This window comes from Fluviicola chungangensis (assembly GCF_007558725.1).
Lineage (GTDB): Bacteria > Bacteroidota > Bacteroidia > Flavobacteriales_D > Crocinitomicaceae > Fluviicola > Fluviicola chungangensis.
In genome coordinates this window covers 232669-348011 of the sequence record NZ_VLPL01000001.1, presented here as the reverse complement: position 1 = coordinate 348011, position 115343 = coordinate 232669, and the positions used below count along the sequence as shown (strand labels likewise).

General features: G+C 41.2%; 110 protein-coding genes, 3 tRNA genes and 1 pseudogene (2 of these 114 only partly in view). 50 read left to right on the top strand and 64 right to left on the bottom strand.

Annotated features, from left to right (window positions below; genetic code table 11):
• The 4 genes from FO442_RS01670 to FO442_RS01655 all read right to left on the bottom strand — a co-directional run.
• A protein-coding gene (locus FO442_RS01670; RefSeq protein WP_144331397.1) for a GNAT family N-acetyltransferase crosses the window boundary here: on the bottom strand, positions 1 to 525 show its 5' portion. 9 nt of this gene lie to the left of the window's left edge; 525 of the gene's 534 nt are visible here — the first part of the coding sequence; it begins with the start codon at positions 523 to 525; the stop codon falls past the left edge of the window.
• A gap of 23 nt (positions 526 to 548) precedes the next feature.
• Entirely contained in the window at positions 549 to 1232 is a 684-nt protein-coding gene (locus FO442_RS01665; protein ID WP_144331396.1) for a hypothetical protein, read from the bottom strand.
• A 31-nt stretch (positions 1233 to 1263) separates the two neighbouring features.
• Entirely contained in the window at positions 1264 to 1788 is a 525-nt protein-coding gene (locus FO442_RS01660; RefSeq protein ID WP_144331395.1) for a GNAT family N-acetyltransferase, read from the bottom strand.
• Positions 1789 to 1935: 147 nt separating this feature from the next.
• Entirely contained in the window at positions 1936 to 3948 is a 2013-nt protein-coding gene (locus tag FO442_RS01655; protein ID WP_144331394.1) for a dipeptidyl-peptidase 3 family protein, read from the bottom strand.
• Between the two features lie 129 nt (positions 3949 to 4077).
• Here FO442_RS01655 and FO442_RS01650 point away from each other — a divergent pair, with 129 nt between their 5' ends.
• A complete protein-coding gene (locus FO442_RS01650; RefSeq protein WP_186279826.1) occupies positions 4078 to 5463 on the top strand; it encodes a poly(ethylene terephthalate) hydrolase family protein in 1386 nt (461 codons plus the stop codon).
• A 55-nt stretch (positions 5464 to 5518) separates the two neighbouring features.
• Here the strand turns inward: FO442_RS01650 and FO442_RS01645 are convergent, their stop codons facing one another.
• From FO442_RS01645 to FO442_RS01590, 12 genes and pseudogenes are all read right to left on the bottom strand, one after another.
• Complete coding sequence (locus FO442_RS01645) at positions 5519 to 6115, bottom strand: DUF1684 domain-containing protein (protein WP_144331392.1); 597 nt, start codon at positions 6113 to 6115, stop codon at positions 5519 to 5521.
• Positions 6112 to 6774, bottom strand: a complete 663-nt coding sequence (locus FO442_RS01640) for a YggS family pyridoxal phosphate-dependent enzyme (protein WP_144331391.1) — start codon at positions 6772 to 6774, stop codon at positions 6112 to 6114. Before FO442_RS01640 ends, FO442_RS01645 begins: the two co-directional genes overlap by 4 nt.
• A gap of 2 nt (positions 6775 to 6776) precedes the next feature.
• Positions 6777 to 8012, bottom strand: a complete 1236-nt coding sequence (locus FO442_RS01635) for a DUF1015 domain-containing protein (RefSeq protein ID WP_144331390.1) — start codon at positions 8010 to 8012, stop codon at positions 6777 to 6779.
• 14 nt (positions 8013 to 8026) lie between these two features.
• On the bottom strand, positions 8027 to 8992 hold the full coding sequence (locus tag FO442_RS01630; RefSeq protein ID WP_144331389.1) for a D-2-hydroxyacid dehydrogenase: 966 nt from the start codon (positions 8990 to 8992) through the stop codon (positions 8027 to 8029).
• 51 nt (positions 8993 to 9043) lie between these two features.
• On the bottom strand, positions 9044 to 10114 hold the full coding sequence (serC, locus tag FO442_RS01625; RefSeq protein WP_144331388.1) for a 3-phosphoserine/phosphohydroxythreonine transaminase: 1071 nt from the start codon (positions 10112 to 10114) through the stop codon (positions 9044 to 9046).
• 205 nt (positions 10115 to 10319) lie between these two features.
• Entirely contained in the window at positions 10320 to 10565 is a 246-nt protein-coding gene (locus FO442_RS01620) for a 30S ribosomal protein THX (protein WP_144331387.1), read from the bottom strand.
• Positions 10566 to 10675: 110 nt separating this feature from the next.
• Entirely contained in the window at positions 10676 to 11353 is a 678-nt protein-coding gene (locus FO442_RS01615; protein WP_144331386.1) for a TrmH family RNA methyltransferase, read from the bottom strand.
• Positions 11354 to 11495: 142 nt separating this feature from the next.
• Positions 11496 to 13952 (bottom strand): outer membrane beta-barrel family protein, encoded by a 2457-nt coding sequence (locus FO442_RS01610; RefSeq protein WP_144331385.1) that lies wholly within the window; start codon positions 13950 to 13952, stop codon positions 11496 to 11498.
• Positions 13953 to 14163: 211 nt separating this feature from the next.
• Positions 14164 to 14439, bottom strand: a pseudogene (locus FO442_RS01605) (HU family DNA-binding protein); the annotation flags it as partial.
• 176 nt (positions 14440 to 14615) lie between these two features.
• Positions 14616 to 15569, bottom strand: a complete 954-nt coding sequence (gene fmt / locus FO442_RS01600) for a methionyl-tRNA formyltransferase (protein WP_144331383.1) — start codon at positions 15567 to 15569, stop codon at positions 14616 to 14618.
• Positions 15562 to 16899, bottom strand: coding sequence for an MATE family efflux transporter (locus FO442_RS01595; RefSeq protein ID WP_144331382.1), 1338 nt, complete (start codon positions 16897 to 16899; stop codon positions 15562 to 15564). The genes fmt and FO442_RS01595 overlap by 8 nt, the downstream gene beginning before the upstream one ends.
• A complete protein-coding gene (locus tag FO442_RS01590; RefSeq protein WP_144331381.1) occupies positions 16899 to 18068 on the bottom strand; it encodes a class I SAM-dependent rRNA methyltransferase in 1170 nt (389 codons plus the stop codon). The genes FO442_RS01595 and FO442_RS01590 overlap by 1 nt, the downstream gene beginning before the upstream one ends.
• 243 nt (positions 18069 to 18311) lie before the next feature.
• Here FO442_RS01590 and FO442_RS01585 point away from each other — a divergent pair, with 243 nt between their 5' ends.
• The 4 genes from FO442_RS01585 to FO442_RS01570 all read left to right on the top strand — a co-directional run bounded on the left by FO442_RS01585 (position 18312) and on the right by FO442_RS01570 (position 21472).
• Positions 18312 to 18731, top strand: a complete 420-nt coding sequence (locus tag FO442_RS01585; protein WP_144331380.1) for a hypothetical protein — start codon at positions 18312 to 18314, stop codon at positions 18729 to 18731.
• The gene (locus FO442_RS01580) at positions 18731 to 19669 is read left to right on the top strand and encodes an ABC transporter ATP-binding protein (protein WP_144331379.1); all 939 of its coding nucleotides are present in this window, start codon (positions 18731 to 18733) and stop codon (positions 19667 to 19669) included. Before FO442_RS01585 ends, FO442_RS01580 begins: the two co-directional genes overlap by 1 nt.
• On the top strand, positions 19638 to 20573 hold the full coding sequence (locus tag FO442_RS01575) for a YihY/virulence factor BrkB family protein (RefSeq protein WP_144331378.1): 936 nt from the start codon (positions 19638 to 19640) through the stop codon (positions 20571 to 20573). The genes FO442_RS01580 and FO442_RS01575 overlap by 32 nt, the downstream gene beginning before the upstream one ends.
• A 77-nt stretch (positions 20574 to 20650) precedes the next feature.
• Positions 20651 to 21472 (top strand): XRE family transcriptional regulator, encoded by an 822-nt coding sequence (locus FO442_RS01570; protein ID WP_144331377.1) that lies wholly within the window; start codon positions 20651 to 20653, stop codon positions 21470 to 21472.
• On the opposite strand, the gene FO442_RS01565 is transcribed toward FO442_RS01570, so the two are convergent.
• Positions 21441 to 23333, bottom strand: a complete 1893-nt coding sequence (locus tag FO442_RS01565) for a RecQ family ATP-dependent DNA helicase (RefSeq protein ID WP_144331376.1) — start codon at positions 23331 to 23333, stop codon at positions 21441 to 21443. The two genes, FO442_RS01570 and FO442_RS01565, sit on opposite strands and share 32 nt — an antisense overlap.
• Before the next feature lie 12 nt (positions 23334 to 23345).
• The gene (locus FO442_RS01560) at positions 23346 to 24509 is read right to left on the bottom strand and encodes a hypothetical protein (RefSeq protein ID WP_144331375.1); all 1164 of its coding nucleotides are present in this window, start codon (positions 24507 to 24509) and stop codon (positions 23346 to 23348) included.
• Positions 24510 to 24639: 130 nt separating this feature from the next.
• Here FO442_RS01560 and FO442_RS01555 point away from each other — a divergent pair, with 130 nt between their 5' ends.
• Together FO442_RS01555 and FO442_RS01550 are read left to right on the top strand one after the other, a co-directional pair.
• Positions 24640 to 25689: a branched-chain amino acid aminotransferase gene (locus FO442_RS01555; protein ID WP_222101961.1), complete on the top strand. Its 1050-nt coding sequence runs from the start codon at positions 24640 to 24642 to the stop codon at positions 25687 to 25689.
• 84 nt (positions 25690 to 25773) lie between these two features.
• Positions 25774 to 27153, top strand: coding sequence for a hypothetical protein (locus FO442_RS01550; protein WP_144331373.1), 1380 nt, complete (start codon positions 25774 to 25776; stop codon positions 27151 to 27153).
• 190 nt (positions 27154 to 27343) lie between these two features.
• On the opposite strand, the gene FO442_RS01545 is transcribed toward FO442_RS01550, so the two are convergent.
• From FO442_RS01545 to FO442_RS01505, 9 genes are all read right to left on the bottom strand, one after another.
• Positions 27344 to 27931, bottom strand: a complete 588-nt coding sequence (locus FO442_RS01545) for a WbqC family protein (RefSeq protein ID WP_144331372.1) — start codon at positions 27929 to 27931, stop codon at positions 27344 to 27346.
• Positions 27932 to 27934: 3 nt separating this feature from the next.
• Positions 27935 to 29803: a S26 family signal peptidase gene (locus FO442_RS01540; RefSeq protein WP_222101960.1), complete on the bottom strand. Its 1869-nt coding sequence runs from the start codon at positions 29801 to 29803 to the stop codon at positions 27935 to 27937.
• A 9-nt stretch (positions 29804 to 29812) separates the two neighbouring features.
• Positions 29813 to 30535 (bottom strand): 4-hydroxy-tetrahydrodipicolinate reductase, encoded by a 723-nt coding sequence (gene dapB / locus FO442_RS01535; protein WP_144331371.1) that lies wholly within the window; start codon positions 30533 to 30535, stop codon positions 29813 to 29815.
• Between the two features lie 40 nt (positions 30536 to 30575).
• Entirely contained in the window at positions 30576 to 31133 is a 558-nt protein-coding gene (locus tag FO442_RS01530; RefSeq protein ID WP_144331370.1) for a DUF5683 domain-containing protein, read from the bottom strand.
• Positions 31133 to 32056, bottom strand: a complete 924-nt coding sequence (locus FO442_RS01525) for a ParB/RepB/Spo0J family partition protein (RefSeq protein ID WP_144331369.1) — start codon at positions 32054 to 32056, stop codon at positions 31133 to 31135. Before FO442_RS01525 ends, FO442_RS01530 begins: the two co-directional genes overlap by 1 nt.
• The gene (locus tag FO442_RS01520; protein WP_144331368.1) at positions 32046 to 32858 is read right to left on the bottom strand and encodes a ParA family protein; all 813 of its coding nucleotides are present in this window, start codon (positions 32856 to 32858) and stop codon (positions 32046 to 32048) included. Before FO442_RS01520 ends, FO442_RS01525 begins: the two co-directional genes overlap by 11 nt.
• A gap of 108 nt (positions 32859 to 32966) precedes the next feature.
• The gene (locus FO442_RS01515; RefSeq protein ID WP_144331367.1) at positions 32967 to 33278 is read right to left on the bottom strand and encodes a DUF3276 family protein; all 312 of its coding nucleotides are present in this window, start codon (positions 33276 to 33278) and stop codon (positions 32967 to 32969) included.
• A 72-nt stretch (positions 33279 to 33350) separates the two neighbouring features.
• Positions 33351 to 34472 carry a hypothetical protein gene (locus FO442_RS01510; RefSeq protein WP_144331366.1) on the bottom strand — a complete coding sequence of 374 codons (1122 nt, stop codon included), beginning with the start codon at positions 34470 to 34472 and terminating at the stop codon, positions 33351 to 33353.
• 56 nt (positions 34473 to 34528) lie between these two features.
• Positions 34529 to 34876, bottom strand: a complete 348-nt coding sequence (locus FO442_RS01505) for a 4Fe-4S dicluster domain-containing protein (RefSeq protein ID WP_144331365.1) — start codon at positions 34874 to 34876, stop codon at positions 34529 to 34531.
• A 102-nt stretch (positions 34877 to 34978) separates the two neighbouring features.
• On the opposite strand from FO442_RS01505, the gene FO442_RS01500 reads away from it, so the two are divergent.
• From FO442_RS01500 to FO442_RS01490, 3 genes are all read left to right on the top strand, one after another.
• The gene (locus FO442_RS01500; protein ID WP_144331364.1) at positions 34979 to 36025 is read left to right on the top strand and encodes an acyl-CoA reductase; all 1047 of its coding nucleotides are present in this window, start codon (positions 34979 to 34981) and stop codon (positions 36023 to 36025) included.
• Positions 36026 to 36202: 177 nt separating this feature from the next.
• Positions 36203 to 37192 carry a glucosaminidase domain-containing protein gene (locus tag FO442_RS01495; RefSeq protein ID WP_144331363.1) on the top strand — a complete coding sequence of 330 codons (990 nt, stop codon included), beginning with the start codon at positions 36203 to 36205 and terminating at the stop codon, positions 37190 to 37192.
• A 315-nt stretch (positions 37193 to 37507) separates the two neighbouring features.
• On the top strand, positions 37508 to 39040 hold the full coding sequence (locus tag FO442_RS01490) for a hypothetical protein (protein WP_144331362.1): 1533 nt from the start codon (positions 37508 to 37510) through the stop codon (positions 39038 to 39040).
• Here the strand turns inward: FO442_RS01490 and FO442_RS01485 are convergent.
• Both FO442_RS01485 and FO442_RS01480 read right to left on the bottom strand, forming a co-directional pair.
• Positions 39031 to 40521: a hypothetical protein gene (locus FO442_RS01485; protein ID WP_144331361.1), complete on the bottom strand. Its 1491-nt coding sequence runs from the start codon at positions 40519 to 40521 to the stop codon at positions 39031 to 39033. The two genes, FO442_RS01490 and FO442_RS01485, sit on opposite strands and share 10 nt — an antisense overlap.
• A 9-nt stretch (positions 40522 to 40530) precedes the next feature.
• Complete coding sequence (locus FO442_RS01480; protein ID WP_144331360.1) at positions 40531 to 41427, bottom strand: hypothetical protein; 897 nt, start codon at positions 41425 to 41427, stop codon at positions 40531 to 40533.
• 86 nt (positions 41428 to 41513) lie between these two features.
• Between FO442_RS01480 and proS the strand changes: the two genes are divergently transcribed.
• The 7 genes from proS to fabG all read left to right on the top strand — a co-directional run bounded on the left by proS (position 41514) and on the right by fabG (position 46928).
• Positions 41514 to 42989, top strand: a complete 1476-nt coding sequence (proS, locus tag FO442_RS01475; RefSeq protein WP_144331359.1) for a proline--tRNA ligase — start codon at positions 41514 to 41516, stop codon at positions 42987 to 42989.
• A 101-nt stretch (positions 42990 to 43090) separates the two neighbouring features.
• Positions 43091 to 43771: a hypothetical protein gene (locus FO442_RS01470; RefSeq protein ID WP_144331358.1), complete on the top strand. Its 681-nt coding sequence runs from the start codon at positions 43091 to 43093 to the stop codon at positions 43769 to 43771.
• 68 nt (positions 43772 to 43839) lie between these two features.
• Positions 43840 to 43914 (top strand) — tRNA-Glu (locus FO442_RS01465).
• An 8-nt stretch (positions 43915 to 43922) separates the two neighbouring features.
• A tRNA-Glu gene (locus FO442_RS01460) sits at positions 43923 to 43994 on the top strand.
• 29 nt (positions 43995 to 44023) lie between these two features.
• On the top strand, positions 44024 to 44275 hold the full coding sequence (gene rpsT / locus FO442_RS01455) for a 30S ribosomal protein S20 (protein ID WP_144331357.1): 252 nt from the start codon (positions 44024 to 44026) through the stop codon (positions 44273 to 44275).
• 75 nt (positions 44276 to 44350) lie between these two features.
• Positions 44351 to 46060 carry a putative porin gene (locus FO442_RS01450; RefSeq protein ID WP_144331356.1) on the top strand — a complete coding sequence of 570 codons (1710 nt, stop codon included), beginning with the start codon at positions 44351 to 44353 and terminating at the stop codon, positions 46058 to 46060.
• A 121-nt stretch (positions 46061 to 46181) separates the two neighbouring features.
• Positions 46182 to 46928, top strand: a complete 747-nt coding sequence (gene fabG, locus FO442_RS01445; protein WP_144331355.1) for a 3-oxoacyl-[acyl-carrier-protein] reductase — start codon at positions 46182 to 46184, stop codon at positions 46926 to 46928.
• 442 nt (positions 46929 to 47370) lie between these two features.
• On the opposite strand, the gene FO442_RS01440 is transcribed toward fabG, so the two are convergent.
• From FO442_RS01440 to FO442_RS01430, 3 genes are read right to left on the bottom strand one after another with little or no spacing between them, the layout of a single operon-like run.
• A complete protein-coding gene (locus tag FO442_RS01440; RefSeq protein ID WP_144331354.1) occupies positions 47371 to 50454 on the bottom strand; it encodes an ATP-binding cassette domain-containing protein in 3084 nt (1027 codons plus the stop codon).
• Positions 50455 to 50483: 29 nt separating this feature from the next.
• A complete protein-coding gene (locus tag FO442_RS01435) occupies positions 50484 to 50906 on the bottom strand; it encodes a hypothetical protein (protein WP_144331353.1) in 423 nt (140 codons plus the stop codon).
• Positions 50907 to 50916: 10 nt separating this feature from the next.
• Positions 50917 to 51804, bottom strand: coding sequence for a hypothetical protein (locus FO442_RS01430; RefSeq protein ID WP_144331352.1), 888 nt, complete (start codon positions 51802 to 51804; stop codon positions 50917 to 50919).
• 213 nt (positions 51805 to 52017) lie between these two features.
• Between FO442_RS01430 and hemB the strand changes: the two genes are divergently transcribed.
• Entirely contained in the window at positions 52018 to 52986 is a 969-nt protein-coding gene (hemB, locus tag FO442_RS01425; protein ID WP_186279825.1) for a porphobilinogen synthase, read from the top strand.
• 23 nt (positions 52987 to 53009) lie between these two features.
• On the opposite strand, the gene FO442_RS01420 is transcribed toward hemB, so the two are convergent.
• From FO442_RS01420 to FO442_RS01410, 3 genes are all read right to left on the bottom strand, one after another.
• Positions 53010 to 53861: a hypothetical protein gene (locus tag FO442_RS01420; protein ID WP_144331350.1), complete on the bottom strand. Its 852-nt coding sequence runs from the start codon at positions 53859 to 53861 to the stop codon at positions 53010 to 53012.
• 12 nt (positions 53862 to 53873) lie between these two features.
• The gene (locus FO442_RS01415) at positions 53874 to 54542 is read right to left on the bottom strand and encodes a hypothetical protein (RefSeq protein WP_144331349.1); all 669 of its coding nucleotides are present in this window, start codon (positions 54540 to 54542) and stop codon (positions 53874 to 53876) included.
• A 74-nt stretch (positions 54543 to 54616) separates the two neighbouring features.
• Positions 54617 to 55354 carry a hypothetical protein gene (locus FO442_RS01410; RefSeq protein ID WP_144331348.1) on the bottom strand — a complete coding sequence of 246 codons (738 nt, stop codon included), beginning with the start codon at positions 55352 to 55354 and terminating at the stop codon, positions 54617 to 54619.
• A gap of 18 nt (positions 55355 to 55372) precedes the next feature.
• On the opposite strand from FO442_RS01410, the gene FO442_RS01405 reads away from it, so the two are divergent.
• Entirely contained in the window at positions 55373 to 55654 is a 282-nt protein-coding gene (locus FO442_RS01405; protein WP_246073799.1) for a hypothetical protein, read from the top strand.
• 109 nt (positions 55655 to 55763) lie between these two features.
• On the opposite strand, the gene FO442_RS01400 is transcribed toward FO442_RS01405, so the two are convergent.
• The 3 genes from FO442_RS01400 to FO442_RS01390 form a co-directional block, all read right to left on the bottom strand.
• Positions 55764 to 56006 carry a hypothetical protein gene (locus tag FO442_RS01400; RefSeq protein WP_144331347.1) on the bottom strand — a complete coding sequence of 81 codons (243 nt, stop codon included), beginning with the start codon at positions 56004 to 56006 and terminating at the stop codon, positions 55764 to 55766.
• A gap of 106 nt (positions 56007 to 56112) precedes the next feature.
• A complete protein-coding gene (locus FO442_RS01395) occupies positions 56113 to 56856 on the bottom strand; it encodes a LytR/AlgR family response regulator transcription factor (RefSeq protein WP_144331346.1) in 744 nt (247 codons plus the stop codon).
• A complete protein-coding gene (locus FO442_RS01390; RefSeq protein WP_144331345.1) occupies positions 56837 to 57898 on the bottom strand; it encodes a sensor histidine kinase in 1062 nt (353 codons plus the stop codon). Before FO442_RS01390 ends, FO442_RS01395 begins: the two co-directional genes overlap by 20 nt.
• Before the next feature lie 354 nt (positions 57899 to 58252).
• Between FO442_RS01390 and hisG the strand changes: the two genes are divergently transcribed.
• Genes hisG through hisIE form a run of 7 tightly spaced genes read left to right on the top strand, consistent with a single transcriptional unit; the run spans position 58253 to position 65279 of the window.
• Positions 58253 to 59110, top strand: a complete 858-nt coding sequence (gene hisG / locus FO442_RS01385; protein ID WP_144331344.1) for an ATP phosphoribosyltransferase — start codon at positions 58253 to 58255, stop codon at positions 59108 to 59110.
• A 2-nt stretch (positions 59111 to 59112) separates the two neighbouring features.
• The gene (gene hisD, locus FO442_RS01380; protein ID WP_144331343.1) at positions 59113 to 61446 is read left to right on the top strand and encodes a histidinol dehydrogenase; all 2334 of its coding nucleotides are present in this window, start codon (positions 59113 to 59115) and stop codon (positions 61444 to 61446) included.
• Entirely contained in the window at positions 61443 to 62579 is a 1137-nt protein-coding gene (gene hisB, locus FO442_RS01375) for a bifunctional histidinol-phosphatase/imidazoleglycerol-phosphate dehydratase HisB (RefSeq protein ID WP_144331342.1), read from the top strand. Before hisD ends, hisB begins: the two co-directional genes overlap by 4 nt.
• Positions 62579 to 63217, top strand: coding sequence for an imidazole glycerol phosphate synthase subunit HisH (locus FO442_RS01370; protein WP_144331341.1), 639 nt, complete (start codon positions 62579 to 62581; stop codon positions 63215 to 63217). Before hisB ends, FO442_RS01370 begins: the two co-directional genes overlap by 1 nt.
• Positions 63214 to 63942, top strand: coding sequence for a 1-(5-phosphoribosyl)-5-[(5-phosphoribosylamino)methylideneamino]imidazole-4-carboxamide isomerase (gene hisA / locus FO442_RS01365; RefSeq protein WP_144331340.1), 729 nt, complete (start codon positions 63214 to 63216; stop codon positions 63940 to 63942). Before FO442_RS01370 ends, hisA begins: the two co-directional genes overlap by 4 nt.
• The gene (hisF, locus tag FO442_RS01360; RefSeq protein ID WP_144331339.1) at positions 63929 to 64684 is read left to right on the top strand and encodes an imidazole glycerol phosphate synthase subunit HisF; all 756 of its coding nucleotides are present in this window, start codon (positions 63929 to 63931) and stop codon (positions 64682 to 64684) included. Before hisA ends, hisF begins: the two co-directional genes overlap by 14 nt.
• A 7-nt stretch (positions 64685 to 64691) precedes the next feature.
• Positions 64692 to 65279: a bifunctional phosphoribosyl-AMP cyclohydrolase/phosphoribosyl-ATP diphosphatase HisIE gene (gene hisIE / locus FO442_RS01355; RefSeq protein ID WP_144331338.1), complete on the top strand. Its 588-nt coding sequence runs from the start codon at positions 64692 to 64694 to the stop codon at positions 65277 to 65279.
• Positions 65280 to 65284: 5 nt separating this feature from the next.
• Here the strand turns inward: hisIE and FO442_RS01350 are convergent, their stop codons facing one another.
• From FO442_RS01350 to FO442_RS01335, 5 genes are read right to left on the bottom strand one after another with little or no spacing between them, the layout of a single operon-like run.
• A complete protein-coding gene (locus FO442_RS01350) occupies positions 65285 to 65605 on the bottom strand; it encodes an antibiotic biosynthesis monooxygenase family protein (protein ID WP_144331337.1) in 321 nt (106 codons plus the stop codon).
• Between the two features lie 51 nt (positions 65606 to 65656).
• Complete coding sequence (locus FO442_RS01345; RefSeq protein ID WP_144331336.1) at positions 65657 to 66034, bottom strand: hypothetical protein; 378 nt, start codon at positions 66032 to 66034, stop codon at positions 65657 to 65659.
• A 12-nt stretch (positions 66035 to 66046) separates the two neighbouring features.
• Positions 66047 to 66196, bottom strand: coding sequence for a DUF5989 family protein (locus tag FO442_RS18670; protein WP_186279823.1), 150 nt, complete (start codon positions 66194 to 66196; stop codon positions 66047 to 66049).
• A complete protein-coding gene (locus tag FO442_RS01340) occupies positions 66197 to 67405 on the bottom strand; it encodes a hypothetical protein (protein ID WP_144331335.1) in 1209 nt (402 codons plus the stop codon). It abuts the gene before it with no gap.
• Between the two features lie 8 nt (positions 67406 to 67413).
• Entirely contained in the window at positions 67414 to 69279 is a 1866-nt protein-coding gene (locus FO442_RS01335) for a carbamoyltransferase family protein (protein WP_144331334.1), read from the bottom strand.
• A gap of 199 nt (positions 69280 to 69478) precedes the next feature.
• Here FO442_RS01335 and FO442_RS01330 point away from each other — a divergent pair, with 199 nt between their 5' ends.
• Positions 69479 to 69901 carry an acyl-CoA thioesterase gene (locus FO442_RS01330; protein ID WP_144331333.1) on the top strand — a complete coding sequence of 141 codons (423 nt, stop codon included), beginning with the start codon at positions 69479 to 69481 and terminating at the stop codon, positions 69899 to 69901.
• A gap of 76 nt (positions 69902 to 69977) precedes the next feature.
• Here FO442_RS01330 and FO442_RS01325 read toward each other — a convergent pair whose 3' ends face one another.
• From FO442_RS01325 to mutL, 7 genes are all read right to left on the bottom strand, one after another.
• Positions 69978 to 71291, bottom strand: a complete 1314-nt coding sequence (locus FO442_RS01325; protein ID WP_144331332.1) for a DEAD/DEAH box helicase — start codon at positions 71289 to 71291, stop codon at positions 69978 to 69980.
• A gap of 108 nt (positions 71292 to 71399) precedes the next feature.
• Positions 71400 to 72188, bottom strand: a complete 789-nt coding sequence (gene proC, locus FO442_RS01320) for a pyrroline-5-carboxylate reductase (RefSeq protein WP_144331331.1) — start codon at positions 72186 to 72188, stop codon at positions 71400 to 71402.
• 390 nt (positions 72189 to 72578) lie between these two features.
• Positions 72579 to 73037, bottom strand: a complete 459-nt coding sequence (locus FO442_RS01315) for a lipocalin family protein (RefSeq protein ID WP_144331330.1) — start codon at positions 73035 to 73037, stop codon at positions 72579 to 72581.
• A gap of 49 nt (positions 73038 to 73086) precedes the next feature.
• Positions 73087 to 74178 (bottom strand): endonuclease/exonuclease/phosphatase family protein, encoded by a 1092-nt coding sequence (locus tag FO442_RS01310; RefSeq protein WP_144331329.1) that lies wholly within the window; start codon positions 74176 to 74178, stop codon positions 73087 to 73089.
• A gap of 37 nt (positions 74179 to 74215) precedes the next feature.
• On the bottom strand, positions 74216 to 75106 hold the full coding sequence (locus FO442_RS01305) for a rhomboid family intramembrane serine protease (RefSeq protein ID WP_144331328.1): 891 nt from the start codon (positions 75104 to 75106) through the stop codon (positions 74216 to 74218).
• A 1-nt stretch (position 75107) separates the two neighbouring features.
• Complete coding sequence (locus tag FO442_RS01300) at positions 75108 to 75887, bottom strand: rhomboid family intramembrane serine protease (RefSeq protein WP_144331327.1); 780 nt, start codon at positions 75885 to 75887, stop codon at positions 75108 to 75110.
• A gap of 1 nt (position 75888) precedes the next feature.
• Complete coding sequence (mutL, locus tag FO442_RS18665; protein WP_186279821.1) at positions 75889 to 77778, bottom strand: DNA mismatch repair endonuclease MutL; 1890 nt, start codon at positions 77776 to 77778, stop codon at positions 75889 to 75891.
• A gap of 231 nt (positions 77779 to 78009) precedes the next feature.
• Between mutL and FO442_RS01290 the strand changes: the two genes are divergently transcribed.
• The 3 genes from FO442_RS01290 (at position 78010) to FO442_RS01280 (ending at position 83063) form a co-directional block, all read left to right on the top strand.
• Positions 78010 to 80967: a serine hydrolase domain-containing protein gene (locus FO442_RS01290; protein ID WP_144331326.1), complete on the top strand. Its 2958-nt coding sequence runs from the start codon at positions 78010 to 78012 to the stop codon at positions 80965 to 80967.
• Between the two features lie 198 nt (positions 80968 to 81165).
• Positions 81166 to 82311, top strand: coding sequence for an N-acetyl-alpha-D-glucosaminyl L-malate synthase BshA (gene bshA, locus FO442_RS01285; protein WP_144331325.1), 1146 nt, complete (start codon positions 81166 to 81168; stop codon positions 82309 to 82311).
• A gap of 209 nt (positions 82312 to 82520) precedes the next feature.
• Positions 82521 to 83063, top strand: coding sequence for a hypothetical protein (locus tag FO442_RS01280; protein ID WP_144331324.1), 543 nt, complete (start codon positions 82521 to 82523; stop codon positions 83061 to 83063).
• A gap of 18 nt (positions 83064 to 83081) precedes the next feature.
• Here the strand turns inward: FO442_RS01280 and FO442_RS01275 are convergent, their stop codons facing one another.
• A complete protein-coding gene (locus FO442_RS01275) occupies positions 83082 to 84086 on the bottom strand; it encodes an alpha/beta hydrolase family protein (protein WP_144331323.1) in 1005 nt (334 codons plus the stop codon).
• Between the two features lie 269 nt (positions 84087 to 84355).
• Between FO442_RS01275 and FO442_RS01270 the strand changes: the two genes are divergently transcribed.
• The 10 genes from FO442_RS01270 to trxA all read left to right on the top strand — a co-directional run bounded on the left by FO442_RS01270 (position 84356) and on the right by trxA (position 90580).
• Positions 84356 to 84808 carry a DUF1569 domain-containing protein gene (locus FO442_RS01270; RefSeq protein ID WP_144331322.1) on the top strand — a complete coding sequence of 151 codons (453 nt, stop codon included), beginning with the start codon at positions 84356 to 84358 and terminating at the stop codon, positions 84806 to 84808.
• A gap of 4 nt (positions 84809 to 84812) precedes the next feature.
• Entirely contained in the window at positions 84813 to 85301 is a 489-nt protein-coding gene (locus FO442_RS01265; RefSeq protein WP_144331321.1) for a hypothetical protein, read from the top strand.
• Positions 85302 to 85403: 102 nt separating this feature from the next.
• Complete coding sequence (locus FO442_RS01260) at positions 85404 to 86108, top strand: fibrobacter succinogenes major paralogous domain-containing protein (protein ID WP_144331320.1); 705 nt, start codon at positions 85404 to 85406, stop codon at positions 86106 to 86108.
• Positions 86109 to 86179: 71 nt separating this feature from the next.
• The gene (locus tag FO442_RS01255; RefSeq protein ID WP_144331319.1) at positions 86180 to 87151 is read left to right on the top strand and encodes an SRPBCC family protein; all 972 of its coding nucleotides are present in this window, start codon (positions 86180 to 86182) and stop codon (positions 87149 to 87151) included.
• Positions 87152 to 87319: 168 nt separating this feature from the next.
• A complete protein-coding gene (locus tag FO442_RS01250; protein ID WP_144331318.1) occupies positions 87320 to 89050 on the top strand; it encodes a phytoene desaturase family protein in 1731 nt (576 codons plus the stop codon).
• Positions 89051 to 89218: 168 nt separating this feature from the next.
• Positions 89219 to 89425, top strand: a complete 207-nt coding sequence (locus tag FO442_RS01245; RefSeq protein WP_144331317.1) for a YgaP family membrane protein — start codon at positions 89219 to 89221, stop codon at positions 89423 to 89425.
• The gene (locus FO442_RS01240; protein WP_144331316.1) at positions 89422 to 89619 is read left to right on the top strand and encodes a DUF6132 family protein; all 198 of its coding nucleotides are present in this window, start codon (positions 89422 to 89424) and stop codon (positions 89617 to 89619) included. The genes FO442_RS01245 and FO442_RS01240 overlap by 4 nt, the downstream gene beginning before the upstream one ends.
• Positions 89620 to 89627: 8 nt before the next feature.
• Positions 89628 to 89873, top strand: coding sequence for a rhodanese-like domain-containing protein (locus FO442_RS01235; protein WP_144331315.1), 246 nt, complete (start codon positions 89628 to 89630; stop codon positions 89871 to 89873).
• Positions 89874 to 89883: 10 nt separating this feature from the next.
• Positions 89884 to 90198 (top strand): rhodanese-like domain-containing protein, encoded by a 315-nt coding sequence (locus FO442_RS01230; protein ID WP_144331314.1) that lies wholly within the window; start codon positions 89884 to 89886, stop codon positions 90196 to 90198.
• An 85-nt stretch (positions 90199 to 90283) separates the two neighbouring features.
• A complete protein-coding gene (gene trxA / locus FO442_RS01225) occupies positions 90284 to 90580 on the top strand; it encodes a thioredoxin (protein WP_144331313.1) in 297 nt (98 codons plus the stop codon).
• Positions 90581 to 90710: 130 nt separating this feature from the next.
• Here the strand turns inward: trxA and FO442_RS01220 are convergent, their stop codons facing one another.
• A complete protein-coding gene (locus tag FO442_RS01220; RefSeq protein ID WP_144331312.1) occupies positions 90711 to 91337 on the bottom strand; it encodes an NAD(P)H-dependent oxidoreductase in 627 nt (208 codons plus the stop codon).
• Positions 91338 to 91522: 185 nt separating this feature from the next.
• Between FO442_RS01220 and FO442_RS01215 the strand changes: the two genes are divergently transcribed.
• Both FO442_RS01215 and FO442_RS01210 read left to right on the top strand, forming a co-directional pair.
• Positions 91523 to 92020, top strand: coding sequence for a hypothetical protein (locus FO442_RS01215; RefSeq protein WP_144331311.1), 498 nt, complete (start codon positions 91523 to 91525; stop codon positions 92018 to 92020).
• Complete coding sequence (locus tag FO442_RS01210) at positions 92017 to 92592, top strand: pentapeptide repeat-containing protein (protein WP_144331310.1); 576 nt, start codon at positions 92017 to 92019, stop codon at positions 92590 to 92592. The genes FO442_RS01215 and FO442_RS01210 overlap by 4 nt, the downstream gene beginning before the upstream one ends.
• A 418-nt stretch (positions 92593 to 93010) precedes the next feature.
• On the opposite strand, the gene FO442_RS01205 is transcribed toward FO442_RS01210, so the two are convergent.
• Positions 93011 to 93084 (bottom strand) — tRNA-Met (locus FO442_RS01205).
• Positions 93085 to 93146: 62 nt separating this feature from the next.
• Entirely contained in the window at positions 93147 to 93896 is a 750-nt protein-coding gene (locus FO442_RS01200) for a methyltransferase family protein (protein WP_144331309.1), read from the bottom strand.
• Between the two features lie 62 nt (positions 93897 to 93958).
• On the opposite strand from FO442_RS01200, the gene FO442_RS01195 reads away from it, so the two are divergent.
• Complete coding sequence (locus FO442_RS01195) at positions 93959 to 94348, top strand: START-like domain-containing protein (RefSeq protein ID WP_144331308.1); 390 nt, start codon at positions 93959 to 93961, stop codon at positions 94346 to 94348.
• Positions 94349 to 94371: 23 nt separating this feature from the next.
• The gene (locus tag FO442_RS01190; protein ID WP_144331307.1) at positions 94372 to 95454 is read left to right on the top strand and encodes an acyltransferase family protein; all 1083 of its coding nucleotides are present in this window, start codon (positions 94372 to 94374) and stop codon (positions 95452 to 95454) included.
• A gap of 38 nt (positions 95455 to 95492) precedes the next feature.
• On the opposite strand, the gene FO442_RS01185 is transcribed toward FO442_RS01190, so the two are convergent.
• From FO442_RS01185 to FO442_RS01175, 3 genes are all read right to left on the bottom strand, one after another.
• Positions 95493 to 97190, bottom strand: coding sequence for a M3 family oligoendopeptidase (locus tag FO442_RS01185; protein ID WP_144331306.1), 1698 nt, complete (start codon positions 97188 to 97190; stop codon positions 95493 to 95495).
• A gap of 69 nt (positions 97191 to 97259) precedes the next feature.
• Positions 97260 to 97901, bottom strand: coding sequence for a DUF5606 family protein (locus FO442_RS18660; RefSeq protein WP_186279819.1), 642 nt, complete (start codon positions 97899 to 97901; stop codon positions 97260 to 97262).
• Positions 97902 to 97938: 37 nt separating this feature from the next.
• Complete coding sequence (locus FO442_RS01175) at positions 97939 to 100494, bottom strand: S8/S53 family peptidase (protein ID WP_186279817.1); 2556 nt, start codon at positions 100492 to 100494, stop codon at positions 97939 to 97941.
• 133 nt (positions 100495 to 100627) lie between these two features.
• Between FO442_RS01175 and FO442_RS01170 the strand changes: the two genes are divergently transcribed.
• The 3 genes from FO442_RS01170 to FO442_RS01160 all read left to right on the top strand — a co-directional run bounded on the left by FO442_RS01170 (position 100628) and on the right by FO442_RS01160 (position 104041).
• On the top strand, positions 100628 to 102202 hold the full coding sequence (locus FO442_RS01170; protein WP_144331304.1) for a S8 family peptidase: 1575 nt from the start codon (positions 100628 to 100630) through the stop codon (positions 102200 to 102202).
• 65 nt (positions 102203 to 102267) lie between these two features.
• Complete coding sequence (locus tag FO442_RS01165) at positions 102268 to 102738, top strand: nuclear transport factor 2 family protein (protein ID WP_144331303.1); 471 nt, start codon at positions 102268 to 102270, stop codon at positions 102736 to 102738.
• A gap of 136 nt (positions 102739 to 102874) precedes the next feature.
• Positions 102875 to 104041, top strand: coding sequence for a hypothetical protein (locus tag FO442_RS01160; RefSeq protein ID WP_144331302.1), 1167 nt, complete (start codon positions 102875 to 102877; stop codon positions 104039 to 104041).
• A gap of 81 nt (positions 104042 to 104122) precedes the next feature.
• Here the strand turns inward: FO442_RS01160 and yidC are convergent, their stop codons facing one another.
• From yidC to FO442_RS01145, 3 genes are all read right to left on the bottom strand, one after another.
• Entirely contained in the window at positions 104123 to 106078 is a 1956-nt protein-coding gene (yidC, locus tag FO442_RS01155; protein ID WP_144331301.1) for a membrane protein insertase YidC, read from the bottom strand.
• 15 nt (positions 106079 to 106093) lie between these two features.
• A complete protein-coding gene (locus tag FO442_RS01150) occupies positions 106094 to 107704 on the bottom strand; it encodes a CTP synthase (RefSeq protein WP_144331300.1) in 1611 nt (536 codons plus the stop codon).
• Positions 107705 to 107896: 192 nt separating this feature from the next.
• Positions 107897 to 108805, bottom strand: coding sequence for a polymorphic toxin type 23 domain-containing protein (locus FO442_RS01145; RefSeq protein WP_186279815.1), 909 nt, complete (start codon positions 108803 to 108805; stop codon positions 107897 to 107899).
• A gap of 127 nt (positions 108806 to 108932) precedes the next feature.
• On the opposite strand from FO442_RS01145, the gene FO442_RS01140 reads away from it, so the two are divergent.
• Both FO442_RS01140 and FO442_RS01135 read left to right on the top strand, forming a co-directional pair.
• A complete protein-coding gene (locus tag FO442_RS01140) occupies positions 108933 to 109970 on the top strand; it encodes a sensor histidine kinase (RefSeq protein ID WP_144331298.1) in 1038 nt (345 codons plus the stop codon).
• Positions 109967 to 110746: a LytR/AlgR family response regulator transcription factor gene (locus FO442_RS01135; protein ID WP_144331297.1), complete on the top strand. Its 780-nt coding sequence runs from the start codon at positions 109967 to 109969 to the stop codon at positions 110744 to 110746. The genes FO442_RS01140 and FO442_RS01135 overlap by 4 nt, the downstream gene beginning before the upstream one ends.
• Before the next feature lie 86 nt (positions 110747 to 110832).
• Here the strand turns inward: FO442_RS01135 and FO442_RS01130 are convergent, their stop codons facing one another.
• Together FO442_RS01130 and FO442_RS01125 are read right to left on the bottom strand one after the other, a co-directional pair.
• Entirely contained in the window at positions 110833 to 111666 is an 834-nt protein-coding gene (locus FO442_RS01130; RefSeq protein WP_144331296.1) for a CvfB family protein, read from the bottom strand.
• A gap of 183 nt (positions 111667 to 111849) precedes the next feature.
• Positions 111850 to 112656, bottom strand: a complete 807-nt coding sequence (locus tag FO442_RS01125; RefSeq protein WP_144331295.1) for a universal stress protein — start codon at positions 112654 to 112656, stop codon at positions 111850 to 111852.
• 170 nt (positions 112657 to 112826) lie between these two features.
• Here FO442_RS01125 and FO442_RS01120 point away from each other — a divergent pair, with 170 nt between their 5' ends.
• Entirely contained in the window at positions 112827 to 113966 is a 1140-nt protein-coding gene (locus tag FO442_RS01120; RefSeq protein ID WP_144331294.1) for a metallophosphoesterase, read from the top strand.
• Between the two features lie 657 nt (positions 113967 to 114623).
• Here the strand turns inward: FO442_RS01120 and FO442_RS01115 are convergent.
• Complete coding sequence (locus FO442_RS01115) at positions 114624 to 115223, bottom strand: lysophospholipid acyltransferase family protein (protein WP_144331293.1); 600 nt, start codon at positions 115221 to 115223, stop codon at positions 114624 to 114626.
• A 35-nt stretch (positions 115224 to 115258) separates the two neighbouring features.
• Positions 115259 to 115343: the 3' portion of a phosphatidate cytidylyltransferase gene (locus FO442_RS01110; protein ID WP_144331292.1), read on the bottom strand. 881 nt of this gene lie beyond the right edge of the window; only the last 85 of its 966 coding nucleotides appear in the window; its start codon lies off the right edge, out of view; its stop codon occupies positions 115259 to 115261.

Sequence of the window (115343 nt, the reverse complement as noted above, 5' to 3'; positions counted from 1 at the left end):
AGCCCAATGTTCTTTTTTAATCTCATAAATGAAATTCAATTTTGGTGCTTCGCCGAAATAAGCTACGTCTTCTTCTGCGATCTTTTCTGCACCCAAACGGCCAATGGCTATTTGTGACCGCAGGTTGTTTGCCCCCACGTGAAAATGCACAGTGGGTACGAATTGAAAAATGTAATTCAGCATGAGTTTCTTGACCATCGAATTGATGCCTTTTCCCCAGGAATCTGTTCCATAAAATGTATAACCTATCAAGATGAAATTTTCCGCTTCATTGTAATCGTAGTAACGCGTGCATCCGATCGTCTTTCCGTTTGATTTGTCGATAATTTTGAAGGCACCTTTGCTTTCCATAGCTCCTTTAAAGAAGTTTTGAAAGATCTCCCGTTTCCAGCGGTCTTTGTTCGGATGCTGTTCCCAAACCTTCGAGTCGGAAGCTACAGCGTATAATTCCTCAAAATCGCTTTCCCGGAGTGGGTAGAGGATGATGTGATCGTTTTCTAAGATGGGTTGGATGGAGAAAGTCATAGAGTGATATTTGATTCCCTGAGTTATCGCTTTTCGGGCAAAACCTTTACCAAAAAAGCTCCGAAATTGAAATCGACCGGATGTACTCTGCCTCTGTTGAAGCTCATAGTACCTGAAGAAGAATAGGATATACCGTTATGAGAAACGCTCGCGGATAAATACAGTGGTTGTCTGCCTTCTTTTCCTATAATCCGCATTGTTGCTCCCCGGGATCCTCCAATACTGACAATAGTCTCTTCATCTACCTGGTTTTGGTAAGAAATATATTCCAGTGGTTTCAATTCAATCTTCCTATCGTTAATCGTGATCTTTTTGCTTGCTTTACGTTTATCAATATTTCCGAAGACATAAATCTTGTTTCTCGGATACTTGTCCCGGTTTGTTTTTAATTCTGCTTCATTTAACGAATAGATCGAAATTTCGATGTATGTAGTATCACCGTGATAAATGATGCTATCAACCGTAAATGAATTGGCGCCTTGTTTATTCGCGTTGTTCCAAAATGAATTGAACAAATCTGAAAGGGTGAAGCTGCCCATATTTACTGAATTGCCACTTAAACTTCCGATTTTGGTATTGCCGGAAAGATCAAATAAGTCAGAGATCAGATCGAATGTTTTGGTGGAACTCTGCGGAGAAGAAGTATTTTGCCCGAAACCGGATTTGATGACTAAGGTGAAAAGCAGTAAAGCAACGATTTTGTTCATTTCAATTGATTTTGTGGCACTTCAAAATTAGTTAATTTTTAAGGGGATTGTTTCGACTCCGTAATACTTTTTCAAATGCTTTCCGTGCCGAACCGCGAAAAAACACTTCTCCGCAATAAGTATAGCCCAATTTATCCAGGATTTTCAGCATCGGAAGATTGTCAAAATTAGTATCGACTTTAATGCTGTAAACTTTTGAATCCAGCGCTATATCTTCAATCAGCTTAAACAGTTGGGTGGCAATTCCTTTTCCGATCGCTTCATTGGATGTGGCGACCCGGTGTATTACCACATACTCATCATTCGTCAGCCATTTGCCCTCAATATCAGTATAAGCAGGCTCCACATCGAAAATAATGGCAGCGTAAGCAATGATTTTACCTTCGTCTACCAACACATACCCGTAATCGTTTGCGAGGTCGTTCCGAACGGTTTGTTCGTTGGGATAACCGTCCTGCCATTGCTCACTGCCATCTGCTTTTCTCCGTTCAATAGCTTGCTGCAGGATTTCCCAGATTGCGGGTATTTCGGATAGGGTTGCTTTTCTTAAGTTCATTCTTAAAAAATAGGATGGGTGTATTAAAGGTTTTCCACAGATGCACAGATTAAATAGCGAGGCTACCGCACTCGCTTAATAAAGTCAGCGCTTCCGTTAGGAGCACAGAAAATCTGTGCATCTGCGGGGAAAATTACTTTGGGTTATTTAATACAAAAAGCTATGATTCTTCCCGTAATACAGCATTTGCTCGATAAATCCTTGTTTGTTTTCCAGTTTGATATCCTTAATCTTTCCTTCATCGTTCATGATCGGAACAAACACCGGATAAACAAATCCGCTGTAAGGAGCAATATTCAATGGTTTTACTCGTCGCAATACTTCCGCATGTGCTTTTTTGTCGACTTTTACTCCATACGTTTCTACCAGGGCTTTTCCGGCTTGGTAATCTCCTTCCGATTTGATGCGCTGGATTTCTCTTAACAACTCACCGAAAAGCGTGCGCAGTTTGTTGTAATCCTTGATATCGTAATACGTTTTTCCGTTTCGGATGATTTTCTCGATCACTTTGTCTTTCTGACCTTTTTCGAATACCCAGGCGCTCACCAACTGGCGATTTTGCATGTGTTCTTCTTCCACATTTTGTCCCATTTCCAAACGCTGCAATTGTGTTAACAACCCATTCCGGATGTAGCCGTCGTATTCCGCTTTCCCTACTTCGAGGGTTTCGATCAACCCTAAATCAACCATTTTTTGGTCCATGATGAAATACAATCCAACCAAATCTGCACGTGCTTCTTCCAATGTAGATGCATAATTTTGTAATGTTTCGGAAGGTTGCCCGACTCCTTTGTTGATTTGTCCGCTGGCATGTCCGACTACTTCATGCAATGCCGTATGCATTTTACCTGCAATAGCCCCGTATTTGTTTGCGCGGTCGATTTCTTCCTGATCATTGGCAAACTCCTCTGCAAGAGCAGGTCCGCCGGCTTTGTTATACGCTTCGATGATATTTCCCAATGAAACGGATTTGGAGCCATGTATTTCACGAATCCAGTTGTTATTTGGAAGGTTGACACCAATCGGAGTAGAAGGAGCTGCATCACCGGATTCACTGGCCACTTCCACGACTTTATAGGAAACACCGACCACTTTCTTTTTCTTGTGTTCCGGCATTAATGGAGAATTGTCTTCAAACCACTGAGCGTTTTTTGCTACTGTTGCCATGCGCTTGGAAGCATCAAAGTCGTTGATCTGCACGATGGATTCATAGTTGGCACGCTTGCCAAGTGCATCACCGTAGGTTTCTATAAATCCGTTGATGTAATCGATATCGCCTTTTGTGGCAGTGGACCACAGCACATTGTATTCGTCCCATTTTTTCAGGCTGCCTGTTTTGTAATATTCGATCAATACTTTCAGGGCTTTTGCCTGCTGGTCATTTTCAGCTACTTTCACCGCTTTTCTCAACCAGAAAATAATCTGATCGATTGCTAATCCATATTTTCCTTTGCTTTTCCAAACATCTTCGTAAAGCTTGCCGTTTTTCAGGATTAACGTGGAGTTTAAACCCAATTCAATTGGTTTCGGATCGTTCAGATCCTGTTTTTGGGCATAATAATCTTCTACCATTTTCTGGGTAACTCCTTTGCCGTAGAAATTATTAGCAGAAGCCACGATCATATCGACATTCGGATCTTTCACTTTTCGTTTTTTCTCCAAATTCGGATCAAAAATGGCATCCAATGCTTCGGGGCTCAAGTTGTGTTCAACCGCTTTCATCAGTTTATTCAGGTATGCAGAGCTGAATTTCGGCTGGATCTTGTCCATGCTGTAATGGTGGTGAATTCCGTTTGAAAAGAATACCTGCTTACTCCATTCGTCAAATTTTTTCCACTCGGAAGTAGTTTTGTCACCGGTATATTTTTCATGGATCGCTTCCAGTAACCTGCGTATTTCCAGGTTGAAACGGTTATTCTGATCGTAATTGATATCTCTTCCGGCCAATCCAGCCTGGGAAAGGTAGTAGACCAACTCTTTTTGCTTTAAAGAAAGCTTGCTCCAGCTTGGAACTTCAAAGCGCAGGATTTGAACGTCCGCGAATCGTTCAACAGTTGTTTCCATAGGTCCTGTATTTTCTTCTGTGGATTCTTCCTTACTCCCGCAAGCCGCAGAAAGCGCCAGAAGGGAAGTGAAAGCGATCATATTCTGTATTTTCATATCATTCGGTTATCTGCTTGAAATTAATGAAATATTTTAAAACAGTCTCAATAAGCGATTCACCGCTCATCACATTGTTAAAATAACTAAATGATAAAATACAAACATTTGTTGTTCAAAATAAAACAAATGAAAACTGCATTACTACTACTTTCGTTGTTTCTATCTGTTGAAGGGTTTTCTCAATATCAGGTCGGACATCGAACGATTACTTTCAATGATCCTTCCCGAAGCGGAGGGTTTGGCTCCGGCGGAGGAGCCGGGAGACAAATACAAAGCGAAGTGTATTACCCGGCAGCAACTGCTGGAAATGATGTGGCGATATCCAGCGGACAATTTCCGTATATTGTCTTCGGACATGGATTTGTGATGGCTTGGGATTCGTACCAGAACTTTATTGATCATTATGTTCCGTTGGGGTATGTACTGGTTTTCCCAAGAACCGAAGGCAGTCTTTCACCGGTTCACCAGGATTTCTCCCTGGATTTATCCCTTGTGGGGACCAAAATGGCGGCCTTCAGTATGGATGCTTCTTCGTTCTTTTTCCAGGCTTGGAATGGAAGGAAAGCGGTCATGGGTCATTCCATGGGTGGAGGTTCTTCTTTCCTGGCAGCAGCTCAAAACACGGCGAATTTTGACGTGTTGGTTGGTTTGGCACCAGCTGAAACGAATCCTTCTGCAATTGATGTCAGTTCGAATATTTCTATCCCGACACTGATTTTCTCAGGAACGGAAGATGCGGTAACAGCCCCTGCAACGAATCACAAACCGATGTACGACAGTATTGTAAATACCTGTAAACACTTCATCTCAATCATTGGCGGCGGACATTGTTATTTCGCTAATTCCAGTACGACTTGCGATTTCGGTGAATCTACTTCGGGTGGAAATATTACCATAACACGCGCTGTTCAGCATGACATTACATTTGATGCATTGGATCCATACCTGAAGTTTTATCTGATGAAGGATTGTCCAAGCTGGCCTGTTTTTACAACACAACGTGATACAGATACGCGGATTCAATCTTTGTCTGTTTGCACGTATTCATTACCTGTAAATCCGTTGATTACACAAAACGGATCTGTTCTAAGTATTCCTTCTACTTCTTTAACGATTTCCTGGTTTTTGAACGGAACGGAATTGATAGGAGAAAGCAGTCAAACCATTAATACACAGCAATATGGTAATGGGACGTCTGAAGTTCACGTTTCAGATCTCTCGGGTTGTTATGGAAGTGCAAGTCAAGAAGTTGTGACAAATGGTACAAATGGATTGGATGAACCGGTTGAATGGATGTTTTCAGTTTATCCGAATCCAACGAAAGGAGTTGTTACAATTCAAACCAATACTTCGGATAGCAAGCCGTTTGAATTAACGGATATTGAAGGGAGAAAGATTCTGCAGTTTGAAGTTCAGTTGAAGTCAGAGGTTTCGCTGGAGGAATTGGAAAGTGGAACGTATTTTTTGCGATCAACGCATTCAAGTCAACTTCGCCGGCTCATTAGAAAGTAGGATAGCGGATCTGCTTCGGCGGATCCGTTTTTAAATAAACTTCCTTGCGGATGATCTAATCGTGGGAGAAGTAACATTCACCCGCAGTAATTGCAACCGGAATGCGGTTTTCTGCCGGAACGATGGGGCAGGAGTAGCGGTCCGAATAAGCGCAAAACGGATGATAAGATGTATTGAAATCCAGTTTTACCTTTTTGGCTTCTTTGCTGAAATAACAGTCCAGATATTTTCCTGCACCATAGGTTGAGCTTCCCGTTGTAGCATCTTTGAATGGAACGAAATAATAATTTTTATATTTCTTTTTTCCCGCTAAATCCAGATTCTGATAAACATTCAGGGTACACAATGTGTCGTTTATTTTGAAGGAAAGCGTTCCCATTTTCCGGTAATAAACTGTTCGTTCCTTCGTCATAGGCATTACGAAAGCGGGACCAACTTCTTTTACAAAGTCGGCTTCTATAATGAAAGATGTATCGACGGGAAAGAAACATATCTCGGGATGCTTTTCCAGTTCTTCTTGGTTCAGTATTTGTAGCAGGAATCGGTTCTCAAACTTTTTACGTTCTCGCGTAAGGCTGTCGGAATAAGTATCCTGACAAAACGAGGCTCCAATAGCGCAAAAGGTGCTTAAAATGAGCAGTATTTTTTTCATCGGCTTCCAAATAATGAACTTCCAACACGGATCATAGTGCTTCCCTCTTCGATAGCCAGCTTGTAATCGCCACTCATTCCCATGGAAAGTACTTTGAAGTCCGGGTTGTATTTAAAATAATTGCTTTTCAGGATTGCGAAATAATTGTGCAGGTTCCGGAATTCATCGCGGATTTGTTCTTCATTTTCCACAAAACTGGCCATTCCCATCAATCCGACAATCGAAATATGATGCATTTCCACAAACTCACGGCTTTGAAGAATTTCCTCTGCTTCTTCAAATGACAGTCCGAATTTGGTTTCTTCCTGCGCAATGTGGAATTGAAGCAGGCACGGGATTACCCGGTTGTTCTTTTCTCCTTGTTTGTTGATTTCCTGTAACAGTTTAAAACTGTCGACCGAATGGATCAGGGAAACGAACGGAGCGATGTATTTCACTTTGTTGCTTTGTAAATGCCCGATCAAATGCCATGCGATATCTTTTGGAAGCACTTCCCATTTATCCACCAGTTCCTGTACCTTATTTTCTCCAAACACCCGTTGTCCTGCATCGTACGCTTCCTGTATGAGGGCAGCCGGTTTTGTTTTTGAAACAGCCACCAGTACGACATCTTGAGGAATTTCCTTTTTCAATAAATGAATTCTATCTGCTAAAGACATATTTATTCGTTGATATTGTAGATTGTTAATCCGCTGCGCATTTTAGGTTCAACCCAGGTCGATTTCGGAGGCATGATTCCTCCCTGATCGGCCACTTCCTTCACTTCATCAATGGATGCCGGGTACAAAAGAAATCCAACTTTAAAATCTTCTTTTTTAACCAGGTCCACGACTTTTTTCAATTCCCTTGTTCCGGGAACGAAATCAATTTCCTTGCTCGTTTTGAGGTCTTCAATACCCAAGATCGGATTCAGGATGTAATCCGTGAGAATTTGGGCATCCAATTGCTTTACCACATCTTTCACTGCTGTAATACTTTCCTTCGCCTTGAACGAATAAGCTTCTTTTCCAAGTAAACAAATGATCTCGTGTCGTTCGAGCGGTCTGCGTGCTTTCTTCAGTTCTTCAATATTGAAATGCGCTTCGCAGGCTTTCAGGAAGTCTTTGTTCGAAAGCCCGTTCAGTGTTTTGACCAACCGCTGAAATTCCAGGATTTCCAATTTTTGTTCATCAATCAGGTAAGCCAGGAAGAAATCATGGTTCGGAAAAGATGCCTGTTTGTTTTTGATAATGGTGTCCTTTAAGCGGGCAGAGGAGGCCGAACGGTGATGTCCATCAGCAATATACAGCTCATTTAGCGAGTCGTAAATCGCAATTAATTTCGGATCCTTTTGGGCATTGATAACCCATAATTCATGTTTGATCTTATCGGTTGTCGAAAATTCGTATTCCGGTCTTACCTTTGTTACTTTATCCAGGTATTTATCCAATTCCGGCAGGTGTTTGTGTGCCAGCAAAACCGGTTCTGCATTAAATCCTGTAATGTTCAGGTAATTGGTAAACATGGATTCACGGGAAGTGATTGTAGCTTCGTGTTTTTTGATCAGATCATTTTTGTATTCTTCCACACTGACTCCGGCAATTACTCCCGTAAACTGGTGATTTCCTTTGGTTTGTCTGTAAATGTAAAACGACGCTTCGGGATCCTGGATCAATATTCCCTGATCAATAAATGAATCGTACCGCTCCTTCACTGCTTCAAAACGCTCCACAGAATTTGCTTTTGACTGGTGTTCTTTGTCGCCTTCCGGGTGAATAATGTGCAAGAAGGTATACGGGTTTTCATCCAGTTTTGCGCGCAGAATATGCTTGCGGTAAGCAGCCAAAGGTCTTGTGGAAACCAATTGAGCTTTGTCCCTGGTTGGACGAATTGCCTTAAATGGATGAATGACAGACATTTAATTTAAATCACTTAAGCAGGAACCTGAACTCCAAATTGTTTAACAATCAGATCAGCTAATTCCAAACCGATACGATCTTGCGCTTCATTTGTTGCTGCTCCGATATGTGGTGTAGTCCCGATTTTTTCATTATTCAATAAGTCTGCTCTCGGATTCGGTTCATTTTCAAACACGTCCAATCCTGCATAAGCCACTTTTCCTTCCGCAACTGCTTCGAGTAAATCCGATTCATTAACAACTCCGCCCCGTGCAGCGTTCACCAATACCACTCCTTTTTTCATCAAGTCGAATTCGGTCTTTTTGATTACAGCGGAACCATCTGCCTGTTTTGGAACATGAAGAGAAATGAAATCGGCTTCCTTTAGAGCCCCGGTTAAATTGTTGGTTGATTTTACCGGAACTTTAACTGTTCCAAGCCCCTGGATTTCCAACGGGATTTCGGTATTGATCTCATGATTGTTTACCGCAATTACCTTCATCCCACAACCCAATGCATAACTTGCCAGGGATTGCCCGATACGTCCGAAGCCAACAATAGCAAGTGTTTTGCCTCTTAACTCAATTCCTTTTCCGTATTTCTTTTTCAACGCAGAAAAATCACCTGTTTCCATCTGCTTGAACGAATCATGTAAGAAACGTGCTCCGGCAAATAAATGTCCCATCACCAGTTCTGCAACCGATTGGGAAGAGGAGGCCGGAGTATTGATCACCGTCAATCCTTTTTCACGCGCATAAGCAACATCAATATTGTCCATTCCGACACCACCCCGTCCAAGTAATTTTAGTCCCGGACAAGCGTCAATTACGTTTTTCCTAATGGTTGTTGCGCTTCTGACTAAAATGATCTCAATGTTGTTTGCATTTACGTAAGAAATCAGATCATCCTGATTTACTTTATCCGTAATAACCGTATAACCTGCTTTTTCCAAGACAACTTTTCCTTCGTTTGAGATTCCGTCGTTTGCTAATATTTTCATAATTTTTATTTCGTTTTGACCTAAAACTCTACGAGTCGGTTTTACTTTAAATTATCCATGTTTTTTAGAGAACTCTTTCATCACATCGACCAATACCTGAACACTTTCCAATTCCAAAGCGTTATACATGGAAGCACGGTATCCGCCCACACTTCGGTGCCCATTCAGTCCAACAATTCCTGCCGCTTTCCAGGTTGCGTCAAATTCATCTTTCAATGCATCGTTGGTTAACAGGAAATTGACATTCATTTCAGAACGGTCTTCTACAGCTGCTGTTCCTTTGAATAAGGGATTGGAATCAATTTCAGAATAGATCAGTTTTGCTTTTGCCTGGTTTTTCGAAGCCATTTTTTCAACTCCGCCGTTTGCCATCAAATCCTGCAGGTTCAACATCGCTACGTATACGGAAAATACCGGAGGTGTATTGTACATGGAATCCTTATCGGCATGTTGTTTCAAATCCAAATAACTCGGCATGAATGGCGAAGTGGATTTTCCAAGCACATCTTTCTTTACAATATATAAAGTAGCTCCTGCGGGCCCTAAGTTCTTCTGAGCACCTGCATAGATCAGGTCAAAATCGGAAACATTGATCTCTTTGGAAAAAATATCTGAAGACATATCGCAAACCAAAGGTAAATCTGTTTTCGGGAATTCTTTGAACTGTGTCCCGAAGATGGTATTGTTGGAAGTGAAATGAATGTAATCCACATCGGTAGGAACACTCAGGTTTTTAGGAATATAACTGAAATTTTTGTCTTCCGAGGAAGCAAATACATTGACCTCAATTCCAGCTTTCTTTGCCTCTTTGATCGCACCGGATGCCCATGTTCCTGTATTGATGTACCCGGCTTTCTTGGTTGAACGCATCATGTTTAAAGCTGTAATCGTAAATCCGAGTGTAGCTCCTCCCTGAAGATAAAGCACCTCGTAATCGTCTGAAATGTTCAAAGCTTTTTTTACTAATTCACGCGCTTCATGCATGACAGCTTCATAGTCTTTGCTTCTATGTGAAACTTCAAGGATAGATAACCCGTTGAAATCCAATACAGCATCTGCGGCTTTTTTAAATACGTCTTGCGGAAGAATACATGGTCCTGCGCCAAAGTTGTGTTTTTTCATTTGTCCGTTTTTGTATCATTATTTTGTCAACTCTTCATTGTCAGCTTGTGAGCTGATTTATCGAAGCTGTGCTTTCTCTTATTTGGAAGTACACAAATTTCGAGATTTTTGAACGAAAAGAGAAGTGTTTTCAATTAAAATATTCACAAAAAAAGCCCCGCCAATCGGCAGAGCTTTACATTATGTTGAAGGATTATTCATTCGATTATTCTTCAGTTTTTTTCGCTGGTTTAGCAGCTGGTTTTTTCGCTGCAGTTTTTTTCTCTGCTGCCGGTTTAGCTGCGGCCTCTTTTTTAACCGCCGGTTTTTTAGCAGCTACTTTCTTTTCCGCGCTTACTTCTTTCTTCGCAGCAGGTTTTACAGTTGCAGTTGCTTTTTTTCTTTTACGGGTATTACCATAGGATCCGTTGGTACGTTTTCCTTTTGCCGTCTTGATATCACCTTTTCCCATAATAGTTTTTCTGTTTTTTTAGTTCGAAAAGTCATACAAATATAACGTTCTCTTTGAGTTAGGAAGTAAAAAAAGTTCAAAATGTTCAAAAGAAAGTAGCTCTTGGAATTTCAACCATTTGAACTTTGCAACCTTTTTTCCAACTCTTTTCTGACCACATCGCCGTTTCGCATGTAACGCTGACACCATTTCAGTTTGATATCGGTTTGGTCTTCTTTACTCAGTTCCCAGTCAATACCCGATTCAATTAAGCGCTGTCTTAAAGCTTGCAGAGTGAGAGCTACAGAAACAGAAACATTGAAGCTTTCCGTAAATCCCACCATGGGAATGGCAACTTTATAATCTGCAATTTCCCGGATTTCATCCGAAATCCCTTCCCATTCGGTTCCAAAAGAAAGTGCAACAGGCTGATCCAAAGGCAAGTCGAAAATGGAAAGCTCGGCATCCGGTGTCAGAGCAGCGATCTTATATCCTTGTGATTTTAATTTCGAAACAGCATCCAGTAACGGAGCGGGGCCCTCGTTGTAATTGAATAAATCGACCCATCTTCCTGCACCACGTGCGATATCCCGCTGTACTTTGTACTGATTTTTGCTTTCAACCACGTGCAATTCCTGGATACCGAAACAATCACAACTTCTTAATACAGCACTGGCATTGTGTTCCTGGAAAATTTCTTCCAGCAGAACGGTTAAATAGCGCGTGCGTTTAGAAGCTATTTCTTCGAACAATTGTCCTTTGACTTCCGGGATCAGTTCGTAAAATGCCTGAAGCAATTCGTTTTTCATGGGGCAAAGCTAGTGATTATTGGAGAAATGAATGGAATTTAGGAATATACCTAAATAGCAATATCGGAATATCGGTATATACCGATGAACTGTTTGATTCATACCCGGATTTTTTCACGCTATGACAAAATACCAGGCTTCATTAATTGGCGTTTACACGTTGCTTTTCTGAATCGGAGGCGCCTGATTGACGTGCATTCAATGCTTTCCCCTTGCTGAATCGATATGAAAAGCTAATAGTCAAAACCCGCGTATCCAGTTTGCTTAACCAATTCGCTTTTGAATTGGCAATGTTCCGGATATCGCCACCAGGCTGAGTAGTGTGAAAAACATCTGAAAGATTTAACTTAACGGAACCTTGTTCTTTGAGAATTTTGTAAGCAAAACCAACCCGGATCGAACCGACCGGGATGGTCAGGAACTGGCCGGATAGAATCCGGGTCTGATATGATCCTGCAAGATCTGCAGAGAATTTCGGTGTAATGGTAAAACGGAAAGCAGGACCAATATACCAATACCAGCGACTCTCGACCAGGGGCTGATTGTAAATTGTTGTATTGTATCCAATATTCTTGCATTCGGAATAGTATTGAACATTCCACCATGCCGTCAGGTTGAATTCACCGCTGGCGCTGATCCCGTAAGCTGTTTGGTTTCCATAATTTCCGGGTCTGCTGTAATAAATGTTGTTAACCTGTTCATTGGTCTCATTGATCAGGTTGTGCACCAAACTGTAGTCAACGGTCACTGAAACGATGTTTTTATACGAATAAGTGATGTCGAAATTATAAGAGAATGTCGGTTTTAGGTAAGGATTTCCTGCGTAATAGGTATATGCATCCATCGGGTAGGTAAAGGGATTCATATCCTGGTAATTCGGATAATCGATCCTTCGGCCGAAGGATAGGTTGAATTGGTGTTTTTTTAAACTGTCGGGAGTGTAAGAAAAATAAGCAGTCGGGAACAAACTGTTGTACATGCGCGTAAAGCTGGAGTCACTCACCATCGGATTTCCCAATTGATGTCCCTGCATTTGGATACTTTCGAATCGTAAACCCAATTGCATTCCGAATTTTCCCCATTCCTGAGCGTAATTGGCATAAGCTGCATGGTTCTTTTCTTTGTATAGGAACCGGTTTGAAAAGGTATAGTTGGGTGTTTTTGTATTGTTGACAACATCGTAAAAGTCGGCGGTATTGTCTGTGCTCACCCAGGCTGTTTTTATTCCGAACTCCAGTCTGTTATTTTTTTTTAACGGATTTATATAATCGATTTTGGCAGTTTTGATATCCATATCAACTGGAAGTGACGATGAAAGATTCAACGCACTGATCTGCGTTCCGTCTGTCGACTTGACTTTGTTATCCAGTGTTTGTTCGTGGTCGGACGCATACCGGATATAATCTGCATTGACAGACAGTTCTTTTCCCAAGCTATCGATCTTGAGAGTGTAATTCATATTTGCACTTCCATTGTACCACAAATTGCTGGATGTGCTGTAAGCCGAAACCAAAGCTGAAACCGAATTGTCGGCAGCCAAAATACGTGCTGTATTGTCATGTGTAGTGTAAGATGGATTGTAGAAACCTGAAAAAACTACTCCAAAGGTTGATTTTTGACTCATATACCAATCCATTCCAATTTTAGCTGATCTTCCCCCATGTTCTCTTTTGATGTAAGAATTTTGTAAAAATGAGGAAGTCGGTTGATTGTCGGGTGTGAAGTAATAGCGGTTAATATCCAGGTCCTGATACGAGTTGTTTTGGCTCCAGCCAAGTGTTGAAAACAGATTGATCTTATTTACCCGGTAATTGAAGTTGAACGAATTGTTGGAACGCAAATACCTTCCTTGACCATAACTGAGTGTAATTCCTCCGTTAAAACCTTTTTCTTTCAGCTTTTTTAAAACAATATTGATAATTCCGGCATTTCCGGAAGCATCGTAACGGGCAGGAGGATTGGTCATAATCTCGATAGAAGCTACTGAGTTGGAGGGAAGGGAGCGCAGATAACCGGCAAGATCTTCCTGTGACATGTAAGTGGGTTTGTTATCAATAAAAACCTGAACTCCTGATTTTCCTTTCAAAGAAATATTCCCGTTAAAATCGACTGTTATTCCAGGGGCTTTCTCCAGTAATTCAAGAACGGTGGTTCCCGTACTTCCGACTAAAGCATCCGGGTTTACGATCACGCGGTCAATTTTCCGCTCAATAAATGGTTTCTTAACGGTAATAACTACATCGTCCAGATTGGTAACCGGGGAATGTAGCGAAATTTCAGGCAGTTCAATGCGCGAAGAGGAGGAATCGATCTCGAAACCGGGACTCACGAATTTTTGATAGTCAATCTGGTCAATGATAATCAGGAATGTTCCTGTTTTTGAAAGTTCAATCTCAAAATTTCCCAAGGAATCACTAATTGCAGCTTTCACCAGGGTGGAATCTTTGAAATTACACAGCCTTACAATAGGAGGGGACATGGGATCTGCTCCTGCTATTTTTCCTGAAACAGTTACCTGTTGTGCGAAAATGTTCTGGAACAACTGCAGAATGAAAAAAGAAAAAAACAGAATTGCGCGGTTAAATCGTGTATCGGTCATTGGGTTTTGAATAGAACTGTACACAAAGATGTTCTATTTCCGGAAAAGTCGCGTGTAAAAAACTGCTAATTTGTGTAAAGGTCTTTATATCCGTGTTGAACGGTGCACGGATTCATGGCTTTAAGTCACCAAAAAGGTTTTTAGGTATTGGGGTAAAAAAAAATCCCTCCGTCGGTTGACGAAAGGATTTTTTCTCTAAAGAATATCGTTCTTAGTTAACCGCTCCGGATAACTCAGCACCAGCTTTGAAACGTACTACGTTCTTAGCTGCGATTTTGATTTCTTTTCCTGTTTGTGGGTTACGACCAGTTCTAGCCTCACGCTTAGAAACTGAGAAAGAACCGAATCCTACTAAAGAAATACGGTCTCCTTTTTTCAATGCTCCAGCTGTAGCACCTACAAATGCATCCAATGCTTTTTTAGCATCAGCTTTAGATAATCCTGCTTCAGAAGCAATCGCATCAATTAATTCTGCTTTGTTCATAGTTTGGTTTTTTTTGAATGATTTCTAATAATTAACACAACAAAAATATAGGAATATGCTTCTCTACCAAGGCCAAACACTAAAAAGCGCCGATTTTGTTGATAAATAAACGCATTTGTTGATAAACACCCCTGTTTTTAGGGGTTTTGCGACTAATTTGTCCATTTGTTCGATGAAAATTAGTTCGAAATAATCACCCAGTCAGAGGAGTTGTTGCCCACCAGCCACTCTTTTGCAGTCATTTTTTTCTTGCCTTCTACCTGAAATTCGATGATTTCAAGTTGCTTTTTATGTGTATCGACAAATAATTGAGTTTTGTTTGAAGATAACTGAATGGTTCCCGCCCCTTTATTATCCGCGACCAGGGTTTTGAAAACTTTGACATTCTTTAATTCGCCTTTGGAGTTTTTCCAGGTTGTCCATGCGGCAGGGTATGGATTCAATCCGCGAACCAGGTTGTGAATTGATTCCGGCTCAGCATGCCAGTCAATTTGCGTATTCTCCTTAAATAGTTTCGGGGCAGACCGCATGACAATTCCTAATTCCGATTGAGGAATCGGTTTCACTTCATTGTTTGCGATGCGATTCAATGTATCCACCACCAATTTTCCACCCACTTCCATCATCCGGTCGTGCAGTTCTCCTGCACTTTCGTTTTCGGAAATAGCCATTTCTATCTGACCGATGACATTCCCCGTATCAATCGCTTCATCAATAAAGAAGGTACTGACACCTGTTTTTGTATCTCCGTTTATAATGGACCAGTTGATCGGAGCAGCTCCGCGGTAATCAGGCAGAAGGGATGCGTGCAGATTGAAGGTTCCGTGTTTTGGCATTTTCCACACTTCTACAGGAAGCATCCGGAAGGCAACAACAACAAAAACATCTGCTTTCCATGCTTCAAGTTCAGCTAAAAATTCAGGATCTTTCAATTTTACAGGTTGAAGCACCGGAATCTGGTTCTCACGCGCAAATTGTTTAACCGGACTTTCATGCATCACCTGGCCTCTTCCCGCGGGTTTATCAGCAACGGTTACTATCCCGACCAGGTTCATCCCCGCAGATTTTATTGCTTCCAGTATTCCAACTGAAAAATGAGGAGTCCCCATAAAAACGATGCGTAAATTATTCATATACTATTTTATCCGTTATTCGATTAATCCATTTTAAATAAGCAAAGGAGCTCAATCCCATCGTAATGAAATAAACGTATTCCACCAACCAAACCCATTGAATGGGCCAATTCCATACTTTGATGAAAAGATAAGCAGAAATGATATACAGGCTTGTTGCCAGACATTCTACGGCAAAGGTGAATCGTGTTTTTCCAAGTCCGCTGATAGTTTGCAAATAAACACTTCCCAAGCCATAGATTAAAATTGAGCCGCTGACGACCCGAAGAATTTGCGCACTTTTGACAACGTGTTCCGGGTGATCTGAAACTAAACGGATCAATGCTTCCGGATAAAATATAGACCCATGAAAAGTTAGTAGCAAAAAGCAAACAGTTAGAAGCTGAATTCTTTTTTGAATAACCGGGATTTGCTCAAACTGTTTTGCTCCGAAATATTGAGCTATGTATGTTTTTGTTGCAGCAGCGAATCCCCAGATTGGAATAAAGGCCAGGAAATAAACGTAACGGATATTTAAGGACACGGTCAAATTATCGCCACCCATTTGTTCGATCCAAATAAAAAAGATCGTCCATATGGAAAGCGCAACGATTCCCTGGAATAATAGAGGGATTCCGATTTTGAGGTTTTCGTTCATCTGCCGTTTGGTGATGAAATTCTCTTTCCAAACCGGGTAGTGCTTTTTTAGTTTTCCACCGATCAAAGTAGTGAGCAAAAAGAGCATCGCCAAAAATTCGGCACCGGTTGAAGCAATGGCGGCACCCTCCAATCCCAAACGCGGGAAAGGTCCGATCCCAAATACCAGGACATAATCCAGTATAATATTGGACACCGCGGCGATCACGGAAGTAATCAGTACAAGTGTTGTTTTTCCAACGGCCAAATAAGACGCCTGAATACTGATGGTAATGGTAGCAGCCCAAAACGAATAACTTCGAATCTCCAAAAAGGATTGTTCGGCTCTTGCCAATTCATTATTGGTGACCAGGTATGCCATTAAGGAAGGCATGCAAAGCTGGACCAGTAAGGTCAATGTAATCGCTGATATTACAAGAATCAGGAAGTTCGACTGGAAAACAGCGGCAAATCCTTTTGCATTTTTTTCACCGACTTTTTGAGCCATGGCAATTTGAGCACCATCTCCAAGGCCGATAAAAACCATATACATGGTAATGTACCACAATCCGGCACTTCCCGATGCATCGTAAGCCAGTTTACTGAATCGGCTCAAAAAAGCTGCGTCAGTAATAGAAATAACGGATTGAATGAATCCGCTGAGCATCATCGGGAGAGCAACTGTCAGAATACTCTTGTATCGGATATCCAGCATTAAATAATCTGTAAAAGCAACCCTTTTAAATATTCTCCTTCCGGATGAAAAGCATTAATCGGATGATCTGCCGGTTGGTGTAATTGTTCTAAAATCTTAACGGTTCTCCCGGATTCGATTGCTGCAGCAATAATGGTATTGGTAAACAATTGTTTATCAACCACCTGCGAACAACTGTAAGTCATTAATAAACCTCCCGGACGAATATGCTGAATCGCCATTGCATTCAATCGTTTATATCCCTGAACAGCCTGGTGTCTTTTATCGCGGTGTTTGGCAAACGCCGGCGGGTCCAAGATGATGATATCGTATTCTTCTCCTGTTTCACGGATAAAATTCATGGCATCCGCAACAATGGACCGGTGATTTTTAAATCCGTTCAATTCAATATTCGCATCCGTTAATTCGATTGCTTTTTTCGAACTGTCCAGCGAATGGACTTCTTTGGCTCCCTGTTTCAAGGCTGCCAAACTGAATCCGCCGGAATAACAGAATGTATTCAGGATTTTAGCGCCTTCCGCATATTTTGCCAACAACGCCCGGTTTTCACGCTGATCAATAAAGAACCCGGTTTTTTGTCCCGTAATCCAATCCAATTGATATTTAACCCCGTTTTCCAACGCGATATGCGGAGTTTCACAGGTTCCATATAAGTAACCATCTTCCACCGGGATTCTTCCTGGAAGCGTCTCTTTTGATTTGTTGTAGATCGCTTTCAGATCGCTTCCCAAAGCATGAATCAACGCATTCTTTATCAGGTCGATCTGGAGATACATTCCCAAACTGTGACATTGAATTACAGCTACTCCGCCGTAATAGTCGATTACGAGTCCCGGTAATTCATCACCTTCTCCGTGAACCAATCTGCAAATCGAATTATCTTCTCTGAACAAGTGCAGTTTTTTGCGCAAATCAACCGCATTGGAAATGCGGTTATTGAAAAACTGCTGATCAATCAATTCCTGATTGAAAGTCAGGATTCTTACAGCGATTGATCCATGCTGGAAATGCCCTTTTGCAATTTCATTGTTACGTGAATCCAGAACGATTACAACTTCTCCGTCTTCGATTGTTTTCGGCATTTCTTTTAGCGCGCCGGAAAAAATCCACGGATGTCTTCTTTCCATGGATTGCGTTTTGTGAGGAAGTAATTGAACACTGGAGTACATATCACGAAAATTTGTGCAAAGATAGTTAAATTGAAAAGGGAGAGATACGAATACAAAAATGAAAATGTTTGGTTTGAAAAGAAAAAACCATGCTGAAAATTTGTTCTAGGGTTTACAACCCTAGAAGGGTGGTTAATTTTTTTTTGCTTATATTATACAAGAGAACAAACACCTCCGAACAACATGTTGGTAATTCGGAATTCAATTTCAATTATCTTTGTAATCTATCTCATAAAAAGAAACATGTCTTATTCAATTCAAGTATTTCTAAAAAACAATTCCTTTTCGGAAGAATATGCTCAGGAAAAGCATGAAGGAAAAGATTCTCCTGAAAATATCCGATACGAATGGGAAGATGAGTTTCGCCTGACCGATGATTCGGATGTATTGGAAATTGTCCGTGATCATCCGTTTATTCTGACAGGAGAAATAGGAGATGGAAAGGCTTTTCATTATGAGATCCGGGATGTGATCCAGTTTATCTTTCACGGAGAGAATGGGGCGACACCAATCGTGTTTTCTGAAAAATGTTTGGATGAATACATCATTGACCACGATCATCAAAAACTGAAAGTCTATTTGAACGATGACGAAGTGGTCGAAAACCCGATTCCCGGAGTTTATATCGTGTTAAGTGCTTTTCCAAAGGAATTACGGAATTAATGCTTTCCATTCGGCAGATTCATTTTTCATACAACGAACAGAAGAACGTTTTACGGGGAGTTTCCATCGATTTAAACCCCGGAGAAGTGTTCGGGATCGTTGGTGCCAGCGGGGGCGGTAAATCAACGCTTTTAAAGATTGTTGCCGGACTTTTGGGCCCTTCAAAAGGAAGTGTTTACTGGAATGAGGAACGGGTATTGGGACCCGGCGAACGATTGATTCCAGGACATTCGGAAATACAATTGGTAAACCAGGATTTTAACCTGGACCTGTTTCATACGGTAAGGGAAAACATCCGTGTAAAAATCCTGCACTTACATGAAAAAGACCGGGAACGTTTTTGTGACGAGTTGCTGGATTTGGTTGAATTAAACGAGGTTGCAGCGCAACAGGCGCGTTACTTGTCTGGTGGTGAACAGCAGCGTTTATCGATTGCACGTGCTCTGGCCCTGGAATCTGAAGTACTGCTGATGGATGAACCGTTCTCTCATTTGGATGCCCATTTGAGAATGAAAATCGGAGCATATATTAAACAATTGGTTGAAGTACGGAATACCTTGTGTATTTTAGTTTCTCACGAAGGAGATGAAGTGATGCAATGGTGTCGCAAAATCGCCTTTTTAAGCAAAGGAAAATTTAGTCGTATCGACACCCCGGAAGCTTTTTATTTCAATCCTTCCAATTTTGATGAAGGTGCCTATTTCGGAGAATTAAATGAATTGAAAGAGGGAAGAAGTAAAAATTTATTTCGACCTTGTGAATATAAAATTGTTAAAAAGGATGGCCTTGAAGTACAGTTTACAGATGCTGTTTTTTTTGGTGCTTACTGGAAATCCTTTTTTAAAACGCCGGACAAACAGACAATTGTACTGTATTCAAATAAACCGCTCAAAAAAGTAAAACGGATTGAACTCAAAAGTAAAAATACCAAAGCTTAGCTGGAAAGAAGTTGGCAAACTTTTCAAACGGACTTTTTTTGAATTCTTCCAGGAAAATTCCTTTTTCCATGGTGCCGCATTGGCATATTATGCTGTTTTTGCAATCATTCCAATTATTTACCTGGCCGTGATCAGTTTTGGGAAGATCATGGGGCAGGAGGAAATCCTGCGTTTAATTAAAGTATTGCTTGAAGAACAGGTTGGGATCAAAGACAGTTCGGGTATTTTGGCCTTTTTATCGGAAGTGCATTTTGAAAAAAGCAGCGTGGTGCTGAATATTATTGGGATAGTTGCCTTGATGTTTTCCAGTTCCGCCCTGATTTCTTCGCTTCGGATGAGTATCAATGAATTTTACGATATCCAGGTGAAAATCGATGATCGGAAAACCAAAATCTATCATACGGTATTGACTAAATTAATCTCCGTTTTTATGCTGGCGGTATTTGGTGTGTCAATTGTTTTATTGTATACCGCTGAAACAATTTTTATGTCTGTTAGTGGACAACTATACGATTCCTTTCATTTGCAGCAACAATGGATTATGGGAGGGGTAGAGCACCTGGTTTCCATAGGGATCAACACGATTCTGTTTGCACTGGTCTATAAATTTCTTCATGATGGGAAAGTTTTATGGAAACTGGCTTTTTCCGGAGGTTTGTTAACTGCTTGTTTATTGCATATCGGGCAAATCGGTTTAAAGTTTTACCTCACAAATTTTTTCTTTGGAAGCCAAATGGGAATCGCTGGAACCTTACTGATTTTTCTTGCCTGGATGTACTATACTTCCCAGATTATTTTTCTGGGAGCGAAATTCATTAAGGTATACTCTGAATTGATCGGGCGACCGATTGTTTTTGAAGTACATGTCCTGCTTCAGAATATGCAGCAGCGAAGAAAAAAATAGCCCGTTAGAAATAAATTTTACAACTTTATTTGATTGGATTAAAAAATAATCATATTTTTGATTAAAATTTGATCATCATGAAGTTAGGGAACAATCTAAAACTCATCCGTAAAAGCAAGAAGAAATCCCAGGAAGAAGTTGCTTCCGATTTGGGGTTGACGCGAAGCAGTTATTCCGGCTATGAAAACGAAATTGCAGAACCAGGTATTGATACACTGATTGCATTGAGTCAATATTACGCGGTTCCGATTGATGATTTGCTAACCAAAGATTTTTCAACCTTTACAGAAAGTGACTGGACAATGATCAGTTCAGGACTGTATGCCGATATCAATGGAAAAAACTTACGTGTTTTAACTTCCCTGGTCGATTCGGAAGACAATGAAATGATCGAACTGATCCCTCAACAGGCGAGGGCAGGTTATACAACCGGTTACGCAGACCCGGATTACCTGAAGGTCCTACCGACATTCAGTTTGCCTTTTCTGTCCAAAAACAGGAAATACCGTTCATTCCCGATCATGGGAGATTCCATGCCTCCGGTAGATGAAGGCTCATTTGTTGTTGCTGAGTACATTCAGAATTGGGGAAGTGTGCGAAACGGGACACCATGTATCGTTGTGACAAAAGATGATGGAATTGTATTCAAAATCGTAAACAACTTTATAGAAACCCAGCAATCGTTTGAATTGTGTTCTACCAATCCCTTGTATTTGCCTTACTACGTAAACGTAAATGACATTGTGGAAATGTGGAAGTTTGTCAATTACATATCTCCCAGTTTACCTGAAATGCGCATTGATGATTCCCTGCTGACTAAAAGCATCCAGGATTTACAACGGGAAATTATTGATTTGAAACGAACGGTTACCGGGGAAGCGAAAAACGCTGCTCATTAAAGACAATCCGTTCCTCGTTAATCAATTCGCGCAGAGTAGTTTTGATTTTTGCTGAAAAAGAAGTATCGAATCGAGCAATGATCTCGGCTAAACTCATGGCTTTTCCTTCAAGCAGGGCAATGATTTCCAATTCAATTCGGGGATGTTTCTCCATCAGGTTTTGTTCCAGGCAGTAATCACATTTACCGCATGGATCGCTTTTTTGTCCAAAATAGGAGATGATAAACTGAGGCCTGCAATGTTTTTCTTCAATGAATCGTTTCATGACGTTCATTCGTTCCAGGGCACGTTCTTTTCTGAAATGATAAACTTCGGGCTTTAATTCCACGTAATCATCCGGGAAGCGTTCGTGCAGAAAAGTAACCATGGGTAAATCTGTCCGCCAGGTAATATCAATGATTCCATGCTCTTCCAGGTATTTTAGCTGGCACTCCAGTTCTATTGCCGAGATTTTTAATCGCTGGCACACTTCATTTTCATCCAGCTCACAAAAAGAATCAAACACATCGCTGTGATTTCTGCAGATCCAGGTAATCAAAGGGTCTAAAACCGGGTTCTTCAGTTGAAAACCGTATAAGTGCGTATTGTCAATGCTTACTTTTATCCGCGAACCTTTTAATCCCTGCTCTGAAAAAAGAATGGTTCCGTTCATTTCAAGGAGTTTGAAAGCGGGATAGACCTCGAGTATGTTCAGGTTGAATTTTTTTACAAAGTCGTTGAACTGCAGAACATACGATTCATGTTCACCGGCACCGATAGCGACCTTTAAATAGTTGCACAAAGCCCTGTAAATCAACTTGATTTTATCTGTGCTAGGAAACTGAGCTAATACGCGTTCGGCAATTTCATGAACATCTGCAGGTTCAACAAAAGCAAAGGTTCTGGATTCATTTCCATCCCGGCCAGCTCTTCCTGCTTCCTGGAAATAAGATTCCGGATTATTCGGAATTTCATAATGGGCTACAAAACGTACATTCGGTTTGTCGATTCCCATCCCGAATGCATTGGTGGCAACCATGACCGGTGTTTTTTCCGAAAGCCAATCGGCCAAGGCGAGGCTGCGTTCTTTTGCATTCATTCCGCCATGGTACATGTTTGCCTTGATTTTTTGGGTCTGGAGATAGATCATTACATCCTTTACTCTTTTTCTCGTTTGGCAGTAAATGATTCCTACATCTCCCGGATTTTTGCGGATCCATTTGGTAATTGCATCCAGCTTGTTTGAAACGTGATAAACTTCATAACTCACATTCGTCCGTTCAAAAGAAGCTTCAAACACTTCGGGATTCTTTAATTTCAAATGGGTGGCAATATCTTCCTTTACCTTCGGAGTTGCTGTAGCGGTTACCGCGATGATAGGAACTTCCGGATGAAGCTCCCTCAATTTGGCAACTTCCATATACGCCGGTCTGAAATCGTGTCCCCATTCTGAGATGCAATGCGCTTCATCAACTACAAACAGGCCGATTTCCATTTGCTTGACCCGCTCCTGGAACAACCGTGTCTGAATGCGTTCGGGGGAAATGTATAAAAAGTCCAGTCCGCCGAATTTGGCATTATCCAAAAGAATGTCGATTTCCCGGAAGGAAAGTCCGCTGGTTAATGCTTTTGCCCGAAGGCCTCTTTTCCGTAATTGGTTTACCTGGTCTTCCATTAAAGCGATCAGGGGAGAGACAACAATTGTGATTCCCTCCCGGGCAATTCCCGGAACCTGAAAACAGATGGACTTACCACCACCTGTCGGTAAAAGCGCAATGACATCTTTTCCGTAAATAGCGGCATCAATGATTTCTTCCTGTAAAGGTCGAAACTGAGAATAACCCCAATGATTGGAAAGAATTTCTTCGCTCTTTTTTGACATATGAATGCAAAGTTAAGGCTTCAACTTGTTTAATCTGCTGTAGTATTCTGGTTTTATCAGACCTTTCAATTCCGAATAAGGGATAACCGCCCATTCCGGATCCAGACAAAATGCCGCGAAATGCGGAAATGAGGGCAGTAACTTAATGCCTTCAGAAGTCAAAACAAAATCACAATAAGTGATTTGCCATAATTCTTTTTTATGGTATTGACAATCGGTATAAACGCTACTCGACGCGGCACGTTCATTTTCGTCAAAAAGTTCCGGATTTGTTTTTGCCAGGTATCTATAAACACAGTCGTCAAATGCTTTTTCCTTGCCAGGTAATAGAAAATCTGAAAAGCTGATTTTTTCTTTTGAGTTTAAATTATAGTTGACCCCGTAATTTTCTTCGTTCGGATGTGCTCCGCCGCAGTAAAATGCTTTAAAAGCAGAAAAACACACAAAATCAGCCGAAACCGACAGGTTGCTGACGCTATAATTGAAGTCCGAACCGTGGGGTGAATAAGATGCGCAGTTTAATGATTCAAGGAATTCAAGGATTTGCATGCACTCAAGATATGCGTTTGCATCATTCAGTTTTGCAGCAACCAATCCGGAATCAATCCTGAAAAGTTCAATTCCGGTAGTTATTTCCCGAAAATAACGCACTTTGATTCCATTTATCTTTCGAAGTGTGTCGGTTTCTTTCAGTTTGAAAAGTCCGATTTTTACTTTCGTCAAATCATCGATAACCTGGTCAGTTGCCAATAAATGGGGATTGGAACACTTTGGACTACCTGTTTCCTTTGGGGTTAAAGGTTTTAATTTGAAAGGTGTGGTTTTCTCCTTTCGTGTCCAGGTACCTTCAATCACGTGATTAGGCCATTTGAATTTAAATGTTTCAGGTATTTCTACCGAAGTTCCGTATTCATCGGATAGGTGTAATGTTATCAAACCGCCTTTGTACGTTCCCGATAAAGGAATGTCGATCAGTTTGTTTTTATAGAAGTAGTATCCTTCAGCGTTGCTTCCATTCAATGTGAACTGCAGATAAATCGGGTATTTGCCAATGGTACCGTTAAAGGAATGGGTCTGCCCGAAAAGAGAATAGGAGGTAAAAACAAAGAAAATACAAAAGAGCAACATTCCTCTTTTTGAAAAGCTTTTCAATGAAAAGGTTGTAAGTTTTGGCATTTTTGTTTGATTACATTTAAAAATATATCTTGATACAAATATTGGAATTACTTCCCGCATGTTCATAGAATCGTCAACTAATTTAGGTATATTCGCATAACTATTAGTCGTTATGATATTACAAGACAACATGAAAGTTACTCTTACCCAAGAGTCTAAACTCAATGCTGTTGATTGGGATAATTTACCATTTGGAAAAGTTTTTTCTGATCACATGCTGATTATGGATTATAAAGACGGTGCCTGGCAGGATCCGGAAATCATGCCGTTTGGTCCGCTTTCCATGCATCCGGCTACGTCTGTAATCCATTACGGGCAATCAATTTTTGAAGGATTGAAAGCTTACAGAATGGAGAGCGGGGAAGTGGCTATTTTCAGACCGGATATGAACGCAAAAAGATTCGAAGAGTCTTGTGAACGTATGTGTATGCCGGTTATTCCGGAAAATGTATTTGTAGAATTGACCCGAAAATTTGTCGAAATTGAAAGTAACTGGATACCAACCAAAGAAGGATACTCCCTGTACTTAAGACCTTTTTTGTTCGGGACTGACGAGTATATCGGAATCCGCCCTTCTGATACGTATCGCTTTATAATTTTTGCCTGTCCCGTTGGAGCTTATTACAGCGAACCCGTGAATGTGAAAATTGAAGAGTTTTATACAAGAGCATCCGCAGGTGGAGTAGGAAGAGCAAAAACAGCCGGGAATTACGCTGCAGCACTGTATCCGGCAAAATTAGGACAACAACAAGGTTACCATCAGTTAATATGGACAGATGGGAAATCTCATGAATATATTGAGGAATCGGGTACCATGAACGTGATGTTTGTGATCGATGGTAAATTGATTACTCCTTCTGAAGAAAGCGATACGATTTTGAGAGGTATCACTAAGCGTTCTGTGGTGGAAATTGCCAAATTATGGGGAATGCCTGTTGAAGAGCGCAAAGTTTCTGTTGCAGAAGTTGTTCAGGCTCATAAAGAAGGTCGTTTGACTGAAGCATTTGGTGCAGGGACGGCAGCCACTATTGCACATATTGCAAAAATCGGCTACCGGGATGAAGATCTGATCCTTCCTCCGGTGGAGACGCGCACATTCTCTCTGAAAGTACATGCGTACCTGGACGATGTTAAATCGGGGAAAGTAAAAGATAGTTTTGGTTGGCTTTTGAAATTATAAAATTGTAAAAGGGCGGGAAAATTTTCCGCCCTTACTGTTTATGGAAAATTGGATCACTCTGCATCTCTAAAGAAATGAACTGTCATGAAACCGATTTTACACCTTGTTTTTCTGATCTTACTTTCATCCGGTGCTTTTGGTCAGACCACTGTTCGAATCATTACCAGGGACAGAAGTAACGGAGATCCGATTTCCAGAGTCTATATCCGTCAATATCAGGGTGATTCACTAGTTGCAACGCACTATACATCTTTAAAAGGAATCGCCTGTTTCCAGGTTTCAACAACAGAATTGACCAGCTTTGAACTGGAACACATTGCATTTAATCCGCTGGAAAAAATACCTGCAAAAATCTTTTCGGGAAAACCTTCCGATACACTGAATCTTCCGGTACGGATGTATTATTCCAGGGAACGATTGATTGACGAAGTCATTATTAAACCTATCGGAGTACCGGATACGGTATTTGAATCAACACGCGTTTCCGTGACTGACTTTGAATTTTTACCGGATAATAACCTGCTGTTGCTGACCTATCCAAAAAATTTAAAAAAAGGAACGGAATTGGTTCTCTATGACGGATTTAATTTACTGGGAGAAATTCCCCTTCCTGAAAAAGGACAGGAGTTAATTCGTGATTACCGGGGAAATCCACATGTATTAACCGAAAAGAATGTTTACGGAATCACTCAGAAAAACCGGCAAATTCAAATAGCACAAATCGAAAAGCAATACTACATGACTTATATTGCTCCGATTGTGGACACGGCTTTTACGAAGTATTATTTTTCAAATTTCAATCCGAATTATCCTGCTTTCGATTACTTTACTTTTGACGTAATAGATTCGAGTTACCGCAAAATTGCAAAAGTACAGGACGATCTGATGATGGAATTATACCGTTCGGAATTCAAATGGGTAGATGTGAGAACCAAATTATGGGCCAAGGAGAAAGAGAATGAAACGGGGGTAGACAAGGAGGTTTGGGTCGGGATGTATTATTTCACCAATTCAATTTATTACAAAGAGCTTTACGCCCCCATTTTTGAGCGGAACGATTCGATTTTTTTGTTTGATCATTATAAGAATTTGCTTTTCAAATACAATTTTCAAGGTGATCTGATCGATAGCATCCCGATTTACTATCATTTACAACCGAAAGAAAATGGATGGAAGAAACATGTGATTCAGGATTATGAAACAGGGGAGATTTACATGCATTACGAGATTGCAGGACAAGCACAATTGCGCCATTTTGACACGAACACCGGAAAATTAAGCCCACCGGTACAATTGCAGTTTAAATACCCGGAAAACATCCAGATCAAAGGAAATAGTGTGTATTACATTTATCGTCCGTTCGAATCGACTCAGAAAAAATATTTATACCGGGAACGGCTACCCTTTGAATACAAGTCACAGAAGATCAATAAGGGTACTTTAGTGGAATTGGAAAAGCCCTAAAAGCGTAAATGGAGCTAAGACGGGCGTCCTAACTCCATTCACTAATCAACCTAACCTAACCACCTAAATCATAACAAATATACAATAAGAAATTTGAAATGCAATCGGCGAACTAAAAAAAAACAGATAAAAAATCGTTAAAAAAGTTAACCGATTGATTATCAATGATCTAATTTTTAATAAACTGCAGTTAAATGATTAGCTGTCGTCCCATTGGTCCTTCGCAAAACAATAAATCGAGAATGGAAATAGCCGGATTGAACTGCTTTTGATGAAATAAAACCTGGTGATATTCTCCTTTCATTTCCAAATTTTCATAGTCTGCAAACCGGTAATCTTCGGGGTAAGATGCAAGGTATTTTTCCGTCAAAGAAAGATCGATCGGTAACTGGTACGTATTCAAAAAAAAATGGGTAATCTCCAGGTCGAAATCAACCAGAAAACGATGCTTTTTAAAAAGGATTTTTTCAATATCGGAAGCATAATGCTCGAAATAAGGAGCAGAAGCATACGATGTTTTCAACGCTCTCCAATGAATCAAAGGCCAGTTTTGCCGATAGGAAACCAATACGTCTTTCGTTACCGTTTTTGATCCGGAAGGTTTTTCAAGCGGCATGGTAAGAATTTGAACTCCCTGTGATCCCAGAATAACCATTCTATTCCGGAACGTCTGCTTCGGGAAATGATCCGAATGTTCAAAAAGAACCTGTTTAAACCGCACTAAATCCTGGAAATAACGAACACTCCCAAAATAGGCGATCGGAAAAACAGCGGACATGAGTTATTCGATCTTTGTAAACATACGGTCCCAACGGATACCGGTAAACGCACTTTTTGAGAACCAAACAACAGATGCTTTCCCCACTACGTGATCCTCCGGTACATAGCCCCAAACTCGTGAATCCGCAGAATTGTAACGATTGTCTCCCATTAACCAATAATAATTCATGGCAAATTTGTATGTTGTTGCTTTCTTTCCATCAATGTAAATGCCGTCTTTCTTCTCCTGCAGTTTATGTCCTTCATAAGCAGTAATTGCTCTTCGGTACCACGCAATATTGTCCTTAGTCAATTCCACCACCGCTCCCTTTTTCGGGATTCTGAATTTTGTAAAATCACTTACGGTGTTGTTGATGTAGAAATCTTTCGGGAAATTGTCCAGATTTCGGATTAATTCACTATATGTTGGTTTATGTGACTTGTCATCTGAATATTGAGGTGCCAGGTACAAATTAAAAGAAGACTTTGGAGACATTCTTTTCAGCTCGGCTAATTTTGAATCGGTTAGATAAACAATTTCGATACCGTTTGCGTTGACAACATAATCACCTTCATTTTGAGACAGGCCTAATGAAGTTAAGTAACGTTCCAGCAAGGGGTCTCCTGAAATGGTATAAGCCAGGTTTTGATTAGGTGCCCTGTAAGCTTTCTTCCCGTTAATATACAAGACAGATCTAATAATTTCAATCTCATCGCCAGGCAAAGCCACGCATCGTTTGATGTAGTTTTCGCGTTTATCAACGGGTCTGTAAATAACTCCGTAATGTGCAATATAATTCAATCCTTTTTCGGGCATTCCTCCACGAGAATAAGTTACTCCACTAGCAATCGCAGTTCGAGCTTTTTGTCTCCATTGGTCAATATGCTGAATAAAATCACTTCCCAAACTGTCCAAAATGAGTTCATCCAGGCTCTGATTCGTTGCCATTGACTTTTGTTGAAGCAGTTGAAATGCTTCCGGATGTGTTTGCTGCATGTTTTGGAACCAGTACCATAAAGCTTCGCTGTTCAAAACCTGGTGGTAATCATGTCCCATTAGTCCATTTGGAACCCGAGGATCATAAATAGCAGTATCTCCCGAAGGGTAATTAAATACCATGACATCGTTTCGTTCTACCTTTCCGAATCCCGGCAGGCGATAGTAATTGGATGTTTCAATTCCCAGGTAAGATTTCACATTGATCCATGGAATCGTATTGTGAACTAATGGAAAAGAAAGAGGTGTTACCGGAACTTTTGGTCCGTATGCCAGTTTATTCACAAAAAGAAAATCTCCAACCAGCAGGGTTTTCTCCATCGAACCGGTTGGAATTTGGAAGGGTTCAAACACATACGTACGAATAATACTTGCTGCAACCAATGCAAAGATGATGGAATCTCCCCATTCTTTGATCGCACTTTTTTTGCCGATTCTTTTGGAACGGAACGATAGAACGTAAGCTACAAGATGTCCGATAACCGGTAAAGCCAAAAACAAAGCCACGTGATCACTGTTTGTTCTTTTTGCAACTTCCACCGGACTGGCCCAGTTGGTAGGAGCTAGCGCCGGTAGATTTTCGTCATTTGCAATCTTCCACAAGATCAGATAGGGAAAGAAAATTCCCTGGAGTGTTTCTCCAATAGAAAAGAACCCGAATCTTCGGATATAGGACACATTCGCCACCATCCACATCACAATGTGAATCCCCGGAATAAACATCAGCAAAGCCCACCAGGGTTTCCCTGAACCGAATTTGAATACAATGTAATAATTGTAGACAGGAATAAATGCCTGCCAGGATTTGGCTCCCATGCGTTCAAATGTCTTCCACCAAAGTGAAATGATCGGGTGGACAAGAAGCAGGAACAAGAAATAATAAAGTACGTTCATAAGGCTGGATTAAAATGCTAATACATCGCGCATGGTGTGAATTCCCTTCTTTCCGTGAAGGAATTCCGCCGCAATGACAGAGCCCAGAGCAAAACCATCCCTGGAATGTGCTTCATGGCTCAAAGTTAAAGTATCGATTGTTGAAATATAAGAAATCGTGTGGGTTCCGGGAACGTTCGGTTCTCTGAGAGCTTGGATCGGAAGCTCATGATCCGAAACAACAGGCCAGGAGGAGGTTTCGGCTTTCCAGGAAGTGTACTTGTGATTGTTCTGAATAATCCCCTGTGCTAAAGAAACTGCTGTTCCGCTTGGAGCATCCAATTTCTGAACATGATGAATCTCTTCGATTTGTGCTTTGTATTCCGGGTGTGGAAACATCAAAGCGGCTAATTTTTCATTGATATTGAACAAAATATTCACTCCGATGCTGAAATTAGAAGCATGCAGCAAAGCCCCCCCTTTTTCGGTTACCCGGGTCGCTACATATGCCAATTGGTCCTGCCAACCGGTTGTACCAACAACAACGGGCGTTTTTTGTTCCAAACAGGTTTCAATGTGGTTGATCACCAATCCGGGTTGAGTAAATTCAATGGCAACATCTGCCTGTCTAAGGTCAACCTGGTCGATTGTTGTTTTGGAATCTACCTTGTAAACAATGGAATGTCCGCGTTCAAGAGCAATGCGCTCAATCGCTTTTCCCATTTTCCCATATCCGATTAGTCCAATTTTCATGTAGCGCAAAAATACTGTTTTCAGCTTCCGATTGTCACTTTTAACGAAATTTAAATTGAAAAGAAACTCCGTAAGCATTCGGAAAGTAAGTCGTTGGATGAATTGAAAGCGACAAGTCTTCGCTGATATCAAAATTCACAAAATGTGCTTCGACGCCGGCATCGATGACGTTCAGGAGATAAACGATTCCCATGCCCAATATAGCAAAGTCCCGGCGGTTCCGATGCTGAGCATACAACGAAAGCAAACTTTGATCATCGTATTCAGCGAAGTTGTTCGGTGCATTCCCGATCTTTCGTGATTCGTATTCGGTACGGTAATCATTTTTGAGCATGTTATTCTTCACCGCGAAATAGGTAGTAACCCCCAATCCAGCATAGATCAGGGGAACTTTCCAATAGGCTTTTTTTTTGCCTTTGGGCATCGCAATGTGATTATAAATCTGTCCGGCACCGGGAACAATAGCAGAAAAAAGACAGGCCCTTTTCCAAGAGTGCGTTTTAACCGTATCCGGTGATGGAGCAACAGCAAGGGAATCTTGGGCGTTTACATGAAATGAAAACCAAACCACTATAAAAACGCCAAGGAGTTTGTGCATTATTTCGTTTTATTCAGCAGTTCGATAATCCGGTTTAAATCTACTTCTGAAGAGAAATTGATCAAAATCTTACCGCTTCCGGAATGGGTCTTTTTAATTTCCACTTTCGAAGAAATACGGTCACTCAAATGATTTTTGAACACCTCCTGGATCGCTGACAATTCAGGAGTAGAAGCTGTTTTCGGAGTATTTGGAGTTTCTTCACTTGTACGCGAAGTATTTGTTCGGATCAGTTCTTCTATCTCGCGAACAGAAAGCTGGAAATCAATGATTTGTCTGTAAAGGTCCAATTGACGGTTTTCATCTCCTGCAGAAACCAATGAACGTGCATGTCCCATTGAAATCAGGTTGTCGCGAACCCCTAACTGAATTTCAGCCGGAAGCTTCAGCAAACGCAAGTGATTGGTAATACTGGTTCTTCCTTTCGATATTTTTTGTGACAACTGATCCTGTGTCAATCCGATTTCATCAATCAAGCGCTGGTAGGAGAGAGCTACCTCAATAGCATTCAGGTCTTCCCGTTGAATGTTTTCAACCAGGGCCATTTCAAGCATTGCCTGATCATTTGCTACCCGGATGTATGCGGGAACTTCTTCCAATCCGGCCAATTGAGAAGCTCTGAAACGTCTTTCCCCTGAAATCAACTGGTATTTATCTTTTCCCAGTTTCCGAACCGTTAGCGGCTGAATAATTCCATGAATAGCAATGGAATCTCTCAATTCACTCAATGCATCCTTTTCGAAATTCGTACGCGGATTGAACGGGTTGGCTTCAATAGACCCAATAGGGATCAAAGCCACCCCGCCTGTACTGGCTGTTGGAGCTGCCGTTGCAGTTGTTGTTGTAATATCAGATGAAGAACTTTCCAATAAAGCTCCCAATCCTTTTCCTAAAGCTGAACGTTTTTTCGGATTAGATGTCATTTCCTACTTGAAATTGTTTGTCGTTATTACCGATTTTTGTCAAATCGTTTCGTTGAAGAATTTCACGGGCGAAATTCAAATAATTGATAGCTCCTTTACTGGTAGCTTCGTGCATCACGATTGTTTCGCCGAAACTCGGGGCTTCTCCCAATTTCGTGTTTCGGTGGATAACCGTATCGAAAACCAAATCCTGGAAATGTGTTTTTACTTCTTCCACCACCTGGTTTGCCAAACGCAAACGCGTGTCGTACATGGTTAAAACAATTCCTTCAATCTCCAATTCAGGATTCAATCGTCCCTGGATGATCTTGATGGTATTCAATAATTTCCCCAAACCTTCCAGTGCAAAGTATTCGCATTGAACGGGAACCATGACAGAATCTGCTGCAGTTAGCGCATTTACGGTAATTAATCCCAAAGAGGGAGAGCAGTCGATAATAATAAAGTCGTATTGATCTTTAATCTTGTCAAGTGCCTGTTTCAGCATCTGTTCGCGATTAGGCATATTGATCATTTCCAATTCTGCACCAACCAAATCAATGTGTGAAGGAATAATATCCAAATTCGGATTGCTTGTTGGAATGATTAATTCCGAGGGATGTACATCATTGATCAGACAATCGTAAATATTCCGGGAATTTTTCGGGTCTAAACCGACTCCGGATGTAGCGTTTGCCTGCGGATCAGCATCGACCAATAATGTCTTGTACTCCAAAACACCAAAACATCCACCCAGATTAATGGCTGTAGTTGTTTTGCCAACACCACCTTTTTGATTCGCTATTGCGATAATTTTACCCATAAGAGCACTGTAAATTTGTGGATAAAGATAAGTTATTGAAATGACCTAAACGCCATTTATTTCTGCTATTTTTTCAACGAATAAGATGTTGAAAGATTGTTTGAAAGTTTACAAATCCTCAAAGTGCACATCACTCGCATAGGAAGGATTTGAGCTTTCTCCCAAATTCAATTCATTGGCTTTATTCATTACTTCCAGTAAGGTTTCTGAAAATTTATCAAAATCCTCCTTGTAAAGAAATACTTTGTGCTTTTGAAAAACTTCTTTTCCATTGATGTTTACCTTCTTGCTTTCTGTCAGGGTAATGTAGTGATCCTGGCCTTTTGTAGCTTTAATATCAAAAAAATAAGTGCGTTTGCCGGCTTTGACAATTTTAGTAAAGACTTCTCGCTGAGAGTCGTAATCCAGTTCGTTTTGCATAGTTTATTAAGAGTTGCAGCAAAGCAAATATGAATTTTTATTTATTGAAATACAAGATTTTGCGAGAGAATTTTATTTCTTCGGTCTTCTTTTCTTACCGGGATTAAGTGTAGTAGGAGGCTCATCATCCTTTTTATGCTTCTTTTTAGCTTCGTATTTTTCGAGTGCCGTCATGGTTCTTTTGTCCTTTTTAACAGGCTTTTTACTGTCCTCCGTTGTGTTCAGTGCATCCGAATCCGGTAGAACAGCCACGTGTACATCATTGGAAGATCCTTTTCCTTCACCGGTCGGATCAATCCATTTTCCAGGCGTAGAAGTAGTGGTTACCTCTCCGCTTTTATCGTTAATTGAAGCCACTGAAACCACGACATCTTTCTTATTGATACCAATCACGTCTTCTTTTAATACCCAGCGATTATTATCCAGGATAAATGCGTCGTAAGACATATCGGGAACATAAAATTCATAGAATCCGACCATGGTTGGTGTTTCCGGCATTAAATGATCAAAAATAATGCGTTTGTATTCCGGTTCGTAACGCAATGACATCACAGAGCGCTCCGAATGCTCGAAAAATAATCGCTTCTGGGTTGTATTTCCTGATTTAAAAAGGGGATAACCTAATTTTAAACTGTTTCCGCTAAAACAGATTACATCGATCAGCTTGGTGTTGCTCATGCGCGTTCCGCCGTCCCAACCCAATACCGTATAGTACGTTTTATTCGCTTTTTCAACCGGGATAATCTGGTAATACAAAGCTCCGTACCACATATCTGCTTCGAGTGTTTCTTCCGGTTTAGCGGTCAACAGGAATGATTTATCGATCAATTCGATGACCTTGTGTTTAGTATCTTTCAATGAGTTCCGGTGAATAACATAGGCAAAGTACTTTTGCGTGCCGTCGTCCTGTTCCACATTCCAGTTCACAATCCGCACCAACTTATCAGGACTGTCTATAACCCCCAAAGTTCTTAGCCGGGTAAATGTAATGTCGAATACGGTCGGTTCATGAATGGTTTGTTCAATCAGCTTTTTAAATTGCGTATTCCAGTTTTCTTTTCCCGCATTATTCTTTGCTGCACGAATGGAATCCAATAGAACCGCCAATTCACTTTCTCTTGAATAAGCATCAAACTGCCCCCAGGCTTGGAGACTGCCAAGAAAAATGAGTATTAAACCGAATGAAACCTTCATAACACTAAAACGCTAAAAAAGTAAATGTGTTACAATTTAAGGATAAACGCTTGTTCTTACAAGTGCATGAAGTCTTTTTTTGCAAGCAATTCATCTTCACTCTCACGGTAATCCGGGTCGTCTACACAACAATCAACCGGACAAACTGCCGCACATTGAGGCTCATCATGGAAACCTACACACTCGGTACATTTATCCGTAACAATGTAATAAACATCCATATCTTTCGGTTCGAAAGGTTCGTCTGCCTGAACTTCTTCACCATTCAATGTCGTAATCAATCCTTTTAATGACGTGCCGTCCGCATACGTCCATTCCGCGCCACCTTCATAGATTGCGTTGTTTGGACATTCCGGTTCGCATGCACCGCAGTTGATGCATTCGTCTGTAATCATGATTGCCATAAGAGCCTTTTTTTTGTGCAAATATACGCAGGTCTGGGATTTAAACATGGAAATATTTCAAAAAAATAACGGATTTCCTTACAGAGGAATTAATTTTGCAAGGTGGAAAAAAAGGCAATCATAGAAGTTTTCGGCCAACTTGGAAAAGCAATCAGTGCTTTTACCTCGAATGAAGAATGGCCCGGTTACGAATGCGGATTAACAGAGGAGGAGTTTCAAAGCTTTCAGCGGTTGATTAACAAAGAAGTGCAACTCAATCCCTGGTTTACAAGGGGGAACTGTATCAAAGCTTTAAATGGGATTATTCATTTAATTGAAAAAGAATCGCTTGAAAAATTTTCTGATTCTTATCCGTTCGCATCCAAACCAAAAACCATCGCCTTAATCATGGCAGGAAATCTTCCGTTTGTCGGGTTCCACGATTTGCTTTGTGTATTAATTACAGGAAACAGGGCCTTATGCAAATTAAGTAGTTCCGATACACGTATCCCGATGAAACTGATCGAATGGATGCATGAATGGAACCCCGAATTAAAAGATTACATCTGGGTTTCTTTGGGACCGATCAGGAATTACGATGCTGTAATTGCAACCGGAAGCAATAGTTCGATTGCTCAATTTGAAGCCTATTTCAGCCACGTACCTCATTTATTCCGGAAAAACAGAACTTCAATAGCGGTGTTGGATGGATCAGAAACGAACGAAGAATTAAACAAACTCGGTTCCGATTGTTTTGATTTCTTTGGAATGGGCTGTCGCAATGTGTCGAAACTTTATCTGCCTGCCGGATTCGACCTGAATCGCATTTTTGAGAACTTTTTGGACCAAGCCTATTTGATCCAGCATCATAAATACGGAAACAACTACGATTATAACCGGACCGTCTATTTGATGAACCAAATCCCATTTCTGGATAACAATGTGTTTATGTTAAAGGAAGACAAAGATATCCATGCGCCACTTTCCGTGATTTATTATGAGTTCTATGAGGAAAAAGCATTGCTTTTGTCAGAAGTTGCAGGAATGAAAGAAGAGCTTCAGGCAATCGTAGGACACGAATTTATTCCGTTCGGGAAAGCACAAGCTCCGGATATCACCGATTTTGCGGACGGGATCGACACCTGTGCCTGGTTGAATTCATTGGCATAGACAAGGGGAATATTCAAAGCATTCAGAAAATGAAATAATTGGACTTACTGTACGTTTAACCCTTTTTGGGCGGTGCTTAACATGAGTTATTAACAATTGTATTCAGAGTTTTCAACATTTTTTGTAACCTAGTTGTTACTTTTGCGTATTCAGGAAAGAATTCAATGCCTTACTGATATGATAAAGAGTTTAGCAATTGTGGGATTGGGAATGTCTTTTCTCTCTTATGGAGGACAAAACCCAGCAAAAATGACCCAAGCTGATTACGTGAATATGTGGTCGAATGTGGCTGTAGAGCATATGCTGACTTACCGTATTCCTGCGAGTATCACGCTTGCTCAAGGCTTGCTGGAAAGTGGAAATGGAAATTCGCCGCTCGCAGTAGAAGCCAATAACCATTTCGGCATCAAGTGCAGTGATTGGACGGGCGAAAAGATCTATTTTGATGACGATGCAAAAGGAGAATGCTTTAGAAAGTACCCTAGTGCAACCGAATCGTATAACGACCACAGTTTATTCCTTACAAAAAAGCCCCGGTATGCAGGACTGTTCCAGTTCCCGGTTGACGATTATAAATCATGGGCGAAAGGCTTAAAAAAAGCAGGTTACGCAACACATCCGCAATATGCAGAGAAGTTAATTGACCTGATCGAGCGCCTGAAACTGTATGAATACGATGACAAAACAGCTCCGGATACTAAAGGAACAGATTTACTGGCAAATAACGCGAAGGAAAACTCCAAAGCAAAATCAAAAGAATCTGCAGTCAACAAGCCTGTCTCTTCCATGAAAATTGACGAAGCGTGCCTGAAATACGAACACCATACCGCAAAGGAGAATAAGAACCAGGTAAAATACATCGTTGCAAGAAAAGGGGATACCTATTATAAAATTGCGAAGGAATACGATTTAGCAATGTGGCAAATGTATAAATACAACAATTTTGTAGATAAGAAAGACATGTTGGAGCCAGGTGATATCGTTTACCTTGAGCCGAAGAGAAATAAGTCAAGATGTAAGGATGTAACATTCATCCCTTCACAAGAAATTACATTGATAGAGATCTCTCAACAGGAAGGAATTAAGTTGAAAAAACTTATGAAAATGAACGGATTTACATCCGAAAAAATAACTGTCCAAAAAGGGCAAAGGATCCTTCTTCGCTAGTTCATCTAGGTTGAAGTTTATTGTTGTTGTTTGTGAAAGGTTGCATAACGCAACCTTTTTTTTGCTTCTCCAAAGTCCTAATCCCGATAGCTATTGGGATGAAATGGTTCAACAAGTTTAAAACCTGATTTTAGTTGCTGAAATTAAAAGATGAAAAGTTTGAACATTTTAACTATTGAACTCATTGAACTTTCCTTAGGATTTCAATGCAAAAAATCGGAATCGGGTTTAATCCAGACTGTTAACAAGGCTAAATTGTTTTAAAAAAAATACTAGGATTAAAAGATTTTGTTAAATTTGAGAAACTCCTGTATTATGAAACCCTCAAACGAACTGTATAAATTAATCAAGTCGTTAACGAAATCCGAGAAGCGTTTTTTTAAGCTTTCTTCTGCGTTGCAATCGGGTGAGAAGAATTACCTGAAAATTTTTGATTTTATAGAAAAGCAGGGTGCTTACAGAGAAGAGGATTTGAAGGAATTCTTTCAGAATGAGACATTTGTAAAGCATTTACCCTCTGAAAAAAACCATTTATACCGCCTAATTCTAAAGAGTTTACGCGTATATTATTCAGAGCAATCGGCTTCGAGTATTCTGAAGCAAGAGTTAAAAAACGTCGAAATTTTATACAACAAAGCACTTTACAAAGAGTGCGAAAAGTTCGTTCAACGGGCAAAAAGCCTGGCAATTGAACACGAGGAGTTTTACTATTGGTACGAATTGATCGCCTGGGAAAAAAAGTTGCTGGAAGCAGCATATGAGGACGGTGAGTTTTCAAGAAACCTCGACGATATTATAGAAGAAGAAGAGCTTGTTATTGCCCGATTAAGGAACCTGGCGGAATACCAGGTCATTTATTCCAAAATCAATTTAATATTCCGTTCCGGAGGTTTTACACGAAATGAAGAAGAGCGGAAGATCGTAGAAGACATCTCTGACTATCATTTGATCAAAGGGAAAAATACGGCTCTTTCTACAAGAGCTTCTTCCATGTGTTATTACATTAAGGGATTGTGCGCCGCAACGAACAGGAATTATGAAGACAGTTTCCAATTCTTTAATCGAACGAAAGATATCCTGGACAATAACCCGTTGATCAAAGAAGATTTGGGTCAACGATATATCCTGACGCTTTCTCATTTGTTGAGATGCTACATCGATAACAAACAATTCAAGGAAGCAACCAATGTCATTCATGAAATTCGCTCATTGGAAGGAGGGAAGGGATTTAATTCCATGGACTTGTCGTTACGTATCTTTACCATATCTTACAACGGGGAGTTTGCCTTGAATCACGCGACAGGAAATTTTGAAGCTTCGGCAAAACTGGCAGATGAAGTCCGCGTCAGGCTTCGCGACCTGGATGATAAAGTGTCTAAAGAACAGAACATCCTGTTTAGTTACAACCAAGCGTATACGTATTTTGGGATAGGAGACTATAAAAAAGCCTTATCTACGCTCAACGAAGTGCTGAACGACAATGAACAGCGCCTGAGACAAGACATTTATAGCTTTGCGCGCATCTTTAATCTGATTATTCACCTGGAATTGGAGAATTACGATTTTCTGGAATATGTGATTAAATCCACCAACAGGTATTTGAGTAAACACGACCGCGATTACGAAATTGAAAATGTGGTGATCAAACACCTTCGAAAGCTGGCCAAAAGTATGAACCTTACTCAGCGCAACGAAATTCTTTCCAAAATGAAGGTCGAAGTGGCCGAATTAATGAAAGATCAGCAGGAACGTGTAATCCTGGATTATTTCCATCTTCCGGCATGGATCAATTCAAAGTTGGATAAAACAGACTTTTCAAAAGCAATTAAAGAATACAATCACTTGTAGTCGAATTTATATTGCATCCCGATATTGAATGTCGTGTTTACTATATTTAAATCGGTTCTGCTCTCATAAAAGGCTTTGTAAACAGAACTGGTCATTAAATAGCGAACAGAAAGGTCCAGGTAAACCCGGTTGATTCGGAATCCCAAGCCTCCGCTGATTGTTTGGCTGTAATTCTTGCCATAAGTTCTAGCAAGGGTATCTCCTTTTGGATAGTAACCGTAACCACCACGAATAAAAACCATGTTACTGATAGCCCATTCACCACCGATGCGTACATTTAATGCGTCAACCAGTTGGTTTTTGATTACCTGGTTTTCAGCCTTGTAATCATAGGAAGCATAAGCCTCATCATTGGTTGTTTTTATTCTTCCCCAACCGTAATTCAGGTATTCCAAATCAACATTGATGCATCCGTTATCACCAAATACCAATCCCAAAGATCCCACCAATTTCGTTGGAGTCCAGATTCGGTATTTGTATTTATCAGCAGGAATAAAAGAAGGATCAACTGTTCGTACGCCGTCGTTATGCAATGCCTGCATTGTTGCGGTGGATTCATCGGTCAATTGATAAAAAGTAGGGGTGTGTAAAGCGATTCCCAAACGGAGGAAATCAGTCGGCAGAAAAATAGCGCCCAATTTCAGGTTCGCCCCACCACCTTTACTGATGAAATCTGATTGGTAAATGAATGATCTCAACGAAACCCCGGTTGTATCCGTAAGTGTTTCCCTATGAATGACGGATTCGGCAAAATTGACGGTGTTATAAGAAAGGGAAGCCCCGAAATAGATCTTGTCCAGGTAATTCGCACTGATGGCAAAATAAAACTCATTGATTCCGCCCCGGTTTAAAACAGTCCGGTTATGGATTACATCCCCGGAATTCAACCTGGGATAGTAATTGTTGTTTGCATCGGGATCAATAGCATAAGTCTGATAGGCCAGGGAAGAAGTATAAGGCTGATAATCAAAAAGCATTGTCGGATCTATACCATTTGCTCCGGATGCAAAAACATCCAGCAGGGATTCGAATTGCTGCCCGCTATAATTGAAGGAGTTATTGAAGTTTGCAATCCGGTTCAAACCAAATGAGATTTGGGTATAGATCAGCCCGGAGTTTGAACTGGACACATCCGAAACGACAGTTCCCGCTAAATTGGGAATCCGAACTTTAAAAGCATCCATTGATGACGTTCCGGTAGAGACTGCCTCTCCGTTTCCTCTGTAATGAGAAGTGGTTTTGACACTTGTGCCTGCAAAACCAAAAGAGAAAGAACTTACTGAGGACCTTCCGAATCCGGCCGGATTGATCCCGATACAACCGCTTTCGGCACCAAGAGCTCCGAAAGAACCTCCCATTGCATCAAATCGTGCGGATCCCTGCACATAGGTATTGGATAATCGGTATACATCTGTTTCATTTTGTCCGAACGAAAAAAAGGCCCCGGTAAAAACTGAAGCCAAAATGAATGAATATCTCATGAATTTAAATTATCGTCTGCCACCACTTCTTGATCCTCCTGAACCCGGGGAACTAACACTTCCTCCTGAACTGCCTCCGCTTCTGATCGTAGGCGAAGTCGTTCTTGGGCTGCTATTGATAGTTCTATTATTTCCTCCTGAGTGTGTGTTTGATTCCACTCTTCGGTATGTATCTGTTGAGCGTTCTGTTGCTACCGAAGTTCTTCCGGTATTTACAGGCCGTGCTGTTGGTCTGGTGCTTGTAGTTGAAATTCTTCCGCTATTATTCACCACCGGAGAAGAATTTACCTGTGTATTTCTTCCGACTCCTGAAAAGCCGAATGACGGTTTAGCTATCAGTTGATTTTGGTAACTGACAATTCCTCCGGTGGTTGTTGAGCCCATTCTTCCGGCGGAAGTTCCTGCATGTGCGTTGGATAAGTTCCCGGCAGTATTCGGTTTGCTTATGGGTGTATACCAGGAAGCAACCGGGACATAAGTATACGGATAACCGTAGCCGTAATAAGCACTGCTATATCCATAATGGTATGCATTTCCGATGTATCCACCGAATCCATTGTACCAATAACTGTTCATGGGGCTATAGAAATTGCCGTATCCATAATAACCGATACCCGTTATCGGTGAATAAGGTGAATACCCGTAAAACAGGTATTGAGAGTTGTAGAAAAAATCGTTGTACTGACGCGGAGAAACATAGGTGGTACGTTCCTGCGGAATTTCGGTTTGTTCCTTTTTTGCAACAAAAGTTGCGTAGTCCGTCACATCGTTTAAATCTGTCCCGGGAGGCATGATCGGTGTACGTGTATTGTAAACATCATCCTGCATGAAATGTTCTGAAGCTCCGCATCCTGCAAGAGATACAACAAGTCCCAGACAAGCTCCGAATTTTAACATGTGGTACATAACGATAAAGATTAAAAGGTTGATTAAAGATAGCTGATTTATTTCTAATTTTACAGTTTTATTCTTAAAATTTAACATACTCAAAAATGTCACAGAAGTACGCTACTCGCGCCGAAGATTATTCCAAGTGGTATAACGATTTAATTTCCAGGGCTGATCTTGCAGAACACTCGGATGTTAAAGGAATGATGGTGATTAAACCCTATGGCTATGCCATTTGGGAAAACATGCGCGATATCCTGGATGCAAAATTCAAAGAAACGGGTCACCAGAATGCATACTTCCCCTTATTCATCCCTAAAAGCTACCTAAGTAAAGAAGCCTCTCATGTGGATGGTTTTGCAAAGGAATGTGCCGTTGTGACACATTATCGTCTGAAAAATGATCCTAACGGAGGAGGAGTAATCGTTGATCCGGATGCAAAGCTGGAGGAGGAACTGATTGTTCGCCCGACTTCCGAAACAATCATCTGGAATTCGTATAAAAAATGGATACAATCCTATCGCGACTTACCGATATTGATCAACCAATGGGCAAATGTGGTTCGCTGGGAAATGAAAACACGTTTATTCCTGCGTACTTCCGAGTTCTTATGGCAGGAAGGACACACCGCGCACGCAACAAAGGAAGAAGCCATCCGGGAAACGGAACAAATGCTTGATGTGTATGCCGAATTTGCTGAAAAGTATATGGCTATGCCGGTAATCAAAGGTCATAAAACCGAGAGCGAACGTTTTGCAGGAGCTGATGATACCTATTGCATTGAAGCCATGATGCAGGACGGGAAAGCTTTGCAGGCAGGAACATCTCACTTCTTGGGACAGAATTTCGCGAAAGCGTTTGAAGTAAAGTTCAGTGATGCACAGGGAAAACAGGAATATGTTTGGGCTACTTCCTGGGGAGTTTCAACTCGTTTAATGGGAGCGCTGATCATGACCCATTCAGATGACGAGGGATTGGTCGTACCGCCTTTACTGGCACCGATCCAGGTAGTGATCGTTCCGATCTACCGGACAGATGAAGAACTTCAGCTGATCAATGAAGCGGTTGCCAAAATTTCCGATGAATTGAAAGAGCTGAAAGTGAAGGTGAAGTACGATTCGGATGATCAAAAACGTCCGGGATGGAAGTTTGCTGAATACGAAGCGAAAGGAGTCCCTGTGCGGATTGCTATCGGGCCAAGAGACCTGGCAAATGGAGTTGTGGAGATCGCTCGTCGTGATACGAAAGAAAAATACGCCATGAACATTGAAAATATTGGAGATTCGGTAGTGAAATTGCTTTCAGAGATCCAGGAAAATCTGCTCAAAAAAGCTCAGCAGTTCCGATTGGACAACATGCATGAGGTAGACACTTACGAAGAATTCAAAACGCAATTGGAGAAAAAAAGCGGGTTCTATCTGGCGCATTGGGACGGGACGAAAGAAACAGAAGCCAGGATTAAAGAAGAAACAAAGGCAACTATACGTTGTATTCCTATTGATATTCCTTCGGGACCGGGCAAATGCATGGTAACCGGGGCTCCTTCAAAGGGACGCGTTGTTTTTGCGAAAGCATACTAACCAATTGAAGATGTAAAATTGATAATTAAAAAAGAGGGATTGGCAGTTGAAAAACAATCTCTCTTTTCAATTTTCACATTGTCAATTATCAATTTAGAATTATGGAAGATTCACGAAAAATCATACAGGATATTTTGGTCCGGAAGGCTGGATTGAAGCAGGATATTTTTCAGGACACGAAGAACCATTTCGAACGCTTCAAATCTCATTTAATGGAAGAGATCGGGGCGCTCAGAGCATCTGTAGAAGACAGTCGGATACGCTTGCACCTGGAATACAAAGGAGAATTCCAGATCCAGGTATACATAGGAAGTGATGTGCTTGTTTTCCAGATGCATACCAACGTATTCAAGCTTCCGGATGAACATCCTTTGTGGCAAACGGATTACCTGAAAGAGGACAAATCGCGCGGGTATTTCGGAATCATCAATATTTACAATTTCCTGGCCGAATCCTACCTGAAAAACAGGAGTAACGATCTGGGGTACCTGATCGGAAGGGTTTTTGTTAATAAAGACGAACATTTCATGGTAGAAGGAAAGGGACAGCTGGGCTTTTTATTCCGGGATTTGACGAATTCCATCCTGACTGATCCGATCCTTACGAATATCATTCATGTGTCATTTTCCTATGCACTGGAGTTCGATTTATTAGCCCCGCCGTATGAAATCGTATCAAAAGTGACTGTGTTACAGATGCACGAAATAGAAGCCAGTAGTCAAATGTCCACAGGTAAAAGACTGGGTTTCAAATTTGAAGCAGAAGACAAAGATATTTTTTAGAAAAAAGCGTCGGAAAATCTTGCAAATAGGAAAAATCCAAGTATATTTGCACTCCGAAATTCAAAAACGGCCCATTCGTCTAGTGGTTAGGACGCCAGGTTTTCATCCTGGAAACAGGAGTTCGATTCTCCTATGGGCTGCCAACTTAGTTGGCCCATTCGTCTAGTGGTTAGGACGCCAGGTTTTCATCCTGGAAACAGGAGTTCGATTCTCCTATGGGCTGCAAATTTTAGTTTGTAATAAAAGAAAAAAATGGCAAATCACAAGTCAGCACAAAAACGAATTCGTTCTAACGATGTTAAGCGTTTGCGTAACAAGTACCAACACAAAACAACACGTAACGCGGTACGTAAACTTCGTTCTTTGAAAGATAAGAAAGAAGCAAGCGATCTATTGCCTGTTGTAACTTCTATGTTGGATAAATTGGCAAAACGCAACATCATTCACAAAAACAAGGCTGCAAACTTGAAATCAGGTTTGACAGTTGCTGTGAATAAATTATAAGAATTTTCATTAAGAAATGAGAAGGGTCTTGTCTGCCAATGGCGATGAGGCCTTTTTGTGTTTTAATAAAGTTTCATGAAGAAATGGGCTTTGTTTCTACTCGTTACCTCTTTCTGTCCGCTTATCGGCGAGGCACAATCTCCCTTTGGAAATTACTTCCAGGATACATTAAAACCCGGACACCGTATTTCGGGCAGGCTGGATTCCGTTGATGCAAACCTCGCGAGTTATCAGCATACGCTCCCAGGAGATTTCAATCCTTTTCAGTTTAATTTCTCATTTTCAGACCTGAGTACCGGATGGCTGAAACCGCAGGTAAGACGGTTTTCATCGATACCACACATTGCATTTGAATATTCCATGGGATCCAAATCCGCCCAGTTCGGAAAAATCACCTATACCCAGGCGATTGATTCAAATACGTTTATCCAATTCGATTATATCCGCAACAGCACACTGGGGAATTTACGCAATTCAAGTTTTGAACGGAATACGGTGCAACTTGGAGTGATGCATCGTTCGAAATTCTACGGAACCATCCTTGATGTTTCATTCTACGGAAACAATAACCGTTTAAGTAACGGATTGCTTGGCGATTCCATCCGGGAAGGTTTTGCGCTTCAATTCCAGGAAGTGGAAAAACAAAATGCGGAAAATAAAACAAAGGAACTCCACATCGATTGGAAAAATTACATCTCATTTACCAAAGATTCCTTACAGAAAATAGGCGTAATCCTGCAACCGCGATTGGATATCAAAAATCAACGCTACCTGGAACAGGATACACTCCCGCAAATCTATGGATTTACCAATTACGATACTGCAAATACAGCAGATTACTGGGAATTATCATCACTAAAACTAAATGGCGGTTTTTTTTATAAGAATCGCGGATTCAATATTGAAGCAGGAGTTGGGACACGTTATTGGGATTATGACAACTTAGTTATTCACCAGGACACGACGGAAGTTCACGGGTTTGCGGCACTGGACATGCATGTCAGGGGATATTCCCTGAATGCGCTGGCGAATTACACTTTTGTAGGGGCAAACGGAGAAGCCCGGATTATGGCCGATGCAAAGAAAGCTTTCGGGAAAAACATATTTTCAGCAAACGGAGCGTTCATCAGACAGTACCCGGAAAATTATCAGCGATCGTATTACGGAAATACCTTGTCCTATAGCTGGACGGATAAAGTATTGAGCACTCGGACCTCACTGAAACTAAACTGGACGAATCAAAATCGGTTTGTTCCTTTTTTCCTCCAGGCCTACACCGAGAATAATTCAAAAATGCCGGTTTTCATTCAAAACAAATGGAGACAGGACACCTTAACATCCTTGAATGTGTTGGGAATACAGGCCGGATTTGAATATTCATTCAGAAAATTATTAGTACAGGGAAGGGCTAGTTACCGGGAGAGCACCGGCGACATTCTTCCCAACTGGCTGATTTCCGGACGAATTGCTTATAACGGCGGATTGTTCAAAGCGAAAAAATTGAAAACAGTAACCGGTATAGAAGTAGGGTATATCATTCATTACCAATTGATTGATTTTGTTCCCCAAATCAATACCTATACTTTACCATTTACCGGCAGACAGTTTAATGACATGATGAAATTGCATTTTTTCAGTCAATTTGATCTGGGATACTTCCGGTGGTTCATTCGTGTGGAAAACATTGAGCAGACTTTTGTAAAGCCAACCCATTTCGAAGGGGTGGGGTACCCGGTTACACCGCTTCAACTCCGGTTTGGAGTTTCATGGGATTTTTTCAATTAAACCAAAGTCTAAAAGGGTTCAAAGGTTTAAACTTTTGAACATTAAAACCTTTGAACTTTAGTTTTTCATTTCGTGTGTATAAAGGAAACCTTTCCTATATTTGAAGACCAAAAAACTATACATGGGATTATTAGATAATAAAGTTGTATTAATTACCGGTGCATCCAGAGGAATCGGCAAATCCATCGCGGAAGAATGTGTAAAACAAGGTGCTAAAGTGGCATTTACCTATTTATCTTCAGAAGAGAAGGCACGTGCCTTGGAAGCGGAGTTAACGGCAAACGGAGGAGTAGCAGTTGGATTCAAATCGGATGCAGCAAATTTCGACCAGGCACAAAAATTGGTTGACGATGTTGTGGAGAAATTCGGAACCATTGATGTGCTTGTTAATAACGCAGGTATTACGCGTGATACACTCTTGATGCGAATGACAGAAGAGCAATGGGATGAAGTGATCAATACGAATTTAAAATCTGCATTCAATCTGACAAAAGCAGTTCAGCGCCCGATGTTGAAAGCGCGTTCGGGATCGATCATCAATATGTCATCTGTTGTAGGTGTTAGCGGGAATGCCGGTCAGGCAAACTATGCAGCATCTAAAGCAGGTTTGATCGGATTCACAAAATCAGTAGCTCAGGAATTGGGATCCAGAAGTATTCGTTGCAATGCAATCGCTCCGGGCTTCATTGAAACGGAGATGACCGGTGCACTAGATCAAAAAGTAGTGGAAGAATGGAGAAATTCCATTCCATTGAAAAGAGGAGGACAACCGATCGACGTTGCAAACGCCGTAGTTTTCCTGGCATCTGATATGTCAGCATACATTACGGGACAAACACTTCACGTGTGTGGGGGAATGTTGATGTAAACAAATCGAATAGGTTTTTATAAATACAAGTAGGGGTGCGATTAATTGGGTATACGTATTATTCGCACCCAAACTATTTTATAATATAAACTGTGTTATAAAATGCACAAATATTGGAGGCGCTTACCAGTCGCCACTTAGGCGAGTGCGGTAGCCGAGCAGTTAATTTGTGCATTTGTGGGAAAGATAAAGAGTGCGTGCCAGCAGGCACTGAAATGCTGAAGCACCTAGGATATTTTGGCACTACCTGTTTAAAGTACATAATTCCCCTTACCAGTCGCCTCTTCGTCTTGCAATGACTCATAAAACTATGCGTTTACACAATTCAAAAGCGAGTGCGGTAGCCGAGCTAAAATTTGCGCATTTGCGGTAAAAATTAAGTATGGGTGTCAATTGTGATTAATTCCCGATTAATCGCGCCCCTACTATTTTGTCAATATTCTTATGAATAACTTCTGGATGATCCCACCCGGGAGAAAATCCCAAGCACCTTACGAAGCAGATCATAGTAAAGTGCCACGATCAACAGAATAGTCATTCCCCACAAGACCAAAATATTTGCAAGGAATGTGCTCATCGGAATGCCGAACCAGTATTTTTTATACGAATAGAACGGAGCATTTAACAAGCGCGTATTCTTTGGATCGATATAAATCGGATCGTCTTTCTGGATCAGCTCATCATCCGTCACAATAATTTTTTGCACTTCCGTGCGGTTTGTAACCAGATCCAATAAACTTTCATTGACATGCATGGACTGCGAAAGTTCATAATTTTTCTCACCCATTTTCATTACCAACCGATCCAATTCTTCCGTGGTTTCGTTGTATGTCAAATTGTATTGCTTCTTTAATATTTCAAGGAAAGCACCAATATTGAACTGGACTTCCTGGATAGATGATTTTCCTTGTTGTAATTTCTCCAATCCGGCAATACAGTCCTTGCATTCCAAGTTATCCCAATTGGAAATTTCTTTCTCCACCTCATTCGCCAAAATGCGTTTTGCTTTTTCAAAGTCGCTCAGAGAAGATTTTTTGTCCGCCAAAATCGTCAATTGGTTCTTCATTTCAGGAATCCAGTAATCCCGTTTCCAACCTGCATTACTTTGCTTCTGATGCAATTCAAATTGCTGGCTTTCGTGCTGGTTGTCTTTCGCCTGAACCACAGCCAATGCTTCGTAAGCCCAGCGTGATGCCATTGCATTTCCAACCCATGGAACTTCATTGTTGGAAGAGAAAATAGGATGGAGCTTGTCGAATTTCACGATCACACCCGAAAAGATCAATTGCGGAATAATCAATAGGGGAACAATGATGTAGATGACTTTCGCAGAGTTGAACGCACTTGAAATGTTCAGTCCAAGGATATTTGCCATGCAGGAAGTGGAGAACAGGATTACCCAATATTCCCACCACAACCCATGAATTTCAAGAATCAGGTTACCAATCAGTACAAAAGAAGCTGTTTGAATAGCCGAAACAATAAACATAATCAGGATTTTCGACCACAGATAGGAGCCCAGGGAAAGATTCAGGAAACTTTCGCGCTTCAGGATTTTCTTATCCTTGATAATTTCTTCGGCTGCCACTGTTAACCCCAGGAAAAGAGCAACTACCACTGAAATAAACAAATATTGCGGGATATTCTCGTTTTCGTAAAACACATAGTCCTCGTGTCCTTTTCCGTCCGTATTGAAAAACTTCACAAAGAATGAAAGAATTGCCGCTAAAACAGGGGCTTCCAGCATGTTGATAAACATGTATTGCCTGTTTGCCAGTTTGCTCAAAACATCTCTCAGGAAGAATACCTTGAACTGTTTCACCTTATTTGCAATGCGGGAAGTTCCTTTGATCGGTTCGGTGATCTCCTCGATATCCGGAGTTTTGTAATGAGACAAATAACGTTCATTCCATTCTCTAGGAGAGACTTTGCGCACTTTGGTCTGATTTCCGTATTCATCAACCACTTTCGATTCAATGATATTGAAAATCTGTTCCGGGTTCACGTTTCCGCAAATCGGGCATTCACGCTCATTCGCATTGACATGATGCACATGGGTTTTAAAGTATACAACCGCATCGATCGGATTTCCGTCAAAGATCGGATAACCTCCCTGGTCCAGGATCATCAGTTTGTCAAACATTTTGAAAATCTCAGAAGACGGCTGATGGATTACCACGAAGATCAGTTTTCCTTTGAGGGAAAGCTCTTTGAGCATGTCCATGATATTTTCGGAATCGCGGGAAGAAAGCCCCGAGGTCGGTTCATCCACGAACATCACGGCCGGCTCACGAATCAATTCCAATGCAATATTCAGGCGTTTGCGCTGCCCGCCGGAAATCGTCTTTTCAAGCGGACTTCCGACCTTTAAATGTTTAGCATCACCCAACCCGATATCTGAAAGCAGGTCCAGGACTTTTTTCTTCAACTGGGATTCGGACAGATCATTGAAACAAAGCTTCGCATTAAAGTACAGGTTTTGAAAGACCGTCAATTCCTCAATCAACAGATCATCCTGCGAAACGAATCCGATGACTCCTTCAAGCTTTGATTTTTCACGGTGAAGATCCACTCCGTTAATTGTAACTGCGCCGTGCGAAGGAGCGTAGTTTCCGTTCAGAACGTTCAGAAAAGTAGATTTCCCGGCACCGGAACCACCCATCACACCCAATAATTTTCCGGATTGTTCTATGAAATTGATTTCATGCAAACCAATTTTTCCGCTATTGAAGTGAAATTGCAAGTGATCGACTTTAAACGTGATCTTTTCCCGGTTCGCATCATTCAGGAAACGGGAAATAACATCGCTGTAATAAATCGGTGCGGATTTATTGGTACGCAGGGTGGACCCCTGGTTTAAAATATGCCTTCTTTCATTGGAAACGATCTGTCCGTTGAGGATCAATTCGTCGTGACCAAAATACCGGAAGAACAAAATATTGACACTTTCGAGGCGAATTACGGATATCAAACCGTCAAATCCATCCGGTTTGATCAGTTTTGCATGTGTCAGTTCCAGGTCCTTTTCAGTGATGTACATAAAATGGTCATCATCGAGGATGGTTTCACTTGATGCCTCAACAAAAGATTTTAATTGCTGGTACTCGAAATCCGGGATGTTGAACGATTCGGAAACAGTGTGAACAAATTCCTGTTCCTGTTCGTGTACGTGGTCGTTCGCATGAATAAAGTCAAAAATACGCAGCAACACGATCATTTTTTGTCGCTGAGTCAACTCTTCATTGATCTGTGCACAAATGCGTAAAACTTTTACGGAGTTTACGGATGTTCTTTTGCGCTGTCCATCTTTTTTTCCGGATCCTGAATGGTGAACTAACAGGAATTCGTCAAACAACTGAATGTACTTCTGCAGCAATTCGTCGTTTAATTCTGTTCTTAAAAATGCTTCTACAATTCGTCGTCCATTGGAACTTTCAATGGCTTCGCTTGTGGGGTCTGTTACTTCATCAACCTTCGCGATAATCGCGAATAACTGCATTAGAGCGCGGAGTATGCGTTCACTCATGCTATCCTGGAATTATTTAATAAAAAATACTATCTCTTGAATCCGATCATCATTACGGCACAGCCGGTGATTTTTTTATCCATGTCCAATTCCGTTTCTATGATAACGGGGATGGTTCTGGGTACTTTAAAATCCCAATAGGAGGAGTTTTTATATTTTCTATTGGAAAAAAGTACCGTTCCCTGTAAATCTTTTACGGTAAAAATGACATATTCATCATCGGTGCCTGCAGTAGCGGCAATCCGATATGTGGTCCCTCCGAAGAAGGTGGTTTTGAATTCCGCTTTTTCACGATCCAAAAAAGCCGTATAAACTTGTCCGTCGGAAACGAAATTCTGCTCTTTTCCTTTTAGTATTTTCTCACAGTCCTTTACTAAGGTTTCACAATCCTGTGCTTTTACTCCAAACCCAACGAATAAAGTAAAAATGCTATATAATGCTAACTTTTTCATATGACTAGTGTTATTCGATTACTTTTCCCCGAATGGATTCGATTTTCTGATTAATAAAATTCAAGGTACTGGAGTCAACAGTTACAACTGTTTTGTGTCTCAGTGTCGTTGTTTTTTTCTTCGCATTGGTAATAGGCGGCATGAATTCATAATTGATCGTGATTTGATCAAAATAGAATTTCAGGTCTTTCATATCCTTGATTAATTCATCCCATTCACCTTTTTTATTGTAATCCGAAAGCAGATCGATAATCGTATTCAGTGTTTCTGTTTGCTCTGCAATACGGTCCAGAATCTTCTGGTTGGCATGCTCTTTATTGATATTACAAGCCAGGTACATGGATTCGATCCATCCGCCGACCAGGATCAGGGCAGAAACGCTCTTGCGGTTATTCGATTTCAGGAAGTTATCCGATTTTTTAAACGCATCGGAAACGATGACCATCATGGAATCCTTGTTGGTAGAATTCTTCTCGAAACGGGACATGAAATTTTTGTCAAAAGCTCCTTCCAACCCCAGTTTGCTGGTCAATTTTTCAATCGTTGAAAGGTATTTTAAAGCGATGCTGTTTTGCTTATAAATGGACACATATCCTAAATCCGTTCCGTAAACCCCCAGATTCATGGCTTTTTTGTATTCGGAAGTATAATCACCTACCTTTTCCAGGTCGTTCAATAAGAACTCGTTGTAGGGCGATTTGGATTCCTCCAGCAACATGGCCATTTGCATAGGTGAAGGAATACTGAAGATCTTGTCATCGAACTTAGCATTCAAGGAACTATTGGGGTCAATGACTTCCTTGCTTATTTCAGGCTTCTTTTCTTCCTCCGAACCACAGGAGCTAATCATAAGTACAATCCCGGTACTTACTGTGAAAGTAGTTAATAGCTTATTCATAAGTCGCATTGTTTCTTCGTTAACGTACAGACGAAAATATACAAAAAAATGTTAATGGAACTTCCTTGTTGATAATTCTGAATCGGAATTGTTTAAAACGTCGGTCTGAACGAATAGTTCCGGATTCTGATTAAATTTGTATCGATTGTATGAGAATGCAAATGAAGATCAGAAATGAATGATCCTGTATTTTTGAATATAAAGAAAGAAAACATGAATATTCGTCCGAGAAGAAACCGCAAAAATGCAGCCATCAGAGCCATGGTGGAAGAAACGCAGTTGGGCCCTCAACATTTGATTTACCCGTTATTCCTGAAGGATGGTAAAAATATCCGGGAAGAAGTTGCTTCTTTACCGGGAAATTACCGCTGGAGTATTGATCAGTTGCTTCCGGAGTTTGAAAAGTGGATGAACCTGGGGATTATGACATTCGACCTGTTTCCTGCGGTGGATGAGCACTTGAAGGACCAAATCGGGAGTTACAGTTATGCCGACGAAAATTTCTACCTGCATAGTATCCGCACCCTGAAAGAGAAGTTCCCCGAAGCAGTTCTGATGTCAGATGTGGCTCTGGACCCGTATTCTTCAGACGGACATGACGGATTAGTGGTCGACGGAAAGATCGTGAATGATCCTACTTTGGATATTTTGGGAAGAATGTCAGTTGCCCAGGCGCAGGCAGGAATTGACATCATCGGGCCTTCCGATATGATGGACGGGCGAGTAGGATTTATCCGCGACGAGCTGGATGCTGCGGGTTTCCAGGATGTATCGATCATGTCGTATACCGCAAAATATGCGAGTGCGTTTTACGGACCGTTCCGGGACGCATTGAATTCCGCACCAAAAAGCGGGGACAAAAAGACGTACCAGATGAATCCGGCTAACAAACGGGAAGCATTGATTGAAGCGGAACTGGATATCGCTGAAGGAGCAGATTTTATCATGGTAAAGCCGGCTTTATGTTATTTGGACATCATTCATTTATTGAAAGAAAACTTCGCAACACCGGTTACTGCTTACAATGTGAGTGGCGAATGTGCCATGGTTTATGCAGCGGCTAAGAACGGCTGGTTGGATTACGACCGCGCAGTGATGGAAATGCTGTTGAGTATCAGACGAGCAGGAGCAGATGGGATTTTGACGTATTTTGCACCGGATGCAGCGAGGATGATGAAATGATCCTAATTCAAAATGCAAAAGTTTTAATCGTACGGTATGCGCCAGTCCGACCTAATAGACATTATTAACTTGTCTGATTCTTTATTATATTCAAAAATAAGTCTGTAATCCTGGATCAGAATAGATTCATCCTTATTGATATTGCAATTGATCTTTATTTGTGATTGAAAGTAACTTTTCAGCTTATCAGCTATTGATTTGTTGATTTCGTCTTGTTCGAATCTTAGCATTATACTTTTGAAAGTGCAATTCGATGTGTCAACGGATAAAATAACATGAAATTCAGGAGATTCTTTAAGAAGAGACTTGTCTTTTGAAACAATCTTATAAATGTCCCTACAAATTTTTGAATCAGTTTTCCCTGAAAAGGTCGGAAGTTCGAAACGTTTTCGTGGAAGCTCTTTGTAATTCGGATCGATAAATTCTTTGTTGTAAAAGTACAAGTAATTAGGAGGATTGTTCAGGCCAACAATTTTTAAATTAAATATGTAGCAGCAATCGCATGCAGCAAATGTTTCCGTTACTTCTTCCAGAATTGAATCTTTGGGGTGTAAATTCATGTCCTCTTCATGAATATATTTTCCATTCAATAATTTAAGACGAGTTGTTTTTGCTCCGTAATGAATTGAGATCAGTACAGAATCTTCAGACAATCTAACTTCAGGGTTATTGTAGCCAGCGCAATTATTACTACAAGACAAACTAATAAATGTAGTATCTCCTATGGTTTCCTTGCCTAAGAAATGAGGTTTTACATAATATATTCCTCCACATTCCGACGACTGAATGTCTACCAAACGAACGGAATCTTTTTCTTGTTGAGCCCGTACAATCAATGATGCCATACCTAAAAAGAGGATCAACAGGATACGCATAGAGTTAATGGATTAAAGATTGAAAATGAAAAACACTCTAAACAACCTCAGGATCATTACAAGAGCAAACACCACACAACTAATCAGTAAAATGATCATTCCACTATTACGGGTCGACTGATTGAAAGAGTGTACTCTTTGACCATTGGGAAGCGTTTTTTTACTCGAAAGCATATAGATTCCCATGATAATCCCGAAAAAGGAAAACAGAAAGGCAAGGATATAACCGATAATCACCCAGTATCTGTCATCCTTTTCCGGCTGAGCCAATTCATCCATGCGTTGCTCTTTGAGCACCGTCAACTGTTGTGCACTGATTTCTTTGCCGCGCTTTTTTAAGATCTTCTGCGCCAACTGAAAATCAAACGGGCTCCATTCGTCTTGTTTGGAGATCAAATCAATTAATTCTTCATCTGTAAACTGAAAAAGGTAGTAATCCGGGGCTATTTCATCGGGGTCAACTTCTGCCAGGCGATTTCGGAGCTCATCCACACGGGCAAAATCTTCCGGGTACAATTTGATCCGGTAATCCCGATGATGATTGGCGTTTGCAAAACTAACGTCAAATATTTCCACATCATCTTCCAGCTCGAAAGGAATGTTTTCCGCTCTCAGCAGTTCTGCAAAAGCTTTCAGTTCGGCCGTTGTTGCAAATTTTTCGTAGGTGACAAATTCGGACATAGTTCCCTGGGGTTATAAGGTTTCTGTTTCGGTCAATATCTTCTCATTACGAATGAAAGATAACAGAATTATTTCTATTTTAACGGATTGTGCAGGTCATCGATAAAAAAACGGTTTACAATTGCCGCCTCAATCGTTTTCGGAGGTGATCCGAACCGTTCGATTCCCAATTTGATGATCGTTTCCAGGTTTTTCCCTTCACTGGCAAGTGTTTCAATGTATTCTGTTTCATAGGTATCACTGCAATAAACAATTTGGGTTTGTCCGAAAGCTTGTGCAAGTGCTTTACTGAAATTTAAGATGTAGGAACGCTGCGGAACTTCAGTGAGATTTGAATACTTATGTTCCGGAAAATACATAACTTCAATTGTTTCCCTGTTAAAATAAATAAATCCGAAATAAGTAACTAAAGAAACCTGTATAAATCCCGTTTCATCTACCCGTTCGGGATCTTCATTGTTTTCCCAGGATTCCAATAGATCCGCTTCTGTATAATTCTCCCAAGTACTTTTTTTCTCCAATCCGGATAAAATATCCGCACGTTTATATCCGAAATACAACTTACTGGCACTATGTTCAATAAATACGTCCTTTAATTGCTGCTGTTTTTCCAGCCAATCCGGAAAATCCATCACTTGTTTTGCGGATAATCGGTGACCGGTTATTACTCTTAAATCAATTCCCATACATGTGTAAAAATACGTTATCTGAATAAAATATCCGGAACGAATATCAATTCGTTCTCTGCGAATATCAACTGAAGGAACAAATTCGTATTTGGATAAATTATCATCTGTATATTTACTGTACACAAACTTAAAATCAACAAGATGAAATTAAAAATGGCTTTTTTATCGGTTGCATTTTTGCTTTTGGCAAATGTGGCTGGTGCGTTCACAATCCGTTACTACAATAACGATTCTAAAAAGTACACGATGGAGGTTCGTTCCAATGGATCTACTCAGAAAATCGAATTCAGTGCTTCTACCACAAGTTCTGCGTCTGTTCAGACCAGTGCTTCTGAAGTAGAGATTAAAACAGAATGCGGCTGGGTGAAAGTGAAAGACGGTCAAAAAATCTCTATCAAGAACGGTTGTATCAAGATTGAGTAATGGGGTTCTTACAGGATATGAAATCCGGGTTTGCTTCGGCGGATCGGGATATTAAGACTTATCTATAAAGACAACTAAAGCTGCCCACTTTTCAATGGGCAGCTTTAGTTTAATGATGCATCATTTTCACACAACTATGGTTTGTCATTGGACAACCGCAATGCAGGTGATAAATGATGGCATGTGCAATCGTCAAAACAATTAAAACGTGGATTGCAATGACCAAAAACTTACCGGCTCGTTGAAAGCGTTTATCAAGCTCGTGTCGTTGAACATGTGCTTTGAAGAAAAATGCGCCTATTAAGGCGATGAACTGAAGGGTCAGTAACCCGATAACGTGAAATGGAAACATTTATTTATACTTTAAAATTCAAGCGAATATGCGTCGATTTTCAGTGCGACGCCGGTGGTAAAACAGTGAAGCGGACAAACTGAAAGTTCAGGCAACCAAACTTGGTTTATATGCCTTTCATCCACTTCAAAAACGCTGGTGCTTTTGTCTTACTCACTGTGAGTTTCAGATCTGTTTTAAAATCAGGAGGGAGTTGAATGAGCAGTTTTCGGGTAAGTAGTTTGCCGACTTCCTGAACCAATTTTTTGTTGATGATAGCAGTACGATTTACCCGGAAAAATTGCCTGTCAAGCGTTTGCTCCAATTCTTCCAATGTTTTGTGCAATACATATTTTTTATTTGCGAACGTTTGCAGATAAACTACCTGGTTGGCAATAAAGATCATTCCAATGTCTGAAAAAGGAACAGGAACAATGGTATCCCGGTAATGGACCAGCAGGTGCTGCTGTTTCGGTAATTGTAGCTGATTGTAATCAAACCGGCTCTTGAAGGAAGATCTCAAGCGCTCGTATTTGTTCAGTGCCCGGAGAACATCTTCTTTGCTAAACGGCTTCAATATGTATTCTATGCCATTGAGTTTGAAGGCTTGCAAAGCATGTTCGTTATATGCTGTACAGAAAATGATCGGAACATCTATATTCACTTTGTTCAGTAAATCGAAAATAGAACCATCCCCCAATTGAATGTCACAAAACAACAATTCGGGCAACGGATTTCCCAGGAAATACTCTTCTGCTTCCTGAATAGAACCCAACACTGCATCAATTTTGCTTGAAGTCGCTACTTTCAAAATGGAATCCTTCAAATCTGCAGCAGTCAACGCCTCATCTTCAATAATCACAATTCTCATCCCGAAGCAATTTGATTTTCACACTGAACCATTCGCTGCTGTCTTCAATTACTACTTCCTCGTTCGAAAGCATCCAGTAGCGTTGTTTGAGGTTATTTAAGCCGGAATTCATCCCTTGTTCAACGGATTCGCGCAATTGCTTTCGATTCTTCACCTGAATAAACCCATTATTTGAACTAAGTGTAATTTCCAACGGCTTTTGAAACGTAAGCGAGTTATGTTTAATGGCGTTTTCCAATAAAGGTAGAATAGAGAAAAAGGGGATATGAGCTTTTTGATCTTCGTCCGGAATTTCGATCCTATAATTCAGTGAATCGCCAAAGCGGATTTTTTGCATTTCGAGATATTGTTTACAAATCACCAATTCTTCTTCAACAATCACCAAATCTGTTTTGGTTTGATCCATTGTGATGCGCAGGAATCCCGATAGTTTTACCAGATAATCTTCTGCCGTTTCCCGATTACGCTGAATAAGTGATTTAAGTGTACTCAGGCTATTGAATAAGAAATGTGGGTGAATTTGTTGTTTCAACTGCTCGTAAGTGGCTTCCAGGTTCTTAAGTTTCAACGCCGCATTCTCTAATTCCACCTTGTTTTTCAGGTCTTTCATTAAAAGCAGGTTGTGAATCAATAAAACAATGGCGTTAATGGCAAAAATGAGAATAAAAAAAACATACATGCGTAAGTGATTTTCTGTCAATGGACGTGGTTTTACAAAGCGCAGCATTCCGTCGTGTTCGCTGTGAAAACGGATAGAAAGAAAATAACTGGCTATGGCAAGCAATGAGACCCCTATAAAACTTAGGGTGTACCTTGAAGCTGTGAAGGTTGTTTTTTGACCGCTCTTTTCAAGTAAAAACAATACAAAAATATTGATGAAAGAAGTCATTAGGAACAATCCTGCTACCAAACTTCCAATTTGAATCAGCCACAACCATGATTTGGTATTCATCAGGGCATGCGTTGCAATAGCTAAAAGTCCGATTAAACAAGAGGTAACAAAGGCATTGATTGTAAGTTTTTTATATGGAATCTCAAACATGGAAGACAAAATAACGAATCCCGTTTAATTGGGATTCAATTTTTTAGACGAACCGGACAAAATGAGTGGTTGAACGCACTAAAACCCGTAACTACCGGTAAAAAGCGGATAGTTAGGGGCTTTTTAATCAAATTTTACAAACATTTTTTGGCAATTTTGTTGGATTTTAAATTATTGCGTTACATTTGCATCATGAAAATGACACAATTACATCATCATCATCAATTGCACAGCTAAGCGCTTTGGTGAGATGATTGTATCCCTATAACTCTTTAACCCGCTTGGCTTTCAGGCGGGTTTTTTGTTGTCATTTCGTTTACATCACTCTTTTGGAAGTCAGGCATAATTTAAAACATGAAACGTTTAATTATTGCTTTACAAAAATCAGGTCGATTACAGGAAGGTTCTCTGGAACTCTTGAAAGAATGCGGCTTGAAGGTCGATTACCGGGACGGTCAACTCAAAGTAATCACCTCCGATTATCCGGCAGAACTCCTGTTCCTGCGCAACAGTGATATTCCGCAGTATGTAGCAGATGGTGTTGTCGACTTGGGTATTGTTGGTTCCAACCTCCTGGAAGAAGATGAAACTCCGGTGGAAATCATCCAGGCACTCAACTTCTCCAAATGCCGGCTGTCGTTTGCCGTTCCGAAATCTTCCAACATTCATTCCGCACAAGACTTGAAGGAAAAACGCATTGCCACTTCCTATCCGAATTCAGTTCGGAAATTCCTCCAAAAAGAAGGATTACAGGCTGAAATCCATACCATTTCCGGGTCCGTTGAAATCGCACCTTCATTGAACCTGGCAGATGCAATTGCGGATATTGTTTCCACCGGGAACACCTTGTTTCAAAACAACCTCCGCGAAGTGTTCTCTTTCCTTTATTCCGAAGCAGTTTTGATCAAGGGAATGAATTTCGATCCGGAAAAACAGGGATTGCTCGATCAATTGGTCTTCCGGATTCAGTCGGTTTTGTCTGCCAATGAGAACAAGTACATTTTACTCAACGCACCGAAAGATCAGTTGGAATCCATCTGCACTATTCTTCCGGGGATGAAAAGTCCCACAATATTGCCGCTCGCAATGGAGGGATGGGTAAGTATACACTCGGTTGTCAAACAAAAAGAAATCTGGCAGGTTGTTCAACGCTTAAAATCTGCCGGCGCAGAAGGAATCCTGGTTTGCCCCATCGAAAAAATGGTCTCATAATTATGAAAACACTGATAAATCCATCACAAAACGCATTAATTGAAGGGTTAACGCGCCCGAAACTGGAACCGCTTGATTTGGACCCATTGATTTTGAAGGTATTTTCTGAAGTCAGAAGGAATGGGGATAAAGCATTGAACGCATGGACACTTCAATTTGACGGGGTAACCATTCAATCGCTGGCAGTTTCGGAGAATGAATTTGCCGAAGCGGAAAAACTGGTTTCCGAAGAGTTGAAAACAGCCATTCGAACCGCAGCACGGAATATCGAACGCTTTCACCGGTCACAGGAAAACAGGGAACAGGAAGTGGAAACAACTCCCGGGGTAATTTGCTGGCGAAAATCTGTCCCGGTTCAAACCGTCGGATTGTATGTTCCCGGTGGAACGGCGCCATTATTTTCAACCGTGCTGATGTTGGGGATTCCTGCCAAAATTGCTGGAAACCCTGTTCGGTATTTGTGTACACCGCCGGATAAGCAAGGGAAAATTCACCCCGCTATTTTAGTTGCGGCAAAAATAGCCGGAATCACCCTGGTTTATAAAGTAGGTGGAGCACAGGCTATTGCAGCGATGAGTTTAGGTACCGAAACTATTCCGAAAGCAGATAAACTATTTGGCCCTGGAAACCAATACGTTACTGCTGCAAAAATCTACGCTCAAAATCTGGGAATTGCCATAGATCTGCCTGCCGGACCTTCGGAAGTGCTGGTTGCATCCGATGGTTCGATTTCCGCTTCATTTGTTGCAGCGGATTTATTGGCCCAAGCCGAACATGGAGCCGATTCACACGTTGTTTTTCTTACAGATGATGAGTCTTATTTGAATAGCGTTTTAAGCGAAGTTGAACGGCAACTAGAAAAGCTCCCCAGGAATAACATCGCTCGTACAGCATTGAAATCAAGCACGGCAATTGTCTCAAAGTCTGAAAATTGGCCGGAGATTATCAATTACTATGCACCTGAACACGTTATTGTTATGGGGGAATACGAAGAGTTTCTGGTTGACGAAATTACCAATGCAGGAAGTGTGTTCATCGGGAAAAATACTGCTGAAAGCTTTGGAGATTATGCTTCCGGGACCAATCATACCTTGCCCACTTCCGGATTTGCACGAGCCTTCAGCGGAGTTTCCCTGGACTCTTTTGTAAAAAAAATAAGTTATCAACGGGTAAGCGATCAGGGATTACTGAAACTCGGACAAACAGTGATTACCATGGCGGAGGCAGAAAACCTGCAGGGACATGCCAATGCGGTGAAAGTCAGGCTGGAAGCAGGGATTTCCGGCTTTCAATCTCCTTTAAATGCTGATTCACGGGATATAAAACGATTTATCCGGAAAGATTTGCGGAATATGCAACCTTACAGTTCTGCCCGTAATGAATACGAGGGAATCAGTCAGGTATTCCTGGATGCCAATGAAAATCCCTTTGATTCACCGTACAATCGTTACCCTGATCCAAAACAACGGAAACTCAAAAAGGCTATTAGCGCACTAAAAAAAATCCAGGTAGAACAGCTATTCCTGGGAAACGGATCGGACGAAGTGCTGGATTTGATTTTGCGTCTGACAACGACTCCTTTCCAGGATTCGGTTGCCTATCTAAATCCTTCCTATGGAATGTATTCCACACTGGCAAAAATCAATGGGTTGAGGACCAGGGAAATTAATCTCGACGAGCGTTTCGGGGTTTCCATTTCAGAAATTCTGCTTCAGGCTGCGGATTCCAGGGTATTGATCTTGTGTAACCCAAACAACCCCACAGGAAAGGTTATTTCAAAGTCCGGACTGCTGGAAATTATTCAAAAATTTGAAGGATTGGTCGTGATTGACGAGGCATACATTGATTTCTGCCCGGAGCATTCCCTAGCTGACGAGGTGATGAACTATTCCAATCTGCTTGTTGTTCAAACACTGTCAAAAGCATATGGAATGGCTGGTTTGCGCATAGGAATGGCCATCGCCGCGAACGAATGGATTCGTGCTTTGAATCGCATAAAACCACCATATAACCTGAGTACCCAAGTACAGGAAACGGCGATCAGCCAACTAAAGACCATTCCGTGGAATACGCTGAAAGCTGAAATCATCCGTGAACGGGAACGCTTGTTCGATTTGCTGAGATCTGTTCCGTCGGTAATTGAAGTATTTCCTTCGGAAGCCAATTTCATCTTGTTTCGCATTCAAAATGCTTCCGCTGTTTATAACAAATTGCTTGAAAATGGGGTAGTCGTGCGGGACAGAAGTACCCAGTCCAATTGTTCGGATACCCTACGCGTAAGCATCGGAACACAAGAGGAAAACAACAAATTCATTCAACTCATTCAAAACGCATGAAAAAGAAAGTATTGTTTATTGATCGTGACGGAACAATCATCCGGGAGCCAATCGGCTGCCAGGTTGATTCCTATCAGAAACTTCAATTTTTGAAAGGAGCTATTTCGGCATTGAAAACCATCGTTTCCTGGAATGAATACGAACTGGTATTGGTAACAAACCAAGATGGTTTAGGAACAGCAGCTTTTCCCTATGAAGATTTTATCGGTCCCCACCAATTGATGGTGGATATCCTGGAAAGTGAAGGGGTTGTCTTTTCTGAAGAATGTATCGACCGTTCTTTTCCGGACGAGAATTCACCCAACCGGAAGCCACGTACAGGAATGCTTACAAAGTATTTATCAGATCTCTATGATTTGGAGCATTCTTTCGTGATCGGTGATCGCTGGACAGATGTAGAACTGGCAAAAAACCTGGGGTGTAAAGCCTTTTTGCTGCAAACTCAGGAGATCGATGTTAGCGGCGAGTTGCAATTTTCAAAGGAAGAGCTTGAAAAGGTGCTTTTGAGAAGGGTCACGAATTGGGAAGATCTGCTTGCAGATTTGCGTTTGGGAGTTCGAAAGGTGGAAATCCGGAAAACAACTGCAGAAACAGATTGTTCTTTAATTCTAGACCTTGATGGGATCGGAATATCCAAAATTGATACTGGAATCGATTTCTTCGATCACATGCTGGACCAATTGGCACGTCACGGACAGCTGGATCTTGAATTATCCATGAATGGTGATCTGAATATCGATGAACACCACACGATCGAAGACACCGCATTGGCTTTGGGATTGGCAATGGATCAGGCACTCGGTTCAAAAAAAGGAATCGAACGCTACGGCTTCTGTTTACCTATGGACGATTGTTTTGCTACCTGTGCTATAGATTTTGGCGGTCGACCCGAATTGATCTGGGATGTGGAATTAAAACGGGAATACCTTGGGAAATTACCAACTGAAATGGTAAAACATTTTTTCAAATCATTCTGTTTTACAGCACGTTGCAACATTTACATTCAAGCAACCGGTGAAAACGAACACCACAAAATAGAATCGATCTTCAAAGCATTTGCAAAAGCAATCCTGATGGCCAAAGGCCGATCGGGGAATTGGGATCTGCTCCCTACAACTAAAAATGAATTGTAATGAAAATAGCAGTGATTGATTATGGAGCGGGAAACCTGTTTTCCGTGCAGCAAGCTCTTAAACGATTGGGGAAAGAGGTGATCTTGACACGTGATGAAGCCGAAATTCGCTCGGCTACACATGTGATTTTCCCGGGAGTTGGTCATGCCAAAAGCGCCATGAAACAATTGAAAGATCACGGATTGGATAAAGTTATCCCCACATTGGCGCAACCTGTTTTAGGGATTTGTTTGGGGATGCAGTTGATGTGCGGATGGAATGAAGAAGGGAAATTAGACGGTTTGGGTATTTTTCAGGTTCGAATTGAATCAATCCAATTCCAATTTACCAATTTACCAATTCGCCAATTTGGCAAATGGCAAACTGGTAGTTTTGAGGGGAAATCACGGGAGATGCGTTCAAATTACCCCGTCCCTCACATGGGTTGGAACGATGTTCAGATTGATGGAAAAGCAGAAACATTCTATTTTGTCCACAGTTATGCTGCCGAAATCTGCGAAGATACCTGGGGAATTGCATCGTATCCAGTCCCGTTTTCCGCCGCATTGAAGAAAGACAACTTCTACGGTGTACAATTTCACCCGGAAAAAAGTGGTTCAGCCGGGGAACAATTACTCAATCAATTTTTAGCATTATGATCGCAATACCGGCAATCGATATCCTGGACATGCAAATCGTCCGGCTATATCAAGGTAAATACACCGAGCAAACAAACTATGATTTAGACCCTGTTCACTATGCCCGGAAAATCGAGGAAAGTGGTCTCGAATACCTGCATTTGGTAGATCTTTCCGGTGCAAGAACAGGACAAATAGTTCATGCAGAACTGATGAAAGAAATCGCTTTAAAAACAGGATTAAAAGTAGATTTTGGCGGCGGGATAAAAACCAGAGAAGATGTCGTTTCGCTTCTTGAAATGGGAGCAAATCAGGTTGTAATTGGAAGTTTATGCGTAAGAGATCCTGAATTGGTTTGTTCCTGGATCAATGAATTCGGGACGAAAAGGTTCATCCTGGCACTCGATACGGATGGAACAAGCCTGAAAATTCATGGTTGGCAGGAAAATACAGGGATTTCGCTGGAAGAATTGATGCGGTATTTTGAGTCATTCAAAGCACTCACCATTCTGACAACCGATATCCGGAAGGACGGAACAGGCTCAGGACCAAATGTCCCAATGTATCGCTCTCTGATTGGAAAATTCCCGAATCAACGCTGGGTTGCAAGTGGTGGAGTGAGAAACAGTTCAGATTTACAGGAACTCAGAGCTGTCGGATGTTATGGCTGTGTGGTAGGGAAAGCATTATTGGAAGGAGATATCACTTTGGCAACACTAAAATTTTTCAACGATGCAGGTGTATAAACGAATTATTCCGTGTCTGGATATTCAAAACGGACGAACTGTAAAAGGAACCAACTTTGAAGGAATTCGTGACGCAGGTGATCCGGTAGAATTGGCAAAGCTTTACAGCAAACAAGGTGCTGATGAACTCGTTTTGCTTGATATTTCGGCAACAAATGAGGAACGCGGGACTTTTTTACCCATCGTAGAAGCAGTGGCAAGCGAAGTAAATATTCCTTTTACGGTCGGAGGAGGAATTTCTTCTGTAGAAACTGCCCGAAAATTGCTTCGGAGCGGAGCTGATAAAGTTTCGATCAATTCGTCCGCTGTGAAGAATCCCGCATTAATTACCGAATTGGCAAATGTGTTTGGGAGTCAATGTATTGTGGTAGCTATTGACATCCGGAAAAGCGGAGAGTCCTGGGTCGTCCATACACATGGAGGAAAACGAGACACCGGAATAGATGCACTGAAATGGCTTCAAAAAGTAGTTTCATTGGGAGCCGGGGAGTTGTTGATCACTTCCATGGATGGAGATGGAACAAAAAATGGGTTTGCACTGGATTTTTACAAAGAGGCGGAACAATTGGTTTCCGTTCCAATCATCGCTTCCGGTGGAGCAGGAACGATCACTCATTTTGAAGAATTGTTCACACAAACACCTGTTACGGGTGGATTAGCAGCAAGTATCTTTCATTTCGGGGAGATTTCCATCCCGGAACTAAAGAATGAATTAAGTAAAATAACACGAATTAGAAACTGATGATCTCATGAAATACGATAACAACGGATTCATCCCAACTATTATCCAGGACTCACAAACAAACCAAGTACTTATGCTGGGTTATATGACCGAAGCTTCCTTCAATCAAACATTGAAAACCAGATTAGTAACTTTCTTTTCGAGATCCAGAAATGAGATTTGGGTAAAAGGGGCAACTTCCGGCAATTACCTGGAATTGATCAATTGGTCACTGGACTGTGATGAAGACACTTTGCTCATTCTGGCAAAAGCAAAAGGACCGACCTGTCACAGCGGAACAACTTCCTGTTTTGGTGAAATAAAACCTTGTCCATCGGATACCTTAAGCAAACTCATCGATACCATTGACGAACGATTCACCATTCCCAAGGAAAGATCATACATTCAATCGCTTATTGAAAAAGGCTTGCCCAAGATTGCTCAAAAAGTAGGCGAAGAAGGAGTGGAAATGGTTATTGAAGCGATGCGGAACGAACCTGAGCTATTCAAAGAGGAAGCCGCTGATTTGTTGTTTCACTATTTGATCTTGCTGCGGGCGAAGGAGGTTTCTTTGAGTGAGATTTTAGAAGTTTTGCGAAGAAGAATGCAGGAGTAATTGAACTACAAGTGTTCATGGAATGGTTTCTCCGCCCATAAATCATGGATCAATTCCAGTTCATCCAGTTTTTCGGTGGAGATGCAGCAGGCTCTCATTTTGGCACGCCAATCGTTCGGATCTGCCTCAGTTAAATCGTAGGTTTCCCAGGTAGCTTTATCCGGCCATTGTGCAATGCCTATATAGGAATCTTCGGAAGCTTTGTAGAGCCGGGAACCCAAACTGCCGCAATGTTGGTAAATCAATTTGGTCACTTCTTTCCAGGCCCCTTCTAAGGCTTCATTTTGCTGCGGATGAATGGTGAAACGGTAGCTTACGGTAAACATGTTAACTCATTTATTTACAGAACCATTTAACTAAAAGGTTTACAAACGTCTTTACCAATGCTTCTCAAAATATGCTTTGTCGAACGTCTTTTCATTGTGCACAAACAGCGTAGAAGCGGTGTTTTTCAAATGCATCGGGTCTTTCTTTCCGAAAAGTCTTGTGAGCATGGCGATCGGGAAGAGGAACAGATAGAAAATGAGACTCAGAACAATGTTCGGTACGATGTAACTCAAAACAAGTGTCAATTTCATCCAAACGAAATCAATCCATTTGGCAATGAAATCAGACAGAACACCTGCCAAACCAACGAAAAATGCCACAGACAAACTCCATTTCCATTTGGTAATCAAATAGATCAGGATGAAACCAACGACGATTGTCAGGACCGTTTTAGCCGGATTGGAAGCTTTTTGTTTGGGAGCACTCATATTTGGAAGAACTTAAAACAACGAATAGATAAACGGTGCAATGGCACTGGACCCACCAAAAACAATCAAAATTCCGATTAACAGAAGAATGATGATTACCGGTGCTAACCAAAATTTCTTTCGCTCTTTCATAAAGCGCCATAAGTCGCGTAAAAATTCCATTTAGTTCAAGTGTTGTTTCTTCGCTTTCTGAAGAAGGTATTTTGCCATTAATTTATTTGTTCCCGCATTCGGATGCGAATCTCCACCAAGTGTATATTTGCCTTGATAGGTAATTGTTTGCGACAAATCTATAAACTTAATCTGCTTCTTTGTCAAATAAGATTTAAAAATGCGCATTTCTTCCGGGGTATATGCCACATAATTCGGATAAAAAACCAAATAGAATTGATCGTTCCCAAATTGCTTTTCATATTCTTTCTTGGTTTGAAGCACCATTTCCGAAACCAGGTCAAAATGTGAATCGTTTAATTTCAAGGGTAAATCCGCTTCAAAATACTTTACAATGTTGGTTTGGTATAAGCGCTCATAACAACCGGAAATAAACGGGCGTCCGTCTTTGAATAATTTATTGCGCACCAATTTTCCGTCTTTCATTTCATAATACGGAGCCAAATGAAGCCATTCCGTATAGCGATGCATCGTTCCGATCGCCCGGTAAATATGATCCCAGAAGAAAATGTAATACGCACAGCCATCTTTTTCTGCAACTTGTTTGGAAAGATCGCGGTACTGGAACTGCGCCAGCATGTGATTGGTTCCGGTAGCTGAAATACAGAAATTATAGGAGTTCGTGTTGGCTGATTGCTCCTGAACCTGGTATGCCAAAGTCTGATCATCTTCCAACCCATATCCAAAACCAATGGAACAACCGAAAAACAAGGCATACTTCGTTTTCGTGGAATCAAAACCCGGGGTAATGCGTTTGTTCATGTGATCGATTGAATACTGAACATCAAAAACGGTATCGTTATTTCCGATCACTTTCACATCGTGATAAACGCTGTCAGGATAATAAGTCATTCCAACCTGACGCGCAATGTGATTTTCGGGCAGGTCTGGAACACTGAAGTCTTTCTTGAAAGCTGAAGGCATTCCCAAAACAAAGAAAAGAACCGTTTCTACCAGAAGCAGGAGCAAGGCAATCAAAGTCACATTTGCCAGGATAACCCGTTTTCCTTTTAAAAAGAGTACATAAAAACTGGTCAGGATGACTAAGAGGGAAACGTATTTCCACAACCGCAACCAGCCAAAAATTTCACTCCCGATGCCGTTTTTAGTCACGTTGTAAGAAAACAAGCTGATTAAAGCCAATAACAAGACAAAAAAAGTTCGTTTATTCGCTTTGACGAAAGATTTGAATTTATTCATCATGCTGTTTAGTCCATTTTAAATTTGACCATCCACTTTTCCTTGTTTTCCCAATCTTCCTGTTCCGTTTTGGCATAAACGAAATCTCCGATTACTAAGTAATCCATTTCCGTACTCATAAAACAGCGAAACGCATCGTAGGGTGTGCAAACAATGGGTTCTCCCCGAACATTAAAACTGGTGTTCACTACCAATCCGTAAGAAGTCTGTTTCTTGAACTCCTCAATCAATGCGTGATACCGTGGATTTGTCTCTTTGTAAACCGATTGAACACGGGCTGAAAAATCCAGGTGGGTGATCGATTGTAAATCGCTTCGCTGATGATACAAGCGTTCCCAAAGCGGAAGTTCGTTATAGTTGTCCGGTAATTTCAATCTCCGGCTTTCTTTCACCGGAGCAACTACCAGCATGTAAGGTGAATCGGCCTGTAAGTCGAAATATTCCCGTGCATCTTCCGCCAAAACAGATGGCGCAAAAGGTCGAAATCCTTCTCGGTATTTGATCTTCAGGTTTAATTTTTTCTGCATTTCAGGGTTACGGGCGTCACCCAAAATACTTCTGTTTCCCAGGGCCCGCGGACCGAATTCCATTCTTCCCTGGAACCAGCCGACCACATTTCCGTCTGCCAGTTTGGAGGCTACAAAGGAAGTCAATTCATTGAAATCATCGTATTTCCTGTAACGTGCATGGGTGCGCTTATTCATGGATTGAATTTCTTTTTCAGAATAATCCGGTCCAAGGTAAGTTCCGTTCATCTGGTCGTAAGAATAATCAATTACCCGTTCTTCCTCAAAATACATGTAAGAAACTGCCAAAGCTGCTCCTAAAGCTCCACCGGCATCGCCGGAAGCAGCCTGGATATATATATCTTTGAAAATCTGTTCTTCCAACAACTTCCCATTTGCCACACAATTGAGTGCAACACCTCCTGCCATACATAAATATTCGGAGTTTGTCAGTCGTTTTGCTTCCTTTGCCATCAAAATGACAATCTCTTCCGTCACCTTTTGAATGGCAATAGCTAAATTACAATGAACCTGTTCCAATTCAGATTCTCCTTCCCGACGGGCAACACCAAATAATTCCTTCCATTTCCGGTCGTGTACCATCCGAAGCCCGGTTGCGTAGTTAAAGTACTTTTGATTTAACCAAACCGATCCATCATCCTTAATATCAACTAATTCCGTTTTGATTTTCCGGATAAATTCTTTGGTTTGATCAGCGTGTTCATTTCCGTAGGGAGCGAGTCCCATTAACTTATATTCCCCGGAATTAACCGTAAACCCCAAATAATATGTAAATGCACTGTAGAGCAAGCCCACAGAATGCGGGAATTCCATTTCGCGCAATAATTCAATCTTTTCGCCGGTTCCCAAACCAATGGAAGCAGTACACCATTCACCCACACCGTCAATAGTCAGGATCGCAGATTCTTTGAATGAAGAGGGATAGAAGGCACTGGCTGCATGAGACAAATGGTGTTCCGGGAAAAGCAGTTTTACATTCTTTTTCTCGTATGGTCCTACTTCTTTTAATCCTTCATGAATCATTTTTTTCAGGAACATTTTCTCATTGATCCAAACGGGAATTGCTTTCAGGAAAGAAACCAATCCTTTCGGTGAAAAGGAATAATACGTTTGAAGTAAACGTTCAAATTTCAGGAGCGGTTTATCGTAGAAAACAATGGCATCCAGATCGTCAATTTCAAGTCCGGCTTCTTCCAGACAGTATTTCACTGATTCAACAGGAAAATCAGGAGTATGTTTGTCGCGCGTAAATCGTTCCTCCTGAGCTGCGGCAATAATTTTGCCTCCAATAACCAAGGCAGCAGCCGAATCGTGATAGAAGGCAGAAATCCCTAAGACTTTTTTCATTCGCGCAATTTAAATCTGTTTTACTAACGTTAAAAACGTTCCTTCATTTTGAAGAGGAACAAAAATAATTCATTAATCGCAGGAAGCAAGTGACAAGGTATATTATTCATAAAGAATCTGGTGTTAAGAAGTTGCTCCGGAATTTCCTGTAATTACTCTGCACGCATAAATATTTCGTATCTTCGCAAAAAAAAAGCACATGGATTCGTTTAGTAAAGTTATTTCTATCCGGTGGTCGGACCTTGATCCGAATTATCATGTAAGACATAGTGCATATTACGATTGGGGAGCTCAGCAGCGTGTAGAAGTTTTAAATAATTTGGGCCTTTCATTGAAAGTTATGCAGGAAAACCATTTCGGACCGATCTTATTCCGTGAAGAATGTGTTTTTCGGAAAGAAATCCACATGCATGATGAAATAACGATTAGTTTGTTCATTAAATCCATTGCAGAAGACGGTTCCCGCTGGACGATGCAGCATATATTGACCAACCAAAGAGGGGAGTTGTGTGCTACTATTACGATTGACGGCGCCTGGATTGATACGCAAAAACGCAAATTAGCAAATCCAACACCGCAGATGGTGATTGAAACAATGAAGAAATTTCCTCAATTAGCTTAACGTTAATTGCAAGTTCAAAGGGTTTAAATGGTTCAAAAGTTTAAACTATTTTGAACTCTTGAACTTTCGAACTTTTTTATCGTGCGAAGCCAATCTTTTGTTTTTTCCCTTTGATCTTTTTATCCCGTAATTCGGGAACGACTTCTTCCGCTATTTCACTGCTGATTGCGACAAAAGAACTGTAATCCATTACGGTAATAAGACCAATCTCATCAGGTCTTAAGCCGCCTGTTTTGTGGAGAAAACCAACAATATCCACTTTATTGACCTTATCCTTCTTTCCGGCACTGATATAAATAGTTTTCCATTTCGGACGTTCAGGAAGCGGTTCATTTGGAATCACCTCATAATGATGGTGCTCCGGGATGAAATCCGGAACATTTTTCCCTGAATCCAGGAACATAAATACAACACCGTCAGCATCCTGTCGTCCTGTTCTGCCACTTCTGTGAATAAATTCAGCCTCTTTCAAAGGTAATTGATAATGGATGACGTGCTCTACCGCCGGAATATCCAGTCCTCTGGCTGCCAGATCTGTCGAAACCAAAAAATCGGCGCTTCCATTTCTGAAACGGATCAGTGCGCGTTCCCGGTCATCTTGCTCCATACCTCCATGATAAGCAACTGCGATGATCCCATTTTCTTTCAAAAAATCGGTAATCTCTACAACGGGTTCGCGGTGATTGCAAAAAATGATGGTCTTTCCCTCCGGAAGATTGCATAATAATTCCAATAACAAATCCAGTTTATCGGAACCATTCATTTGCACCCCGAAATAATTGATTCGATGACTTTTTTCGATCAGAAAATCAATTGTTACCGGTTTTTTAATTTGTGTAAACGTTGGAATGTTTTCCAGTTTAGTCGCTGAAACCAGGTATTTGTTCTGAAGTGATTGCAACTCCTGGATAATTTCAGTCATATCCGATTCAAATCCCATTTGCAGGGATTTATCAAATTCATCCAAAACCAAAGTATGAACCTCAGACAGATCAATATTTTTCCTTCTCACATGATCTGCCAGTCTCCCCGGGGTTCCGATCAAAACAGCAGGAGGTACCGAGAGGTTATTTTCTTCTACCCGCATGGAATGTCCACCGTAACAGGTGTTTACTTTAAATCCCGTACTCAGCTTTTTGAATACATCCTCAATCTGAATCGAGAGTTCGCGTGTAGGTGAAATGATTAATAACTGAACGGAAGTTTGTTCTTTATTCAATTTCCCCAAAGCTGTCAGCAGAAAAGCCACTGTTTTACCGGAACCGGTAGGGGCATGCAAAATGATCTCCTGATTGGTTTTGGAAGATTCAAGCATTTGCTGTTGCATTTCATTCAGAGAAGAAATGCCGAGTTTTTCAAGAGAGAAATTGGAGTGGGGGAACTGACTCATCCGACAAAGGTACAAGTTTCTAAATGACCTGGACGTACTATTGCGTTATTACGTCTATTTGAATTTGATTAGCATGTTAGCAAACTTACTAACTGTTAATCCCAGATTTTACCGCTCAATCTTCTGATAGCTTGTCACTATCCCTTTAATCAATGCAGAACTGAACCCGCTGTGTTCCATTTCATTCAAACCAACAATTGTACAACCCTTGGGAGTTGTTACTTTGTCAATTTCTTCTTCCGGGTGCAATCCATTTTGAATCAAAAGCTGCGCTGCACCTTTTACGGTCTGACTGACAATCTTATTCGCTGTTTTTGCATCAAAACCAACTTCAATCCCACCTTGGATCATTGCACGGATAAAACGTAAAACATAAGCAATTCCACAAGCTCCGAGAATGGTTGCAGATTCCATTAACTGTTCATTAATCCAAACAATATCACCAATTGCCCGGAAGAGTTCGCTCACTTCTTCCTTTCTGTTCAGGGGATCTGTCCCGCCACTTAATGCAGTAATACTTTCCTGTACATCTGCAGCCGTATTGGGCATTCCGCGATAAAGTGAGAGATTATCCCGTTTCAAAGCACCTTTGATTTCACCTAAAGTAATGCCGGTTGCAACACTAATAATGGTATGCCGTTCCGGATCGAAAAAATCCCGGTGCTCTTCAAAAAAAGACAAGATGGTATATGGTTTCAGAGCAACAATCAGATAATCACATTGTTCCATGACAGATTGATTATCAGACGTAAAGTGTGTTTTATCGTCTCCAAAACCCATCAGGTCGGAGACAGTTCTTCGTGTACCGAATAGATGAGCATCGGGGTATTGTTTGCGAAACCCTTTTAATAAAGACAATCCCAGGTTTCCACATCCAATAATTCCGATCTTTTCCATTTCACAATTTTGCGACAAAAATAAGATTAATTTAACAACGTGTTTCCGCTTTCCTTTTGGGCGGGCCCTATTTCTTGTTAAAATTCGAATAAACTGCGAAGAATCCTTGAATACTGTAAACAGATTTCGTACTTTTAAAATGTTATTCGTCGGCTGAGGCCGAGTGTAAATAACCGTCCGTCAACTGACGGACTAACCCATGCAGTGAAATTGTTGACGTCTAACATTTTTTTACTACGAACGGGGAGTCTTAGTTTTTTAATGGCGGGCTGCAACCGATTCGGTTTTACATGACGTAAACGGCAGATTACAAAGAAAAACAGCGAACCAAATCGTGCTTTCTGAGGCGTTCAGAATTTTCCCGCTGTGGCGGGACGCTGTATGGGTTTTTTATTCTTTCTTTTTCCCGTATGTTCTGTAAACAATTGTTTTCTTATTGGAACGCTCCGTCACCAATTCGGCTCCGTTGCAACGCACAATTTTAAAATCTTCGGTATAAGAAGTGTCTTTGTCGTCATGGATCATGGTGAAAAGGGAATCCTTTAAAGTCCATTGTCCGGAAGATCGCTCCTGGATTAACGGAAGACCTCTCTTTCTCCATTTCGGATCAACAAACGTATCGTAAATGATAAAGAATCCGTTCTTTTGAATATTCAGAACTACATCTGAAGGTTGGTTTTGGTGATTCGTTTTCCTGGAACCCGAATCTTCCGATTTAATTAAAACCCATCTGCCGGTAATAGCTATTTTTTGTGCCACTTTATTTTCAGGTTCTCTCGAATCGGTAGAACAGGAAACAACAAGTAGTAGCACGAAAAATGTTAAAAGATTAACTGTCGATCGCTTCATGACCTAAATATAACCGAATAATTCAAACAATCAGAATGACTCCGAATTTTTAGCGGGACTTTTTATAAATTTTGCAATGAACAGCTCTGTGATCGGAGAATGCAGCTGATTGAATTCCAAAGTCATACGCCCCCAAATCCCCGGAGTGAAAAATATAGTCAATTCTTCCAGCCGGCACACGCCCTACATATGTGACACCAATACCTGTAGTCGTTTCCCTGTAGGAATCAACTAAATCTGTATTAAACTGGTTGTAGACGTACGACATCGGCGTATCGTTAAAATCCCCGCAAATAACTACCGGGTACGGAGAAGTCTTCATGTGTTCCACCACACGTTCAGCTTGTTCAGCTCGCGCCGGATAAGCAATCCGCAGTTTGTCAATCAACAAACGGAGAGTGGATTTTTTTGCCCCGGCCTGTTTGTTTTTCTCGCCGAACAATTCGTAGTCTTCCTGCTGCAGTTTGAGTGATTGCAAATGAATATCGTAAAACCGGATTGTATCCCTTCCTTTGACAATATCAGCAAAAATGCAATAATTATCGGTCGTTTTGAAATTCTTGAACATGACGTCTCCTTTCGCTATGATCGGGTATTTCGAGAGCATGCAAATCCCGAAATTCTGCCTGTTGCGAATGCGGTGAGAATACCGTTCGTGGTAATCCGTAAACCCCATCAGGCTAATCAGCGTGTCTCTCGTGGAAAAGGCCGAAGGTTTGTCCTGGTGAAAAAATTCCTGGAAGCAAATCACATCCGGATCTACGCGCTGAACATAACTAATGATGCTGTCACGCGATTGGTTCCTGCCTTCTATGGATGAGTTGTATACGTCAAACAAACGCACATTGTAACTCATGATGTTCCAGGAAGAAACTTCTTTCTCCGGCTTCGGATCAGAAAAGGTGACCGATAAAGTCCTGAAATGCAGGTTTCCACCAAATAGGATGGCAATCAGGATGTAGAAAAACCAGCGGGATTTAGCAAACGCCCAATAGATCATCAAAATCAAAGCAAGGCAAATGAAAATGGGATACATTAACCCGAAAAAAGGCAGAATACGGATCGTTGACGGATGAACATACGGTGCCAGGTAGGCCAGTAGCAGGCAGCAAATGGATGTGATAGAGAGAATCTTTATCACCGTTGAAAATCGTGCTATCTTTTTAAACCAACTCAAATTACTTATTGCTTTGCGAAAATAAGAAGTCTTTTTCGGCTTTGGTCAATGACTCATAACCGGATTTGGAAATTTTATCCAAAATCTTGTCGATTCGTTCCTGCTTGGCCTTCGCATCCATGTTGTACTCTTCATCCGTTTTAACCACTCTGCCGCCTTTTTGAGCTTTCATTCTCGGTCTGCGGTTCTTTCTGCCGTCAAAGAAACTTAAAATCCGCTGATGCATACTTTCCGTCCAATTGATGATATTGGAAGAAGAGTAGAGGTTCTGTACCGAAAGGAACCCGATCAGTGCACCACCTAAATGCGCGAAATGTGCAACTCCGTCGTGATTGATCGTTTGAGCCAGATCACTGACAATGTAAATAAGTGCCAATACATAAATCTTAACCGGAAATACGCCGAAAAGACTTATGGTAATATTCGGTTTGTAGACGGAAATGGCAATAAACAAAGCCATAATGGAACCCGAAGCACCAAGCACAACGGTTCCTCTGCCCAGAAACTGGTTTGCAATTAATTCAAAAAGTCCCCCGACAATTCCCCCGACGATGTATACATGAAGCATTCTCCTGTCTGAAAAGAACTGCTTAAACAAACTTCCCGCAAAATAGAGGAAGATCATGTTGAATAAAAAATGGAAGAATTCGAAATGAGTAAAAATACTGGTGATCAAGCCCAGCGGAGCATACATAAATTGATGCGGGTCCGTTTGAAGGGTAAAAACATTGATCATTACCCAATTAATCCACTCACTGTGCGAAGCATTCCAAGCCAGTCCTAAAAAAAGCATTGCAAGGAATACCAAAGCGTTGATAAAAATCAAGCGGATATGCATTCCTCCGAATTTAAATTGGAATTTCAATTCTTCTGATAAGCTTCGATCTTGCATATTAATAAAAGTTTTTACCTGTTCGACGCCAAATCAAGACAATAATAGCACCTACAATTGCCCCACCAACGTGAGCCAAATGAGCCACATTATCTCCTGCATTATTTTGAAAACTATTGTACACTTCAAATACGAAATACCCGCCAATCAACCATTTTGCTTTTATTGGAATCGGAGGAAAAATGAGCATTAATTCTGTGTTCGGGAATAAAATGGCAAAAGCAGCCAGTAACCCGAAAATAGCCCCGGAAGCACCAACCATCGGAACAGTGGATTTAATCGCGTATTCTACCATTGCGTTGTATTGAGATCCAAAACCAACCCCGTATCTTTCTGCAATATGCATCAGGTCCTGATCCGATATATTTCTTCCCACATCTTTTAAAAGACCGTTCAAAGCAGCCAAAGCATCCGGATTATTAATTGTAGCTTTCAATTCGGAGATCTGAAAAAAACCGAAACTGCTGTATAACAGGTACGCACCGAGAGCGGAAGCAACATAGAGAACAAAATAACGCTTCGGACCCCATAATCGTTCCAGGAAACTTCCGAACATCACCAAAATATACATGTTCATGAAAATATGCAGGATTCCTCCATGCATAAAAAAGTGCGAAACGATCTGGTATGGCTGAAACAAAGGAGTACCGAAATAATGAGCTCCAAGCAAGCCCTCCAAATCAATTCCATTTCCCTGGTATTGAAAAAATGCCATCAAAAGGAACATAGCGATGTTCAGCAATAATAAATTCTTGGTTACCGGCTGTATATTTCCAAACATGTCAAAACAGTTGTATTAATTGTTCATTTGTAATTTGTGCAATAATGCGCTTCCCCGAAGGAGAAAAAGTGTGTTCATCCGACTCGAACAGTCGTGCTATAAAGTCGGAAATAGCTTCCTGGTTACTTTGAAGTTTGAAAGACATACTTCCTCCGAATGCAATTTGTGATAATACGGTATGTGCAATTTCCCCTTTATCCAAAGTTCCCATTTGGAGTTGTTCCAGTATTTTGTCTACGCAAGATAAAACCGTTGATTCATCCAATATCTGGGGAATTCCGTCGATGTGTAACTCCTGATCTGCCCACGACCAGTTGAACCCGATCCGTGAAAGTGTTTTTTCGTGCTCGTTCCAGGCCAATTGTTCCTGCTTGGACATGACTTTTTCCATGGGGAAAATCAGTTGCTGTGATGCTAGAGGATTGATAAAAAATCCGCGCATCAGGTCATCGTATAACATACGTTCGTAAGCCCTGCGGTAATGTATGACCAATAATCCTTCCGGGACGGATCCGATTACAAAAGAGCCTTTTAAAATGAATGGACCAATGGATCTCAGTGTTTCTATATCCAGGTCAATCTGAACCGATTTTTCCTCTGTTTGATGGTTCACCGATTCTTCATTGACCGTTTCCGAACTCCACAATTCATCCAGGCTTGCAGACTGGAATTGGGAACCAAAACCGGCCTTGTTGAGTGCGGAAGAAAAAGCATTGTTTTTCGTTGAAGCAGCAGCAGAATTGGAGTTTTCTCCCGAAAATTGCCCTTCCCGTGTATGCTGCACATGAAACGGATTGTACGACTTATCTACCCTGATTTCCGGAGCAACCGGAGTTTGGTTCAACATCGATACCGGCAAATCAAATTCACTTTCACGATCAAAATCCAGAGTAGGTGTAATATTGAATTTTCCTAAACCCAAACGCACCGCGCTGCGGATTATGCTGTATATTGCCTTGTCTTCTTCAAATTTAATCTCCGTTTTGGTCGGATGTACATTCACATCGATCTGCTTCGGATCAACTTCCAGGAATAGAAAATAACCGGGAAATAATTTGGACGGGAGCAAGTGCTCAAAGGCCGCTGAAATAGCATGATTGAAATAGGTGTCTTTGAAAAAACGGTTATTGACGAACAAAAACTGCTCTCCGCGCGATTTTTTTGCTACCTCAGGTTTTCCTACAAAACCGTCCAATGCCACGATATCCGTATGTTCCGTAACCGGAACGAGGTTGTCACCGAATTTTTTCCCGAAAACATCCACGATGCGTTTCCTTAAAGGTGCGGGAACCAGGTGGTATATTTCCTGGTCGTTGTGAACCAATCGAAAAGCGATATCGTGGTGCGGAAGAACTACCCGTTCAAATTCATCGATAATGTGTTTGAATTCTACATTGTCCGATTTCAGGAAATTCCGTCGGGCAGGAACATTAAAAAACAGGTTCTTGATTTCGAAATTACAACCAACCGGACATTGTGCCGGTTCCTGGCTGATTACTTCCGTTCCCTCGATCAGGATCTTTGTTCCCAACTCGTCATCGGCACGTTTCGTTTGAAGCGTAACATGCGCGATTGCGGCGATGGATGCCAGCGCTTCTCCACGAAATCCTTTTGTTTTCAGGGCAAACAGATCGTCTGCATGTGCGATTTTACTGGTAGCATGCCGCTCAAAACACATACGCGCATCCAAAGGCGACATTCCCTTTCCATTGTCCACGATTTGAATCAGCGTGCGCCCCGCATCTTTGATATACAGTTCGATTTTTGTTGCTCCGGCGTCAATACTATTCTCCACTAATTCTTTTACAACAGAAGCCGGTCTTTGAACAACTTCACCTGCTGCAATCTGATTTGCTACGTGATCCGGAAGTAAACGAATAATATCTGACATACCAACAAAAATAAGAAAAAGCGTTAGCTTTTGATATTGGCAAACATTCGTGTCGCCATTATTTTCTTCTAACGGATATTCACTGCCTTTTTAACAATTCCCGTTCCATTTTTTTTCGGCTGACAGCCTGTCAGGTTAATCCGGAATTCCGGAATGGATTTCAACAGGCTCAAAGTGAAAAATTAATTTATAGAGATCGAGTTGTCCGATCAATTAGCTTAATTTTGTTTTATGAACAGAAAGATATTTCGCAAAACTCCATTCATATTGGTCCTGGTTACCGGATCCGGGCTGATCACTTCGGCACTTTTAAAGACACCCGAACGTCATTCTACCGGGAAACATCAAACAAATATTGCTGCAGATAAAGAAGAAGACCAATGGGTATCAGCCGAACTTGCAAAGCTCTCAATGAAAGAACGCATTGCACAGTCATTCATGGTTGCTTGCTGGTCGAACAAAGGGAAAGAGCACCTGGCAGAAACGGAGACCCTGGTAAAAGAACAGAAAATCGGTGGATTGATCTTTTTCCAGGGGGAACGCGATAACCTGCAGGATGCCATACAGCAAATGCAGTCGCATGCGGAACTTCCCTTACTAATCGGGATGGATGCCGAATGGGGAACAGCCATGCGGCTTTCCGGTGAATCACGTTTTCCATATCAGCAAACCATTGGCGCAGCGAATAATCCGGACCTGACAGAACGCATCGGTTACCAAATGGGAGTGGAGTGCGGCATGCTTGGAATCCACATGAACTTTTCTCCCGTAGCAGATGTCAACTTGAATCCACAAAACCCGGTCATCGGGTTCCGTGCTTTCGGTGCGAATCCGCAGCAAGTAGCCAAACAAACAGCAGCCATGGTAAAGGGAATTGAAAACGCGGGGATTATTTCCTGTGTGAAGCATTTCCCGGGACACGGCGACACGGATAAAGATTCACACAAAGAGCTTCCGACCGTTTCCCACTCTGTAAATGAATTTGAAACCAGCGATTTTCTGCCTTTTAAAAGCGGAATTGAAGCCGGTACACGTTCCGTAATGGTTGCACACCTGAATGTTCCTTCGCTGGACCCTAGCGGAACTCCAAGCAGTTTATCCAAAGTCATCATCGAAACCTACCTGCGTAAAAAACTTGGTTTTAAGGGCCTGATAATCTCGGATGCGTTAAATATGAAAGCTGTTTCGGATAAATATGGAAAATCAGAAGTGGTAGCGAAAGCTTATCTGGCCGGCTGCGACATCTTACTATTCCCTGAAAATGTTTCGGACGCCATCCAACTGATTTATTCAAAAATGGAAAGTGGTGAATTGAGTAAGGAAGCGGTAAACGAACACTGCAAACGTATTTTACGAGCCAAATACCAGGCAATCGTTCACAAACCCATGATCAAGCGTAAAGATCCTGCACCGGAACGAAACCTAATCATCAACCAGGTCTATGAAAAAGCCTTGTTATGCATCAAAAATGAGAATGACCATTTACCGATCGACAGACTGGATCACAAGATTATTCGCATCGCTGTAGGTACACACACCTCTGCTTTCAGAGATCGTTTAAACGATTACGCCAAAGTCACTCATTATAAATATTTTACACCGGAAGAAGCTGTCCGGAGATTGAAAGAAGTTACGTTAAACCCGGAAGCTCATTACATCCTGGATTTCCATTCCGACGGACAACGGGCACGCAACAATTACGGGTTCGGTTCATGGAAACAGGTATTGGACCTGATTCCTGAAAATGCAAAAGCAACAGTAGTATTGTTTGGAAATCCCCTGGCACTTCAAAATGAAACCGAATTCCCCAAAAGCGTAAAGTCGATCCTTTGCGGATATGAAAATACCGCCGCTGCTCAGGAAAGGACCGCCCAAGCACTGATGGGTGCATTCGACATCGAAGGGAAATTGGCAACCGATATCAATAATCGGTGGAAATTCGGTTTTGGAATCGAAGTAAAGAATAATGGACGCCTGAAGTATTCCCAACCGGAAGAATTAGGATTAAACCCGGAAAAGCTAAAAGAAGTAGATGATATCGTAGCAAAAGCAATCGAAGCAAAAGCATTTCCCGGATGTCAGATCGTTGTGGCCATTGACGGAAAGATCATCATTCAGAAATCATACGGAACAACGATCTATGAAAACGGTGACAGCATTACCAATGAACACATTTACGACATTGCATCGATTACAAAAATCGCTTCCTCCACAGCGGCTTTGATGCTTCTGAAAACACTGAACCAATTCGATGAAAAAATGGAGCTGGGCCAATTAGTCCCGGAATACGTGAAAGAAACTCCTTACGCAGACCTGAAAGCCATTGACCTATTAACCCACCAGGCAGGTTTGACACCCTGGATTGCATTTTATAAGCGGACAATGGAAAATGGCGAATTGGACCCGGCAATCTATCACAAAACCGATAACGGTATTTACAACAAAGTAGTCGCAGATAACATTTTCATCAAGAATGATTACTGGAAAACCATGTTGAAAATCATTGTTGAAACACCTTTGACCGGTAAAAAATCATACGAATATTCCGATCTGAGCTATTATTTTTTCAATAAATACATAGAGATCACAAGTGGAATGGGACAAAACGAGTTTGTGGATAAAGAAATCTATCAACCCTTGGGATTACAAACGATGACCTATTTGCCACTGAAAAAGTTCAATAAGAAACGTATTGTACCTACTGAATATGACAAAGAATTCCGTAAACAGCTGATCCACGGATACGTGCACGATCCGGGAGCAGCCATGATGGGAGGAGTTGCCGGCCATGCAGGATTGTTTTCGAACGCCACTGATCTGGCTGCATTTATGCAATTTCTGTTAAACAAAGGGCAGATAGGAGACCAATCGATCATCAAAAAAGAAATTGTAGATCAGTTTACGGCATGCCAATTTTGTCCCGGGAACAGAAGGGGAATTGGTTTTGATAAACCGACTGTAAGTAGTAAGAACGGTCCGACCTGTGACCTGGTATCTCCGTCAACGTTCGGTCATTCGGGCTTTACGGGAACTATTACCTGGGCGGACCCTGAATACAAGGTAAATTTCGTGTTTTTATCAAACCGGGTTTATCCGGATGCAGACAATTGGAAAATTACAAAGATGAGCGTGCGAACAGAGATTCAGCGAGTAATCTATGAAGCACTTTTCGAAGCACGACAGAAATAAGAGAAAGCATAGCTTTCAATAAGGAAACAAACGGTAGCGCAGTTTAGAATCGGCACAAATACTGCGTTTTCGATAAAGATCAGCATCGGCTGGAAAATAAAAAAAACAAACATTCGTGCAGTTTAAAATCAAAATAAAACTGCTTTTGATGAAATCAGCTTACACGCAGATGTATTCAAATTAAACAGACAGACGCATATGAAAATCGGAATTGTATTGTATCCCACATTTGGAGGGAGTGGTGTAGTAGCTACAGAACTGGGGAAAGCCTTGGCTCAGAAAGGACATTTGGTTCATTTTATCACGTATTCGCAACCCGTTCGTTTGGGAAGCTTCCGTGAGAATATTTTTTATCATGAAGTGCAGCTTTCCGACTACCCTCTTTTCGAATACCAACCATACGAAACGGAATTAGCCAGTAAAGTAGTCGATGTGGTGAAATACGAAGGATTAGACCTGTTGCACGTGCATTACGCCATTCCCCATGCCTCTGCAGCATTTATGGCACAGCAGATACTGAAAGCTCAGGGAATCAATATTCCATTCATAACAACACTTCACGGAACAGATATCACCCTGGTTGGCAAGGACCCTTCCTTCGAACCGGTAATTTCATTCTGTATCAATGCCTCCGATGCTGTTACCGCAGTTTCCGAAAGCTTGATGAAAGATACCTATGCACATTTTGAAACGACGCGTAAAATCCACGTGATCCCGAATTTCATTCAGCCGAAAGCGGAATTGCCGGTAATTAATCTGGAGAAACGCAGGCATTATGCGAAAGACGATGAATTGATCTTGTGTCATATTTCGAATTTCCGTCCGGTGAAGCGTATAACTGACGTGGTACGCATTTTTCAGTTAGTACAGGAAAAACTTCCTGCTAAATTATTGCTCGCAGGTGATGGCCCGGATCGCGCAATTGTAGAACGTTTGGCGCGTGATTTGGGAATCTGCCAGAATATCCGATTCATTGGAAAAGTACGAGAAACAGGACCTATCTTGGAATTGAGCGATTTGTTCTTATTGCCTTCCGAAACCGAAAGCTTCGGTTTGGCAGCTTTGGAAGCCATGGCAGAGGGAGTTCCGGTAGTTTCTTCCAATACAGGAGGAATTCCGGAAGTAAATATTGACGGTTATTCCGGGTTCACATCCAATGTAGGCGACGTGGAATCCATGGCTGCGAATGCAATCCGGATCCTGGAAAACAAAGAAACACACCAGACTTTCCGCAAGAATGCATTGGCACAGGCAAAGACATTTGATTTGGCGAATATACTTCCTCTTTACGAAGAATTATATGAATCGGTACTCAAAGGGCACGGGGATACTGTGAAGATCTAGTTCAGGAATCAACTCTTGTCAATTCAACGATCCCGTAAGCCTGTTCAGTGCATCTGCTTAAAAGTCGGACACTTGACCTTTATTTAAACGGGTTCAATCAGGAATGAACCAAAATAACTATCGTCGGAAATAAAACTTCCGGCGATTTTTTGTTTTTTAACATTTAATGTGATACATTGGGTACATGCGCTAACAAAAACCGGTTCACTATGAGGTATTTAGTACGACAGAACATTGTTTTATTTCTTATTTCGCTGATAGTTTATTACTACAATCCCTCTTTCGGGTTGGTATTGCTTGCTCTTTCTGCCGGCTTGTTTGTTTGGGAAGTAACTCGAAAAAAAACGAAGCTTTCACCCATAATTTCAATCCTTTCGTGTGTTTCGCTTTTCTTGTTATTGGAAGACTATTCCACCAAAAGACAGGCAAAAATCATCGTTGCAGAGGTGTTTGATTATTACCGTCACCATCATACCACCCCCAAAGACCTGGATGAAGTTTTTGTGTCCGGTACCATGATGCGAACTGCCATTTTTGGCGGGTTTAAATATGATATGAAAACGCTTTCCAAGCACCGGTGTGAGTGGAAACTGGAGTTTACCAATATTTGGGGTACCAGTTATTTCTACAATGACCGGATTGCGAAATTCGAAGAAGTCGAACACCTCCAGGGAACAGACAAGCACTGGAATAAATTCTGGAAAGTCGAATCGCATTTACAGGTTGCTGACCAGCGAATCATTCCCGAATAATCCGGGTTGTTTTGTTAATTATTTTAGGCTCCATTCCACAAATGCGTTCATCACTTCCGGCCATTTTCCGTTTTCATAATCGACTTTTCCGCCTGCCACCGGGAAATAGTTGTGTTCTAATCCATTGTAGCGTTTCATTTCATAATTGGTTTTTCCGGCCGTGACAAAATAGAACGGAATCAATTCGCTTACAAAAGCACATTTATCTTCTGTTCCGTATGCAATATACAGCGGTGTTTTTATCCGGGCCAGGCGTTCAAAACCGATTCCTGTAAAAGACTTCCAGGGAATCATTCCGATATCCTCTCCTTTATCGGCAACGATTTGTTTCTGAAATTCAAGTTGTTGGTTTTGCTTCGCTTCATAATCTTCCCAGGAACTGTTTCCTTTGATAAACTCCTTGTAATTCAACCAAACCTGCTCGTGTACACGCCCCAATGGACTAAATCCAAATAAGCCGGCGTGTGTAATTTTCGGATTAGTGGCAGCCAATTCAGCTACAATGCGGGATCCTTGCGAGTGACCGGCTACTACTAATCGGCTGTTATCGACCCATTTTTGTTTCCTTAAAAAGCTCAGCACCTTATTGGCACGATCCACATAATTCTCCAGGTAATCGGCTTTCAGATAGGAGTCTGGAATGCTGTTTTTGTAGGTGGAATCTGTTATATACATATACCCGTCATTCACATGATCTCTCGTTACGAGTACCGGGATTTTGGGCATTGAAATAGTCACCACATGGAAATGCTGCTTCAGGTTTTGCATATCAAAGTTCCCCAAAGCCATCGGGAAAACACCTTGTCCGGGGAATTCAACAAATAAAGGAATAGGCAGGGAGCCCTGCACAAATAAAAACACCGGTTTTTTTACTGTCAAATCGGTGTCTGCTACTACAAAGTCAATGGTATCATTTTTGGATTTCAAGCTGAACTGGGTAAAGGTAGTTCCCGGAACAATTTTCTGTGCATTCACATTTACGACAGAAATAAGCAGAAAGAGAATGAGATTTGATTTAAGCATTTCATTTTTTTGTCAAAGAAATAAAAAAGTTTGAAAACCGGCTTCCAATAAATGTTAATGGCCGGTTTTCTTTTTAAGATCCCATTCCAGCTTGAGAATAAGGTAAGTAAAGTCCGTATTTTTCGTGGTGAATGAACGCATTGAAAATATAAGAGTTCGTTTTTATTCTATTCGATTAAATAGTAAAAAAGAAACAACTCTCTTTTTTACTATTTAATCGTCCTTTTTCTTGGTTTCGTCTATTATTTCCTGTATATTCAACTATGCTTATGAAGACCATATTTGATGAGGAGACTCGTAATGAGTTAATTGTGCGCATTCAAAACATTCCTGAAAATGCACAAGCGCAGTGGGGAAAAATGAACCTATACCAAATGCTTACACACTGTAAAACCTGGGAAGAATGGATCCAGGGAAAGGGAAATCACAGATACAAACAAGGATTTATCGGAAAGCTGTTCGGGAGGATGGCTTTAAAGAAAATAACCCGTGATGACCAGCCGTTTAACCGTGGCGTACCAACTTCCGGACAATTTAAAGTAAAAGAACCAAACGGAGATATTTCAAAGAAAAAACACGAATGGATACAACTTATCCAAGCGTATGAAAACTATTCTAACCCGACATTTATCCATGATTTCTTTGGGCGAATGACCAAAGAACAGATTGGTTTAATGGCCTATAAACACACCGATCATCATTTAAGACAATTTAATAACTGAAATTATGAAAAAGTACGCTACCTTTTTTTTAGTCTTCATGATGTTTGCATCAGCTTCTTTGTTTAGTCAAACAAGAAAAGAAACCACTGTCAAACTGGAATGGCAAGAGCAGAGCTTTGTCCATTTTTATACTGCGGGTTATTCCGTCTATGTCAGCAAGCCGGATTTTTTAAGCTTTCAAAATGAATTGCTGATCGGGCTTTTCGATGAATATGCCGATAAAAATGATTCGATTGATCTCAAAGATCCGTTTCCAATCTTTAAACCGGAACAAAAAGACCTTTTATGGAACCAATTGATGCATTGCGCAATGGAAGGACAAATGCTGATTTTACCGAATGATTCAAAAAAGAAACTGAAAAATATCATTATCATTGATGACACAAGCCTCCGCGCGAGATCCGGGACAATTTGGGAATGCCGCGATCCGAGAACAAACCAGGTGATTTTTGCACACAACGTTCCGCTAAACGGTCTAGTTCAGGAATTTTAATTTTTTCAGAGAAGGAATGAATTATTTATACGAAACCTGGTCCGACACTCATATGAGATTCCCGAAGGGATTGAACCGGAGAACGAATTTAAAATCCGGTTCGTGGGAAAACTGACCGTACTTTACGCGTTCCTGGTAAGCATTTCTTACGGATTTTCTCAAATCCAACAGGATACAGTAGTGGATATTGATGGAAATGTCTATCATACGGTAAGGATCGGAACCCAAACCTGGATGGTCGAAAACCTGAAAGTAACGCATTTCAGGAATGGAGATAGTATTGCTTGCCTGCGGAAGAAAGAGCAATGGGTGAGCACGGTTTCCCCGGGTTATTGCGACTATGATCTTTCCGGGTTTCATCTAATTCCGGATCAAGAGAAAGAGCTTCGAAAACTGATGGGAAAACTCTATAACGGCTTCACTATTTTAGATTCGCGAAACATTGCTCCTCAAGGTTGGCGTGTTCCCAAATACGAGGACATCAAAATACTGGAGAATTTCCTGGGAGGAAGCAAAATAGCAGGAGCGAAACTAAAAGACACGCTGCATTGGTCAACACGATTTATGTTCAATCCATATACTTTAAATACAACGAACGAAACAGGATTTACTGCTTTGCCCGATGGATACCGCGATGAAAAAGGTGTATTTCAACGGATCAGTGAAGAAACGCGCTGGTGGACAAAACACCAGACAACAGATTTAACCTGGTGGGTCTGGTCTCTGATAAATACCCGAGACCCTTTGTTTTTGATCGGCGGAGAAAATCTGAGCGGATATTCGGTACGATGCGTGAAGGATGAATAGTCGTTTCCGATTGTTTTTAACCGGAAAGAACTTACAGCAAATTATAATTAAATTGCAGCCAAATTTCTTTTATGAGCAAATTAACAGCCTGGCTGACTCCGGAAAATGACCGGAAAAGGAAAATACGTGCCATTGCATTCACCGTTCTGATCGCTGTACTGCTTACTGTCGTGTGTATTTATTGTGCGGGAGAATATGGGTTTGCTTTATTTGTCATTACTCCGTTATTTATAGGGATTTGTCCTGTAATTATTTATGGAAAAAAGAAACCGATTACCCGAAGTGATGCTTTTTATATTGGTTCACTCACGCTGTTGTTTTATTGTTTCGCCATGATGCTTTTCGCATTGGAAGGTTTGATTTGCATCATTATGGCACTTCCGTTTGCATTTTTCCTGGTTTGGATAGGATCCGTAATCGGATATGAAGTTATTTCAAAAAAACCAAAAGGTGGAGCTCCAACGATTATTGCGCTGTTATTTATTATTCCGGTCTTCAGCTTTATCGAAAAAGATTCTGCTCCATCCATTACTTCCGTAACAACCGGTATTGATATCGATGCCAGTCCGGAAGTCGTTTGGAAAAACGTGGTAGAATTCCCCCAATTAAACGAACCTACCGAATTCCTGTTCAAAACCGGGGTAGCTTATCCCATCAATGCCAGGATCAAGGGAAATGGGGCAGGGGCTATTCGTTATTGCAATTTCACTACCGGAAGTTTTGTAGAACCGATTACCGTTTGGAATGAACCGAAACTATTAGCTTTTGACGTATTGGAGCAACCAGCTCCTATGAAAGAAATTAATTTTTGGGATGTAGATGCACCCCATTTGCATGATTATTTTGTTTCGAAAAAAGGGCAATTCAAACTGATCGCACTTCCTAACGGAAATACGCGATTGGAAGGCACTACCTGGTATTATCACCGCATCAAACCAGAGTTTTATTGGCGAATGTGGAGCAATTACATTGTACATTCTATCCACAACCGCGTGTTGAAGCATATCAAGGCAAATTCCGAACGGACGAATCTGCAAGACTAAGGAACAAATGAATATGAAGCGGTTTGAAGAGACACTAAGCAAAAAAGGTCTCTTGTGGATTTATATTTCCCTACACTTGTGAAAATGAGTTTTTACACCCACTAAAACTTTCGTTTTTGATCTTCATTTCCTCAATTCTTCCTATCTTGTCGGCTCTTAACTTAAACGATGCGAGGAATCAATCCTAAACAACACTACGATGTTGTCATTATCGGTGGTGGAATTAGTGGATTAACCTCTGCAGCCCTTTTCAGCAAGGCCGGAATTTCCTGTTGTGTGATTGAAATGGATAATCGTCCGGGAGGATACCTGGCTGGTTTTCGCCGGCATGATTTTCGCTTCGATTCTGCCATTCACTGGCTCAACAACTGCGGACCGAACGGTTTAGTGACTAAAATCTTCAAAATCATCGGGGATGATTACCCCAAATGCAGGGAACAGAAGAACATTCGCCGCTTTGTCAGCAAGGATTTTGACTACATGGTGACCAATAACCCTGATGAACTGAAAGAACAATGGATCAGGGAATTCCCGCATGAAAAAAAAGGGATCATCCGTTTTTTTAGAGATGCCAAACGCATCGGAAAATCGTTTGACCGCTATTCCAATTTAAGCCGTACTATGAATTCCATGACCTGGTATGAATACCCGATCCATGGATTGCGCATGCTCGGTTTTGCCTTACCCTTCATTCCTCATGTGCGATACACGGGTGAGGAAAAGCTGAAGAAAGGACTTAACCGCTATTTTACCGATGAAAAGTTACACCGGGTATTTTGTTCCGAACCGGACGTATTATCCTGCCTGATCCCAATTTCCTGGGCTTATATCAACGATTTCCAGCTTCCACCGGAGGGAGGAAGTCAAAGTTTCCCCGAATGGTTGATGCATGCCACGGAAACCATGGGTGGTGAGATTTTTTTTAAATCCAAAGTAAGCCAGGTAATTGTAGAAGAAAATGTAGCAAAAGGAGTGAAGTTTGATCACCGCGGGACAGAACACGCCGTTTCCGGTAAATACATCATTGCAGCTTGCGATGCTGAAACCTTGTTTGAAAAAATGCTTCCCGGGAAATCCGTGCCGGATAAAATGAAGGACAGATTGAAAGATGCGCCTTTGTATGCCTCTGCAATCACCATTGCACTGGGAATCGATTGTCCGGCGGAGGAGCTTGGCTTGGGAGAAGAAATCATTTTTTTGGCTGACACTTCCGTTTCACGGGATGATTTGGGACAGGGAGATCCTCATTTGAGCGGAATTCACATTTTGGCCTCTACCGTCCGGGATAAATCCCTCGCATTGCCGGAGCACGGAACAATCACACTCTTTATTCCTGCATGGATGGAAAACAACAATTTCTGGGGCTGCGAGATCGATGAGCACGGAAATTACCTCCGCGGAGAAGCATACAACCGTATTAAGGACGAATACGCAAACATCCTGATTGACCGGGTGGCAGAAAAACTGATCCCGAACCTGCGGAAGCACATTTTGTATTGTGATGTTGCCACACCGATTACACACCATCGCTATACGGGAAATAAAAACGGGACCATGATGGCGCAAAAACCGGGAAAAGAAAATTACCAGGGAAAAGTTGCCTCCTACATTACACCCGTCAACAACCTGTTTCTAAGCGGACATTGGGCAGATTTGGGCGGTGGAATTCCCATTGCCATCAAATCGTCTATTAACACGACTTTATTGGTGCTTCAAAAAGAAGACAAAAAACGTTTTAAACTGCTCTCCAGGTATATGGATGGAAAAATTGAAGCGGATGAATTGAAAAATTCGGATTTATTGGTGAAATACGACAATTCCTGGATCAAAGATCCAACTCCGGCGCAAAAGAAAATGAAGCGCAGGGAAGAGGACCAAAGCAGTAGTCAGGTGATTTAGCAGATCAATCCATGAATGGATTCAACCACCTGTTTGAATAAAAAAATCAAGCAGAACAGGCAAAAAAGTTGTTTTATGCCGAAATCTGATCAAATTTTTTACCGGATTGTGACAAAAGTCACTGTAAAAGAATTTTCATTGTGTCAACTTTGTCAAAACAAAGTAACTATGAAAACAAATATGCACCTCGCGGATCGGATCATTCGGATTTCATTATCCATCGTGATCGTTATACTCTATTTTTCAGGATACCTTACGGGAACACTGGCCATAATTGCACTTGTTGTTGCAGTTATTTTTACACTTACCAGCGCCATTGGTTTTTGTCCGTTGTATGCGCTATTCAGAGGTTCCGGTAAAAATCATCAATCATGAAGTCATTCCTGAAAAAATACAAACTGCACATTATCGGTGGAATTGTCGGTGGAATCGGAGGATATGCTTATTACCATTTCGTCGGTTGTTCCAGCGGCTCGTGTGCCATTACATCCAAACCGTTCAACAGTACATTATATGGGGCCTTCATGGGCTTTTTGCTTTTCAGCAGCTTTAAAATCAATTCAAAATAGAGGACCAAATGAAAAAAACAATCATTGATGTTCGTTCGCATGCAGAATTTATGGGTGGACACGTAGCAGGCAGCATCAATATTCCCGTTCAGGAAATTCCCAATCGTTTAGACGACATTACCCGCTTACCTCAACCCATTATCTTATGTTGTGCCAGCGGTCAACGAAGTGCCCAGGCCGCTTTGTTCCTTCAAAGTCAGGGTATTGCTTGTTCGAACGGAGGTAGTTGGCTGGATGTAAATGCAATTCATTAAAAAAACACAAATGATCAATTATTTAAAAAGTCTTTTCGGGATCAGTCCGAAAGCCGATTTTAGGGAATTAATGAGTCGGGGAGCACAGACCATTGATGTGCGAACACCTATTGAGTTTAATACAGGACACATCAAAGGAGCGGTAAATATCCCTTTGTCACTTATTTCAGAAAATGCTTTAAAGATCAAAAAAGACAGACCGGTTATTACGTGCTGTGCCTCAGGAATGAGGAGTGCATCCGCAAAAAATATATTAAGCTCCACAGGATTCAAAGAAGTCTACAACGGTGGCGGATGGATCGATCTTCAACAACAGCTCCAATGATTCAAAAAGGGTGGTTTTAACAACTATTGGAAAATGGTTACTGGTAAATCATCCGGTGATTTTCTAACTTTAAAAAAAATACATTATGGCATCTTTTTCAGAAATTATAAATTCCGACAGACCTGTTCTGGTTGACTTTTTTGCCGAATGGTGCGGGCCTTGTAAAACGATGAAACCGATCTTGGAAGATTTGAAATCCAAATTGGGAAACAGTGCATCGGTATTAAAAGTCGATGTAGACAAAAATCCACATGCGGCAAGTAAATACCAGATCAAGAGCATTCCGACTTTAATTTTGTTCAAAAAAGGACAGCCGGTTTGGAGACAATCAGGAGTCGTTCAGGCAAACCAGTTGGCACAAATTATCAAGCAACATCAATAACAAAAAGCTGACTTGCTATTTTGTTATTTTGCCATTTGACGTAACAACGCAATATGACGTCAGGTATTCGAAAAAAAAGAGCCCGCCGTGCCGCAACGGACTCTTTTCTTTGAGTTGAGTTGGTTATCGGTTAGTTCAACGTAATAGTCAATTCATCCAAAGGAATCCTTACTTTTTTCGCTTTTGCGTACGGATCCAGTTCTTCATTACGGTAACCCAATGCCAGGATCACAGCTGATTGAAGGCCTTTTTCACTCAAGCCAAGGATCTCATCAAAAGCGGCATTGTCAAATCCTTCCATCGGTGTGCTGTCTACTTTTAAATTCGCAGCAGCTACAATTGCGGTTCCCAATGCAATGTATGCTTGTTTAGCCGCCCATGTTTTTACGAATTCCTCAGGCATGCTCGCAAATGCGGAGAGTTTTTCTTTGAATGGGTCCAGACTCTCAAGCGGAACATTTCTTGTTTTTGCAACCAATGAAATATATTCATCGACATGCGCTTGCGAAACATGCGAATACGAAGCGAAAACCAATAAGTGAGAGGATTCGCTTACTTGCGGATTGAAAGATGCAGCTTGCAATTTGGCTTTAATTTCCGGGTTTGAAACGACAATAACCCTGAAAGGCTGCATTCCTGCAGAAGTTGCTGTTAAATTAATCGCTTCCAGGATCTCGGTAACTTTTGTGTCTGATACTTTCTCGGAAGTCATGCGTTTCGCGGCGTATCGCCAATTCAATGTGTCTATTAAATTCATTATTTCTGTATTTTGAAACAAAGGTACATCAGAATAGTTTCAAAAAGACACCAATATACTTTATGAAACTGGTTTCCATGAAGAAACTGCCTGTTCGCTAAATGGCGAATTAGTAAACGATGAATCCCAGAAATAAATCATCTGTAAAACATCCGAAAAACAAGCATTATCACTATTTTTAGTTCATGAAATCAAACATCCTGTACACCCTTCTTTTTTTTCTGATTACTCCCTTGACCGGGACAACACAGGGGAATTTAAAAACACTCGAACGGCAAGATTACTCCATTCAATTTTCTTCCAAATGGTATCTCGAAGAAATAGATGATATGGGAATTGTTTTGATCGACGATGAGGAAAACCCTAAATTAATCACTACATTAATCGCCACACCTTCAGACGAGATGTCACTAAGTGAGACTCGAAAGGAATTATTGGAAAATTCCGGTTTGGAAAATGCAAAAGCCGTAAAAGACGAAATCCTAAATATCGGAGGTAAGGAAATGCTTCATCTTGTTTTTCAGGGCGCAAACGAAGACGATTCAGAACCATTCCGAATCGAAGAGTTTTTTGTGCTTCACAATAACCAATCATTCATGCTTGTATTCGCATGCAGTGAAGACGCCTATCCGAAAGTAAAAGCATCTATTGAACAAATTTCAAATTCATTTAAGCTAAAATGAGCAACAAACTCCACGAAGGAAAAACATTCCACAAGGTCAATTACGCCAACAAACAACTCGTTAACAATGAATTCAGCAATTGTTATTTTGTAGACTGTGATTTTTCCAAAAGTAATTTCAGTCAGATCGATTTCGTGGATTGTGAATTTGAAAGCTGCAATTTCTCGCTGACTATCCTGAAATACGCAGGGTTAAAAGATGTGCATTTTAAAGATTGTAAGATCGTAGGAGTAGACTTCAGTGCCTGCAACGACTTCCTGTTTGCAGTTCAGTTTACCGATTGCAGCCTGGATTATGCGACCTTTCATTCCCGAAAAATGAAAAATACCCGCTTCACGAATTCCATCATCAAGGAAGTAGATTTTTCAGAAGCCGATCTTACCCAGGCCGTGTTTCAGAATTGTGATCTGACGCGCAGTATTTTCGATCGGAGTATCCTGGACAAAGCAGATTTCAGTTCAGCAATCAATTTTGATATCAACCCGGAACGGAACCGGATCAAGAAAACCATTTTTTCTTCGAATGGGTTGATTGGTCTGTTGACGAAATATGATTTGGTGATTAAAGATTAGTTTTACTTTCCACAATTACTATTTTAAATTAGCACTCTTCACAGGATAAGCGATTCAAATCCTATAATTTATGGAGAATCAATTTAACATAGATTTAGCTGCTATGGAAGCTAAATCTGAAATTATAAGAGGTAGAATAATCAATGAAACAATATCAGTAAAAATCTATCGGGATGAACTCAGAACCTGTCGATTAACGTATAAATCACTCTCTATTCTCATTCTCACGCTGAAAGAAAAGGTGTGAAACAAAGAGTGAGTTTGAGTGTGAGAGAAGAGGAAAAAAGAAAAGGTGTAAGCACTTTCGCGTTCACACCTTTTCTTTTTGTAGCGAGACCGAGTCCCGATAACTATCGGGATGAACTCGGGATCATAAATAGCACCAAATAAAAAAAGCTCAGCAAATGCTGAGCTCTTGTAGCGAGACCGAGAGTTGAACTCGGGACCTCAGGGTTATGAATCCTGCGCTCTAACCAACTGAGCTATCTCGCCATAATCCTTTCGTTTCCCTGAAAGGCGGTGCAAATATAGTTACTTTTTTCTTCTGTGCAAGACTAAGAACGGTCTTCTTCGTATAAAACTTTTGTCTGATGCTTTAGTAACTTGAAAATCAAGCTAAACAGCAATGCTCCTACGATCCAATAAACATAACACAAGGGGTTCGCGATAGTCCATGTCATAAAATATTCGCGCAATCCGGCAACAAAAACGAAGCCTAATACTGTTGCGGAAATCCCCGAATACTCGCGGCGTAAAATCGTTTTCATTGAAAAAGGAATATCTCCTTTGATATAATTCTTCATACTTGGCCAAAAAGCCGGAACCGAATTCGACCAAGTTACATAACTTTCACCGAATTTACGCTCCAGGAAACGCTCTTCTGCAAACATGATGCGCTCGTAATAAATCCAGAATAACAAGCTTACAATAACAATGAAGTAGATGTTGAAGGTAAAACATACTATCCCGATCCACATAAAATAATTCCCCAAATAAAGCGGGTGGCGAACAGTCGAATAAATCCCTTTCGTATTCAATGCTTCAGCAACCTGTTCCTGCGTATTCCTGCCCGAAGTGTTCTTATTACTCGTTCCAATAGCAATGGCACGGATTACCTGTCCCAAAACAGACATTGCAATCGCAGCTCCGGTACAAATGTAGTACCAACGCGGATCGTCCATAATACATTGAACATCTGTAAAATAAATTACAGGAATCGCTAAAACGAATAAAATGACCGGAATTTGTCCTCTGTACTTGAAGAGCTTGTTTCCGTTTTTTTCAAATGAATGTACTAACGCCATGAAAGAAATGTGTATATTTCGAAAATGATTTTTCGGCGCGAAGTTAACATTATTAAACTACTATGACAAAAAAGGAACAATTCGAATTGGAATATGTATTAAAAACCTCACCGCGGGTCTTGGATAAATTACTGTCAACCCCTGACGGATTGAGCGAATGGTTTGCCGATGATGTTATTGTAAAAGATGATATGTATACATTCCATTGGGATGGGAGTGAGGAACAAGCACGACTAATCTCTAAAAAAGCCGGAGAATACATCAAATGGCAATGGTTAAACGATGAGGAAGACGAGTTGGAAACATTCTTCGAAATGAAATACACCATTGATCCCATGACCAAAGTTGTCATCCTTACAGTTTCTGATTTCGCGGAGAAAACAGAGAAAGATGAGATTGTACGGCTCTGGGAATCACAGATCAGTGATCTGAGAAGAGTGATCGGTGCATAAGCTGTAAATTCAACTGATTATCGATGAATGCAGCTCCTTCCGTTAAAAAGGATGATTCAATCAGCCGCATTCGTGAACTGGATTCACTGAGAGGAATTGCCGCGCTGATTGTTCTTGTGTTTCATTTTTCCCTTTTAAATCCCGGATTCCTGGCTTTTACCAAATTCGGAGTAACAGGAGTTGACCTGTTCTTTATCATTAGCGGATTTGTTATCACGATGAGCCTGGAGCGTATCCAATCCGGATATCAATTCTTGGTCAATCGCTTCAGCAGGCTTTATCCCACTTATTGGACAGCTGTTATATTTACCTTTGGGATTATCTGTATAAACAAACTCTTTTTGGGATTCGAGCCCCAACACGCCATACCAACCCGGGATTTTTTATACAATTTAACCATGTTCCAATATTATTTTGGGGTAAAAGACCTGGACGGACCTTATTGGACCATGATTATTGAAATGCTTTTCTACCTGGTAATGGGATACCTGTTTGTCACCAAATCCCTGAAAAGTGCAGTAGCAATTCTAATTCCTCTCACTTTGCTGGGAACAATCCTAACCGAATTTCATTGGTTCCAACCGTTTTCGATGGCTTACTTCAAAAATTTCCCATTGGCTCAATCGCTCCCCTTATTTGTGTCGGGAATTCTTTTTTACCGGCTCTTTGCTAAAGAACGGAATTTTGTATTGAACATTATTTTAATCATCGGGTGTTATTTCCTTCAGATTTTACTATTCACCAAAACGGGTAGGGCAAACTACTACATTTCACATTCGGAATACAAGGCGGTGCTAACCGTTTATTATGGGATCTTCTTCCTTTTTGTATTCGGGAAACTGAAATTTATTGTGAATCCCATTACCTTATTTCTAGGGAGAATTTCCTTCGCACTGTACCTGATTCACCAATATTTCTCGATCTATTTCCTCATCCCCAACCTGATGAAATGGGGAGTCAATTATTACATCGCAGCGTTTTTGATTGCGCTACCTGTATGTATTCTAATTGCTGCGGGAATAACCTTTTTCATTGAAAAACCGTCAGAAAAATGGCTTAAACGGAATTTATATCGATTGATGGATGCGATTATCATAAAAAAGTAGGTACGGGATTAACCATGTACCTACTTTTTACCTGTTATTTAATTCAATGCATTGATCGAATCCATCAGATTTTTGCTGATATCCTCCAATGCAGCCTGAGAAAAATCAAATTTCAATCCGGCGGTTTCATAAATTTCCGGGATGGATTTCGTATACCCCAATGAAAGCGCATTTTTATAATCTGTCAGGGCTTTTTCAGGGTTCTTTTTAAAATTATTCCAAACACCCAGAGCACCCAGTTGTGCAATCCCGTATTCGATGTAGTAGAACGGAACCTCAAATAAATGCAATTGTTTTTGCCAGGAACTTTCCAGTACATCTTCATATCCATCATCATAATCAACCAATCCGGTACCGAAGCGCTTGTTCAAACGAACCCATTCCTCCGTTCTTTCAGCTGTGGAATGAGTCGGATGAGTGTAAATCCAATGCTGGAACGCGTCAATCTGGGCAATCCAAGGCAATACTTTTACCACCGATTCCAATTGTTCCAACTTGGCACGTCTCAAATCATTTTCATGGGTGTAAAATTCGTTCCACCATTCCATAGTCAGTAATTCCATTGACATAGAAGCCAATTCAGCCACCTCTGAGGGTAAGGATTTAAATCCGGTTAATTCCAGATCGCGGCTCAAGAAGGAATGAACAGCGTGTCCGCCTTCGTGTACCATAGTGGTTAAATCCCGTTGCGCTCCGGCAGCATTCATAAATATGAATGGAATCCCGGATTCATAAAGCGGATAGTTGTATCCTCCAGGAGCTTTTCCTGCTTTTGAATCGAGGTCCAGGAATCCACCGCTTTTCATTGTCTTCAGGCAATCCCCGAAATAAGCATCCAATTTTTGAAAAACAGCAATCGATTTATCCAGCAGTTCCTCACCACTTTCGAAAGGTTTCAATGGAGCCAATCCGTCCGGATCAACCTCAGTATCCCAGGGCTTTAATTTAGACTTTCCTAATTTCTCTAATTTTTTCAGGTTCAATTGTTTCACGATCGGTACAATCAGCTTCTCAATCGCATTATGAAAAGCCAGGCAATCTTCCACAGTGTAATCGAATCTGCCCAATGATTTGAATTTGTAATCCCGGTAATCTGCGCAATCTGCATTCTTTGCCACCTGGTTTCTCAATTGGATCAATTGATTAAACAAATCATCCAATGCATCCCGATCTTGTAACCTACGGGTAGTAATCAGATCATACACTTCTTTGCGCACTGTTTCATCCGGGTCTTTGAGAAAGTTAGCCGCCTGTGGCATAGTCAGTTCTTTTCCCTTATAAATGATCATCTGTTTCCCGGAAATTGCTCCAAATTGCTGACTCAGCGTGCTTAATTCGGTTTCGAGTGCAATGTTCTCTTCGCGAAACAATTCCAGTGCAGATTGCACTCCTCTGAAATAGATTGCGTAGGCCTTATCTTCAGCCAATTCTTTTACAAATGGAGAAGCCATCATCTTTTGGTTCAATGCATCCTCAAAAGGAGCCAGATTCGGCTGAATTTCAGTCACAAAGAATTGATAGGACTCCGTCAACTTTTCATCCAGCGTATTGATCGTCATCCGGATATAGCGCCAGGCCATATTTTCTTCCAATACGGCTTCCAGTTCACTTTTATCAAACAACCATTTTTTAAATGATTCTTTCGAAGAAATATCCCTGTTTTTTAAATCTAACAGATAGAATTCTACGGATTCCCAACTGTCACAGGTGAAGTCGGCTGAAACAAATTTTCTCATATCACAAAAATAAAAAAAGTAGGGGCGGAAAATTTTCCACCCCTACTTTTTTTTAAATATTTTGGAATCTTACTTCCCTCTGGAAGAACCTGTTTTTGGTGCAGCCACTTTTTTCGCGCTCGTCGTTTTAGCAGATGCTTTCACTGGAGCCTTTGCAGCTGGAGCTTTTGCCGTTGTTTTAACAGCAGCTTTAGGAGTTGCAGCCTTTTTAGCAGGTGCTTTTTTCTCTTTTGGAGCTTCTTCGGAAGCTTCTGCAGATTCTTTCTTAGCAGCTGCTTTCGGTGCTTTTTTCTCTTTTGCTGGTGCAGCTTCTTCTTTTTCCGTTTCCTCCGGGATTAATGCACCTGCTTTCAATAGTAAGTTATACCACTGGAAAATTTTCTTGATATCAGATGCATATACACGCTCTTGATCAAAATTAGGCAACACTTCAACCAAGTAAGCTTTCAGTTTATTTTGATCTTCCTTATGAGAAATCGTTTCCTTTCCTTTTTCTTTTTCAAAAATCGAAATGAAGATCTCTTTTAACGGTTTGTCATCGTCGTAGGTATAGATAGAAATATCATCCAAGGCAGAAATTCGGTCAGAAGCATAAGCGGGAACGCGTTTTTTGTCTTCCAACGATTCTACGATGATGTTGTTTTTACCTTGTGCCAATACTTTATATAGTCCTGGTTTTCCTGAAATAGCAATTATACCTGTTAAATTCATTCGATTAATTTATTTGAGCCAAAAATACTGCTTCTTTTTAATTCTTCACAATTTTCACCTGAAAGTATTGAACATCTGTGTGAATAATTAAATAATATGTACCGTTTTCCAATTCTGAAATGGAAATTTCGTGTTTGCTGTCCGCAACCGACTTCACCATTCTTCCCTGAACATCAACCACTTGAATATCCGTTAACGGAACTGAAGCATCTATTGTCAGCTTATCCCGGGTCGGATTCGGATAAACATGAATTTGATTGGTCAACTCATCAATTCCTAACGAAGGATTGTAAGGTTGTGAAAAAACTTCACATCCATCGGTGCTGGTTCGTGAAACAGTAAAAAACGAAGAAGATGGTAAAGTAATCGTGTAACTGGTTCCGGTAGCTCCAGGAATGGCAACTCCATTCTCATACCACTGCAAATTAGGATACGGATCGGTAGAAAGTAAAGTACCGCTAACATAAATTACCGGAGCCGGTGGGGCAGAGTACGCAACAACAGTCAAGGTATCCGAATAGGAAACGCACCCGTTTTGGTCGTACGCCGCAAAATAAACATCCCCGGAAGCAGTTAACGCGGAATTCCATGTAGTATCGCCGTTCATCCATTGAATAGAATACCCGGGAATAGAGGCGGTTGAAATAGCACTGTCTCCCGGACAAAAAGGTGAATCAGCTGTAAGCGTATTAGTAAAATTGGATTGCAGCATCAGGTTCAGTGCGTGGATTTTACCGTAACCATACGCATTATTCGGAACAGTTCCCGTGAACATATCCGTAAAAGCAGTAGAATGCACCGCATCCAGGAAGCTTTGATAATTTCCCTCGGAACATTTTTCCAGGTAAAGCGCCGCAATTCCGGCAACAACAGGTGAGGCCATTGAAGTTCCCCCGTTCCGGACATGCAACCCGTCATTGGATATCGCTGAATTAAATCCGGGATCGTTCAATAACCAAAACGGACCTGCACTCAAAGAAATATCCCCGCAAGCAACTACGTCCGGTTTGATATGTCCAGTTCTGGTAGGCCCTTTTGATGAAGCAGGTGTTAACTGTCCTACCGCTGTGTAATTCGGAGGATTGGGCAAATAAGTATTTCCGTTGTTGTCAATATGGCTCCATCGGTTCCGTATGTTTCCAACTGTCACGACCTTCGGGGAACAGTTCCAGGATGAAACGATCGTCTGCAAAGTATCCGGCATATTGTAATATTGAATATTCGGGTAAACACCTGCTGAAGGAAGCCCGGTCGATAGCATGTCGTTCAAAGCAATTGCAGCAGAACCGCTCCAGGCATCATAATTACCCAATCCTTTCGTTTTAAAAGCGTACAGGTAAGCGGTAGAATCCACATTGGTAAAATAAAATTCCAAATGCAGATTCGGACCAACAATTTCGGGATAGATCTCCAAAGTAGCAATACGATTCGAACCGTTCCATAAAGTATCTTTAATGGTCGATCCAACCCCTGTATTTGCTGCCCGATAAATCAGTTCCGCACGCTCTTCAAAGCTTCCGGACGACAAATTAGCTGCCCAGGAATAACTCCATCCTGCATCCGAAAGATCTGTCCACAAGTCCAAATAAACGGTATTCGGTCCCAACTGGCTTCCCGGATTCGGTTGTACCCAAACAAATGATGTATCCGCATTCACCTCACCATGAACATGGTATTTCCCCCAGGAACCGGAATTTCCGGCAGCGCACACGATGATCCGTCCGTTTTTTTCATCCAGTAAATTATCCATTAAAACCGCCGCAGGATCTGTTGCATCGTGGCTTCCCAAATACGTTCCGACCGATAAGTTAACAACTGCAGGAAGTCCCAATTCATCGGCTTTCTTAAAAACAAAGTCACAGGCATCGGCGACAGTCATCGTCCAGTTCGGTAAATTAAAATTGGTTTCGATAATGATAATTTTAGCTTCGGGAGCCATTCCTGTTTCCTGTCCGTTAGCCAATCCGTTTGAAACGCCTGCACCTGCAACAGAAGTTCCGTGCGCAGAAGATTCTTCCATACTTCCGCATGTACCTCCCTGGATATCCGCGGCAGTCCATAACTGACCGTAACCATAGGGCTGTGGTGTATTGGCAGCAACCGGAAGTGTGTGATCCCAATAATAAAGAACACGGGTATTTCCATTGGCATCCTTAAAGTCCGGATGGTTGTAATCCAATCCCTGATCGACAAAAGCAACAATGACATCCTTTCCCTTAAACGGTGTTTGTAATCCGCCCAATCCCTGATGAACCGGCTTCACGAAATGCTTTACCAGGGTAGAATCGTTTAATGCTTTTGGCATCGAAAACTCCAGGTAAAAGGATTTGATCCGTTTGGAATCCATAGCTTCTTTGATCCAGCTTGGTTTTGCCTGAATATAGATCCATTCACGCGTCACCTGTTTCACCGAAATTTGTTTATCAGCCAATAAGGCATCCAAATTCCCTGAATTAGCCACTGCAAAAGCTGCAGGAATACCCGGTTGCTCTGCCAATAATTTCCTGAACCGGAAATTATCCGTTTGTGCAAAGCCCGATAGTGAATTAATTAAAATTAATCCTGCTATAAATAATATTTTATTTATTTTCACCGCTTGTTGTAGTAGTTTTCCTATGAACATCTTTTTTAACCTTTAATATAGAATACTCGCAATATCTTTCTGCAAATTAAGATATTTGTTTAAAAGGAATTGTATTCCCGTCAAAAAAAAGAATTATATAGTCATGAAGAAAAGAATTCTCACACTGTCATTTGCCCTTTTTTCTGTAGGCGTAATGAACTTTATTTATGGTCAGAAAACAGAAGAAATCAAAAACTGGTATAATGGCCCAACTCCCGGGATGAATACTGAAAAAGCGTATTCTTCGTTGAAGAAGCAGCAATCTACAACCGTTATTGTAGCAGTGATCGATTCAGGAATTGATATTGAGCACAAGGACCTGCAAGGGAAGATCTGGACAAATGAAGATGAAATTCCGAACAACGGAATTGATGATGATAAAAACGGGTATATAGATGATGTACATGGATGGAATTTCCTGGGGAACCCGAATGGACAGAATCAGGATTATGCTCGCTTGGAGAAAACACGCATCTGTGCGGAATTGCATGCAAAATTCAAAGACAGAGATGAGTCGGGTATTACAGCCGCAGAACAGGCAGATTATGCAAAATACAAAGAACTTCTGAAATCCATCGAAGCTGAACGCCAGGAAAATCTGGGTGCTTTGGAACAATACACCCAATTGCAGCAAATGTTCCCGATGCTTAAAGCAAAATTGGTGGAAAAACTGGGTGAGAACTTCACGGAAAAAGACGTAGATGCGTGGAAAGCAGAATCACCGCAAGATCTGCAATTAAAGCAAATCGGAAAATACATTGCAAATGGTCAGCTTTCTGAAGACGCTATTAAAGAAGGGCTTCAGCATTTGAATGCAAGTGCAAATTACCAGTTGAACATGGATTACAACGACCGCCAGTTCATTGGGGATGATCCGGATGATTTCAATGATGTACGTTACGGAAACAATGATGTGGAAGGACCGGATGCATTGCACGGGACACATGTCGGCGGTATCATCGGAGCTACAAGACACAATGAATTGGGGGGTGACGGAGTCGCTGAAAACATTCGTTTGATGTCTGTACGTGCAGTACCTGACGGAGACGAGCAGGATAAAGATGTTGCTTTGGCAATCCGGTATGCTGTAGACAACGGAGCTTCTGTGATCAATATGTCTTTCGGTAAGGCTTATTCCAAACATCAGAAAGAAGTATATGACGCCATGGCTTATGCCGACTCCAAAGGAGTTTTATTGGTTCATGCAGCAGGAAACGACGGAGTAAACTTAGATGAAAACCCGAATTTCCCTACGAATGAATATTCATTCCAATCCAAACCGCTGGATATGTACGTGTGTGTTGGAGCCTCAACCAGGGATAAAAAACACCTGGCTGCCGATTTCTCTAATTACAGTTCCCGCCAGGTAAATATCTTTGCTCCGGGATTTGAGATCTACAATACCATTCCTCAAAGTGATTACAAGATTCTTCAGGGAACTTCCATGGCCGCTCCGATGGTGTCAGGTGTTGCAGCTTTGTTGAAATCTTATTTCCCTTCATTATCTATGAAAGAAATTAAAGATATCATGCTGGCTTCCGCAAAACAATACAAAGGAACTATGATCCCTTCTCCGGGAACAGGTTCATCTGTAGACTTCGGTACACTTTCTACGACCGGTGGAGTAATTGATATCTCGGCTGCAGTAAAAATGTGCCAGGCAAAAGTTAAAAAGTAATTGATTACACCTTTTATTGTAATGCCGTCTAAGCGTTTGTTTGGACGGTATTTTTTTTATCGCGTATGAGAACATTCAAATTTATTCCGATCCTGTTCATCGGATTTTACTTCATTACCGGATTCACGAATCCGAAGCCCAGCGAAACAGAACAAATCGACCAATTAATCGATAACTGGCACAAAGCAGCTTCCGAAGCGAATTACGCCAATTACTTCGCTTTCATGAGCGATCATTTCATTTTCTTGGGGACAGATCCGTCAGAACGCTGGAACAAAGAGGAGTTCGGGGCATTTTGTAAACCTTATTTTGACCAGGGAAAAGGATGGGACTTCCGAAAAATTGAACGGCACATCGAAATTTCCAAAGACGGAAAAGTGGCTTGGTTTGATGAAAAAATCAATACATGGATGAAGGATTGCAGGGGAAGTGGTGTATTGGTGAAAGTGGGAAAAAACTGGAAATTAAGTCAGTACAATTTGGCAGTTCTGATTGAAAACGACAAAATCCAGGAATTCATTCGTTTACGCGAATAAGGATCAACGGACCGAATAACGTTCGTGAAAATAATTCTCACTTACGAAAAAAAGCTCACCCGAAGCATTAACTTTTTTTAGCTCCAATAAAACAAATCCTTGTATGGTTTTTGGTAACTTAAAGAAAACCAAAGTCATGAAACGATTAGTTTATTTGGGGTTGATCATGTTGGCGGGTTCAACATTCAACACATTCGCTCAAGAAAGTGACAGTACCGGTATGCCGGGAGATAATTTCGATTTACAGGGAGCACTGAACCTCTTTAAGGAATCTAAAAACCTGGAAGACTTTGAAAAGAAACTAAATTCGGAGTCCAGCAAGGTGAACAACCTGGATTTGAACGGGGACAACAAGATCGATTATATCCGTGTAATTGATAAAAAAGACGGCGATAATCACGCTATTTTACTCCAGGTACCGATCAATAAAAAAGAAAACCAGGATATTGCTGCAATAGGCATCGAGAAACGCTCCGATAAAGAAGCTCAACTTCAAATAATCGGGAATGAAACCATTTATGGGGAAGAAACAATCATGGAACCGGTTGATGAAAAAGCGATTAAAAAATCGACTGGTCCGGCTAGTCTTGTCTCATCACCAACAGTTCTTGTATTTGTAAATGTTTGGTACTGGCCTTGTGTACAGTACATATACGATCCGTTTTATGACCCGTGGTATTCTCCTTATTACTGGGATTATTATCCTTCGTGGTGGTATCCCTGGAGACCGGTTTATTATGTTGTTTATTATCAGCGTATGTCGCCTTATCATGGTTGGTGTCATTATACTCCTTATTACCAGGTACCTCACGCACATGCCATTTATGTTACGAATCACTCCAACAGCAACACGGTGCGCAAACGATACGAGACGCAACGCTCAGCTTACAAAGGAAGATCGAGTTACAACAACCAGTCTGCAAACGGTTCTAAGGGTCGGATTGAGACAACCACTCCTCAAACGGTCAAAGGAAGAACAGACGGCACAAAAAATGAACCTGCCCGCCCGATAACAGGTCCGGACCGGAAAGCAGTGAAGAGGGAAGTTCCCCGACCGGTCCGCGAAAATGGGGGGACAATTCGAGATAACCATGGAAACACGCGAACCGTTGAGCCGGCGAGAAGGAATCCTACAACTCCACGGCCAGTAGAAAGACCACAACGGGTTACTCCACAGCCACGACCTGTTGAGAGACCGCAACGTGTAACCCCACAACCGCAAAGGCAAACACAGCCTGTACGTCGGGCTCCTGTCAACAGACCGGTTATCCGGCCTTCAAATGGCGGGGGAAGAGGACATTGAAAAAACAGTAGAACGAAATAAAACAGCAGGGGCGTCCCGGTTTAACCGAAACGCCCCTGTTATCTTGAAAATTAGTTTGATTTATTTCTTTTTCCGATTCTTTGCCTGTTCCTGCTGAGCTTTTTGAGCATCTTCCAAACGCTGCATGAAACTGGATTTCTTTTTCGGAGCAGCTGTTGCACCTTTCTTGGCAGAATTTGTTTGAGCTTCCGCCATTTTTGCTTTTAGTTTTTCTTCATCTACAAAGAAACGCTTAATAACAAACATCAGGATAATTGTCATCAGGGTTGAGATGAAATAATAATAACTCAAACCTGAAGAATAATTATTGAAGAAGAAGATCATCATGATCGGGAACATGTACATAATGATTTTCATGTTCGGCATTCCGGGTTGTTGTTGCTGCGTCATGTTTGACGAATTCAAATGGGTATACGCCAAAGTAGTCACCGCCATTAAAAGCGTAAACAAGGAAACGTGATTACCATACAACGGAATATATGTTCCGAAATCCCAGATGGAGTCGAATGAAGACAAATCTTCTGCCCAAAGGAATCCGCGTTGTCTTAAATCGAAGGTTGCAGGGAAGAAACGGAAAACCGCCAGGAGAATCGGCATCTGGAACAGCATTGGGACACAGCCCGCCAAAGGGGAAGCTCCCGAGGCCCGATAAAGTGCCATCATATCCATTTGCTTTTTCATCGCATCTTCTTTATTCGGATACTTCGCATTGATTTCATCAATTTGCGGTTTCAGGATCTTCATTTTAGCAGATGAAACGAACATTTTCCATTGAACAGGCATTAAAACCAATTTCAGGATGATCGTTAACAGCAAGATCGCAAGACCGGCGTTTACACCCAAATTCAGGAAGAACGTAAATACAGGTTGAACCGCATACAGGTTAATCCAACGGAAAATTCCCCATCCCAAGTTCAGGATATCGTCGTAATCCTTATCATAAGCAGCCAAAGTATGGTAATCATTCGGCCCGAAATACCAGGAAAAACTTGCTTTACCATCCTTTACCGATTGCATTCCCAAGTTCAAACGTGAACGGTATTTTCGGATATGTGTAAAGAATTGCTTCGATCCAGGTTTGTAATTAGTGGACGTAAACTTAGTCCCTTTTACCTTGAACCCGTTGTCAGCATCCAGAATAGAGGAGAAGTAGCTTTGTTTGTAAGCAACCCATTTCATATCGGTTTCTGCCACTTTATAGCTTTCAGCAACTTCGCTGTTCCAATCCAATTTTCCTTCTGCGGATTCGTAGCAAATGGTAGATACTTTGCGTTGTTCCGAAAGCAAGCGCTCCGAGCGAAGCATTTCCATCTGCCAGTCAAGCATCACCGAATTCGGCAATACCTTTCCGTTCAGGTCTTTCATTTCGATCGTATACCCCAGGTCATATCCTCCTTTCAGGTTGTACGTATAAATAATCGATCCGTCTGCTACATCGTGTTTGAATACGACTTTGTGTTTGGATTTCGAAACAATTTCGAATTCTTTATTCCCCGTCACATATTTTTTACCAGCAATATTGAAGATCAGCTGGTTTGTATGATCCCCGTCCTTAAAGAGATAAAGCGGTGTAATTTTACCGTCTTTTTTTGCAAAATCGACATAGGATTCATATTGTTTCAACCGAACGGCAGAAACAATCCCACCTTTAGTAGAAAGGTCAATGATTAACTTCTCTGATTCCAGCCGAACAATTTCTCCCTTTACCAGCACATTGGAAGGAACTTTTGCTTTAGGTGTAATGATGGTGTCTTTCTTTGTTTTTTCATTAAAATACACCAATCCGCCTTTTTCATCCTTCAGTTGATTTCCGTCTTTGTCTTTTTTGGCTACAAGAACCGGTTTGTTCTTATTTGCTTTCTCTGTTGAATCGGCATCTTTCTTTGCTTGTTCTGCTAATTCTCTTTGCTCTTTCTGCTTAGCTTTAACCTCTTTTTCACTGGGTTGGCTCATGTAAGTGAACACTACCAATAAGGCTCCGATAAGTGTAAGACCAATAACTGTATTCCTATCCATTCGTATTTATTATTTCTATTTTTTGAATTCTATGGCTGCTTTCACAAAAGCAACAAATAAAGGGTGTGGATTATCCACTGTACTCTTGTATTCCGGGTGATACTGTGCTCCAACGAACCAGGGATGTTCCGGAATCTCAACAACTTCAACCAATCCTGTTTCCGGATTCTTTCCGGTTGCAATCATGCCTGCTTTTTCGAAAGCTTCCAAATAATCATTGTTGAATTCGTAACGGTGACGGTGTCTTTCCGTAATGGATTCGGTATTGTAAGCCGATGCAACTTTCGTATTCGGTTTCAACTGACATTTGTAGGCCCCCAAACGCATGGTACCTCCCATATTCGAAATGCTTTTTTGTTCTGCCATCATGGAAATTACCGGGTATTTCGAATCTTCTGCAATTTCTGTCGTATGTGCATCTTCGTACCCAAGAACGTGACGTGCAAATTCAATAACTGCACATTGCATTCCCAAGCAAATTCCAAAGAACGGAACCTTGTTCTCACGAGCGAAACGCACGGCTTCGATCTTTCCACTGATTCCTCTTGAACCGAATCCCGGAGCAACCAGAATCCCGTCTAATCCTTCCAGTTCAGACTGAATATTTTGTTTTGTCAATGATTCCGAATGGATCCATTTTACATTCACACGCGCTTCATTTGCAACACCTCCATGAATAAATGCTTCGGAAATGGATTTGTACGAATCTTTCAATTCCACATACTTACCCACCAAACCTATATTTACTTCCTGGATCGGGTTCTTTAAGCGAGTCAGGAATTCTTTCCATTTTCCTAATTCAGGTGAGTTTTTCGATGGTAATCCCAGTTTTTCCAGCACCACCTTATCCAATTCTTCCGCTTGCATTAACAAAGGAACATCATAGATGGATTCTGCATCACGCGATTCAATCACCGCATTCATACTTACATTACAGAATTTCGCGATTTTCTTACGAATCGTCAGATCCAATTCATGCTCTGTTCTGCAACATAAGATATCCGGTTGAACCCCCAATTCAAGTAATTGCTTTACCGAGTGTTGGGTAGGTTTTGTTTTTAATTCACCGGCAGCGGATAAATAGGGGATCAGTGTTAAGTGAACCACTAAGCAATCGCTTTCAAATTCCCACATCATCTGGCGCACGGCTTCCACAAACGGAAGTGACTCGATATCGCCGACCGTTCCACCGATTTCTGTAATTACAATGTCAAATTTTCCGGTTTTCCCAAGAATCTGGATCCGTTCTTTGATTTCATCCGTGATATGAGGGATGATCTGAACAGTCTTTCCCAAATATTCTCCTTTGCGTTCTTTTTCAATAACACTTTGGTAAATTCTTCCGGTAGTTACATTATTTGCCTGTGAGGTAGGAACGTTCAAAAAACGTTCGTAATGTCCCAAGTCCAGATCCGTTTCAGCACCATCATCTGTAACGAAACATTCGCCATGTTCATACGGGTTCAATGTTCCCGGATCGATATTGATGTAAGGGTCTAATTTTTGGATGGTCGTAGAGTAACCGCGTGCCTGAAGCAATTTCGCCAAAGAAGCTGAGATAATTCCTTTACCCAAGGACGATGTTACCCCCCCGGTTACAAATACGTATTTTGTTGAATTGGACATATATAAAAATTGTAACTACGGGGCGCAAAATTACATCAAATAAATGAATAAACACGAATGTTTGGAATGCTTTTTCAGAAATAAAGGCGAAGGGTGGTTTTATTTATTTGGAAGTAAGGAAAACATCGGTGAACAGTACCGAAACGTGAAAAATCCCGTAGGTACGTGATTAATCGCGTACCTACGGGAAATCTAATATGGCAATCCATCATTCAGGAACGTCGAAAAATAAAATCGGGGTTTCCGGGCTTCTTTCTTTGAGAAAACGTTATTTCCCGACTCATCCAAACGCGGATAATGGGGTGTTCTGCGGACCATTTTCTTTGGAAACAGGACCAAATCGTGACTGAGTTTGTTCTGGAAGATATGCCTGATTTGTTCACTGTCCCATCCAAGGCGAGCTCCGGCTGTCTGAACTCCCACAAAGCGGTGTTTTAATTCGCCGTAAAGTATTCCGTGATTCAATTTGCCGAAAGGCCGGGATGTCAAATCCCGGTAACCATTCGGAGCGCCCGGAATCGCTGTTCTGTCCCAGGTCGTCTCACCTGTTTCCCCTGTCCAGATCATCAAGCCGACACTTGCTTTGTAAAGACTGTCCCGATAAGACACAATCAGACCTCCTGTTCGGAAACGATCTTTTGCCTGACCTCCGAACACATCGTTTTCCATTAAGATATCAATGCGCTGAATTCCCAGGTTCCAAGCCCCGGAACGCTGAGAAGTTCCCAACCGGTCAAGGTACCAATAATGTGCATACCCAATCGAATATTCGGATTTGGACTGATGCAAAGCTCCATCCCAATCCATGTTTACGGAATTTTTTCCTTTTCCGAACATCAGAACTCCTCCTGCACTCAATCGAAGTTCCCCGAAATCGGAACGATTCCCCAGGTTTGTTAAAAAATAACGGGTTGTAATACCGGCATTCAACTGCACAAAATCATTTCCCACATACGAATCGAGTTTGATTCCCAATGAATTTTGATGGGAACCAAAAGTTACCAGTAAAGTTGCCTTTATTCCTGCATTAGGTTTCCAGCGATTTTGGCAAAAAACCACTACCGGCGACAAAAGGAAGAACAGAAACAGGAGACGGTTCATGGAAGACGAATTTACAATTTTCAGACCGAAATCGTCCGTCTTCACGAAATACATCCAATTAACAGGATAAAATGCCGTTTATTTCAAACTCATGTATTTCGCAGGAGAATTCATTTAACTTTGGTTTATGTTTAAAGCAAGAAGGACGTATTGGATGGCGCAGATAGGAGGGTGGGCATTACTTTCCCTGTTGATCTTTTCTGCATCCACCTTCTCCAACCAAAGCATTGACCTGAAAACAATTGTCATTTCGACCAGCTGTTTCTTTGTATTGGGAATCATGCTGACACATTTTATGCGTTATTTTTTCATCGTCATGGGCTGGCTGAATATGCGTTTGACCAACCTGATCCCACGCGTTTTGATCACTTCCATCGTCGTTGCGGCAATTATGTCACTTTTAAACATGATGGTTTCACATCTTGTTTCGAAGACCCCGTTCAAATTCTCGATTGTCGAATTCTCCCTGGACGTTTCAGCAACTTTGATTTTCTTTGTATTGTGGAACAGTGTGTATTTTACATTCCATTTTTTTCAGCGCTCCAGGGAGCAGGAAGTAAGCAACCTTCAATTAACCGCCAGTCACAACGAAATTGAATTGAAAAATCTGCGTTCGCAGCTCAACCCGCACTTTTTGTTCAATTCACTGAATTCTATTCGGGCATTGATTGATATTGAACCTTACCGCGCTCAGGAGAACATTACGAAACTTTCCAATCTATTGAGAAAGTCATTGATTATCGGAAGCGAACAATTGGTTCCTTTGGAAGAAGAGTTGTCTATTGTTCAAGATTACCTGGACCTCGAAAAAGTGCGTTTTGAGGAACGTTTGGAGATCAGACAGGAGCTGGACCCACAAGTCATGCATTTCCTGATTCCACCGTTTATTCTTCAAACATTGGTAGAAAACTCGCTAAAACACGGTATTTCGCAATTGATTGAAGGAGGAACTGTTTGGATCCGCGTAAAAAAGCGGGGCGAATCGATTGTCCTGGAAGTTGAGAACAATGGAAATTTGCGTTCGACACGCAGAGACTCAATAGGGATCGGGATTTCGAACACCCTTCGAAGACTTGAACTTCAATACAAAGGAAAGGCCCATTTTCAATTGAAACAGAACACCCAAAATACGGTTATTGCAATCATAGAAATTAAAGAATCATGAGAACTATTATCATTGACGACGAGAGACTTGCACGTGAAGAGTTAAAAAAACTCTTGAAGGACTATCACGAAATCGAAATCATTGACGAGGCTAAAAATCCGGAAGAAGGAATTGAAAAAATCAAGGCTCTGAAACCGGACTTAATCTTCCTGGATATTCAAATGCCCGGAATGACCGGTTTTGATATGTTGAAGAAGCTGGACGAAATTCCACAAGTTGTATTTGTTACAGCATTTGATGATTTCGCACTAAAGGCTTTCGAAGTCAATGCATTGGATTACGTTTTAAAACCGGTAGATCCCGCGCGTTTAGATGAAACAGTCAAAAAATTGTTGAATAATTCGGAAGCTGATTTCCAATCAACAGCCAAAGCCCCGAAAATTGATCGTTCATCCCGTCCTTTGACTATCTCGGATTCCATTTTTATCAAGGACGGTGAAAAATGCTTTTATGTCTCGCTTGAAAAAGTGCGCATGTTTGAAAGCGACGGAAATTATGTCAAGGTTTACTTTGAAAAAAGCAGGCCTTTGATTCTCAGATCATTAAACAGCCTGGAAGAACGTCTCGAACCACAGCATTTTTTCCGTGCCAATCGAAAATACATCATCAATCTGAACTGGATCCAAAAAGTAGAGAACTGGTTTAACGGAGGGTTACAAGTAGAATTAAAACCGTTAATCATTAAAACTGCTACCGGGGAAGAGATTCGTGAAGGTGAGAAGATAGAGATTTCCAGACGCCAAGCAATCAAGTTTAAGGAATTGTTTTCTATCTAATTGAAAAGATTTAGATAAAATTATAACAGAGAAAGCTTGTTGGGTCATCAAAGCAATGCTTTCTCTCCTTTTCAATTATACCATTTTCAATTTTCAATTAATGTGATTCCATTTTCGTGCAAACTGATTAATCGCTGTTTATAGAGGTTTCCAACTACTTGTTTGAAAACTTTCTTCGACCAGCCGGTACGGTACTGAATTTCCTCCGGATCTGATTTATCTGTTAAATCCAGGAATCCTTCATTGTCGTGAAGCATGGCAAGCAATTTCCGGGAATGCATGTCTATTTTGTCGTAACCCGGTTTTTCAAGAACGATGTCTAACTTACCGTCTTGTCTGACCTTCTTCACATATCCCTTCAGGTTTTCACCCATGCGTACCCTGCGATGCAATTCGTTTTTGAAAATCAATCCCTGAAATTTATTGTTTACCAACACTTTCAATCCCAGATCCGTGAATTCCCAAACCATCAGGTCTACTTGGTCGTTTTCCTGAACTTCGTTCGAAACCGGTTCAATGTACATTCCGATTCGGGACGTACCCACCAAACGCTGAGTCGCTTCATCAATATACATGTAGATGAAATAATGCTTTCCTTCTTCCAAAGGTTTCGGCTGCTCCCGGAAGGGGATAAGCAAGTGTTTCTCAACACCCCATTCTGCAAAAGCACCGTATTGGTTCACTTCCACGATTTTCAGAAAAGCAAATTGATTGACAAGGACTTTCGGAGTGAGTGTTGTAGCAATGATTCTTCCTTCGGAATCCTTGTACAAAAACACTTTTACCATATCATCTACCTGAAAAGACGGATCCACATATTTGGTAGGTAACAACACATCGTTCCCTTCTTCATCTTCCAGATACGCTCCCGGACTCGTAAAACGGTCGAGGCGCAATTCGTTATAAACTCCTAATTCCACGAAACAAAGTTAATTTAAAATTGACAATTGAAAATGTAAAAGGAAATTAAGCCGGAATTCGAAGGAATACTGCGAAATAGTGTAGTTAAAGCTATCCGAACTTAAAAACAGGTATCATGTTTTCGTTATATTACGAATACACATCTTTAATTATCGAAATCACAAACCCTTATCCCGGATTTCTTAGAAGTACAAATTCCCGGACTGTTTCGCGGCAATAATCATACAAGGCAGCTTCAAATCGTTGGTGATCAAAGACTGAGCAAAGTTATCGAATTGAGGAAGTAAGCTCTCTGAGTGATAAGCCAATGCGATCAAATCAATGTTCTTTTCTTTTACATATCCCATTACTTTCTTCGAGTAACTTCCACTTGAAGGAAGGAGGTTTACTTCACATTTCGCACCTTTTTCATCGTATTTATTGCGAATTAACAAAACCCGGTTCTTGGTCTGCTGTGACAAGCCTTCGTCTGTATGTTTTTCCCCGATTACGTGAACCGTTGCATCAAAAATACGCGCCAAATCTCCAGCAGGGCTTACGATCTGAAGGCTTTCCTTCGTTAAATCAATCGGAACGACAATGTTTTTAATCTCTACGTGTTTGGTCTCTTTTTGTACGACAATAAACGGAACATCGCAGCTGGTAATCACCTTCATAGCGAAACTTCCGGTTAATTTTTGGAATCCTTTTGCACCATGCGTCCCCATTAGAATCAGCTGAGCATGTTCCCTGTTTGCTATTTTACTGATATCGGTAAAAATATCGCCGACCGTCACCATGACAAACATTTCAACACTTGGAGAAACAACTTTGGATTTTATAATATCCCATAATTTTGCTTCAACCGCTGCAATTTTGGATTTATTGTCAACCAAATGCAACAACATAATATCCGTCCTAACGTGCGTCCCAAGGAATAAGGCATAGTCCAAAGCAGTGTTTCCAACCTCAGTTAAATCATGCGGGACGATGTACAAATTTCGACTCATAGCGATTATTTTTCACCAAAGTAGGAAAAAAGTCGTTTCGATACCTATATTAATTTTTAACAACTACATGTTGATCAAATATTTCGCCGATCATTTCACCGATTTTAACGAAGATTGGCTAAAGAGTCGGTCGTTGCTGTCTAATTTTATCATTTCTTAAAAATATCCGCATGTTTGGAATTATTCTTTTACTCATTCTTTTAGCCCAGGCTACACTTTCATACGCACTTTTTGAATTTCAAAACCCACTTCTTATTGTTCTGGGAATCATCCAGCTCGTTCTGTTCTTCGGAAGCATGATGATCATGATGCGCGCCATCCGTAACCGGAAAACAACCGATTACAGAAGAGGGTTCAATGCTTTCGGGGTGATGATTGCATCGGGTGTTCCTGCGCTCGGATTCTTTTTGTTCGGGATTATCTACCTCATTACCGGAATTGCTTTTATCGAATACATCGGTTTCGGGGTTACCATTTGCATGTTTTTTGCTATCCTGGCCGGGATCATTTGGGGAAGATGGAACTGGAAAACGCATACCATTGAACTGCCGTTTGAAAATCTCCCGGAAGATTCCGACGGATTGCGGATCGTTCAAATCAGTGACATTCATGTTGGAAGTTTCTTCAATAAATACGGGAAAGTTGAGAAAGCAATTCGTCAAATCAATCAATTGGAAGCCGATTTTGTATTCTTTACCGGAGATTTGGTAAATAATATCGCTGAAGAGATGCTGGGTTGGGAACCAATTTTTTCGCAAATTCAGGCTAAAAAAGGAAAGTACAGCATCCTGGGAAACCACGATTACGGAGATTACGTTCCATGGGAAAGGGAAGAAACCAAGGATGCCAATTTAACCAAACTCATCGCGATACACAAAGAAATCGGTTTTACTCCCTTATTAAATGAAGCTGTGGAACTAAAACCCGGATTTTGGTTACTTGGGGTCGAAAATTGGGGAACCGCACCATTCAGACAAAGCGGAAAATTGGATGAAACGCTTGAAAATGTTCCTTCTGACTCCTTTAAATTGCTGCTTTCTCACGATCCGAGCCATTTTGACGAACAGGTCGTTCAAAAAACCGACATCGACCTGACCTTATCCGGACATACACACGGCATGCAATTCGGGATTGAGCGCTTCGGAATCAAGTGGAGTCCAGTATCTTTTCGCTACAAGAAATGGGCTGGTTTGTACCAGGTCGGAAAACAATTTCTTTACGTAAACCGAGGGTTCGGTTACCTGGGTTTTCCGGGAAGAGTAGGGATCTACCCGGAGATTACATTGATTAAGCTGCGGCGTAGTAATTAATTGCCACCCTCCTTAATACTCCTCACAACTTTCGCACTGACGCTTGTCGTTGTTCGTCTTCACATACTGCGTATGCTCTTCTCAAGGGAGGAAACTGATCGAAACTTCCCCCTTTGAAGGGGAGTTATGTACAATAAACACCCATTTCTATTTTACTCCCACAGATGCACAGATTATGGCTCGGCTACCGCACTCGCTCTATCAACACTTGTTAACATATGAATAATGTACTAAGAGGCGACTGGTAAGGGGAGTTATGTACTTAACACAGGTAACTTATGAAATAGGTTCTTTTTGAAAAATATTCTCCAAGAATCTAAGTGATAATTTCCCACAGATGCGCTGATTATTTGTGGCGCTTACCAGTCGCCACTTAGGCGAGTGCGGTAGCCGAGCAGTTAATCTGTGCATCTGTGGGAAAGATAAAGAGTGCCTGCTGGCAGGCACTGAAATGCTGAAACACCTAGGATATTTTGGCACTACCTGTTTAAAGTACATAATTCCCACTGGTAAGCGCCTCCAAACATCTGTGCATCTGTGGGAAACCCATGTTACACCAAGTATAACTGCGGGTGGTTATGTTTGAAGTAGGTTTGGGTGCGTTTAATACATAAATCCCCTTTGAAGGGGGGATCGAGGGGGATGGCATTGAAGACATTACTCAAACTCCGCTTTCAGCTTGTGGATCTGCAATTCTACTTCGCTCACGATTTCTTCTGCTGTTGTTCCTTTTGGGAATACCGGTGATCCGATATACATATAACTGTCAAACGGCACCGGAACAGGATCTCCTTTAGGCAGAATTTTACCTAATCCTTTCATATAAATGGGAATGAAAGGAATATCCGGGCATTGTTCCATTACCAATCCTACACCTCGTTTGAATTTCTGGAACTTTTCCGGCTCACCTCTTGATCCTTCGGGGAACAGCAATAAGGATTCTCCTTTCTGTAACACCTCAATCATCATTTGGATCGGATCCGGACCGGTTTCACCTTCTTTAGGGCGGGAACGCGGAATGAGAATAGCATTGACAAAAAACCGTGTCAACGCGGCTTTAAAAGGTGATTTTCCAAAGTAATCTCCCGCAGCAATCGGATGGGTTTTAGTCAATTGCCTCAAGGGCAGATGCGACATAATCGAAATGGTATCCAAATGGGAATTATGGTTCCCAACTATAATGCAAGGACCGGTGTAAACCAAATTTTCCTTATGAATTAGCTTCGTCCCCGAAAAAAGCCGGAGTACAGTCCGCATGATCACGGAATAAACGATAAATAGCGTAACTTTTTTCACTTCAGGTAATACAAATTATAGACAATATGAAAAAACACGGGAGCCGTCAAGGCTAAAGAATCGATCCTGTCCAAAATACCT

What these genes read in the sequence shown, in the direction of transcription:
- FO442_RS01665 (WP_144331396.1), bottom strand. Translation starts at nt 1,232, where the DNA reads ATGAACAAAATCGTTGCTTTACTGCTTTTCACCTTAGTCATCAAATCC.
- FO442_RS01560 (WP_144331375.1), bottom strand. Translation starts at nt 24,509, where the DNA reads ATGCCAAAACTTACAACCTTTTCATTGAAAAGCTTTTCAAAAAGAGGA.
- FO442_RS01120 (WP_144331294.1), top strand. Translation starts at nt 112,827, where the DNA reads ATGTTTGGAATTATTCTTTTACTCATTCTTTTAGCCCAGGCTACACTT.
- FO442_RS01515 (WP_144331367.1), bottom strand. Translation starts at nt 33,278, where the DNA reads ATGCAAAACGAACTGGATTACGACTCTCAGCGAGAAGTCTTTACTAAA.
- FO442_RS01415 (WP_144331349.1), bottom strand. Translation starts at nt 54,542, where the DNA reads ATGTCCGAATTTGTCACCTACGAAAAATTTGCAACAACGGCCGAACTG.
- FO442_RS01400 (WP_144331347.1), bottom strand. Translation starts at nt 56,006, where the DNA reads ATGTTTCCATTTCACGTTATCGGGTTACTGACCCTTCAGTTCATCGCC.
- FO442_RS01200 (WP_144331309.1), bottom strand. Translation starts at nt 93,896, where the DNA reads ATGGCGTTAGTACATTCATTTGAAAAAAACGGAAACAAGCTCTTCAAG.
- FO442_RS01525 (WP_144331369.1), bottom strand. Translation starts at nt 32,056, where the DNA reads ATGACATCTAATCCGAAAAAACGTTCAGCTTTAGGAAAAGGATTGGGA.
- FO442_RS01640 (WP_144331391.1), bottom strand. Translation starts at nt 6,774, where the DNA reads ATGTCTTTAGCAGATAGAATTCATTTATTGAAAAAGGAAATTCCTCAA.
- FO442_RS01430 (WP_144331352.1), bottom strand. Translation starts at nt 51,804, where the DNA reads ATGAATAAGCTATTAACTACTTTCACAGTAAGTACCGGGATTGTACTT.
- hisIE (WP_144331338.1), top strand. Translation starts at nt 64,692, where the DNA reads ATGAAATACGATAACAACGGATTCATCCCAACTATTATCCAGGACTCA.
- FO442_RS01185 (WP_144331306.1), bottom strand. Translation starts at nt 97,190, where the DNA reads ATGAGAAAATTTGTTTCAGCCGACTTCACCTGTGACAGTTGGGAATCC.
- FO442_RS01645 (WP_144331392.1), bottom strand. Translation starts at nt 6,115, where the DNA reads ATGAAAAAAATACTGCTCATTTTAAGCACCTTTTGCGCTATTGGAGCC.
- FO442_RS01125 (WP_144331295.1), bottom strand. Translation starts at nt 112,656, where the DNA reads ATGAGTCGAAATTTGTACATCGTCCCGCATGATTTAACTGAGGTTGGA.
- FO442_RS01630 (WP_144331389.1), bottom strand. Translation starts at nt 8,992, where the DNA reads ATGAAAATATTAGCAAACGACGGAATCTCAAACGAAGGAAAAGTTGTC.
- FO442_RS01585 (WP_144331380.1), top strand. Translation starts at nt 18,312, where the DNA reads ATGTCTTATTCAATTCAAGTATTTCTAAAAAACAATTCCTTTTCGGAA.
- FO442_RS01300 (WP_144331327.1), bottom strand. Translation starts at nt 75,887, where the DNA reads ATGTTTGGAAATATACAGCCGGTAACCAAGAATTTATTATTGCTGAAC.
- FO442_RS01190 (WP_144331307.1), top strand. Translation starts at nt 94,372, where the DNA reads ATGAATGCAGCTCCTTCCGTTAAAAAGGATGATTCAATCAGCCGCATT.
- hisG (WP_144331344.1), top strand. Translation starts at nt 58,253, where the DNA reads ATGAAACGTTTAATTATTGCTTTACAAAAATCAGGTCGATTACAGGAA.
- FO442_RS01545 (WP_144331372.1), bottom strand. Translation starts at nt 27,931, where the DNA reads ATGTCCGCTGTTTTTCCGATCGCCTATTTTGGGAGTGTTCGTTATTTC.
- fmt (WP_144331383.1), bottom strand. Translation starts at nt 15,569, where the DNA reads ATGAATAATTTACGCATCGTTTTTATGGGGACTCCTCATTTTTCAGTT.
- FO442_RS01290 (WP_144331326.1), top strand. Translation starts at nt 78,010, where the DNA reads ATGAACAGAAAGATATTTCGCAAAACTCCATTCATATTGGTCCTGGTT.
- FO442_RS01650 (WP_186279826.1), top strand. Translation starts at nt 4,078, where the DNA reads ATGAAAACTGCATTACTACTACTTTCGTTGTTTCTATCTGTTGAAGGG.
- FO442_RS01610 (WP_144331385.1), bottom strand. Translation starts at nt 13,952, where the DNA reads ATGACCGATACACGATTTAACCGCGCAATTCTGTTTTTTTCTTTTTTC.
- FO442_RS01505 (WP_144331365.1), bottom strand. Translation starts at nt 34,876, where the DNA reads ATGGCAATCATGATTACAGACGAATGCATCAACTGCGGTGCATGCGAA.
- FO442_RS01235 (WP_144331315.1), top strand. Translation starts at nt 89,628, where the DNA reads ATGAAAAAAACAATCATTGATGTTCGTTCGCATGCAGAATTTATGGGT.
- FO442_RS01540 (WP_222101960.1), bottom strand. Translation starts at nt 29,803, where the DNA reads ATGAACGTACTTTATTATTTCTTGTTCCTGCTTCTTGTCCACCCGATC.
- FO442_RS01160 (WP_144331302.1), top strand. Translation starts at nt 102,875, where the DNA reads ATGAAACGATTAGTTTATTTGGGGTTGATCATGTTGGCGGGTTCAACA.
- FO442_RS01330 (WP_144331333.1), top strand. Translation starts at nt 69,479, where the DNA reads ATGGATTCGTTTAGTAAAGTTATTTCTATCCGGTGGTCGGACCTTGAT.
- FO442_RS01215 (WP_144331311.1), top strand. Translation starts at nt 91,523, where the DNA reads ATGAAATCAAACATCCTGTACACCCTTCTTTTTTTTCTGATTACTCCC.
- FO442_RS01420 (WP_144331350.1), bottom strand. Translation starts at nt 53,861, where the DNA reads ATGCGTATCCTGTTGATCCTCTTTTTAGGTATGGCATCATTGATTGTA.
- yidC (WP_144331301.1), bottom strand. Translation starts at nt 106,078, where the DNA reads ATGGATAGGAATACAGTTATTGGTCTTACACTTATCGGAGCCTTATTG.
- FO442_RS01135 (WP_144331297.1), top strand. Translation starts at nt 109,967, where the DNA reads ATGAGAACTATTATCATTGACGACGAGAGACTTGCACGTGAAGAGTTA.
- FO442_RS01615 (WP_144331386.1), bottom strand. Translation starts at nt 11,353, where the DNA reads ATGAAAAACGAATTGCTTCAGGCATTTTACGAACTGATCCCGGAAGTC.
- hisB (WP_144331342.1), top strand. Translation starts at nt 61,443, where the DNA reads ATGAAAAAGAAAGTATTGTTTATTGATCGTGACGGAACAATCATCCGG.
- FO442_RS01490 (WP_144331362.1), top strand. Translation starts at nt 37,508, where the DNA reads ATGAAACCCTCAAACGAACTGTATAAATTAATCAAGTCGTTAACGAAA.
- hisA (WP_144331340.1), top strand. Translation starts at nt 63,214, where the DNA reads ATGATCGCAATACCGGCAATCGATATCCTGGACATGCAAATCGTCCGG.
- FO442_RS01240 (WP_144331316.1), top strand. Translation starts at nt 89,422, where the DNA reads ATGAAGTCATTCCTGAAAAAATACAAACTGCACATTATCGGTGGAATT.
- FO442_RS01520 (WP_144331368.1), bottom strand. Translation starts at nt 32,858, where the DNA reads ATGGGTAAAATTATCGCAATAGCGAATCAAAAAGGTGGTGTTGGCAAA.
- FO442_RS01325 (WP_144331332.1), bottom strand. Translation starts at nt 71,291, where the DNA reads ATGAGTCAGTTCCCCCACTCCAATTTCTCTCTTGAAAAACTCGGCATT.
- FO442_RS01655 (WP_144331394.1), bottom strand. Translation starts at nt 3,948, where the DNA reads ATGAAAATACAGAATATGATCGCTTTCACTTCCCTTCTGGCGCTTTCT.
- FO442_RS01145 (WP_186279815.1), bottom strand. Translation starts at nt 108,805, where the DNA reads ATGAACCGTCTCCTGTTTCTGTTCTTCCTTTTGTCGCCGGTAGTGGTT.
- FO442_RS01370 (WP_144331341.1), top strand. Translation starts at nt 62,579, where the DNA reads ATGAAAATAGCAGTGATTGATTATGGAGCGGGAAACCTGTTTTCCGTG.
- FO442_RS01220 (WP_144331312.1), bottom strand. Translation starts at nt 91,337, where the DNA reads ATGAATTTAATAGACACATTGAATTGGCGATACGCCGCGAAACGCATG.
- FO442_RS01485 (WP_144331361.1), bottom strand. Translation starts at nt 40,521, where the DNA reads ATGAGATATTCATTCATTTTGGCTTCAGTTTTTACCGGGGCCTTTTTT.
- FO442_RS01635 (WP_144331390.1), bottom strand. Translation starts at nt 8,012, where the DNA reads ATGTCTGTCATTCATCCATTTAAGGCAATTCGTCCAACCAGGGACAAA.
- FO442_RS01255 (WP_144331319.1), top strand. Translation starts at nt 86,180, where the DNA reads ATGAGCAAATTAACAGCCTGGCTGACTCCGGAAAATGACCGGAAAAGG.
- FO442_RS01270 (WP_144331322.1), top strand. Translation starts at nt 84,356, where the DNA reads ATGAAGACCATATTTGATGAGGAGACTCGTAATGAGTTAATTGTGCGC.
- FO442_RS01530 (WP_144331370.1), bottom strand. Translation starts at nt 31,133, where the DNA reads ATGCACAAACTCCTTGGCGTTTTTATAGTGGTTTGGTTTTCATTTCAT.
- FO442_RS01510 (WP_144331366.1), bottom strand. Translation starts at nt 34,472, where the DNA reads ATGAAGGTTTCATTCGGTTTAATACTCATTTTTCTTGGCAGTCTCCAA.
- FO442_RS01350 (WP_144331337.1), bottom strand. Translation starts at nt 65,605, where the DNA reads ATGTTTACCGTAAGCTACCGTTTCACCATTCATCCGCAGCAAAATGAA.
- FO442_RS01280 (WP_144331324.1), top strand. Translation starts at nt 82,521, where the DNA reads ATGAGGTATTTAGTACGACAGAACATTGTTTTATTTCTTATTTCGCTG.
- mutL (WP_186279821.1), bottom strand. Translation starts at nt 77,778, where the DNA reads ATGTCAGATATTATTCGTTTACTTCCGGATCACGTAGCAAATCAGATT.
- bshA (WP_144331325.1), top strand. Translation starts at nt 81,166, where the DNA reads ATGAAAATCGGAATTGTATTGTATCCCACATTTGGAGGGAGTGGTGTA.
- FO442_RS01405 (WP_246073799.1), top strand. Translation starts at nt 55,373, where the DNA reads ATGAAATTAAAAATGGCTTTTTTATCGGTTGCATTTTTGCTTTTGGCA.
- FO442_RS01275 (WP_144331323.1), bottom strand. Translation starts at nt 84,086, where the DNA reads ATGCTTAAATCAAATCTCATTCTCTTTCTGCTTATTTCTGTCGTAAAT.
- FO442_RS01565 (WP_144331376.1), bottom strand. Translation starts at nt 23,333, where the DNA reads ATGTCAAAAAAGAGCGAAGAAATTCTTTCCAATCATTGGGGTTATTCT.
- FO442_RS01140 (WP_144331298.1), top strand. Translation starts at nt 108,933, where the DNA reads ATGTTTAAAGCAAGAAGGACGTATTGGATGGCGCAGATAGGAGGGTGG.
- FO442_RS01550 (WP_144331373.1), top strand. Translation starts at nt 25,774, where the DNA reads ATGAAACCGATTTTACACCTTGTTTTTCTGATCTTACTTTCATCCGGT.
- FO442_RS01660 (WP_144331395.1), bottom strand. Translation starts at nt 1,788, where the DNA reads ATGAACTTAAGAAAAGCAACCCTATCCGAAATACCCGCAATCTGGGAA.
- trxA (WP_144331313.1), top strand. Translation starts at nt 90,284, where the DNA reads ATGGCATCTTTTTCAGAAATTATAAATTCCGACAGACCTGTTCTGGTT.
- FO442_RS01580 (WP_144331379.1), top strand. Translation starts at nt 18,731, where the DNA reads ATGCTTTCCATTCGGCAGATTCATTTTTCATACAACGAACAGAAGAAC.
- FO442_RS01170 (WP_144331304.1), top strand. Translation starts at nt 100,628, where the DNA reads ATGAAGAAAAGAATTCTCACACTGTCATTTGCCCTTTTTTCTGTAGGC.
- FO442_RS01265 (WP_144331321.1), top strand. Translation starts at nt 84,813, where the DNA reads ATGAAAAAGTACGCTACCTTTTTTTTAGTCTTCATGATGTTTGCATCA.
- FO442_RS01210 (WP_144331310.1), top strand. Translation starts at nt 92,017, where the DNA reads ATGAGCAACAAACTCCACGAAGGAAAAACATTCCACAAGGTCAATTAC.
- FO442_RS01480 (WP_144331360.1), bottom strand. Translation starts at nt 41,427, where the DNA reads ATGTACCACATGTTAAAATTCGGAGCTTGTCTGGGACTTGTTGTATCT.
- FO442_RS18660 (WP_186279819.1), bottom strand. Translation starts at nt 97,901, where the DNA reads ATGAATTTAACAGGTATAATTGCTATTTCAGGAAAACCAGGACTATAT.
- FO442_RS01440 (WP_144331354.1), bottom strand. Translation starts at nt 50,454, where the DNA reads ATGAGTGAACGCATACTCCGCGCTCTAATGCAGTTATTCGCGATTATC.
- FO442_RS01395 (WP_144331346.1), bottom strand. Translation starts at nt 56,856, where the DNA reads ATGAGAATTGTGATTATTGAAGATGAGGCGTTGACTGCTGCAGATTTG.
- fabG (WP_144331355.1), top strand. Translation starts at nt 46,182, where the DNA reads ATGGGATTATTAGATAATAAAGTTGTATTAATTACCGGTGCATCCAGA.
- FO442_RS01390 (WP_144331345.1), bottom strand. Translation starts at nt 57,898, where the DNA reads ATGTTTGAGATTCCATATAAAAAACTTACAATCAATGCCTTTGTTACC.
- FO442_RS01450 (WP_144331356.1), top strand. Translation starts at nt 44,351, where the DNA reads ATGAAGAAATGGGCTTTGTTTCTACTCGTTACCTCTTTCTGTCCGCTT.
- FO442_RS01570 (WP_144331377.1), top strand. Translation starts at nt 20,651, where the DNA reads ATGAAGTTAGGGAACAATCTAAAACTCATCCGTAAAAGCAAGAAGAAA.
- FO442_RS01590 (WP_144331381.1), bottom strand. Translation starts at nt 18,068, where the DNA reads ATGTACTCCAGTGTTCAATTACTTCCTCACAAAACGCAATCCATGGAA.
- FO442_RS01555 (WP_222101961.1), top strand. Translation starts at nt 24,640, where the DNA reads ATGAAAGTTACTCTTACCCAAGAGTCTAAACTCAATGCTGTTGATTGG.
- FO442_RS01470 (WP_144331358.1), top strand. Translation starts at nt 43,091, where the DNA reads ATGGAAGATTCACGAAAAATCATACAGGATATTTTGGTCCGGAAGGCT.
- FO442_RS01315 (WP_144331330.1), bottom strand. Translation starts at nt 73,037, where the DNA reads ATGAAGCGATCGACAGTTAATCTTTTAACATTTTTCGTGCTACTACTT.
- serC (WP_144331388.1), bottom strand. Translation starts at nt 10,114, where the DNA reads ATGAAAAAACACAACTTTGGCGCAGGACCATGTATTCTTCCGCAAGAC.
- hisF (WP_144331339.1), top strand. Translation starts at nt 63,929, where the DNA reads ATGCAGGTGTATAAACGAATTATTCCGTGTCTGGATATTCAAAACGGA.
- FO442_RS01230 (WP_144331314.1), top strand. Translation starts at nt 89,884, where the DNA reads ATGATCAATTATTTAAAAAGTCTTTTCGGGATCAGTCCGAAAGCCGAT.
- FO442_RS01345 (WP_144331336.1), bottom strand. Translation starts at nt 66,034, where the DNA reads ATGAGTGCTCCCAAACAAAAAGCTTCCAATCCGGCTAAAACGGTCCTG.
- dapB (WP_144331371.1), bottom strand. Translation starts at nt 30,535, where the DNA reads ATGAAAATTGGACTAATCGGATATGGGAAAATGGGAAAAGCGATTGAG.
- FO442_RS01250 (WP_144331318.1), top strand. Translation starts at nt 87,320, where the DNA reads ATGCGAGGAATCAATCCTAAACAACACTACGATGTTGTCATTATCGGT.
- FO442_RS18670 (WP_186279823.1), bottom strand. Translation starts at nt 66,196, where the DNA reads ATGGAATTTTTACGCGACTTATGGCGCTTTATGAAAGAGCGAAAGAAA.
- FO442_RS01305 (WP_144331328.1), bottom strand. Translation starts at nt 75,106, where the DNA reads ATGCAAGATCGAAGCTTATCAGAAGAATTGAAATTCCAATTTAAATTC.
- FO442_RS01115 (WP_144331293.1), bottom strand. Translation starts at nt 115,223, where the DNA reads ATGCGGACTGTACTCCGGCTTTTTTCGGGGACGAAGCTAATTCATAAG.
- FO442_RS01620 (WP_144331387.1), bottom strand. Translation starts at nt 10,565, where the DNA reads ATGGGAAAAGGTGATATCAAGACGGCAAAAGGAAAACGTACCAACGGA.
- hisD (WP_144331343.1), top strand. Translation starts at nt 59,113, where the DNA reads ATGAAAACACTGATAAATCCATCACAAAACGCATTAATTGAAGGGTTA.
- FO442_RS01165 (WP_144331303.1), top strand. Translation starts at nt 102,268, where the DNA reads ATGAGAACATTCAAATTTATTCCGATCCTGTTCATCGGATTTTACTTC.
- proC (WP_144331331.1), bottom strand. Translation starts at nt 72,188, where the DNA reads ATGGAAAAGATCGGAATTATTGGATGTGGAAACCTGGGATTGTCTTTA.
- FO442_RS01435 (WP_144331353.1), bottom strand. Translation starts at nt 50,906, where the DNA reads ATGAAAAAGTTAGCATTATATAGCATTTTTACTTTATTCGTTGGGTTT.
- FO442_RS01495 (WP_144331363.1), top strand. Translation starts at nt 36,203, where the DNA reads ATGATAAAGAGTTTAGCAATTGTGGGATTGGGAATGTCTTTTCTCTCT.
- hemB (WP_186279825.1), top strand. Translation starts at nt 52,018, where the DNA reads ATGAATATTCGTCCGAGAAGAAACCGCAAAAATGCAGCCATCAGAGCC.
- FO442_RS01195 (WP_144331308.1), top strand. Translation starts at nt 93,959, where the DNA reads ATGACAAAAAAGGAACAATTCGAATTGGAATATGTATTAAAAACCTCA.
- FO442_RS01150 (WP_144331300.1), bottom strand. Translation starts at nt 107,704, where the DNA reads ATGTCCAATTCAACAAAATACGTATTTGTAACCGGGGGGGTAACATCG.
- FO442_RS01335 (WP_144331334.1), bottom strand. Translation starts at nt 69,279, where the DNA reads ATGAAAAAAGTCTTAGGGATTTCTGCCTTCTATCACGATTCGGCTGCT.
- FO442_RS01245 (WP_144331317.1), top strand. Translation starts at nt 89,219, where the DNA reads ATGAAAACAAATATGCACCTCGCGGATCGGATCATTCGGATTTCATTA.
- rpsT (WP_144331357.1), top strand. Translation starts at nt 44,024, where the DNA reads ATGGCAAATCACAAGTCAGCACAAAAACGAATTCGTTCTAACGATGTT.
- FO442_RS01595 (WP_144331382.1), bottom strand. Translation starts at nt 16,899, where the DNA reads ATGCTGGATATCCGATACAAGAGTATTCTGACAGTTGCTCTCCCGATG.
- FO442_RS01340 (WP_144331335.1), bottom strand. Translation starts at nt 67,405, where the DNA reads ATGAATAAATTCAAATCTTTCGTCAAAGCGAATAAACGAACTTTTTTT.
- proS (WP_144331359.1), top strand. Translation starts at nt 41,514, where the DNA reads ATGTCACAGAAGTACGCTACTCGCGCCGAAGATTATTCCAAGTGGTAT.